Annotated in this window: 75 protein-coding genes and 3 pseudogenes; 32 read left to right on the top strand and 46 right to left on the bottom strand. The window is 68.6% G+C overall.

Annotated features, from left to right (window positions below; all coding sequences use genetic code 11):
• A pseudogene (locus ACFXJL_RS29850) lies at positions 1 to 273 on the top strand (hypothetical protein); the annotation flags it as partial.
• Between the two features lie 306 nt (positions 274 to 579).
• Here the strand turns inward: ACFXJL_RS29850 and ACFXJL_RS29855 are convergent.
• The 4 genes from ACFXJL_RS29855 to ACFXJL_RS29870 form a co-directional block, all read right to left on the bottom strand.
• Positions 580 to 1,047: an Imm26 family immunity protein gene (locus ACFXJL_RS29855; RefSeq protein WP_384697446.1), complete on the bottom strand. Its 468-nt coding sequence runs from the start codon at positions 1,045 to 1,047 to the stop codon at positions 580 to 582.
• Positions 1,041 to 7,877 (bottom strand): polymorphic toxin-type HINT domain-containing protein, encoded by a 6,837-nt coding sequence (locus ACFXJL_RS29860; RefSeq protein ID WP_384697449.1) that lies wholly within the window; start codon positions 7,875 to 7,877, stop codon positions 1,041 to 1,043. The genes ACFXJL_RS29855 and ACFXJL_RS29860 overlap by 7 nt, the downstream gene beginning before the upstream one ends.
• Positions 7,878 to 8,008: 131 nt before the next feature.
• A complete protein-coding gene (locus ACFXJL_RS29865; RefSeq protein WP_384697452.1) occupies positions 8,009 to 12,223 on the bottom strand; it encodes a LamG-like jellyroll fold domain-containing protein in 4,215 nt (1,404 codons plus the stop codon).
• A 185-nt stretch (positions 12,224 to 12,408) separates the two neighbouring features.
• Positions 12,409 to 12,732 (bottom strand): transposase, encoded by a 324-nt coding sequence (locus ACFXJL_RS29870; RefSeq protein WP_384697455.1) that lies wholly within the window; start codon positions 12,730 to 12,732, stop codon positions 12,409 to 12,411.
• A 137-nt stretch (positions 12,733 to 12,869) separates the two neighbouring features.
• Between ACFXJL_RS29870 and ACFXJL_RS29875 the strand changes: the two are divergent.
• Both ACFXJL_RS29875 and ACFXJL_RS29880 read left to right on the top strand, forming a co-directional pair.
• A pseudogene (locus ACFXJL_RS29875) lies at positions 12,870 to 13,218 on the top strand (VOC family protein).
• Between the two features lie 497 nt (positions 13,219 to 13,715).
• Positions 13,716 to 14,269 (top strand): annotated as a pseudogene (locus ACFXJL_RS29880) (hypothetical protein); the annotation flags it as partial.
• A gap of 502 nt (positions 14,270 to 14,771) precedes the next feature.
• On the opposite strand, the gene ACFXJL_RS29885 reads toward ACFXJL_RS29880, so the two are convergent.
• The gene (locus tag ACFXJL_RS29885; RefSeq protein ID WP_384697458.1) at positions 14,772 to 15,152 is read right to left on the bottom strand and encodes a hypothetical protein; all 381 of its coding nucleotides are present in this window, start codon (positions 15,150 to 15,152) and stop codon (positions 14,772 to 14,774) included.
• 89 nt (positions 15,153 to 15,241) lie between these two features.
• Here ACFXJL_RS29885 and ACFXJL_RS29890 point away from each other — a divergent pair.
• Positions 15,242 to 16,044, top strand: a protein-coding gene (locus tag ACFXJL_RS29890) for an IS5 family transposase (RefSeq protein WP_384697461.1) whose coding sequence is annotated in 2 segments (ribosomal slippage) — positions 15,242 to 15,542 and positions 15,542 to 16,044 — 804 coding nt in all. Because the reading frame shifts where the segments join, the coding sequence is not laid out codon by codon here.
• A 1,687-nt stretch (positions 16,045 to 17,731) separates the two neighbouring features.
• The gene (locus ACFXJL_RS29895; RefSeq protein ID WP_384697464.1) at positions 17,732 to 18,118 is read left to right on the top strand and encodes a nuclear transport factor 2 family protein; all 387 of its coding nucleotides are present in this window, start codon (positions 17,732 to 17,734) and stop codon (positions 18,116 to 18,118) included.
• Between the two features lie 1,063 nt (positions 18,119 to 19,181).
• Here ACFXJL_RS29895 and ACFXJL_RS29900 read toward each other — a convergent pair.
• Positions 19,182 to 19,457 (bottom strand): hypothetical protein, encoded by a 276-nt coding sequence (locus tag ACFXJL_RS29900; RefSeq protein ID WP_384697467.1) that lies wholly within the window; start codon positions 19,455 to 19,457, stop codon positions 19,182 to 19,184.
• Between the two features lie 437 nt (positions 19,458 to 19,894).
• On the opposite strand from ACFXJL_RS29900, the gene ACFXJL_RS29905 reads away from it, so the two are divergent.
• Complete coding sequence (locus ACFXJL_RS29905) at positions 19,895 to 20,566, top strand: WD40 repeat domain-containing protein (protein WP_384697470.1); 672 nt, start codon at positions 19,895 to 19,897, stop codon at positions 20,564 to 20,566.
• A 98-nt stretch (positions 20,567 to 20,664) separates the two neighbouring features.
• On the opposite strand, the gene dmpG is transcribed toward ACFXJL_RS29905, so the two are convergent.
• The 15 genes from dmpG to ACFXJL_RS29980 form a co-directional block, all read right to left on the bottom strand.
• On the bottom strand, positions 20,665 to 21,699 hold the full coding sequence (gene dmpG, locus ACFXJL_RS29910) for a 4-hydroxy-2-oxovalerate aldolase (RefSeq protein ID WP_384697472.1): 1,035 nt from the start codon (positions 21,697 to 21,699) through the stop codon (positions 20,665 to 20,667).
• Positions 21,696 to 22,628 (bottom strand): acetaldehyde dehydrogenase (acetylating), encoded by a 933-nt coding sequence (locus ACFXJL_RS29915; RefSeq protein ID WP_358880653.1) that lies wholly within the window; start codon positions 22,626 to 22,628, stop codon positions 21,696 to 21,698. The genes dmpG and ACFXJL_RS29915 overlap by 4 nt, the downstream gene beginning before the upstream one ends.
• Entirely contained in the window at positions 22,621 to 23,640 is a 1,020-nt protein-coding gene (locus tag ACFXJL_RS29920) for an amidohydrolase family protein (RefSeq protein WP_384635196.1), read from the bottom strand. The genes ACFXJL_RS29915 and ACFXJL_RS29920 overlap by 8 nt, the downstream gene beginning before the upstream one ends.
• A gap of 22 nt (positions 23,641 to 23,662) precedes the next feature.
• Entirely contained in the window at positions 23,663 to 24,235 is a 573-nt protein-coding gene (locus tag ACFXJL_RS29925; RefSeq protein WP_383540300.1) for a 3-hydroxyanthranilate 3,4-dioxygenase, read from the bottom strand.
• 16 nt (positions 24,236 to 24,251) lie between these two features.
• A complete protein-coding gene (locus ACFXJL_RS29930; RefSeq protein WP_384697606.1) occupies positions 24,252 to 24,701 on the bottom strand; it encodes a RidA family protein in 450 nt (149 codons plus the stop codon).
• An 80-nt stretch (positions 24,702 to 24,781) separates the two neighbouring features.
• On the bottom strand, positions 24,782 to 25,546 hold the full coding sequence (locus tag ACFXJL_RS29935) for a fumarylacetoacetate hydrolase family protein (protein WP_358880650.1): 765 nt from the start codon (positions 25,544 to 25,546) through the stop codon (positions 24,782 to 24,784).
• Position 25,547: 1 nt separating this feature from the next.
• On the bottom strand, positions 25,548 to 26,381 hold the full coding sequence (locus tag ACFXJL_RS29940; RefSeq protein WP_329026414.1) for a fumarylacetoacetate hydrolase family protein: 834 nt from the start codon (positions 26,379 to 26,381) through the stop codon (positions 25,548 to 25,550).
• Positions 26,382 to 26,391: 10 nt separating this feature from the next.
• The gene (locus ACFXJL_RS29945; protein ID WP_384697478.1) at positions 26,392 to 27,834 is read right to left on the bottom strand and encodes a 2-hydroxymuconic semialdehyde dehydrogenase; all 1,443 of its coding nucleotides are present in this window, start codon (positions 27,832 to 27,834) and stop codon (positions 26,392 to 26,394) included.
• Between the two features lie 155 nt (positions 27,835 to 27,989).
• Complete coding sequence (locus ACFXJL_RS29950; RefSeq protein ID WP_358880647.1) at positions 27,990 to 28,934, bottom strand: LysR substrate-binding domain-containing protein; 945 nt, start codon at positions 28,932 to 28,934, stop codon at positions 27,990 to 27,992.
• Between the two features lie 344 nt (positions 28,935 to 29,278).
• Positions 29,279 to 30,499: a nitrate/nitrite transporter gene (locus ACFXJL_RS29955; RefSeq protein WP_384697482.1), complete on the bottom strand. Its 1,221-nt coding sequence runs from the start codon at positions 30,497 to 30,499 to the stop codon at positions 29,279 to 29,281.
• Between the two features lie 59 nt (positions 30,500 to 30,558).
• Positions 30,559 to 31,458 carry an alpha/beta hydrolase gene (locus ACFXJL_RS29960; protein ID WP_384697485.1) on the bottom strand — a complete coding sequence of 300 codons (900 nt, stop codon included), beginning with the start codon at positions 31,456 to 31,458 and terminating at the stop codon, positions 30,559 to 30,561.
• Positions 31,459 to 31,465: 7 nt separating this feature from the next.
• Complete coding sequence (locus ACFXJL_RS29965; protein WP_384697488.1) at positions 31,466 to 32,299, bottom strand: alpha/beta fold hydrolase; 834 nt, start codon at positions 32,297 to 32,299, stop codon at positions 31,466 to 31,468.
• A 35-nt stretch (positions 32,300 to 32,334) separates the two neighbouring features.
• Positions 32,335 to 33,516: an FAD-dependent monooxygenase gene (locus ACFXJL_RS29970; RefSeq protein WP_384697491.1), complete on the bottom strand. Its 1,182-nt coding sequence runs from the start codon at positions 33,514 to 33,516 to the stop codon at positions 32,335 to 32,337.
• 387 nt (positions 33,517 to 33,903) lie between these two features.
• Complete coding sequence (locus ACFXJL_RS29975; protein ID WP_384697493.1) at positions 33,904 to 35,352, bottom strand: MFS transporter; 1,449 nt, start codon at positions 35,350 to 35,352, stop codon at positions 33,904 to 33,906.
• Between the two features lie 301 nt (positions 35,353 to 35,653).
• Complete coding sequence (locus tag ACFXJL_RS29980) at positions 35,654 to 36,970, bottom strand: amidohydrolase family protein (RefSeq protein WP_384697496.1); 1,317 nt, start codon at positions 36,968 to 36,970, stop codon at positions 35,654 to 35,656.
• Between the two features lie 132 nt (positions 36,971 to 37,102).
• On the opposite strand from ACFXJL_RS29980, the gene ACFXJL_RS29985 reads away from it, so the two are divergent.
• Positions 37,103 to 38,029 carry a MurR/RpiR family transcriptional regulator gene (locus ACFXJL_RS29985; protein ID WP_384697499.1) on the top strand — a complete coding sequence of 309 codons (927 nt, stop codon included), beginning with the start codon at positions 37,103 to 37,105 and terminating at the stop codon, positions 38,027 to 38,029.
• 316 nt (positions 38,030 to 38,345) lie between these two features.
• Positions 38,346 to 38,717: a hypothetical protein gene (locus tag ACFXJL_RS29990; RefSeq protein ID WP_384697502.1), complete on the top strand. Its 372-nt coding sequence runs from the start codon at positions 38,346 to 38,348 to the stop codon at positions 38,715 to 38,717.
• Between the two features lie 85 nt (positions 38,718 to 38,802).
• Here ACFXJL_RS29990 and ACFXJL_RS29995 read toward each other — a convergent pair whose 3' ends face one another.
• The 16 genes from ACFXJL_RS29995 to ACFXJL_RS30070 form a co-directional block, all read right to left on the bottom strand.
• A complete protein-coding gene (locus tag ACFXJL_RS29995; protein ID WP_358880638.1) occupies positions 38,803 to 39,291 on the bottom strand; it encodes a S26 family signal peptidase in 489 nt (162 codons plus the stop codon).
• Positions 39,288 to 39,491, bottom strand: a complete 204-nt coding sequence (locus ACFXJL_RS30000; protein WP_358880637.1) for a hypothetical protein — start codon at positions 39,489 to 39,491, stop codon at positions 39,288 to 39,290. The genes ACFXJL_RS29995 and ACFXJL_RS30000 overlap by 4 nt, the downstream gene beginning before the upstream one ends.
• Positions 39,488 to 41,395: an ABC transporter ATP-binding protein gene (locus ACFXJL_RS30005; RefSeq protein WP_384697506.1), complete on the bottom strand. Its 1,908-nt coding sequence runs from the start codon at positions 41,393 to 41,395 to the stop codon at positions 39,488 to 39,490. Before ACFXJL_RS30005 ends, ACFXJL_RS30000 begins: the two co-directional genes overlap by 4 nt.
• Positions 41,392 to 41,937 carry a redoxin family protein gene (locus tag ACFXJL_RS30010; RefSeq protein ID WP_358880635.1) on the bottom strand — a complete coding sequence of 182 codons (546 nt, stop codon included), beginning with the start codon at positions 41,935 to 41,937 and terminating at the stop codon, positions 41,392 to 41,394. Before ACFXJL_RS30010 ends, ACFXJL_RS30005 begins: the two co-directional genes overlap by 4 nt.
• A 130-nt stretch (positions 41,938 to 42,067) precedes the next feature.
• A complete protein-coding gene (locus ACFXJL_RS30015; RefSeq protein ID WP_384697509.1) occupies positions 42,068 to 42,598 on the bottom strand; it encodes a MauE/DoxX family redox-associated membrane protein in 531 nt (176 codons plus the stop codon).
• A complete protein-coding gene (locus tag ACFXJL_RS30020) occupies positions 42,595 to 42,915 on the bottom strand; it encodes a hypothetical protein (RefSeq protein ID WP_384697512.1) in 321 nt (106 codons plus the stop codon). Before ACFXJL_RS30020 ends, ACFXJL_RS30015 begins: the two co-directional genes overlap by 4 nt.
• An 889-nt stretch (positions 42,916 to 43,804) precedes the next feature.
• Complete coding sequence (locus tag ACFXJL_RS30025) at positions 43,805 to 45,631, bottom strand: MOSC domain-containing protein (protein WP_384697515.1); 1,827 nt, start codon at positions 45,629 to 45,631, stop codon at positions 43,805 to 43,807.
• Positions 45,632 to 45,668: 37 nt separating this feature from the next.
• Complete coding sequence (locus ACFXJL_RS30030; RefSeq protein ID WP_384697518.1) at positions 45,669 to 46,781, bottom strand: C45 family autoproteolytic acyltransferase/hydolase; 1,113 nt, start codon at positions 46,779 to 46,781, stop codon at positions 45,669 to 45,671.
• On the bottom strand, positions 46,778 to 47,848 hold the full coding sequence (locus tag ACFXJL_RS30035; RefSeq protein ID WP_358880630.1) for a P1 family peptidase: 1,071 nt from the start codon (positions 47,846 to 47,848) through the stop codon (positions 46,778 to 46,780). Before ACFXJL_RS30035 ends, ACFXJL_RS30030 begins: the two co-directional genes overlap by 4 nt.
• Positions 47,845 to 48,618 (bottom strand): ABC transporter ATP-binding protein, encoded by a 774-nt coding sequence (locus tag ACFXJL_RS30040; protein ID WP_384697521.1) that lies wholly within the window; start codon positions 48,616 to 48,618, stop codon positions 47,845 to 47,847. Before ACFXJL_RS30040 ends, ACFXJL_RS30035 begins: the two co-directional genes overlap by 4 nt.
• Positions 48,615 to 49,718 carry an ABC transporter ATP-binding protein gene (locus tag ACFXJL_RS30045; protein ID WP_384697525.1) on the bottom strand — a complete coding sequence of 368 codons (1,104 nt, stop codon included), beginning with the start codon at positions 49,716 to 49,718 and terminating at the stop codon, positions 48,615 to 48,617. Before ACFXJL_RS30045 ends, ACFXJL_RS30040 begins: the two co-directional genes overlap by 4 nt.
• Positions 49,715 to 50,590 (bottom strand): ABC transporter permease, encoded by an 876-nt coding sequence (locus tag ACFXJL_RS30050; protein ID WP_384697528.1) that lies wholly within the window; start codon positions 50,588 to 50,590, stop codon positions 49,715 to 49,717. The genes ACFXJL_RS30045 and ACFXJL_RS30050 overlap by 4 nt, the downstream gene beginning before the upstream one ends.
• Positions 50,587 to 51,633, bottom strand: coding sequence for an ABC transporter permease (locus tag ACFXJL_RS30055; RefSeq protein WP_384697531.1), 1,047 nt, complete (start codon positions 51,631 to 51,633; stop codon positions 50,587 to 50,589). Before ACFXJL_RS30055 ends, ACFXJL_RS30050 begins: the two co-directional genes overlap by 4 nt.
• A gap of 6 nt (positions 51,634 to 51,639) precedes the next feature.
• Complete coding sequence (locus ACFXJL_RS30060) at positions 51,640 to 53,268, bottom strand: ABC transporter substrate-binding protein (protein ID WP_384635263.1); 1,629 nt, start codon at positions 53,266 to 53,268, stop codon at positions 51,640 to 51,642.
• 193 nt (positions 53,269 to 53,461) lie between these two features.
• Complete coding sequence (locus ACFXJL_RS30065; protein ID WP_358880624.1) at positions 53,462 to 54,469, bottom strand: LacI family DNA-binding transcriptional regulator; 1,008 nt, start codon at positions 54,467 to 54,469, stop codon at positions 53,462 to 53,464.
• A gap of 124 nt (positions 54,470 to 54,593) precedes the next feature.
• Positions 54,594 to 57,596 (bottom strand): aminotransferase, encoded by a 3,003-nt coding sequence (locus ACFXJL_RS30070; protein ID WP_384697535.1) that lies wholly within the window; start codon positions 57,594 to 57,596, stop codon positions 54,594 to 54,596.
• Positions 57,597 to 57,927: 331 nt separating this feature from the next.
• Here ACFXJL_RS30070 and ACFXJL_RS30075 point away from each other — a divergent pair, with 331 nt between their 5' ends.
• Together ACFXJL_RS30075 and ACFXJL_RS30080 are read left to right on the top strand one after the other, a co-directional pair.
• Positions 57,928 to 58,572, top strand: coding sequence for a HEAT repeat domain-containing protein (locus ACFXJL_RS30075; RefSeq protein WP_384697538.1), 645 nt, complete (start codon positions 57,928 to 57,930; stop codon positions 58,570 to 58,572).
• Positions 58,573 to 58,578: 6 nt separating this feature from the next.
• Positions 58,579 to 59,583 carry a MerR family transcriptional regulator gene (locus ACFXJL_RS30080; protein ID WP_384697541.1) on the top strand — a complete coding sequence of 335 codons (1,005 nt, stop codon included), beginning with the start codon at positions 58,579 to 58,581 and terminating at the stop codon, positions 59,581 to 59,583.
• A gap of 228 nt (positions 59,584 to 59,811) precedes the next feature.
• On the opposite strand, the gene ACFXJL_RS30085 is transcribed toward ACFXJL_RS30080, so the two are convergent.
• The 3 genes from ACFXJL_RS30085 to ACFXJL_RS30095 form a co-directional block, all read right to left on the bottom strand.
• Complete coding sequence (locus ACFXJL_RS30085; protein ID WP_384697544.1) at positions 59,812 to 60,711, bottom strand: TIGR04222 domain-containing membrane protein; 900 nt, start codon at positions 60,709 to 60,711, stop codon at positions 59,812 to 59,814.
• A 181-nt stretch (positions 60,712 to 60,892) separates the two neighbouring features.
• On the bottom strand, positions 60,893 to 61,738 hold the full coding sequence (locus tag ACFXJL_RS30090) for a class I SAM-dependent methyltransferase (RefSeq protein ID WP_384697547.1): 846 nt from the start codon (positions 61,736 to 61,738) through the stop codon (positions 60,893 to 60,895).
• Positions 61,739 to 61,909: 171 nt separating this feature from the next.
• Positions 61,910 to 63,139, bottom strand: coding sequence for a hypothetical protein (locus ACFXJL_RS30095; RefSeq protein ID WP_384697550.1), 1,230 nt, complete (start codon positions 63,137 to 63,139; stop codon positions 61,910 to 61,912).
• 81 nt (positions 63,140 to 63,220) lie between these two features.
• Between ACFXJL_RS30095 and ACFXJL_RS30100 the strand changes: the two genes are divergently transcribed.
• From ACFXJL_RS30100 to ACFXJL_RS30150, 11 genes are all read left to right on the top strand, one after another.
• Positions 63,221 to 64,207, top strand: a complete 987-nt coding sequence (locus ACFXJL_RS30100) for an ABC transporter substrate-binding protein (protein ID WP_384697553.1) — start codon at positions 63,221 to 63,223, stop codon at positions 64,205 to 64,207.
• Between the two features lie 23 nt (positions 64,208 to 64,230).
• Positions 64,231 to 65,214 carry a FecCD family ABC transporter permease gene (locus ACFXJL_RS30105; RefSeq protein ID WP_384697556.1) on the top strand — a complete coding sequence of 328 codons (984 nt, stop codon included), beginning with the start codon at positions 64,231 to 64,233 and terminating at the stop codon, positions 65,212 to 65,214.
• On the top strand, positions 65,211 to 66,269 hold the full coding sequence (locus ACFXJL_RS30110) for a FecCD family ABC transporter permease (protein ID WP_384697559.1): 1,059 nt from the start codon (positions 65,211 to 65,213) through the stop codon (positions 66,267 to 66,269). Before ACFXJL_RS30105 ends, ACFXJL_RS30110 begins: the two co-directional genes overlap by 4 nt.
• A 130-nt stretch (positions 66,270 to 66,399) precedes the next feature.
• On the top strand, positions 66,400 to 67,230 hold the full coding sequence (locus tag ACFXJL_RS30115) for an ABC transporter ATP-binding protein (protein WP_384697609.1): 831 nt from the start codon (positions 66,400 to 66,402) through the stop codon (positions 67,228 to 67,230).
• A gap of 58 nt (positions 67,231 to 67,288) precedes the next feature.
• Positions 67,289 to 67,435, top strand: coding sequence for a streptamidine family RiPP (amiA, locus tag ACFXJL_RS30120; protein WP_358880615.1), 147 nt, complete (start codon positions 67,289 to 67,291; stop codon positions 67,433 to 67,435).
• Positions 67,436 to 67,515: 80 nt separating this feature from the next.
• Positions 67,516 to 68,358 carry a hypothetical protein gene (locus ACFXJL_RS30125; protein WP_384697562.1) on the top strand — a complete coding sequence of 281 codons (843 nt, stop codon included), beginning with the start codon at positions 67,516 to 67,518 and terminating at the stop codon, positions 68,356 to 68,358.
• Between the two features lie 20 nt (positions 68,359 to 68,378).
• Positions 68,379 to 69,863, top strand: a complete 1,485-nt coding sequence (locus ACFXJL_RS30130; RefSeq protein ID WP_384697612.1) for a CocE/NonD family hydrolase — start codon at positions 68,379 to 68,381, stop codon at positions 69,861 to 69,863.
• Positions 69,854 to 71,230 carry a YcaO-like family protein gene (locus ACFXJL_RS30135; protein ID WP_384697615.1) on the top strand — a complete coding sequence of 459 codons (1,377 nt, stop codon included), beginning with the start codon at positions 69,854 to 69,856 and terminating at the stop codon, positions 71,228 to 71,230. The genes ACFXJL_RS30130 and ACFXJL_RS30135 overlap by 10 nt, the downstream gene beginning before the upstream one ends.
• A gap of 8 nt (positions 71,231 to 71,238) precedes the next feature.
• Positions 71,239 to 72,600 (top strand): nitroreductase, encoded by a 1,362-nt coding sequence (locus ACFXJL_RS30140; RefSeq protein WP_384697565.1) that lies wholly within the window; start codon positions 71,239 to 71,241, stop codon positions 72,598 to 72,600.
• Positions 72,597 to 74,405 (top strand): ABC transporter ATP-binding protein/permease, encoded by a 1,809-nt coding sequence (locus ACFXJL_RS30145; RefSeq protein ID WP_384697567.1) that lies wholly within the window; start codon positions 72,597 to 72,599, stop codon positions 74,403 to 74,405. The genes ACFXJL_RS30140 and ACFXJL_RS30145 overlap by 4 nt, the downstream gene beginning before the upstream one ends.
• Positions 74,402 to 76,183, top strand: coding sequence for an ABC transporter ATP-binding protein (locus ACFXJL_RS30150; protein ID WP_384697570.1), 1,782 nt, complete (start codon positions 74,402 to 74,404; stop codon positions 76,181 to 76,183). Before ACFXJL_RS30145 ends, ACFXJL_RS30150 begins: the two co-directional genes overlap by 4 nt.
• Before the next feature lie 274 nt (positions 76,184 to 76,457).
• Here the strand turns inward: ACFXJL_RS30150 and rpsN are convergent, their stop codons facing one another.
• A complete protein-coding gene (rpsN, locus tag ACFXJL_RS30155) occupies positions 76,458 to 76,763 on the bottom strand; it encodes a 30S ribosomal protein S14 (RefSeq protein ID WP_358880610.1) in 306 nt (101 codons plus the stop codon).
• Positions 76,763 to 76,999 (bottom strand): 50S ribosomal protein L28, encoded by a 237-nt coding sequence (rpmB, locus tag ACFXJL_RS30160; RefSeq protein ID WP_384697574.1) that lies wholly within the window; start codon positions 76,997 to 76,999, stop codon positions 76,763 to 76,765. The genes rpsN and rpmB overlap by 1 nt, the downstream gene beginning before the upstream one ends.
• Before the next feature lie 81 nt (positions 77,000 to 77,080).
• On the opposite strand from rpmB, the gene rpmG reads away from it, so the two are divergent.
• From rpmG to ACFXJL_RS30175, 3 genes are read left to right on the top strand one after another with little or no spacing between them, the layout of a single operon-like run.
• Positions 77,081 to 77,245: a 50S ribosomal protein L33 gene (rpmG, locus tag ACFXJL_RS30165; protein WP_384697577.1), complete on the top strand. Its 165-nt coding sequence runs from the start codon at positions 77,081 to 77,083 to the stop codon at positions 77,243 to 77,245.
• Positions 77,246 to 77,278: 33 nt separating this feature from the next.
• On the top strand, positions 77,279 to 77,533 hold the full coding sequence (locus ACFXJL_RS30170; protein WP_358880608.1) for a type B 50S ribosomal protein L31: 255 nt from the start codon (positions 77,279 to 77,281) through the stop codon (positions 77,531 to 77,533).
• Positions 77,533 to 78,720, top strand: a complete 1,188-nt coding sequence (locus ACFXJL_RS30175) for a CobW family GTP-binding protein (RefSeq protein WP_384697581.1) — start codon at positions 77,533 to 77,535, stop codon at positions 78,718 to 78,720. Before ACFXJL_RS30170 ends, ACFXJL_RS30175 begins: the two co-directional genes overlap by 1 nt.
• 85 nt (positions 78,721 to 78,805) lie before the next feature.
• Here the strand turns inward: ACFXJL_RS30175 and ACFXJL_RS30180 are convergent, their stop codons facing one another.
• From ACFXJL_RS30180 to ACFXJL_RS30195, 4 genes are all read right to left on the bottom strand, one after another.
• A complete protein-coding gene (locus tag ACFXJL_RS30180) occupies positions 78,806 to 79,504 on the bottom strand; it encodes an adenosylcobinamide amidohydrolase (RefSeq protein WP_384635313.1) in 699 nt (232 codons plus the stop codon).
• A gap of 195 nt (positions 79,505 to 79,699) precedes the next feature.
• Entirely contained in the window at positions 79,700 to 80,413 is a 714-nt protein-coding gene (locus ACFXJL_RS30185; RefSeq protein WP_358880605.1) for a Crp/Fnr family transcriptional regulator, read from the bottom strand.
• 85 nt (positions 80,414 to 80,498) lie between these two features.
• Positions 80,499 to 81,068 carry a YdeI family protein gene (locus tag ACFXJL_RS30190; RefSeq protein ID WP_384697585.1) on the bottom strand — a complete coding sequence of 190 codons (570 nt, stop codon included), beginning with the start codon at positions 81,066 to 81,068 and terminating at the stop codon, positions 80,499 to 80,501.
• Between the two features lie 12 nt (positions 81,069 to 81,080).
• On the bottom strand, positions 81,081 to 81,485 hold the full coding sequence (locus ACFXJL_RS30195) for a 4'-phosphopantetheinyl transferase superfamily protein (protein WP_358880603.1): 405 nt from the start codon (positions 81,483 to 81,485) through the stop codon (positions 81,081 to 81,083).
• A 714-nt stretch (positions 81,486 to 82,199) separates the two neighbouring features.
• Between ACFXJL_RS30195 and ACFXJL_RS30200 the strand changes: the two genes are divergently transcribed.
• The 8 genes from ACFXJL_RS30200 (at position 82,200) to ACFXJL_RS30235 (ending at position 97,085) form a co-directional block, all read left to right on the top strand.
• A complete protein-coding gene (locus ACFXJL_RS30200) occupies positions 82,200 to 83,429 on the top strand; it encodes a hydroxymethylglutaryl-CoA synthase family protein (protein WP_384697588.1) in 1,230 nt (409 codons plus the stop codon).
• The gene (locus ACFXJL_RS30205; protein ID WP_384697591.1) at positions 83,429 to 84,196 is read left to right on the top strand and encodes an enoyl-CoA hydratase-related protein; all 768 of its coding nucleotides are present in this window, start codon (positions 83,429 to 83,431) and stop codon (positions 84,194 to 84,196) included. The genes ACFXJL_RS30200 and ACFXJL_RS30205 overlap by 1 nt, the downstream gene beginning before the upstream one ends.
• A gap of 4 nt (positions 84,197 to 84,200) precedes the next feature.
• Positions 84,201 to 85,130 (top strand): ACP S-malonyltransferase, encoded by a 930-nt coding sequence (locus ACFXJL_RS30210; protein ID WP_384697594.1) that lies wholly within the window; start codon positions 84,201 to 84,203, stop codon positions 85,128 to 85,130.
• Complete coding sequence (locus ACFXJL_RS30215) at positions 85,127 to 91,084, top strand: beta-ketoacyl synthase N-terminal-like domain-containing protein (protein WP_384697596.1); 5,958 nt, start codon at positions 85,127 to 85,129, stop codon at positions 91,082 to 91,084. Before ACFXJL_RS30210 ends, ACFXJL_RS30215 begins: the two co-directional genes overlap by 4 nt.
• A gap of 293 nt (positions 91,085 to 91,377) precedes the next feature.
• Positions 91,378 to 92,931 (top strand): MDR family MFS transporter, encoded by a 1,554-nt coding sequence (locus tag ACFXJL_RS30220; RefSeq protein WP_358880598.1) that lies wholly within the window; start codon positions 91,378 to 91,380, stop codon positions 92,929 to 92,931.
• Between the two features lie 89 nt (positions 92,932 to 93,020).
• Complete coding sequence (locus tag ACFXJL_RS30225; protein WP_358880597.1) at positions 93,021 to 93,881, top strand: DUF6039 family protein; 861 nt, start codon at positions 93,021 to 93,023, stop codon at positions 93,879 to 93,881.
• The gene (gene fabD / locus ACFXJL_RS30230; protein ID WP_384697600.1) at positions 93,841 to 96,144 is read left to right on the top strand and encodes an ACP S-malonyltransferase; all 2,304 of its coding nucleotides are present in this window, start codon (positions 93,841 to 93,843) and stop codon (positions 96,142 to 96,144) included. Before ACFXJL_RS30225 ends, fabD begins: the two co-directional genes overlap by 41 nt.
• Before the next feature lie 32 nt (positions 96,145 to 96,176).
• Positions 96,177 to 97,085: a DUF6039 family protein gene (locus ACFXJL_RS30235; protein ID WP_384697603.1), complete on the top strand. Its 909-nt coding sequence runs from the start codon at positions 96,177 to 96,179 to the stop codon at positions 97,083 to 97,085.
• Positions 97,086 to 97,123: the final 38 nt, after the last annotated feature.

Here is a 97,123-nt window from a genome sequence, read left to right on the forward strand (position 1 = left end):
ATCCGTCACATCGAAACGCGCCACACCCGAGTTCTACCAGCCCCACCGAACCCATCAGCGAGCGTCACGAAGATCCGAACCTCGAACAGCTCCTACGTCCTGACCGCGGTGCGCGACCTGACCCGCCTGGAGATGGTCACGGAGGCCGTTCGCGCCGCACTCGAAGAAGTAGCCGGCACGTCTCCTCACCTGCTTGACGAACTGGTCGATGAGGGCTGGGGCCTCCGCTACGGCCGGCCGTCCGCCTGGGCAAGAATCCCACCAGGCCCATGAGCCAGAATCCTCACCACCGGCAACGACGCCGTCCAGCTCCTGGAACACCTCTGCCGTCACGGAGCGGACCGCATGACCGACCCTCGTGTCCAGGCTCTGCGCCAGATCAGGGTGCAGAATAGCTATGGGGTAGCCGTTCTATTCACTCTGTTCTTGGGCGCCGATGCCCGCGCGGGCGCTCAGTCGACAGCCACAACCTTTACGATGGCCCTCCCGCCTGCGCGCGGAGATCGTTGAAGTCCTGCCACACATGATTTAGCAGGACTTCAACGATGCGAAATCAGCGGAACGGTCCTGACCTCTAAGTCAGAACGCTAGCTCGTCAAACGTTTTGCGCCACGGGCCAAATCCATGAAATCCGCGGAGGGCCGCTTCGACAACAGCCGGAGAATATGATTTGTGGAGTTTCATCACACTTGCCCGCTCCGGGGAGATCGACACCCCCAATCTTCCATCTGCATATTGAATCCGATATTCCCCAGGTGGCTCAACCCAAACTTTATACTCTGGAGTCGGAATTCTGTTAGCCAATTCGCGATTTCCGATAATTGGCCAGATGCCGTCTTTGATTCTAATATCCATAGTCTCCAATAGGAAGAGTGGCTCGTCGAGTTCAAGTGACTCGATGTCGAATGAACTATTGGCGTCCAGAAGGTCGGGGAAAACGGCTAGCAGGAAATTGCCCCGCATCTTCTCGATGACCTGACCCAATACAATCTTCTCATCGGTAACCGAGATGGAGAGGACATCGCCTCTCCTGTAATTCCTTAGCATACGTCTCCTCCGGCAGCCTTGTAGCGGTCATCGTTCATCTGAACTCGGCCGTTCTCGAGAACGCTCCCCGGCACCGACTTTTTTCCACCGCCAGCGCGCATCCAGCTTTCTTCGAGGACATCGAGGTCTTTCCCCGGATTCGCTCGACCGAGCACCTCGAAGGTGAACGACTTATTGGGGTACTTCTTTGCATGCTCTCGTTGGCGCTTCGTAAATCGATTCCAGTTCTTTGCCTGACCTACGTACTCCTCTCCAGAAATCAAATCAGTCCGCAGGTAGACGACCCCCGAAGGAGTGGGAGTCGTATTGTGCACGAGGACCGGCGTCTCACCTGCCAGCACATAGTACGTGTGGAGGTCGTCGACGGTGAGGTTGTAGACGCTGGCGTGCTCGTTGGAGGTTCGGGTTGCTGTGACGGTGACCGTTTGGCCGTTGTTCGTGAGCAGGGTCATCGTTGGCGTGATGTCGCCAGCGTCGATCCAGCGGTTTTCTGAGGGGGACCAGAAGGGGTGGTTGTCGGTCGCCGTCAGGGAGTCGGTTCCGTCAACCGTGAGCGTGGTGAGGCGTTTGCCGCCTGTGGAGAAGATCAGATGGGTAACTGTGCGGGGTCCTGCTTCGCCGGTTTCGGGGTCCTTAGCGATGACCGTGTCGCCGATTTTGATTTCTTCGATGTCTTTAGTGGTTCCGTCGGCCATGAGGACATCGGTACCGGCTATGAACGAATTCTTGCACGGCGAAAGAGAGGGGGGATCTAGATTCTTTCCGTTGGGACGTCGGCTGATGATCGCGCCGACGAGGCCCGGCACCAAGTAGGCGTCGCTGGAGATGTCGTAGCCAAGGCTCTCTATGTACTGGTCGTATTGGGTGCCGTAGTCGCATCCCGGGGCTCCGGCTCCCCCGTTCCAGCAGTCCCCGTCGACAAGCCATCCACCTAGTTCGAGGGTGTAGGGAACCGTGGATAGGGTCCCGTAGAAAATTTCTCCGGCTCCGTAGAAGATTGACTCAAGGACGCTGCGGTCTTCGTGCTTCTTTGAGGAGCCGCCCCCACTATTTCCTCCGCCCTTGTTCCCGCCGCCGTTCCCCTTAGATGTGCCCGATGAGGACGGTCCTTCGTAGCAGCCTTGTGTGCAGACGGCCGGTTCTCGTTCGGGGTGGTAGGTGGATTCTTTGGTGGGGGTTCCGTTGTTGCATTTGTCGAGTACGCCTGAGTGGCATTCGGGGACGCCGAGGCCGCTGGCGTCTGCGTTGAGGAGTGGGTTCTGGGCGCCGTAGGTGTAGCCGTTGAGGGTTTGCGGGATGGTGGTTTGGAGGAGGGGGTCGACGCTGATGAAGCGTCCGATGGTGGGGTCGTACTCGCGTGCGCCGAGGTGGGTGAGGCCGGTGTTCTTGGTGTCGTCGGTTCCGTTGACGAAGCCTTTGGTGCCGGGCCAGGTGGTGGGTTGGGTACCGCGGGTTCCGCCGAAGGGGAGGCTGCGGCGTTGGGTGAGTTGCTGGGTGGCGGCGTCGGTGGCGAGTTGGGCGGTGCCGTGGTGGTCGGCGAGGGTGAAGGAGACGGTGCCGTCGTCTTCCTGGACAGCCTGGTGGCCGCCGCCGAGGTCGATGTAGCGGGTGCCGGCGGGAGTGGGTGCGGGTGTGGTGGTTTTGGGGAGGGTGATTTCGGTGGAGCCGAGGTAGAGGGTGGTTTCGGTGGGGGTGCGGCCGATGAGGCGGTTGCCTTCGGTGTCGTAGAGGTACTGGGTGACTTTCGCCGTGCTGCCGGGGACGGGTTCGGTCACCTTGGCGAGGTGGCCTTCGGGGTCCCATTCAAGGTTTTGGGTGGTGCCGTTGACGGTGCGGCTGGTCGTGTAGCCGCCGGTGTAGGTGAAGGAGTCCGCCGGGCGGGTGGGGAGGCCGGCGTCGGTGACGGAGGTCAGGGTGTGTGGCTGGGGTTGTCCGGCTGCGGGGTACTCGTAGGTGCGGGTGCGGTTCTTGGTGGTGTCGCCGGTGGGGTCGTGGAGGGTTTCGGTGGCGCGGTTTCCGTCCGGACGGTAGGTGTAGGAGTGCCAGTAGGGGGCGGGGCCGCCGATGACGCTGCTGCTGGGGGTGGCGGCGCAGGTGGTGGTGTTCTGGGTCCAGGCTTGGGTGACGCGGCGGGCGAAGTCGTAGGTGAAGCACTGGTTGTCGGTGCCGGAGCGGGATACGTCGGTGACGGAGAGGACGTTGGCGGCGTCGTCGTAGCGGTAGGTGTTGGATTGGTCGACGCCGGGGACGTCTTCGCGGTCCACGCGGGTGGTGGACAGGCGCTGGGTGCCCCATTCGTATCCGTTGGTGACCCAGGTCTTCTTGCCGTTGCGGAAGAGTTCGTGCTGGAGCGGTTTGCCGGTGAGGCTGTAGCTGGTGAGTCCTTCGACGCCCTGGCTGCCGTGGATTCCGGTGGTGCGGAGGGTGTGGTCGTCGTAAGTGAAGGAGACGACCGCCCCGGGTAGCGAGCCGGCTGCCGGATAGCCGACGCCTTGGGGGAGACCGGAGACGTTGTAGGACATGGTCGACACGTAGGTGCCGGCCAGGTCGCCTTCAGCTGTGGGAATGGTGATCGAGGTGCGCAGGGGCTGGTAGAGCCGGTTGTAGGCGACGACCTTGCTGGTGTAGGCGTTGCCGTTCTCGTAGCGCGTGGACTCGGCCAGGTGTCCCTTGGCGCCCGTGATGGTGTCGTAGGTCCACTCGGCGCGGAGCGGTCCTGTGGCGGAGTTCCTGCGGAGTTGGGTCTTGCGGCCCAGGTTGTCGTAGAGGTGGGCGAGGGTGACGTTGGTGGCGTCGTTGTGGGTGGTGCGGAGTTGGCCGCGGTCGTCGTAGGTGTTGGTCGTGGTGCCCTTGTCGGGGTCGTCGTTGACGGTCTGGCGACCCATCAGGTCATAGGTGTAGTTCCAGCTGATGTTCTGGGGGTCAGTGACCTTCGCGAGTTGGCCGTTGGGGTGGTACGTGTAGGAGGTTTTGTCGTAGGTGGAGCCGACGGTGGGCTCGTGGTGTTCACGGAGCTGGGTGGTGTTGCCGCGGGCGTCGACCAGGGTGGTGGTGGCGGTGCCGCCGGTGGGTGGGACGACGGTGGTGCGATCGCCGCCGTGGATGGTCTGGGAGGTGGCCAGGACGGTTCCGCCGTCGCCGTTGCCCGCTATCTGGCGGACTTCGGTCTGCCGACCGAGGCCGTCGTACGTGTAGCGGGTCTGGGATTCGACGCTGAGCGCGTTGTTCGGGGTGAAGAGCTGGGTGCCTGGTGCGCTGGTGGTGTAGTAGGTGGAGAACGTCTTGGCGACGAGGCCGCGTTCGTCATAGAAGGTGTCGCCGATGAGGGTGCCGCCGTTGGGCCCGGGCTCTTGGGCCTGCCGTGGGCGCAGCTGTCCGTCGTAGAGGGCGTAGGAGGTGCGCTGGACGCCGTGGTTGCCCAGGGTCTTGGTGGCGACGACGTTGGGTTGTCCGTCGCTGGCGTGGGTGTAGGCGAATTCGTAGGTGGGGGTCTGTCCGGTGCTGCGGTCGGGGAGCCAGACCTTGGTGGCACGGCCGAGGGCGTCGTGGGCGAAGTTGGTTATTTTGCCGTTGGTGTCGGTTTCGGTGAGGGGCAGGCCGCGGAGGGGGTCGTGTTCGATGGTGGTGGTCTGAGCGGTGGAAGCGTCGCCTGTGGTGGCTGGTGGGGAGGTCGTGGTGACAGTGACGGGGATGCCGGTGGCGGGGGTTCGCTCCGTGGTGGTGGTGCGGCCGTCGGTTCGTGGCGTGCGGGTGATGACCCCGGCGGCTGTCACCCTTGTCGTTGAGGTCAGGTCGGTACTGGTGAGGGAGCGGCCGTAGGAGTCGTAGGTGCCACCGGCCTCCAGGTAGACGGCGGTGGTGCCGTCGTATTCCTTGAGAGTCGCGGTCGCGGTAGGCAGTCCCTTGGTGGGGGCGTCACCGTATGTCTGGTTGTCGTAGGCGGTGCGGACGTCGGAGAGGACGTCTGCTGGCCTGGCGGGGGTGGCGTCGCAGGGCTCGGAGACGGTTTCCACCCGTGCGGGCAGCGTGAGGATGTTGAGGGTGGTGTTAGTGGCGTAGGTCGTGCGGGTGCATCGGTTGTCGGTGATCGTGCTGTGGTTGCCGAGGTCGTCGACCTCGGTCACCCGTCCTGCGACGGTGTCGTAGCTGGTGGCGGTGGACATGGTGCGCCAGTCGGTGCCGGCGCCGTTGTCCAGTGAGATGAACGTCTTGCTGTTGCTGGTGCCGGTAAAGTTGGCGGTGATGGTGCCCCAGTCGCGGACCCGGGAGGCCGTCTGATGCTTCCACGGGCGGTTGACCGTTTTGTTGAGGACGGTTCCCCCGGGGCCGGAGTAGTTGACGGTCTTGTAGGCGAAGCCGGCCGCTGATTCGTGGTCGGTGAGGGCGCTGCCCTCTCCCTCTCCCAGGGTGACCGTGACGCTTTTCGTTCCGCCGGCGGCGTTGAGGCGGTCGCCGTCCATACCGCGCAGGAAGTAGGTGTCCTCTTGTGACTTCATGGCCGACGCGCCGCCCTGTCCGCCGGTCTGGACCCGGACGTGGCCGTAGCCGCGCCATTGGCTCCAGGTGCGGTGCTTGTCCTTGGTGAGGCCGTCGTCATCGTCGTAGTGCCAGGCGGCGCCGCCGAGGTAGTCGTAGCGGGTGACCTTGTCGGGTGCTCCGCCGCCGGTGCGGTCGCTTTCGGTGACGGAGTCGACGGTGTACTTGTTGAACCACTGCTGGACCGGGTCGTCGGTGGTGGAGCCGCCGATGAATTGGGGGAAGCAGCGGGTGGTGTTGGCCGACGGTGTCGGGAGGGCGTCTGCGTCGCAGGTGGCGGCTGTGTAGCTGGCGTCGAGTTGTCCGCCGGCCTCGTTGATGACCGTGGACAGTCGAGCCTTGATGAAGGGGGCGAATCCGTCACCGACGCGGTCGAGTCGGTTGGCGAGCTGGGTGTAGCCGAAGGTGGTCTTCGGCTGCGTGATCGCCAAAGTGGCGGTGTGGCCAGTGCGCTGAATAGAGGAGAGCAGCAGTTGGTAGTCGGTGTCGGCCATGCCCCAGTGGTGGGCGAGTCTCCAAGAGTCGACGTTCTGGTAGGTGGTGCCTTCCAAAATCTCGGTGGTGACTTGGGAGAGGCGCTTGCGGGTGAAGAAGGAGGGTGAGAGGCGGCCTTCGTCGCAGGTTTCGCCGGTGTTGCAGTTCAGGTCCCAGGGGGTGTCGTACCAGTAGGCCGACTGGGTGTCGATGGAGGAGCAGTCCATCGACGAGGTGGCCACGCAGCGCTCGCTGTTGGTGAAGTCGACCCGCGCGAGGGCCTTGGTCGCGTACATGGAGCTGGACTTGAGGCCGTATTCGATGCGGTCGAGGGCTCCGCCGCGGGTGTAGCGGGAGTTGTCGGTGGCTTCCAGGTTACGGCCGTAGGAGTTGCTTTCCTTGTGGTAGTAGTACGCCATGGCGTTGCTGTGGACGTCGACGACGTAGTCGAGGTTCCATCGCCAGGCCTGCTGGCAGTGGGAGGCGGCGAAGGTGGCGGCTTTGCAGGGTTCGTCGGTGTCGTCGCCGAAGACGGGGACGGTCCAGGTGGAGTCGGTGGCTTCTTTGCCGTCGGCCCAGCCGGGCAGGCGGTGGTAGCCGAAGTAGTAGCGGGTCCCGTTCGGTGCGGTCAGGCGCCAGTACTCTCCGTCGTTGTCGCCGTTGGCGCGGTTGGCGGAGGTGAGGCGGTCGATCTTGGTTCCGTCGTCGTTCCGGAGTTTCCAGGTGTTGGTGCCGGTGGGGACGAGCTCGCCGCCCTTGCCGTTGAAGGAGATGAAGGCGTTGTCGTAGCTCCAGCACAGGTCACCGGGCTTGTTGCCGTTGGCGTGTTCGATTCCGTCGTCGGCACAGGGCTTGTAACGGCGTTCGATGTAACCGGGCCACATGTCGAACCCGTCGCCCGCCCAGCTGGACTGGTTGTTGGTGTTCCCTGTGCGGCCGTCCACCGATCCTGACGAGTACGACAGTCCGACGTTCGGAAGGAGCCCACCAGGGACTTCGGGTACGGGCATGTTGTAGGACCAGGAGAAGTCACCTGTGTTGAGGTTCGCCTTCCAGGTCGCTGAGGCGGCCAGGGAGGTGGCCTTGTAGTCGCCGCGGGAGCCGTCGGTGGTGGAGACGGCGGCGAATACGGTCGGTGCCTTGGCCGCCAGGGCGAGGCTGGGGGCGGTGAGGGTCTGCTGCTCGGTGTCGTTCACCGCGGCGACGGGCTTGGGGGTGCGGCAGGCGATCAGGCTCGGGGTGGTCAGTGCGCACGGGGGGAGTTGGACGAGGGTGAGCCGGTCGGCGTAGCCGCCGCCGTAGGCGTCGGCGAAGGTGGAGTAGTCAACGCGGGCGCGGACCGTGCCCTCGGATGCCGTGTTCTCGGCGCGGAGGGTGAACATGACACCGTCGACGCCGGCACTCTGAGCGGCCTTACGGCTGACGACCTCGGCCTGAACCGTCCCCGTGGCGGACTTCTCGCCCTTCTTCACACGGGTGTCGAGTTCCAGGGGCAGACCTGTGGCCTTCACCGAACCGGCCGTGGTCGTGGCCAGGGCTATCCGTGCCGTCGCATGCTCGGGCCAGGTCCGGTCCGGTGCTGGCAGCGGTACGGGCGGTTTGCCTGCGGTGGTGCGTTTCGCCGCAGGTTTGCCTCGGGTGCCGGGGATGGGTTTCTCCGAGGCGGGGAGGCTGGGGCGGCCAGTGCCCTTGTCCGCGGCGGCCGCGGGTTGGGGTTGGGTCACGGCCTGGAGGAGGGTGCCGACCATGACGGTCGCGCAGGCCAGGGCGATACGCCCGCGTATCCGACGGAAAGGCGTGCGGGATCTGCCGTTGGTCATGTGTCTGTGTCCTCCACAGCTGTTCCCGTGGGTGCTTGAAGCACGCGCGACGGGTGAATGCCTACGGAATCAATGCTGGTTCGGGGGCGGGCCCGGCCTGCTCGGCCGGGCCCGCTCGGAAGGTGGTGTGATCAGCCGCTGCCGGGAACCGTCGTGGGGAGACCCGGTTGGCCGACCGCGAGCTGGTGGATCTGCGGCTCCGTCAACACGCCTTGGAATGCCCACAGGTCGGAGACGGCACCCGGCCAGTACTGGTTGCCGGTCGAGGTCCCGGTCGCCTGCCGTCCGAGGTGGAGTTCCGCAGCCGTGAAGGAGAGCACGTCTTCCTCGTGGGAGCGCTCAAGGCAGTCGTCCTCGCCGGCACAACTGGTCCCCTCCAGCTCGCCGTTCACATAGAGGGACACCTGTTTGTCGAACCCGTCATAGACCACGGCCAGGTGGTTCCACTCGGTGGACTCGCTGAACTGCCCATTCGCCGCATCACGGAAGGTGACATCAAGCCCGTCACGATCACCGATCGTCACCCGCCATCGACCCGGGCCCCCCACCGCCGCCCAACCCGGCTCGTACCGCACGGTCAACGCGTTCTTCGTCAGCCCCGCGGCACTCAGCAAGGTGACCGGCCCGGTGGGTTCGGCCGCGGCCTGCGCCCAGCCCGCGATCGTGAAACTCCCTCCGGTATCGGTGGGCATCTCGGCCATCCCGTGGTCGTTGACACCGTCCAGAACGATCCCGCCGTCCACCCAGCCCTTGTCCGGCCCGACCTGCGCACCGCCGTGCAGGGTCATGTCGTGGTCGAACGACGAGGAGTCCGGTGTCTTGGCCGGCGTGCCGGACGAGCTCGCGAACTTCCAGCGTGCCTTGACCACCGGGCGCTGCTTGAACATCTGCTGCACTTCGCCCGCGGAGACGGGCCGGTCGTAGAGGCGAACATCGTCGATACGACCGGGGAAGAACGATCCCGGCTGCCCGCCGTACTGCCCGGCGCCGATCTGCACCGGACCGCCGGCGTACCAGTCGGCGACCAAAGTGGTGGACCCAGCCCGTTTGCCGTTGAGGTAGAAGGTGAGCTCGTTGGTGACACTGTCGTGCACACCCACCAGGTGCGCCCACTCTCCGCCACGGGCCGTACTGCCGGAGGGCTGAAGGGCTTGGACCTGGGACGCGTCAGGATCGTCCGTGGTGAAGGCTCGGATGCCCCACCGGTCGAAGGTGTGCGAGTAGTAGAGCTCGAACCCGGGTTTATGGACTCCGGCCTGCATGGTCACCACTGCGGCGTGGTCGGGTTTCGTCTTCGGCAGCCGAGCCCAGGCGGAGACGGTGTAGCTGCGCTGGTTGTTGAGCATGGGCCGCTCGGTGGTGGCATAGCCGGTGGTGCCGTTCAGTTCCAGTGCTTGGCCCACCACACCCGTGGCACCCTTGGTGACACCGCCGCGGAACTCGGCGGGCAAGACCTCCGGGACACCGTTCAGCTCGACCTTGTCCGCGGCTTCGTCCATGGAGAAGACCGCCCGAGCCGGCCGCCCGGAGATCAGCGAGTCCTTCCCCTTCAACCGCGTTACCTCTCCCTGAGAGAGGGTCTTGTCGAAGATCTGGACCTCGTCGATCGCCCCGGGGAAGAACGACCGCGGATCGCCGTTGTGCGAGCCGGCCCCGATCTGCAACCCGCGGCGGGCATCCCACGGCGAGTCATAGGCCGTCGTACCTGCCAGGACACCGTCCACATACAGCTTCAGCTCGTCGTCCGTCGCACTATGCGTCCCCACCAGGTGCACCCACTCGTTGGCGCTCACCCCGCCGGCTTGGGCCTGCATCGCCATGGCCGTGGTCGCGTTCGGATCATCCGCCCGGTACTGGACGAAGGCCCACCGGTCGTAGGTGCCGGAGTAATAGAGCTGGAAGCCGGGATTGTGGTTACCGGGCTGCGCTACAACCACAGCGGACGTGCCCGGCACCGAGGACAGCTTCGCCCAGGCCGAGACGGAGAAGCCCGTGTCGGTCGCCACGGTGGGAATGTCGGTTCGGGCGTAGTCGTTCACGCCGTCGAACCGGACCGCCGTGCCGAGTGCACCGGACACCCCTGGTGTCGCCCCGCCGTGCAAAACGGCGGTTCGCGCAGGTGCTGTGCCGACGGCCTGTGTCCCGGTTTCCTCATCGAGGGACCAGGTCCCGCGCTCCGGCTGTCCTGCCTTGACCCGGAACCGGTAGCTCGTCGGCGCAGACACGTTACCCGCAGCGTCGAAGGACTTCACGTACAGCGTATTCAGCCCCGGCTTCGGCGGCAGGAACGTGATGGTCTTAGCGGCGCCGGCCGTGGTGGTGACCGTGTTGTCCGAGGTGGGATCGGCGTTGATGCCGTACCAGTACTTGGTCACCTGGCTGTCGTTGGCATCCATCTCGAAGACGCCGTATCTACCTGTGCCGTCATACCAGGGATCGTCCGGGTTCTCGGGATCGGACGCTGGGAAATCAAGAGAGGACAGCGCGGGGGACCTCGGAACAGTCGCGTCGTAGCTGAAGTAGCACATGGTCGGATCGCCTGCCGACGACCACGGTGAGTACTGCCCACCGTCCCAGACCCGCGCCTCCCACCCGATCTGCTTGTTCTGCGGTAGCGACGAAGGCAGGCTCATGTGAAAGTCAGAGCCTGAGGCTTTGACTGATGTCCGTACGCCTTGTTGCGGTAGCGCCGGCCACCTCCCGCCATCCCAGATCGCGCGAAACTCCACGGCGACTGTGTCCCCGTCCGGATCGGTGACATTGTCGGCGTGGATCAATCCCAGCGACCGAGATCGAGGAGCATCAGCCGGCTTCTTGCACACACCGCCGTACTGCATCGACAACTGCGACATCTTCACCTGCGGCGGCGGACGGTTGTACAACACCCGCAGAGAGGCGTCATCGGAGAACCGCTTCCACCCGTACTTGTCACTCTCGCTCGACGCCCGCAATCCGAACGTCATCTTCGGGTTCTTCGCGGTCGCGGACTGCTGCACCGCCGTCTTCACATCAAACTCGGCATCCCTCGCCGCGCACCCGGTGAACCCGTAGGCGAACGACGACGTCCGCAAATGATCGATCCAGAACCCCGACTGCTCCTGTTCGTTCCAGTGCGTGTACTTGTCGATCGCCTTGGTCTTCCACAACTCCACACCCCGGGCGCTGCACGAAGCAGAGTGGGTGTTCCGCACAGCGAACTCAGCACTCAGGATCGACTTACCCCAGAACCTGGTCGTGTCGAACTGGTAGAACAACCGCTTGGTGTCATATCGCATACATTCGGCCCAGTCGCAGTACCCGAGCCCCGCGTCCGCGTCCCCGTTGAACTGCCACTGCGGCGAATTGGCCCAGTACTCCGAGGCCATCGTCCACGCGTTCGCCTTCGGAGCATGGAACTGCGGGTCGATGAACACCGGATACACCGTTTCAGCACCACGCAAAAGCGCGGCATCCGGCTCTAGCACCAAAGCACTCTGATCCGCCGGAATCTCAACCCCCACAGGTGCCAGCGTCCCTGACTCCCCCGCACCCGGCTCGCCACCCACATCGGCGCCACCCTGCCGTGCGACAGACGCACCACCCTTGCGAGCAGCAGCACCGGACCCCGTACTGGAATCCCACATCACCGGACGAGGCGCCTCGAACACCGCGCCCCCCGCACCATCGTCAACCGCCTCCAAACCACCACCCGGCTGCTCACGCAGCGTCATGCCCTGAGCATCGAGACTTAGCCGCACCTCATTCAGCGCCGGGTTCGCCGCCGCCGCGGCCGACTTCACCACCAACAACTGAGTGAACCCGTCGGCCTTCGCACCCAACCTCAGATCCACCCCCGGCAGCACCTCCGGATAGGTCGCCGTATCCCCCTGCAAAACGGGAGCCGGTAGACTCGTCGGCCAGCTCAACGTGAGCTCGCGTCCGGCCTTGACCATCCGCACCAGCGGTGCCGATCCACCACCGGAAAACTCCAACCCGATCGTCACCGCCTTCGGAGCCACCACACCCGTACTGTCCCTCACCAACACGGTGTCAACAGGCTTCCACTCACCAGCCACTCGGGCCCGCACCGGGCGCAGATACTGCCGCGCCTCAAAATTGCCCTCGGGGGTCGCGAACACCTCACTGGTCTCACTGCGCAGCGAGACAACCTCAACCGGTTCACCCGAACTCCGCGCCATCGCGAGTGACTCACTCTCAGACCGTGCGGATGGCGACGGCGCCTCGCCCGCAACAGCAGGGGGAGCCTTCTGAGGAAGCGCCTGCACCCCGGTCGGCGCGAGCAGCCCCACCAGCACCGCACCTGACACCAACGACCCCGCCGCGCGGGCACCCCGTCTACCACTCACCAGACCGACACATCCCCCACCATTTAGCCCAGCAGTGAAGTTAACGTGAAGAACCAAACAAGATTCAATGGACAGTAAAGGCGCAGTCACGCACCGTCCAGAGGACGGGAAACCGACAACTCACACAAAAACGCAAACAGCCAGTCAAACAGCGCCAGTGATGAACCTCATCCCAAACCAGCGTTTCAAGCGACCACCAGCGCAGAGGCGATGACTTCCGCACCACCGACAACAAGCACCAAGTCCGTACGCGACACAACAGGACGCGCCAGCCGCGCGATCGCCTGGAACGGGTGCGAGCTGAGAAGGGGTCCTGCAAGAACCGTGCCTCCCTGCAGTAGACGCGGAATTCGCTGCACCGTCCCGGACAAGCGGAGGGGGTGCTCCACCGCAGTCGTTCCGCTCCAACGGCGGAACAGGTCCTCAACACGGCCCCAGGGCCCGAACTCGGCGGGCACGTTCCGCCACGGAACGCCCGTTCGAACCCGGACCCGTACGCGGTCGATCACTTCCCCCGGGGCCAGATGGGCCGTCGCCCCGCCCTCGTCCTCATGAGCAGCAACAGCTCCAATTCAGGCAATGTGAGCCTGGTAGTTGGGGACATGGTTCGCGCAGTGAATTGTTCCCTGTCCGCCAGGATCGGCGGATGCTGAGCATCGGAACGGCCGTGATGGGGGCTGGCCGAGTTCTGGAGTCGGGCACTGGACTATGTCGCTCGCGATGGTGAGGTGAGGAACGACTGAGTGGTGTTGCCGGGCGCCGCACCGGTGCTGTCTTGGCCCTCGACACCGATGCGGCACCCGTGCCGGAACACCCGAGAATCCACCTCAACCTCTATGCAGGCGACACCGCCGACCAGGAAGCCGAAGTGGCGCGACATGTCCCTGGGCGCCGAACGCGACGACTGGGACTCCTGTCCGGACGACGCCAACTTCGTCGTGCTGGCCGCCCCCGAGGGCAACCGCTTCTGCGTCATCGACACCAGTCGCAGCTGACACAGACCCAGGGCCCGGGAAGGCGGAACACTTTCGCGTGCAGGAGCTCGATAGCGACGAAGGGCGCGACTGCCGCCCTCGGCTCCACGGAGCGCCAGACCCTCGGTCCCGGCGCTGCGGAGATGATGTCGGTGTGACCTGGCGTCTTGTTGCGTGCGTGTCGACCATCCTTCTGGCCCAGTGCAGGGCCCCGGGTCTCTTCGGGAGAATTGCGGCGCACTGGCGCCCGTCCGAAAGTCGTCGGCTGATCGCCACATCGCACAGGCCCTTGTGAGCAACCATTCTCTTGGCCTGATCGTCGTATCCGGCGCCATCGCCGGTCCGGCCCGTAGGCACCCGAGATATCGACGGCTTGCGGAGGCAGTCTGGCTCGTTGCCCTTCTCCGGACTAAGGAATTGATCACTGCGCGGAGGCCATGTAGCCGCAACAGCTGACCCTGACGCGGGGGCAACCTCTCAGCATGGTCGGCATGACGACGAGAACCAATGCGATCGAGGTCGCCGGGCTGCGCAAGTCGTACGGCGACCACGAGGTGGTCGCCGGAGTCGACCTGACCGTTCCCGCAGGCACCGTCTTCCACTGGGTGGAGGAAGCGCTGATTGGCGGAGCTGCCTTCATGAGTTCTCGCGCACTTGTCCACTTCGATGCTCACTTCGACAACATCCTGACCGATGGCCGCCAGCTCTACTTCACTGACTTCGGACTTGCCCTGAGCTCCCGCTTCGACCTTTCGGCGGACGAGTCCAACTTCCTCACAGAGCACCTTGGGTACGACCGCTGCTACACAGCGAGCCACCTGCTCCAGTACCACGTGCTCGACGGCGTGCGCGGTGACACAGAACGCAAAGCCTTCCTGCACGACTGGATCGCAGGCCGGAGACCTGAGGACATCCCCCCCCCGAGATCACGGCCATCATCGACCGCCACGCACGCCCTACCCTCGTTGTGGACTCCTTCTTCCAGCGTCTGTTCACCGAGAGCAAGCAAACCCCGTTCCCCGCCGCGGAGATCAAGCGGCAATCGGGCGTTGGCGCCACAACCCCGAGCTAATCCACGCCCTCGCCTCGATCGTCCGGCATCGCCATAGTTGGCTTCCTCTGTGAAGACCTCGACGCCGCCCGGGGCACGGCTGCCATCCACCACACCGTGCAGCGCACGAACACAGGTGGACTCACCACGCCGCCCACCAAGACCAGGACCTCCGAAACCGCATTGCCTCCCCGCCTGCTCCCTTCAGTCACTGGAGCACCACCACGAGGACCAGCGGCGCGAGCGTGAAGCCGCAGGCACCACGTGGCGCGGCACAACGGGCATGTGTTCATCACGCCGCAGGGCAGACCGATCGCCCCGACCAACCTCACCCGCACCTTCACCACGCTCCTCCGGAAAGCCTCGCCTCCACCACATCCGCTTCCACGACACGCCCCAATGGCAAGCAGTCTGAGCCTCGGGCGAGCACGTTCCCGACTACATGAAGACTTAGACGGTGTCTCACGTGGTGATCTTGCCCGCTGCACGGCCGTAGACGCTCGGGGTGGGGATGGCCAGCCTGTCAGGCCGGCCAGCTGAGGCGGCCGTCCACGATGACCGGTAGAGACGTGGGCATCTCGTCGGTGACCGAGGCGAACTCCAGGGCTGAGAGCGTGGCTCCCTGGTCCGTCCATACGAGGATCTCGCCGACGTGGGCGCCGGACGGGTTATGGACTTGTGCGTCTACAGGCACGTGCTCTTTCGGCAGTGCTGCATGCTCGCAAGGTTCCCGGACCTGCAGGTCGACGCTCACGGAGTCGGGCCCCCAGACAGCGATCACCTCGGTGTGGTCCAGCTGACTCCGCAGTTGCGACGCGCCGACGAACTCCGCTGACAGGACGTGTTGAAGTACTGCGCGCTCGTCGGCGTTCAACGGGCGCGGGTCGACGGAAGGAGGAGCCATGTGCCCATTCTGAGGTGGCGGGGGCAATCAGCCCAACGCCTACACCGACCGTCGCCGGGGGCCGCCCGGCAGCGGCATCATGATCGTTCATGGGTGGGGATCTATCGCAGCGGCTCGTGCCGGATGATCTATGGGCCATGGTCGAGCCGGTACTGCCGTCCTTCCGCTCGCGCCCGCAGGGCGGTGGCACCGCGCTGATCGACCAGCGTGCCGTGTTCACGGCCGTCGTGTACGTGCTGACCAGCGGGTGCGCGTGGCGGTATCTGGCACCGACGTTCGCAGTGTCGCCGGCGACGGCTCACCGGAGGTTCTCCGTCTGGATCGCATTCGGAGTGTGGCGTCAGCTGCACCGGGTGGTTCTGGACGAGATCGGAGCCCGCGGCGGACTGGCTGGAGCTCCGTGATCGTCGACGCGGCCTCGGTGCGCGAGAAGGGGGGTCCGCTGACGGGGCCGAATCCGGTTGACTCAGGCAAAGCGGGCAGCAAACTACACGTTCTGACCGATGCGCAGGGGCTGCCTGTGGTCGTCGGGGTGTCCGCCGCGAACGTCAACGACGTCCAAGCGCTTCGCCCGCTCATCCTCGGAATCCCGGCCGTCCGCTCACGCCGCGGCCCCCGTCGGCGACACCCCGACAAGGTCCGGGCCGACAAGGCGTACCACTCGGCCGGCAACCTGGCGTGGCTACGCGAACGCATCATCACCCCACGGATCGCCTGGCCGGGCGTGGAGTCCTCCGAACGGCTTGGAAGGCACCGATGGAAGATCGAGAGGTCGATCTCCTGGCTGTTCGGATACCGCCGCATGACCGTCCGCTATGAACGCAAGGGCGGTCACTTCCTCGCCTTCCTCGGGCTCGCCGCAGTCATGACCTGCTACAAGATCGCCACGTGAGAGACCGTCTTAGGTAACCCTCCTCGACTACTACCTCAAAAGCTGCGGAACTTGGAGGTCATTTACTGGACAGCACCTAACGGAGTCCTACTAGGCCGGGTTCACCGACCGAGGAAGCGGAACCCGCTGGGGCGGTGGGCATCGTAAAGACCGACCGTGGCAGTAGTCGCAGGCCGATTCGTGACCGGAACTGGTGGTCATTACCTCGGCGATCAGGGCGACATTGAAGACCCACGTCGGTAAGCCTCGCGAGTGGCCCTGGAGCGAAGGCTGGCGGTCGGGCGACCCGTTCGCCGGTGTCAAAGGCTCGATCTCACCCACGGGGTACGAGCCTCAGCCCTGTTGCGATGTCGCTACCACGACGTTGAGAACTCCTGACGAAATAATCTCCGAGGTGGTCGGATTACTTCTGGAGCGTTGAACGAGGTCCGGGGTGGTTCGGCGAAGCCGAGGACGAGCTTGAGAGCGCGGACCCGGCTCCACATCCGTCAGGAGTTTCTAGAGCCAGGGCGACCCCGGCGGTTGTGGCCCGTTCATGCGACGGGCTATCGCGGCCCCTATGATCGCTCCGAGACCGCCAGCCACCTTGTGGGCGCCTTTGATTCCGCTACGCCGAGCGCTTTCGTGCTCCTCCAACGTCGTGTCGAGCCTGCGCTTCTTGATTTCGGCAGAAGCCATACCGATGCCCCCAATGACGGTCTGCCCAGCAGGCGTCTTAGAGAATTCTTGCAACGCCTTCGCAACGCCAACAGCGGCAGCAATGATCGGTAACACAACCTTCACCCTCTTCCGCTTACGCCATTCTGCTTCAGCTAGGCAACACAGTTCAGAGTAGCCCAACTTGTCTTATATCAGAGGCTGAAGAGATCCCCTGATAAACCCCTAGGGGATCAGTAAGGGGTCATCCGAATAACATCCACCCCCTGAGTCACTAGGGGCCTTTCTCGTGTCTGGAGTCTCCCCCTTGGCAGGCATACCCAGCGCCCGTGGCACCCGACAATCTATTGATCCGTCGTCGCGAAGCCGGGAGAGTTGCGGTCAACTAGCGGGGGTGGAACAGCACGAGCGACTTGAGGAGCGGGCCGAGCACGCCGTTGCCGCCGGCTCTCGCGTTCCCCCTCGGCTATGTACCGACCACGGTGTCGCCGGCAGGGTGGGGTATTCGACGTCCGTGACGGGGGCTCCGCTGCCCGAGTGCAGCTACTCGCGATCCGGACGTGGATGCGAAGATGCGGTCGTGGTGACAGACGCCGAGTGGAGCCGAATCCGGAGGGACCTGCGCTTCGGGCAAGTTTTCGAGGGCACAGTCGTGCAGGTTCCCCGGCCCGGTGCGATCGGGATCTTCGTGGACATCGGCCTGAGCGTCGGAGGCTTCATCGACGTCCTGCTGCTTCCGGAACGAAGTGATGACTGGCCGCCGGCAGGCACGGTCACAGATTTCGAGATCTGGTGGGCAGACAGCCGCCAACAGATCCGGCTGAAGCCGTCCGACTCACGGTATCTGCGGGGCGACTTCCCGGACTTCGTGCGACGTGTCCGCCCTCATTGGTCGTCCGAGGTCGGTCAGCCCGTTCGTGACCCCGGGACCCCAACCCTCAACTAGTTCTTTTGCCGGGATGGTTCATCGTGGTCTGGAGGCGGCTTACGGGACGAGCGCGGTCCGCGAGGCGACTGGTATTACTGGTGCATGCAGGAAGAGCAGGAAGAGACCGCGCGGTCCGCGATTGACACGTTCATCTCCGCGTTCAACGCCTCGGACGACAGCTATGTGACTGGGCTGCTTTCCCAGGCCCTCACCTCGGACGTGGTCTTCTGGGGACCGTTGGGCCGCAGTGAGGGGATCGAGGCGGTCGAGCGGTTCGTGCTGGACATCCGGCGCCACCCCGCGGGCACCGGCACGATGGTGCGCTGTTCGGCGGTGGACATGCCGGACGAGTGGGCCCGGTACCAGTGGGTCTTCACGATGCCGGATGGAGGCCCCCGCCTGGCGGGAACGGACGTCGTCCATCTGCGGCGAAGCCTCATCGACCAGGTCATCGTCTTCGCGGGGGAGATCGAGCCGTCGACCTCCTGAGTCATTCTCCTCCGGCGCCGTCCTTCTCCTGAACCGGCCCCGTTCGGGGCTCCGGGTCTGCCCAGCCGACGAGTTGGTGCGGCCGGGCGCCGGGGTACTGCCGCTTGTAGCTCTCGCTCCGACATATGGAGCACCGGTCGTAGCCTTGGCGAACGCTGGAGGCCCTCACTCCCGAACCCCGAACAACGTCTGCCCCATCGAGCCCACCGCCGCCTAGCAAGTGGACGTCGGCGAGAAGAAGGCCAGGAACGCGGCCGGTTCAAGGCAGGAGCCTGCTGGACTAAGGATGGTCTTCCGGTCGTGAGACCTGCCATGATCGCTTCATGCACTTCATCATTAGAAAGGGTCATGCCGCGTAGGCGGCCGGGCCGGGTCCGTGCCGAGTTGAGGCACCGACCCCAGAACGACCAAAGGTCTGCCATCCCGGGGTTGTCTTCGCGCGCGTTGGCAGAGGTCGCGAGGATCGAGCGAAGCAGGAACTACCTCTGGCCAGGGGTGGCCGAAACGGCATTCCGGAACTGGCGAAGTTTCGTAAGGCACCCATATCGCCGACTCTGGGTCCACGACGATGACGGCTGTGGTGTGTGGGCATGCTGCGGAGTGCAGCATGAGGGACGCGATTTCCTCGAAGCCATCGTGCTGGGGATGTCCCGGAAGCGAGCCCGCGAGTTCAGGGCGCTTCTCGCGGAACCCGACAATCAGTACTGAGAGAGTCAGTCCGTCACGCAACTCCGGTCAAGCCCCGTTCACACGCCGGACAGTGCTGTGGCGCCCCTCGCCGAGCAGGCGAGCGGGTCTTCGCCGCCCTACATGGCCCGGCGGGTCGGACCCAGCCACCGCCATCAGGTGTGCCGCTGCACCCAGATCGCCGCCAAGGTCACGGTGGTAGTGCCCAGGCCGCAACAGATGCCGCGCAGTGTGTGCACGGCTGCGGTCCGGCGCCGTCGGACCGCTCAGCGCAGCGCCCGTTTCGCACGGGTGCGGAGTCGGGTGAGGAAGTGTCGGGACATTGGTTCTGGGTCCTTCTGGTGATGGGCGGGTGATCTCCGGGTGTTGGGGTGGTTCAGCCGGTGTGGTCGTGGGCGGCTTGGGTGGGCCAGGGGAAGGCCGTCCACGCCTCTGTTAAACGCGGGCGGGTCTTGCGCTGGGCGGGCTCCCGGAACGGAAGCGGCTGGGGGGCTGCGCAGTGCGGGCTGTCCGTCTTGTTGAACTCGACGGTTGCGGTGGCGATCAGAGTCGAGACCGTGACGGGGAATTCCTCTTCCAGCAGGTAAATCGCGTAGTCGGGGTGGTCGGCGTAGCCGATGGCGGCAGGGATGTAGTCCAGCAGCCACGCCACACCCCGCCTCTCGGACCGATCGCGGTCGCCAAGAGGCGGCTCAGCACGCGCAGGACCGTAGGGGTGGAGGCGTCTAGGTTCCGGAGCACCTGCCGGTCGCGGCCAGAGAAGGGAACGGTCTCAGGCTGCGGCTTGGCGTCGACCTCGGTCTGCTGGCACCACCACGCCGCCGCGTGCATCTCCCCGCGCGCCAGGTGGTGGAGATAGAGGAGGAAAGCGGCGTTGTCGTTGCCCGCGCCGGCGGCATACTGCCACCAATACCGAGCCGCCTCATCACGTTCCACCAGTTGGAACACGGAGCCCAGAACGACCGCGCACCGCGGTGCGGGCAGATGCTCGGTGACGAAGTCCGTGGCTGGCACCGCGCTAGCGCTGCCCACTACCACCTCGCAAAGGGTGGCGAGGACGTCGGCCGCAGTGTCGCTATCCGGAGTGCGGTGGCGGTAGTTCGGCACGGGCAGGTCCATCAGCATCACGGTTCCGCCCCGCCGGGGAGTCCCGCTCTCCTCGCTCGTCGTACGGTGCTGCTCGCCGGCACGGTCGCAGCCGCGGCCACCGCCGGCGCTGTGTGGTACTGGAAGCCGGACTCCGCGGCGCCGTCCGAACGGCCCGCTATCGCCACCCTCGCCGGTCATGGCTACATGGTCAACGCGGTCGCCTTCAGCCCCGATGGCAAGGTGTTGGCGACCGCGAGCGACGACAGCACCGTGCTGCTCTGGGACGTGCCGAACGGAACGCTCCTGGACGCGCTCACCGCCCACCGCGACATGGTGTTCTCGGTGACGTTCAGCCCGGACGGCAAGACCCTGGCGACGGCGAGCGCCGACTCCTCGGTGTTCCTGTGGGACCTGCGCACACGACGACGCACCGCCGTCCTCAACGGCCACGACGGACACATTTGCTCAGTCGCGTTCACCCCCTCCGGGAAGACCCTGGCCACCGGGGGACAGGACAACACGGTCCGGTTGTGGAACGTGGCGGACCGTCGCCGTACCTCGGTCCTCTCGGTTCCGGGGGAAGCCGTCTACGCGCTCTCCTTCAGCCCCGACGGCACCGTCCTGGCCAGCGGTAGCCATGACAAGTCCGCCCGACTGTGGGACCTGGCCTGATTGTTGCCCAGGGTCGAACGGTCCGGCGGCCTGTGCACGGCGTACCCGAATGCGACGAAGGGGCCCGATGCGCGAACGGACCCCTTCGAACCTTCAGTTCATGCGCCGTTCCGCTGCCCCACGAGGTCGAGGGCGATGTCCGCGATCATGTCCTCCTGACCGCCGACCATGCCCCGGCGGCCCACCTCCAGAAGGATCTGCCGGGTGTCGAGACCGTGCCGGCGAGCGGCGTCCTCGGCATGGCGCAGGAAGCTGGAGTAGACACCGGCGTACCCGAGGCTGAGGGTCTCGCGGTCCACGCGGACCGGTCGGTCCTGGAGCGGTCGGACGATGTCGTCCGCGGCGTCCATCAGAGCGAACACATCGCTGCCGTGGACCCAGCCCGAGAGGTCGGCGACCGCGATGAACGCCTCCAGGGGGCAGTTCCCGGCTCCAGCGCCCTGGCCTGCGAGGGAGGCGTCCACGCGCTCGGCGCCGTTCTCCACGGCCACCACCGAGTTGGCCACACCGAGGCCGAGGTTGTGGTGGGCGTGGATGCCGATGCCGGTCTCGGGGGCGAGCACATCACGATAGGCCCGCACCCGGTCGCGGACGCCGTCCATGGTGAGCCGGCCGCCCGAGTCGGTGACGTACACGCAGTGGGCGCCGTAGGACTCCATGAGCTGGGCCTGACGGGCCAGTTCGGCGGGTTCGGCCAGATGGGACATCATCAGGAACCCGGCGACGTCCATGTCGAGTTCCCGCGCCGCGGCGATGTGTTGGGCCGAGATGTCGGCCTCCGTGCAATGGGTCGCCACCCGAACCGAACGGATCCCGAGTGCATGGGCACGGCGCAGATCGGCGACCGTGCCGATGCCCGGCAGCAGCAGGGTGGTGAGCCGTGCACGCGTGACGACCTCGGCCGCTGCGGCGATCCACTCGTCGTCGGTGTGCGCACCCGCGCCGTAGTTCACACTGGAGCCCGAGAGGCCGTCCCCGTGCGCGATCTCGATGGCGTCGACGCCCGCCGCGTCCAGGGCGGCGGCGATGGTGCGGACCTGGTCGACGGTGTAGCGGTGCCGGACGGCGTGCATCCCGTCGCGCAGCGTCACGTCCTGGATGTAGAGCCTGGACGGTGTCTGAGGAGATGTCATGAGGAGGCCAGCCTTTCCGCGACCCGCAGTGCGGCGGAGGTCATGATGTCGAGGTTGCCCGCGTAGGACGGCAGGTAGTGGGCGGCGCCCTCCACCTCCAGATAGACCGAGACGAGTTGCCCGGTTCCGGCCGGGGCACCGGTGAGCGGCGCGAGCGGGTCATCCGCGTCGATCGCGCGGATCTGCACTTCCTGCTTCAGCCGGTAGCCCGGTACGTAGGCGGCGACCTCGGCCACCATCGCCTTCACCGAGGCCCGTACCGCTTCCTGGTCGCAGTCGCCGACGACGCAGTACACGGTGTCCCGCATCACGAGCGGCGGCTCGGCCGGATTCAGCACGATGATCGCCTTGCCCACGGCGGCGCCGCCCACCTCCTCCAGGGCGCGCGAGGTGGTCTCGGTGAACTCGTCGATGTTGGCGCGGGTGCCCGGCCCGGCCGACTTCGAGGCGATGGAGGCGATGATCTCCGCGTACCGGACCGGGGTGACACGGGACACGGCAGCGACGATCGGTACGGTGGCCTGGCCGCCGCAGGTGACCATGTTGACGTCGGGCGCGGACAGGTGCTGGTCGAGGTTGACCGGCGGTACGACGTAGGGGCCGAGGGCCGCCGGTGTGAGGTCGATCAGCCGCTTGCCGTGCGCTGCAAGTACGGTGGCGTGATGGCGGTGGGCTCCCGCCGATGTGGCGTCGAAGACGATCTCGATGTCGGGGAAGCACTCCATGGCCACCAGTCCCTCCACCCCCTCGTGGGTGGTGGGGACACCGAGCCTGCGAGCCCGTGCGAGCCCGTCCGACTTCTCGTCGATGCCCGCCATCGCGGCCATCTCCAGTCGGTCCGACAGTCGCAGCACCTTGATCATCAGATCGGTGCCGATGTTGCCGGAACCGATGACGGCCACACGGGTGCGTGTCAGCTGCTCAGACATCGTTGCCTCCTGACCGCGGGGAGAAGAACTCGACCGCGTTGGAACCGAGGATCATCGCCTGTTCGGCTTCGGTGAGTCCCGGGCAGTCGCGCACCACCGTGCCGGGCTGCTGCTCACCCAGGGGGAAGGGGAAGTCCGTACCGAGCATGACCCGGTCCGGGCCCATCACATCCACCAGCAGTCGCAGCGCCCGGGGGTCGAACACCGCGGTGTCTACGTAGAAGCGGCGGGCGTACGCGGACGGCGGTTTCGGGGAGTCCGCGCGGACGATGTCCCGGTTGTGCCAGGCGTTGTCCGCGCGGCCCAACAGGAACGCGAAACTGCCACCGCCGTGGCAGAAACAGAGCTTCAGGGACTCGGGGAGCTTCTCGAAGGCCCCCGAGAGGGCGAGACCGAGGATGGACAGCTGGGTCTCGGCGGGCATGCCGACCAGCCAGCGCAGCATGTTCCGGTCCATCCGGCCGTCACCGAGCATGTCCCACGGGTGGATCAGAACCGGGATGCCCTCCCGGGCGCAGTGGGTGAGGAAGCCGAGGACGTCCGCGTCGGCGAGGGTGCGTTCGCCGATGTGGTTGCCGATGTGGACCCCCCGGTGTCCGGCGGCGGCGGCCTTGGAAGCCATCTCGCAGGCCAGTTGGGTGTCCTGGAGCGGCACTTGGCAGAGCGGGATCAACCGTTGTGGATCCTGCGCGCAGTATTCGAGGATGCGGTCGTTGACCAACTCGCACCACTCGGCGGCGCGGTCCGGCGGAGCGGCGTACCCGAACATCAGCGGCGTCGAGGAGATGGCCTGCACATCGATGCCCAGTGCGTCCATCTCGATGAGTCGCCGCTCGGGGTCCCACAGGGATGCGGTGACCGGACGGTACTCCTCTGTGCCGCTCATCATCATGCCGGTGCCCGAGCCGTCCGGGTGGACACGCAGCCAGGGCTCACCGGCACCCTGGAGGAGGCGGCTCTCGGATTCCGAAATGCGCGGGAAGACATGCGCATGAACGTCGAAGACAGACAAGGCGAACTCCGGGGGGCGTGGTTCAGGAACGGGTCTGTGTGCGCGGGCGCATCTCTTCGGGCCACTCCCGGCCCGGGTGCACGGCCTTGCAGTGGGGACAGGTGCGGTCGCTGTCGTAGAAGGTGCGGAAGACGGGCGGCAGGTCGTCGACGATGGAGGTGAGCCGGAGCTCGGACCGGTGGACCAGCCGGTGGCAGTCGGTGCAGTACCACTCCACGGCGTCCAGCAGCCCCGGCGGGCGGGTGTGCTCGACGACCAGACCGATGGATCCCGGCTCGGGACGCTGGGGGGAGTGGCGTACGTGCGGTGGGAGCAGGAAGACGTCGCCCTCGTTGATCTGGATGTCGGTGGGCGGCCGGCCCTCCTCCTCCATGACCCGCAGCACCATGTTGCCGCGCAGTTGGTAGAAGAACTCCTCGGTCGGGTCGTCGTGGAAGTCGGTGCGCTGGTTCGGGCCGCCGACGACGGTGACCATCAGATCGGCGTCGCGCCAGATCTGGATGTTCCCGACCGGTGGCTTGAGCATGTCCTGGTGCTCGTCGATCCACCGGGCGAAGTTGAAGGGAAGTCCGTGGGACAGCTTCGGCAGGGTCATGGCGCCGTGCTCCTGATCAGGATTCTGTGACGGTTGCTGAGCCGGTCGCGGCGGTGGCGGTGCCGGCGAGCGGGATATGGGCGACGCAGGAGATTTCGATCAGCAGGTGCGGGTGCGGGAGTTGGTGAACGGCGACGGTGGTGCGCGCGGGGCCCGTTTCGTCGAAGTACCGTGCGTAGACCTCGTTGTAGCCACCGAAGTCGTTCATGTTGACGAGGAAGGTGGAGATGTTCACCACGTCGGCCAGGGAGCCGCCGACCGCCGCCAGCAGATCGCGGATGTTCTCGATGACCGCCCGGGTCTGGGCCTCGATGTCGAGACTGGTGGTGCCGGCCTCGTCGGCGCTCGCTCCCACGAACGTGCCGTCGGGGCGGCGGGAACTGGTGCCGGAGACGAACACGAGGTCCCCGGCCCGCCGCAGGTGCGGGAATCGGCCGCGGGGGCGCGCCTTGCCTTCGACGAGCAGCGCCTGGGGCGCCCCGTCCGCCGCCTGAGCGTCTGCGTCGGGCACGGTCGCGTGGGGCGTTGTGTTGGGTACGGGGGTGTTCATCGGGTGGTCACCTCTACTCCGCCGAGGCCGGCGCCGAGAATGCGCACATGTGCTCCGCGGGGGAGCGGAAGGGCCGCGGTCGCGGCACCCGCGAGGACGATCTGCCCCGGCTCCAGCGCGATCCCGGCCTCGCCTGCCAGCCGCGCCGCGGCGACCAGGGAACGCAAGGGGTGCCCGAGGATCGCCGCGGACGAACCCGTGGCCACGACCCGGCCGTCGATCTCCACGACCAGACCGATGTTGCTGAGGTCGCGCACATCGGCCGGCTGCCAGATGCCACAGCCGTAGCGCGCGGCCGAGGCGTTGTCGGCGATCACATCGGGGAGAGTGAAGCGGAAGCCCTCGTAGCGGGAGTCCAGCACCTCGTACGCGACCGCGACACCGGCGAGCGAACGGACCGCCTCCGCCGGAGTGATCCGGCCGGAGATCGGGCTGCCGATCAGAAAGGCGATCTCCGGTTCGATCCGCGGATGGATCAGGCCGCCGAGGTCGAGCACGGCTCCGTCCTCCACCTGCATGGCGTCGGTGAGCAGTCCCCAGATGACGTCGTCGACGCCCATCTGCACCATCTTCGCCCGGCTGGTGAAGCCCATCTTCACACCGGTGGACGATTCGCCGCGGGCCAGTCGGCGCTCGATGACCGCGCGCTGGACGGCGTAGGCGTCGGGGAGGGTGAGTTCGATGGAGTCGGTGGGGCGGTCGACGGTGTGTCCGTCGACGGCCGCGGCGTCCAGGATCTCGGTCAGCTGTGCGAGGGTCATGTCATGCCTCCTGGCCGGTCGCTGCGGCGAATGCGACCCGTACGTCGCCGAGTCCGTCGATCCTTGCTTCCACCACGTCTCCCGGAAGGACGGGGATCATCGGACCGAGGGCTCCGGTCAGTACGGTGTCACCCGCCCGCAGGGGGCGACCCACCCGTACCAGCGTGTCGGCGAGCCACAGTGCCGCGTGCAGCGGGTTGCCGAGGCAGGCGGCTCCCGTTCCCGTTGACACCTGTTCGCCGCGTCGCTCCATGACCATGCCGGCCAGGCGCAGATCGAGCCGGTCCAGGGGGACGGGCCGGTTGCCGAGGACGTACAGTCCGCTGGACGCGTTGTCCGCGACGGTGTCGGCGAGGCTGATGTCCCAGTCCTGGATGCGACTGCCGCACACTTCGATGGCGGGCAGTGCGAAGGCGGTGGCGCGCAGGAGATCGGCGACGGTGTGCCGCTCCCGGTCGAGGTCGGCATCGAGTACGAGGGCGACCTCGGCCTCGACCCGCGCCTGCTGGACCGCTCCGACGGGGATCTCGGCACCGTCGGGGACCGCCATGTCGGCGTACAGCATGCCGAAGTCCGGTGCGTCGACACCCAGCTGCTCCTGGACGGCGGCCGAGGTCAGACCGATCTTGCGACCGGTGAGACGACGACCTTCCCCGAGCCAGTGCTCGGTGAGCAGGTCCTGCACGGCGTAGGCCGATTCGGCGCTCGTGACCAGATCGCGTACGGGGGCGCAGGGCCGGCCCTCGGCGTGGGCGCGCAGCAGGCGATCGGCGGCGGCCCTGATGTCGGCGGACCCCGGTGCGCGGGCCTCGGTGGTGGTATCGGTGCGATTCATGAACGGTTCCTCAGACCTGGATGCAGACGTTGACGGGCTCGGAGAAGAAGTCCAGGGAGTACGTACCGCCCTCGCGGCCGATGCCGGAATCCTTCACACCGCCGAACGGGGTGCGCAGATCGCGCAGGTTCCAGCAGTTGACCCAGACGATCCCGGCGTCGATGCGCGGGGCGACCCGGTGGGCGCGGGAGAGGTCGCGGGTCCAGACGGTGGCGGCGAGGCCGTACCGGCTGTCGTTGGCGAGCCGTACCGCCTCCTCTTCGGTGTCGAAGGGGGCGATGTGGCAGACCGGCCCGAAGACCTCCTCCTGGACGGTCCTGGCGTGCTGCGGCAGTCCGGTCAGGACCGTGGGTTCGACGTAGAAGCCCTCGTCGCGCCGGTCCCCGAAGTGAGGGGCCTTGCCGCCGGCGACGACGGTGGCACCCTCCTCGACCGCCAGCCGGTAGTAGGACAGCACCTTGTCGCGGTGAGCCGCGGAGATCATGGGTCCGTAGTCGGTGAGCTCCCTGGCGCGGGCGCCGAGCAGGCTCACGAACTCCTCGTAGCGGGAGCGTTCGACATAGACGCGTTCGGTGCACAGGCAGATCTGCCCGGAGTGGGTGAAGGCGGACCGTACGGTGCCTTCGACCGCTGCTTCGAGGTCGGCGTCGGCGAAGATCACGGCTGCGTTCTTGCCGCCGAGCTCGAAGGAGACGGGTGTCAGGTGGTTCGCCGCCTCGCGCATGATGGCCGAGCCGGTGGCGGACTCCCCGGTGAAGGCGATGGCGTCCACATCGGGGTGCGAGGTGAGGAAGGCGCCCGCGGCGTTCGTGCCATGGCCGTGGACGAGGTTGAACGCGCCCGCGGGCAGACCGGCCGCGTCGATCGCCTCGGCGAGCAGTGTCGCCGTGGACGGGGTCTCCTCCGACGGTTTGGCGACCACCGTGTTGCCCGCGGCGAGGGCGGGGGCGACCTTCCAGGTGAGCAGCAGGAGCGGGAGGTTCCACGGGGAGATGACGGCGACGACTCCCAGGGGCCGCCGCACGGTGTAGTTGAGCGCCTGCCCGGAGCCGCTCCAGCCGGGGACACTGGTGGAGTAGGACTGCTCGGGGCGGCCGTAGAGCAGGTCCGCGTAGGCGCGGAAGTTCCCGATGGCGCGGGGGATGTCGACGGTGGCGGCCAGTTCCCGGGGCTTGCCGGTGTCGCTCACCTCGGCGTCGACGAAGGCGTCGAACCGGGCCTGGATCTCGTCGGCGATGCGGTGCAGTGCGGCGGACCGCTCCTCGGGACTCGTCGCCCCCCACGTGCCGTCGAGTGCGTCACGAGCGGCTCGGACGGCGGCGTCCACGGTCTCCCTGGTTGCCTCCGGGACCTGTCCCACGGTGCTTCCGTCGACCGGATCGACCAGGGGGAACGTTGTGGTGGCGGGGTCGTTCGGCAGGAATGCCCCGCCCACGTAGTGCGCCGCTTGCATGGCTCGCCCCTCACTTTCGCGTCCTGTTGTTGTGAAGCCGAGTGGTGGATACGACCGGCTGTTCAGGAGCATGGCGCTGGCGAGGTATGCCTGTCTAATGCCCATTGGGGCGTCTGCTATAGCAATATGGGCATGGGTCCGGACGTGCGTCGGGGCTATGCGGGTGGCTGGTCCTGCTGGGCTGTGAGTCCGGCTGCCGCAGTCCTCAGCGCGGTCAGCAGGGCCCGGGTGGACGGGCTGAGCGGGCGGTTGCCGGGGAGGGTGGTGCCGACGCTGTGGCCGATGGGGTCGAGCGAGATCGGTAGGGATGCCAACCGGGGATCGTCGCCGCCGATCAGACCCGGAAGTACCGCGATCACCTCGGTCTCCAGGAGGAGCTGCCGGACGGTGAGGAAGGAGGTGCACTCGACGCGGTTCTCGGGCAGGGCAAGGCCGGAGCGGACGAAGAACTCCTCCAGCTCGCGGCGCAGGACCGTTTCTGCACCCGGCAGGATCCATGGGTGTACCAGGAGGTCCGGCAGGGTCACACCGGCCAGCTTCAGCGCCGGGTGATGGGCGCCGACGACGATCCTGACCGATTCCTCGTAGAGGGTGTGCCGCACCATCGGCCCACTGGCGGGGGTCGTCAGTCGGCCCACGATGATGTCGATCCGGCCGGCTTCCAGATCGACCAGCAGGGCTTCGGGCGTGCCCTCGCGCACCACGACGGTGAGCAGCGGATGCCCGGCCTTGAGCACGGCGATCGCCCGCGGCAGCAGCAGGTTCGAGCCGGCGAGGTGCGTACCCACGACGACAGTGCCGCGATCGGCGTCGGCGATCTCGGCAACATGACGGGCGGCCTGGGTGAGCTGGGCCAGCACCGCCCGGGCATGGTCGGTGAAGGCGGCGCCGAAGACCGTCGGGGAGATGCCGCGCGGGCCCCGGTCGTACAGCCTGACCCCGAGGATCGCCTCCAGGTCGTGCAGTCCGCGGGTCACCACCGGCTGGGTGACGTGCAGGGCAGCCGCCGCCCCGACGACGCTGCCCTGTTCGGTGAGCGTGTCGACCAGGATCAGATGGCGCAGCTTGAGGCGCCCGTCCAGAAGGCGTGGAATGTCCATGGCCGCCGACCATATAGCCGCATCCCTCCGTCGGGAAGGGTTTCCCCTTCTATGGACGCTATGGACCTTATGGACGCTCCGGAAGGCCCCGGTGCCCCGGGCACAGTGGACATCACTCCGTGCCCGGGCGGGTCGCGGCCGGACCGGCATCGCACGGTGCGGGCGCTGCGCACGTCCTGTGCCCCCGCCCACCGCGACCCCACCGCGTGGAGCGGGGGAGTGCCCCTTCGCCCGGTCCCCGATCAGCGAGCGCAGGGCGCTCAGTGGGTACGGCCACCGGGTGAAGGGTCTTCGGCCGTCCGAGACCCTCGGCACGGCATGACACCTGTTGTGGTGGGTGGGGATCAGCTGGCTTCGGTTGCCGTCGCGGGTCGGGCGGCGGTGACGGGGAGCACGGGGATCGGGTCCGGCCGGGAGGGTTTGATCGCGAGGGCGATGAGGGCGGTGAGGATGCCCACCACTCCCATCACTGTCCAGGCAGCCGGGTAACCGGGGCCGTCGGCGAGCAGCCCGAAGGCCCAAGGGAGGACGAACCCACCGACGGCGGAGACGGTGAGCATCAGACCGATGGCGGTGCTGAGATGTTCGGGGGCGATGTGCGGGGAGTCGCCGGGGGCGGTCTGCCAGATGGCGAAGGTGAAGTTGAACATGAAGCCGATGCCGACGGCCGGTATCCAGAAGGTCGCGGGACCGGACAGGGGGAGCGCCAGGAGGAAGAGGCTCTCCAGTACGGCGCCGGCGATGAAGAGGCTTCGGGTGCTGCCGAACCGTTCGGCGATCCAGCCCGCCGCGATGCTCCCCGGCACTCCGGCCATGCCGATGAGGAAGGCGGCGGCGGCGACCGTGGAGCCGGACAGCCCACGGTGCTCACCGTAGGAGGCGATCAGTTGGGAGCCGGTCAGATAGGCGCCGTAGGCACCGAAGAAGGCGATGCCGTACAACCAGATGTCCCGGTTGCCCAGGGTCCGCCGCAGTCCCTCGCGGGTCAGGTGCACGCCCTGGAGGGCATCCGCACCCGGTGGGATGCGGAAGAAGACGGCGCTGGCGGCGGCGACGGCGAGGCAGAACACACCGCCGATGACCAGTGAGGTGCGCCAGGAGGTGGCCGCGGTGATGTCCGCCCATACGTACAGTCCGAGCGCGGTGCCCACACTGAACGCGGCGGAGGAGATGCCGAGTGCCAGGGTGTGATGTCTCTCGCGGAACCACACACTGACGGCTGCGATACCCACTGCGGCGAAGACCGAGGCCCCCACCCCGCACAACGCCCGCCAGATGATCAGTTCGGTGAAGCTCTGGGCGGTCGCCGAGAGCAGGGCGCCGAGGCCCTCCATGGCGAGACCGAGGGCGAGTACCTTGCGCAGTCCCCATTTCGTGGCCAGGAAGCCACCGGGGATGTGCAGCAGTCCATATGCTGCGACGAAGATGGAGATGAGCATTGCCACCGACGGGACGGTGAGTCCGAACTCGTCCGCGATGGGACCGAAACCCGTGGCGATGTTGAACCAGTTGACGGTCATCGCCACGAATCCGAGCGAGACCAGCGTAAGCATTCCCCACTTCATGCGGTGCTCCTCTTTCGGCGGCCGGACGCCCTGCGGTAGGCGTCCGGATGTGGTTCGCCTCAGACCCGCCTTCGGACGGTTCTGGCTGCTCCGGCGGCTGTGGAGGTTTGGTCCACCAGGTGCACCAGCCGTTCGAACAGCGCGGAATCCGGGTCGGCGAGGTCGAGGAAGATGTCGTAGTGGTGACGGCCGGGGACGACCAACAGACTGGCCGGGGCGTGCGCGGAGTAGGAGTCGTGGAATCGGGAGCTCTGCTCCAGGAAGCCGGTGCCGTCGTGTTCGGCGACGGCGATGACGGCCCGCGGATGGGTGGTCGCGGAGAAGTCGGCGAGCAGGGGGCTGAGGGCTGTCGCGCGTTGTGCGTCCAGCCCCAGCCATGCGTTGGCGAAGGACGTGATCAGCGGTCTCAGATCGAAGAGGCCGCTGATGGGCAGGGCGCCCTTCACCACGTCGGGCGGTAGCCCCAGTGGTTCTTGCCATCCATGGACCATGGTGGCGGCGGTGAGGTGTCCACCGGCCGAACTGCCTCCGACGACGATGCGATCGGGGTCGAGGCCGAAGTCGGCACCGTGTCGGTGGATCCAGGCCACACCAGCTCGGACCTGCCGGACGATCTCCTCCAAGGAGGCGGTGGGCGCCAGTGTGTAGTCGATGGAGACGGTTGCGATTCCGGCGTCACTCAGTGCGCCGGCCATGAAGGCGGTGTCATGGCGCGACAACATCCGCCAGTAGCCGCCGTGCACCGCCAGGAACACCGGGCGTGGTCCTTCGTCGCTCACCCCCCACACATCGAGGAGCTCATCGCTGTGTTCGTCGTAGGCGACGGCCCGGTGCCCGGCGAGCGGACCCGTCACCCGTTCCGACTCCGTGCGGTAGGCGGTGACGGTACGCCGGAACTCGGATTCCTCGACGGTCAGTCGGACGTTGTACGCGGCGTCGATGCACGGATCGGAGCTCATGGCGCGCTCAGTTCGCCCCGGCTTCGCCGTCAGCGAGGAACGCTCGGATCTGGTCGGCCACCACCTCCGGCGAGTCCAGTGTCGGGAAGTGTGTCTCTCCGCCGACCTCGTGGTACGAGAACCAGGGGTGCCGGGCGGCGAACTCCCGCTGGGCGTTGACGTATGCGGGCGCCGTCGGCTGCGAGAACAGATGCCGTACGGGACGGTGTTCGCCCAGGGCCGACATCCGCTCCAGGGGGGAGCCCCACCGTTCGTAGGCGTCGGCGATGACCCGGCAGGACCTCGCCCACATCTCGAAGTCGAACCCGGCCATCTCGTGGTCGAGGTGGTGGCACACGCCGGCGTGCGTCGAACCGTTGAGCCAGGTGTCGAAGAGCCCTTGACGCCCGGCCACCCACCGCTTCGGGTCCTGGATGGCGGCCAGCCCGTCGGCGAAGCCCGCCGGAGGCGCGGTCATGATCCAGTCGATCACGATCGCCCTCGGCACCCGGGTCGGGCCGAGCCGGTCGGCGATGTCGACGTTGGCCCAGCCGCCATGCGAGGTGGAGACGGGAAGAAACGTTTCTACCTCTAGTTTGTCAAGCAGGGCGAGGACATCGTCGGCCTGTTCCCGATAGCCGAAATCAGCGATGGGCGACCGGTCATCGCCGTGGCCGCGCCAGTCGATGCGAAGGACCTGATGGTTGCTGGCGAGTTGGGGCACCAAAGGATCGAACAGACGGTGGTCCTGGCACCAGCCGCTGAGCAGCACCACGACCGGGGCGCCCTCGGGGCCGTGCAGATCATGAGTGATGGGATGGCCGTTCACGGTGGTGCTCCGGAGGGCGTCAGAACTGCTCACCGGTACCCCCTTCCACGTTCGTTGTGTTCCGGTGGTCATGCGGCAGCGCCGTCGAAGCGGTCGGCGCCCGTCGGGACGGCGAGCGCCGCCCGCATCCTGGACGCGCCGAGCCCCTTCCACCGACCGGTCAGACCGAGCAGCGAGGAACGGGGCGCATCGGGGATCAGATTGAGCAGCCGCAACCGGTAAGACCACTGCTGGGTGTGCTCGATCAGCGGGCGCTCCGCCGCCTCCCAGGCCGCGAGCCGCGCTTCCACCGGGCCTGCACCCGGTGCGGACAGTGCATCGGCCAGCCCCAGCGCGTTCATCATGGCGCACCCACCGCCCTGCCCGAGGTAGGGCGGCTGGGCGTGCGCCGCGTCCCCGATCAGCGCCACTCGCCCGTGGGACCAGGAGCGCAGCTTGAGGAACTCGAAGGTGTCCCAGCGGGCGGGGACACCGTCCAACGAACGCAACAGGGTCTCCAGGTGCGGGAAGGACCGCACCCAGGTGTCGGTGTCGACGGGCACCTTGCTGGCAGCCGTGTCGCTCTCGTCGGCGACCAGTGCGACATAGAGCGCGGTGGCGCTGGAAGGGGTGTAGAGGACCCGGCGACGACCGCTGAAGTACTCGATGTACTTGTCGCGGTCGGCGGCCGGTACGAAGTCGTCCGAGCGGGGGACGGTGAGCCTGGTGGCGCCCTGCTTCATATGGTCGTGGCAGACGGTCAGACCGAACCGGTCCCGGACGCGGGAGCGGACGCCGTCCGCCGCGATCACCACATCAGCGCCGCCACCGACGGATTCACCGGCGACGTTCACCAACTCTCCGGCCGAACCGGAGACGGTGACCTCGGAGCCGGTGACGATCTCCACCCCCGCCGCTTCGGCGCCCTTGACCAGGGTGCTGATGAGACGGTCACGCATGATGGTACGGACCTCGGGCCGACCGGCGGAGTTGATCGGGATGCTCTCCACCACTCGGTTGCGGTGGTCCCGGCTCTCCAACACCGGACCGATGTGCGCGCCGACGACTGCCTCGTCGTGGAGACCGAGCGCCTTCAGGGCCCGCAGTCCGTTTCCCCACACGTAGATGCCCGCACCGATGGCCCGGATTTCACTGTCGCGTTCGTGCAGTCGCACGGACCAGCCTCGCTGCCCGAGGGCGGTGGCAACGGTCAGTCCGCTGATTCCTGCGCCGATGATCTCGGCATGCCCCTGGGCCGGCTTCGTCGACATGCAGACGCCTCCTTGTGTGGTGCCGATCATCATGAGAGGCAGCACACATGCATGTCGAATGCCGACTTGGGGCCGCGACATGCCTGAACGGGCATGGGAGCGCAACCAAGGGGCCGTTGATGATCGCGTGGCCGGCGGGTGATTGCACCGCTCGGCCGTGGATCGCCATCTTACGCGCTGCGCGGAGAGGTTCAGGACCGCGTCCCGGTTCGACGCGAAACCCCGATCGGCAGACGACGGCAGCGGGGGAGCTGGTTCCACTCGATGTCACATCGGCACCCTTCTCCCCGTGCGCTCACACCTGGCGTACGGCGAGCGGACTCATCTGCTCCAAATGGCGCAATGGTGACGGTGCATCAGTTCAGAGGGAGGGGAGTTGTCTGCTGCTCAGGGATGGGAGTGGACGCCCTCCGCCCGGATCCCATCGCACCCGTCGACCGGGTCCGAACCGCCGAGCTCCTCAAGCGTCCGACCGGTCGTCCTCAGCCCGAATGCCAGAGCAATGGTCGCACCCGCCGCCAACACGCCTGTGACAAGCGCGAACACCCCGCCGAATCCAACCACCGGGTACAGCACACCGATCGCCACCGGTGCCGTGATCCCGCCGAGCCGCCCGAAGGCGGAGGCGGCGCCCGCACCGGTCGCGCGGATCGCGGTCGGGTAGACCTCGGTGCTGTAGGCGTAGAGAGCGGCATAGCTGCCGTTCATGAAGTACGAGAGGAGCGCTCCGCACCACAGGATGCGGGCCTCCGTACCGCCCTGGGCGAGGAGTCCCGCCGACAGTGCACCGCCGGCGAGATAGAGGGCGATCGTCCGAGTCCGTCCCAGGCGCTCACTCAGGAACGCAGCCGAGTAGTACCCGGGGATCTGGGCGAGCGTGATCAGGAGGGTGCTGGTGAAGCTCTGCTCCATGCTCATGCCCCGCTCTATCAGTAGCGAGGGCATCCAGATGAAGAAGCCGTAGTAGGCGAAGGTGTTGCAGATCCAAAGCAGCCACAGCACGATGGTGCGCCGTGCGAAGCCACCGCGCCACAGGGCGGCAAGCCGGGTCCGCGAACGCATCTGCCGAACGGGCGGAGCCGAGAAGCCGTATGTCGGTGGCACCGGGGGAAGTGCTCGACCGGTCGCCTGCTCGACCCTGGCCTCCAACTCCGTAATGACCCCGTCCGCCTCGCGCATCCTGCCGCGCTGTACGAGCCAACGCGGTGACTCCGGGAGTCCGGTGCGCCACCACAGGAGCATCAACACCGGCGCAGAGGTGACGAGTTGTGCGATGCGCCAGCCCTCTTCGTGGCCTGGGATGAGGAATCTGCCGAGCAGTGCGGCGCCGAGATAGCCGAAGGAGAAGAAGCCGGCGATCGCTCCGACGAAGAGCCCCCGCACCCGGCTGGGCACGAACTCGGCCATGAACGCCGGGATGATCGCGGCCTCGGCGCCCGCTCCGATGCCGGCCACCACCCTCGCTCCGAAGAAGAACTGCCAATTCGGAGCGAAGGCCGCCACGGCAGTCGCACCGCAGTAGAGGGCGAGGGCGTACATCATCACGGGCCGCCGCCCGATCTTGTCCCCGACCAGACCGGCCGTCAGCGCGCCGATCATGATGCCGATCAGGAGCGAACTGCCGAGCAGCCCGGTCTGCCAGGACGAGAGGTGCCACAACTCCGTGACGGCTGGCAGGACATACGCGAGGAGCGCGCCGTCCATGCCGTCGAACGCAATGCCCAAGCCGCCCATGAGGAGCAGGGCGTGGTGCGGCCTGGAGACCGGGAGGCGTTCCAGTCGGGCGAGCAGGGCTTGACCGTCGACCTGAGCCGGCGCAGGGGTCGATACCCGCATGGAGCCTCCTGGTGCAGGGACACTCCGATCGCCGTGTTGGCAAGGAACCGGGCCGTGTCATGACCTCCGCAACCATGGCGGAGGTGGGTTGTTGTGGACGGTGGTGGATGCCCCCGGAGCCCGCAGCCGCTCGCACTCCGTCGTGAGGCCGTTCGTTCGGCCCGCGAGTGTGAGGTGGGGGGTTTCCCGAGTCCGTGGTCGCGGGCCGACCGGGTGCTTCACACGCCCGGGATCAGCGCGTTGGGCGAGGTGGGGGTGAGGGGCGGGCCCGATCCACCCGGGTCGGCCCGCCCCTTCCCGGTCAGGCCCCGACCGGGAACCCGAAACTGATCACGCTATCGGGTGTCTTGAGGACGGACACATCCCGCAGCGGGTCGCCGTCGATCAGAATCGCATCCCCACGAAATCCGCGCGCCAGCCTGCCGGCGGTCCGCTCCAGGCCGATCAACCGGGCCGCGTTCGTGGTGGCGGTGCGGATCGAGTCCAGTGCGGTGAGCCCCGACGCCCGCATCAACTCGATCTCGCGGCCTATCGGGTCGACGGTGCCACCGGCCGAGTCGCTGCCCGCGGCGAGTGGAACACCCATCTCGTGCGCCCTGAGCACGGCGCGCTTGATGATGGGCAGGAAGACGCGGCCACGCTCGGCGAGGATCGGGTTGGGGTCCTCGGCCAGCCCGGCCATCGCGGACAGCGTCGGTGTGAAGTAGGTGCCGCGTCGGCGCATCTCGCCCATGGTGCGCTCGCCGAGGTACACGCCGTGCTCGATGCTCTTGACGCCTGCCACCACGGCGTCGTGGCACCCCTTCTCGCTGTAGCAGTGGCAGAGCACCGACGCGCCACCCCGGCGGGCCGCGGCCACGATGGTGGACAGTTGGTCACGGTCATAGACGCGGGTGAGCGGGTCCTGGTCGGGAACTCCCGCACGGCCGTTGGCACTGGTCTTGATGGCATCGGCGCCCCGGGCGAGATTGACCCCGACGACACGGCGTAGATCGTCGTCGGCATGGATGCCGTCCTTGCGTCGGGCGAGCGGTGCGAGATCGGGGTCGGCAAGGATCGAATCGCCCAGCTTCGGCTGGACATGGACGCCCGCGGCCCGCACGCGCGGTGCGCGCTGGGGCGTCCAGCGGGCCAACTCGCGCACGGCGATGTCCTGGTAGAAGAGCGCGGAACCGCTGCGCACGCTGGTGACGCCCTGGCGGAGCACGGTGTGGGCCTCGGTGAGGGTGCTGAGGTGGATATGGGCGTCGACGAGCCCGGGCAGCACCCAACGGCCGTGGGCCTTGACGATCCGTGCGATTCCCTTGACCGCGGCGACGTCGTTGCGGGTGGCCCTACGGGTCCCGGCGGCGCGCACGATGCCGTCCTCGATGACGACCACCGCGTCCTCGGTGGTTCGACCCGTCAGGGGGTCCAAGAGCGTGCCACCATCGATGATCATCGTGCCACCGCGTGGCGGACGGCTCTGCGGGGCGACCTTCGGTCTCTCGCCCGCCACCGCGGTTCCCGATGCGGTACCGGTCAGGGCTGCTGCCCCCGCGAGTGCTGCCGCTGCAGCCATCACACCCCGGCGGGTGGCTTGTGCGGAGGGCGGCGGAGTGGAGTGGTCAAGGCACATGGGCAAGGCTCCTTGAGTTGGCCATGGCTGCGCGGCTGCTGGGGCCGGTGAGCGACTGCGACGGACAGTATCTGCACAAGAACATGCGTACAACACTTGATGCATCAATTCATGCAAAGAGAGAATGGCTTCGTGATCGACGACAACGGTGCTGACGACATGGACACGGGGGCACAGCCCCCACAAGGCACGAGCGGTGGGGGTACGGTCGCGAAGTGGCTCGACGGGTTACTGACCGGCGTATCCGTGGGCCCCAAGGCGGCCCACGTCCGCGAGGTGCTGACGACCCAACCCACTTACTGCTCGTACGCCACCGCCGCGGAGGTGGCGGCGCGCGCCGAGGTCAACCCGGCGACGGTGGTGCGGTTCGCGCAGCTCCTCGGCTTTCCCGGATGGCCACAGCTCCAGGCCGGACTGCGGGCCGTCTACCTCGATCAGCGGTTCGACACCGGGCACCCGGTCGGGGGCGACGGGGGCGTGCTGGCGACCGCCTTCGCCCGGGACGCGCAGAACTTGAAGGCGCTGGAGAAGTCCTTCGACTTCGAGACCGCCCGACGCGTGGTGAGCGCCATCCGGGACGCCCGCCGTACGGTCGTCGTTGCCTCCGGTACCCACGCCATCCCGGCGAGCGCCCTGGCGATGGTCGCGGCCAGCCGGGGCTTTCCGATCAGTTACGAGGATCGGGGCGGACCCCAACTCGCCAATGAGCTCGCCCGGCTGGGCAACGGCGACTGCCTGGTGGCCTGGAGCTTTTGGCAGCACTACCGGCAGACCGTCGCCGCACTACGGATCGCCCGGACGGCGGGCGCGACGACCTGCGTGATCACGGACACGCTTCGGTCCCCACCGGCGCGGGAGGCCGAACACGTCCTGGTCATCCCCACGGAGGGAGTGGCGAGCATCCAGTCGATGACCGCCGCGACCAGCGTCGCTTACGGTCTCCTCGCCGAATTGATGGCATCCGACCCCGCAGGGAGCCGCACCGCGGTCCGGCATGTGTCCGGCATCTGGCGCGAGCTCGATCTGTTCGCCGATGACGCGTCGGAGAAGGGTGTCTAGCGCGCCGACCGAAAGGCTTCGCAGGAGTCGGCAACGGGCTTCGGTCATTGGGTCGGCCGACTGCTGCGCTCCCGGATTTGACCGCCCACCAGGGAGAGCACCAGAACACCAGAACCCGGTGCGGCGGACGGTCTTCGACACCGTGCCCAACCGCCCCGAACGGCTCCGAACCGTTCGGGGAACTTCTGGAACTCCTGGAAACTCAGACCCGATATCCACCCCACGAGACGTTGTGCGTGGTTCGCACCCCTGAGGGCGCCTTCGACGAGGGAACACACCTGGGTCAAATAGTGCGTGATCCCGGCACAATGTCCCGGTGACTCTCTTCCACTGTGCGAACTGCGAGCACCCCCTCACCGGCGATCTCCAGGAATCACAGGCCGTGGAGGCCGGCGATCTCCTGTCCGACCGCCACATCGCCAACCCGCGAGTGGCGCAGCGCAGTTACACGGTCAACCACGACGCGACACTGTTCATCCTGCATCCCGACGATGTTCCGGGCACCGCTCTCCACCCCGACCCCGGGCGGCGCAACGGCTGCTGCGGACTCGACGGCAGGGACGGTCCCAACCTCGTCTGCGCACGCTGCCATGCCGAGGTCGCCACCAAGGAGTCGGACTGCTGGACCGACAACCTGGTGGCGCTGATGGCCGCCGCAGTCGTCAGCGACGCGGGATCCCCCCTATGAGCCCATCGGTTCGCGGCTCCGCCCCGCAGGGAAACACGGACGGGTCGGTGAACGACCACCTTGATGCCCCCTGGAATGACCGACCTCACCCACCGTACGAAGGGGGGTGCACGCCCTCGTCCGCGGTTGCCACCGGGGCCGCTCGGCTGAGGACCCGTACCACCACGCCCAGGACCTGGTCCACCGGACAGGGACCGTGGCTTCGCGAGTCGTCGCTGTGCACGCCGTCGCCGACGACCGCGAGATGGCCCGCCGGCACCGGTTCGGCGCCGAACGGGTCGCCCGCCAGCGCCACCGCCCGCTTGATGAACCACTCGGTGGCCGCCAGATCCCCGGAGACCGGTGGCCTCTGTCGCCACGAGGTCATCGAATCGGGGCAGGCGACCACCACGATGTCATTGCGCCGCAGTCCGCGCCGACCGCGCCGGATGAGAACCCGGTCGCGGTCCGACAGGGTGGGCAGCATGCTCGCCCCGCGCACGGTCACGGCCACATAGCGGCGCCGTACCCACCACGCAGCGAGGGCCGCGACTGCGCAGAGCAGTACAGCGAGCAGGGTGAGGAACCACGTCATACGATCCGGCCGTCCTGTTGCCGGACCACCCGGTCCAGACCCAACGACACCCTCGACGCGCTGGCCCTCGCCCCGGCTCGCCGATCGAACTCCATCCGGTACGCCGTGCACGGGCCGCCGACCTCGACCAGGGAGTCCTGGCTGCCCACCAAGCCACGCCCGTCCCTCGTCGACGCGGACGCTTCCGTCGAGTCGCTCACACCGCCACCTCCTCGTCCTCTGCTTCGTCTTCCGCTTCGTTCTCGTCGTCGGTGTATCCCGACGCCTGGAGTGCGAAGAGCCGCGCGTACTCACCGTGCAGGGCGACGAGTTCGCCATGGCTGCCGCACTCGCTGATCCTGCCGTCGGCCAGGACCACGATACGGTCGGCCCCGCGCACGGTGCCCAGCCGGTGGGAGATCAGCAGACTGGTCGCGCCCGCGCGATGGGCCCGCATCCGCTCGTGGAGGCCGTGCTCCGCGGCGGCGTCGAGGCCGGCGGTCGGCTCGTCCAGAATGATCAGATCCCGGTCCTCGCGCAGCATCGCGCGGGCCAGCGCGAGGCGCTGCCACTGGCCACCGGAGAGTGCCACACCCATCGACGGCTCACCCGTCCCCTCGTCGTCGGCCTCCGGGAAGGTGCGGGACAGCAGCGTGGCATAGCCGCGCGGCAGTTCGCCGATGAAGTCGTGGGCGTCGGCGCGACGGGCCGCGTCGGCGATCCGCTCGGGGTCGCCGAGATGGCGCAGGTCCCCGATGCCGATGTTGTCCGTCGCCGACAGGTCATAGGCCACACGGTCCTGGAACACCGCGCTGATCCGGTCCCGCAGCTGTGACGGGTCCATTTCCCGGATGTCCGTACCGTCCCAGCGCACGGTGCCCCGCGTTGGGTCGTACAGCCGGCAGATCAGCTTGACCAGCGTGGACTTCCCGGCACCGTTGAGGCCGACGAGGGCCACGGACTCGCCCCGAGTGATCGTCAGACTCACCCCGCGCAGGACCCATGGCCCGTCGTCCCGATAGCGGAACCAGACGTCGTCGAACTCGATGCGGTCCGCCAGCGGTGCCACGGGCACCGGGTCGGGTCGCACCGGCAGATCGACGGGGAGGCGGTTCACATCGACGTAGTGACGGAACGTCAGCAATCCCTGGTAGCCGCCGGTGATGTGGCTGATCATGACGGACAGGGCCCCCTGCACCCCGGCGGACGCGGTGAGGAAGGCCGAAACGTCACCGACGCCGAACCGTCCCGACAGCGCACCGTGGACCGTCCAGGCCAGTCCACCCGCGGCGATCAGGGCGCTGAGCACCAAGGGCGGTGACTGGAAGGCGAACACCCGCCGCTCGTGCCGCTCCTCCGCGGCGTTGATGTCCCGCGTCTCGGAGTTCATCCGGCCGAGCAGAAAGCCCCCCGCCCCGAACAGTCGCACCTCCTTGACCGCGGAGACGTCCAGCATCAGCCCCTGGTAGAAGATCTGGCGCCGGTTGCGAGGACTGATCCTCCACATCAGCGCGGCCTGCCGCCGGGTGAGCGAGACCTGGACCAGCAGCGCGGGAACCGCCGCGGCGACGGTCACGACCGTCAGCCATGGGGAGATCGACGAGAGGACCGCGACCATCCCCAGCACTGCGATGGCCTGTTGGACCAGGCCGGACATGGCGGTGGTGATCTCGGCGGGTGCGCTGATCGCCGAGTCCTGGGCCAGCCGGAGCCGGTCCAGGAACTGCGGGTCCTCGAACCGCGACAGACCGATGAAGCGGTTCACCTTTCCGTACAGGCGCTGCTGCGCCAGATGGGCGATGCCGCGCTGGAGGCGGGCCCGGGTGTAGTCCGCGGCGAGCGGCAGCAAGGCCATCAGCGCGGTGACCGCGCCGAGTCCCGTCGCGAGCGCCAGGGGGGAGGGGCCGGCTGCGTCCCGGCCGTACTGGAGTGCGTCGAAGAGCCACTTCGTCAGCAGGGTGAGTGCGGCGGGCAGCAGCCCCTGCACCACGGTCAGCAGAAGGTGGCAGACGCAGGCGACCGGCCCGGCGCGCCAGGTCAGCTCCAGTGCGGCGCCCGCGCCGGTGACGAAGCCCTGCGGCCCGCCGAGCCGGTGCGCCCCGGGCTCCCCCCGGCCCGCGTTCACGCCGGCAGGCGGTCCAGCACCGGATTGGTGCCGGCGCGGGCGTAGGTGACGGTGCCTTCAGGGTCGACCGACACCGTGGTGGGCGTGCCCTTGATCGCGTACAGCGTGGACAGCGGGCCCGCGGCCTCCTCGAACACCACCTTCGCGACCCCGTCCAGCGGGGCCGCCATCTCCCGGGCCGTCGCCTCGTCCCCGGCGATGACCACCACCATCTGCTCGGCGTCCATACCGGCGAGCCTGGCGGCCTCGGGCAGGTCAGCCGCCACCGTGACGCAGACGGAACACTCGGTGGACAGGAAGGTCAGCGCTGCTTCTCGGCCCCGGAGGGCGTCCGAATCCACCAGTGTCCCGTCGGTGGCGACCGCGGTGAAGGCGGGCAGCGGCTCGCCCGTCGGAGGACCTGATTCCAGACCCTCGGTCCCGAACAGCCTCTTGCGCTCGTCCTCGTGGCGGCGCAGCCGCCTGATGACGGCGAGGATCAGCACCAAGTTCAGTGCGGTGACGGCTCCCACGAGCAGCAGTCCGATGGACAGATAGACCATGCCACTTCCTTTCGTCCGGTGAGTCCTGCAAGTCCTGCGAGTTCTGTGAATCCGGTGCGTTGGATGAGTTGGGGCGCACTTCGTGCGGGAGCGGGTGGGTCGATGGGGGCGCGTTCCTCGTACCGCAAGGTCATGGCACGGCCAGTAGATCCACGATGTCGTCGAAGAAGGCGGTCACCGCGGTGATCACCGCCGCCGCGGCGGCGCAGAGGAACACGGCGGGCAGCGCCGGTGAGGTCCACGATGCGGCTCCGGCCCCCACCAGCCCCAGGGCAGCCAGACCCAACAAGGGCGCGTTGCGTACGATGTGCCGCCGGCCCAGCCGTGCGGTGGGGCGGCCGAAGCAGGCGCACGACACCTCGGCGCGGGACACGGTGGCCACGACGGCGACTGCGGTGAACCCCGCGGTGAGCACGACCGCGGCGATGAATCCTGGCCGTACCGTCTGCGCAGGGCCGAGGAGCGCGACGGCGGTGGCGCCCTCTGCCGCGATCAGCGCGGCGGCCGATGGCCGGGCCAGACGCCGGGCGCCGGGGCCGGCCCGCCGCAGCAGGCCGTCCAGCATGTCCCGCGTCTCCCCGAACGACCACGCCTTGGCGATCGCGGACACCAGGAGGACCCCGGCGAGTGCGAGCCGCGCCATGAGCACCGCGTATGTCATGCCCACTCCTTTGCCAGCAGTCGGGCCATGGCCCTGGGCCACTGGATCAGTACGGGGACCGGTTCGGACGCCGTCGCCCATGTCCTGCCCGTGGCGATGACACCGGTGCCGAGTACGCGTGGGCCTTGCACCGCCCCATCGGACAGTGGCCACAGCGCGGCGGCCCCAACGAACAACACCCCGGTGGCCGAGCCCAATAGGACGATGGACATCCCCCTCGGATGCATCAACCGGGTCGTCACGTCCTCTCGTTGGGCCGGGCTCACCACGTCGTAGGCGCCACGGACCGTGGTGACGGCGCCCACGACGGTCAGCATGCCGGCTTCCGTATTGCCGGCTTCCGTGTGATGGGCAGCACCACGAACGACGGCCTTGCTCCTGGGGGCCCGGCGAGGAGAGCCATGAACCCGACCGGGTGACCCGCCAGTTGGCACTGCATCGAGCGGAACACCTACCCTCCTCGTCGGGGGTCGGTCAGCGGACGGGAGGACCGGTCAGCAGGTCAGGACACCGCAGTTCTTCCAGGGGCCGCAGGTCAAAGCGGGGCAGGCGCTACCCCCCACATAGCAACAGCGCTTGTGCAGCCGGTTAGCCACACAAGCGCCGACCTGAACATAGGCGGTGTTACAGGCGCCGGGTGAACAGCTGCCGAGACATGGGTTGTTGGCGGCCCAAGCCTCGGTCTCGGGGGCAAGTTTGCTCAGCAGGGTATCGCCGAGTCGGGTCAGGAACGTCACAGGTTCGCCTCTCTCATCGGTCGGTGCACCGTGGCGGTTCTGAGGGCCCGGGATCCCCGTGGGTTCTCCAGGGAACCCGGGACCACGCGTCCATCCTGAACGCGAGTGGATCAGAGCATTCACTCCCCGTGATCACAACGAGGCAATCGATTTGTGATCCAGGCCACATCCAGCCGCTGGCGGTCGTTCAAGTGCCCTGTCTTGAACCTTTGTTGCATCTCCAGCCATGGCATTCTGCGTCTGCGCTGATCAGAGCCGGTACATCGAGTGTCAGGCGGGTCAGTTCCGACTTCGGTTCATGCCGCGGCCACCGGCTGAAAAACTTCGACTATCACGGGATAGGCCCAGGAGCCGGCCGTGATATCGGCGTTGGATCCGGTCGACGGCAGCGGTTGTTCGATCGTCCGCAGGGAGGAGGACAAGGGGTTGTTGTTCGGATGCGAAGAAGGTAGGCACCAGCGGCGCGGGACTAGATCTGAACGCTCACACTTCCCGTCGGAACCGCACAGCACAGGAGTGCCTGGCCCGGGCCCAGCGGAACCGACGGTGTGACGAGGTGGTGGACGGTGCCGGTGACGCGCTGACGGCAGGTTCCGCAGCCCCCGGAGCGACAGGCCGATGGAGGGGCCAGTCCGGCGGCCTCGGCGACATCGAGGAGTGTGCCGTCATCCTCTGACCAGCGGGTACGAATGTCCGACCCGGCGAAATGGACGTCGAACGGACCGGGCGCAGGTGGCGGATGCTCCTCCAAGGGGACATCCCCCGGGGAGTAGAACAACTCGTCCGCGATGGCTTCGTCGGACACCCCGGCCTGCACCAGTGTGTTCCGTACGCTCTGTACAAATCCTTCCGGGCCACAGAGATAGACCTCGACATCGCCATCGGCGGCCAGTTCCTGGAGGTCGTCCTTCGTCGGGCGACCGGGAGTGGCGCCCTCGGGCAGGGGGTGTCCCGCGTCGTGCGCGGTGACGAAGAGGCGGTGGGAGGCGCGGGGCAACTGGTTCATCAGCGCCAACGCCTCGTCCCAGAGGGGCACCTCGTCGAGCGAGCGGACGACGTTGATGACGGTCACCGCTCGCTGGGGGTTCTGGTCGATCAACTGCCGCAGCACCGGCAGCACCGGAGTGATGCCGATTCCCGCACAGGCCAGTACCAGGGGGCGTCGGCTGTCGGAGTCGATGAGCTCGTCCCCGTACGGTCCGGAGATCATTACCCGGGAGCCGGTCGTGAGGGAGTGCAGGAGGGGGGACACCCGGCCCGTGTCGACCTGCTTGACACTGATGCGGATGGTCGTCGCTGTGGCGGCGGTGATGGTGTAGCAACGCCACAGCGGCGCACCCTGCCCGTCGGTGAGGTGGACACGCAGATGTTGGCCGGGGCGACAGTCGGCGCCCGCGGGGTCGTCGAAGGTCAGACTGGTGACACTGGGGCTCTGGGGGATGCGGGCGATCAGTTCGGCGGTGCGCGGCCAAGCCGGATCGGGCACCGGCAGTGTGGACGCATCGACGAGCGGACCCAGATCGACCATGGTGTCGCCTGGGGCGATCGTGCCGCCCCGTATGACCCTGGCGTACACACCACAGCACATATGGCCGTAGCGGGATGCGAGCAACACCGGCACATTGAGGTTCCGCCGCCCGGTGTCAGGGTCGACGGTGGTGGCCCGACACCGGTCGGTGGTCTGGACGACCTCCAACTCCGCATCACCGATGCGGACCCGATGCCCCACGAGGTCGAACTCCCGCCACGCCCCGAGTCCCGAGACATAGAGGTTGGCGCGGAACCTACGGGGATCGATCGCGACGCCGGAAACGGCCGCCATGTCGTCCAGAGTGTCCAGATTGATCAGCGAGAGGGCTGCGTACGGCCAGTCCCACACGGGCGCCCGAGGGCGGGTGAGCTGTACGGGGCCGAGCGGGCCGGCGGGGAACCAGCCGGCCAGCTCGGAGTTGGCCTTCTTGAGCTCGGTGGCATCCGGGCCGCCGTCCACCCCGGTACGAATCTCCACCGACCGGCCGTCCGGCGCGCTGATGCTCAGCGCGCCGGCTCCCGCGGGATCGTCATCCACCAGCGCCACTCGGTAACGGGCGAGCTCTGCGTTACGCATGAGGCGCAGGAAGGCGAGGCTCGGGATCCAGCCGTCCTCCACCGTGGCCGCCACCTCACCGTTGAGCAGACCGCAGACACGGTCCATGGGCAGCCCGCGGCCGGGGGTCAAGGTGACCGTGGACAGGGCGTGCCCCTGGAACCCCTTCACCGGGTAGCGGGCGATCTCCGTGAGCCGGGCCGGGGTCATGGGGGGACGTCCTTTCGCGATCGAGAAGTGGCCAAGGTCAGAAATGCTGCCAGGTGGATGTGCCTGCCGTGCAAGGGCCACCGTCGTGGTAACGCAGGCTCCTCGCGGCGAGGTCGAGACTGACCGTGAGCAAGGTGCTCCACTGCTGGTGGGAAGGCAGGTCCGGCTGGGGATGACAGCAGATCGGCGCCCCGTCCACGTCGTGTGAACGAAGCAGGTCGGTCCAGTGTGCCCGGTCGCAGGACATGAGCAGTTCGCGATGGGCGCTGAGGTGGGCGAGACGGGGATGGGTGCTGGCCTGGCGCGCCGCCTGATCCCCCTTCGCCAGGGTGGGATCGAGGAAGTGGTTGGTGTGCAGCAGCACTCCGTCGCGGTCCGGCCGGACGACCGCCGTCCCCGCCGGGCTCAGTTCGATGCAGGCGGCGTCGCCCTCCCCACCGTCGTACGTGACCACGGTCAGCACGGTCGACGCGGAGACGGTGGCCGATGCGGCGATGTCCCTCGCTTCGGCGATGGTGGTCGCTTCCTCCAGCACTCTGCGGGCCACCGCATGGACGGGAACCTTGATCCCGGTGCCGTCGGCGCGGTGGCTCAGAATGTTGAAGTGGACACCGAGTCCGCCGGAATTGACACCTATCTTGGCGAGGATGCCCGCTTCGGTGAAGGTGCTCACCGTAGGTGCGCCGCCGGCGGACCGGAGGCGGACGAGCGTCCGGGAGGCAGTGAACTCACGGTGCCAGTCCCACGTCTGTATGGTGTGCGGCGCCCCCGGACCGCCCACGTACACGGCGGTCGAGCACTCGCCCTCGGCCGTGGCGCCCACCGTGGCGAGGATCTCCGTACGAGCGTTGAGCATGCCGATGCGCCAGGGAGGGACTTCGGCGCCGGCAGCCACCGCGATGAGCTCGCGGTGCAGGCCCGGGGCCCACCCCTCGATCTGAGCCAGTGCGGTTTCGCCGTGCTCGCGCAGATCGGCGGGTTCCACGCCCACGGTGGTGAACAGGTCGTCGTATCCGGCGACGGCTGTGTGGATGCGGGCCCGCACGGACGTCCCGATGGCGAGCCCGCGGCGCTCGCGGTCGGTGTGGTCGCTGCGAACGTGGGCGATGGGCAGGGGGAGCTCCGGGCACTCGGTTGCAGCAGGGATCACAGGGCGCTGCTCAAGATCGCGTCCCACATGACCTCGGAGGCCACGGCCCCGAGCCCGACGGAGGTGAGGGCGTGTTCCCCGAGCCGTGATGGAGTGCTGGGGAGGTCGATCTCGTCCGTGGTGAGGGTGAAGAGGGTGTCTCCGTCGAGGTTGGTGTGGAAGGGCTGGATGCCGCGGTGCATGGAGCTGTGCACCTGACGGCCGAACATGCGCAGTTCCTTGTCACCAAGCCGGACGTTGGTGATGACGATGGAGATGGTGGTGTTTCCCGCCAGGGTGGCCGGAGCGGCTCCGGACTCGGCGAAGGCCGCTTCGTAGTCGACGGCGGGCAGCCTGCGGGTGCCGGTCGTGCTGTCGTAGTTGCCGCGGACGACCGTGCCGTTCCGGTCCACGATGACGCCGACGGCATTGACCACGGTGGCGGCGAGGATCTTGACATCGCCGATCTGTCGGAAGGCGGCGCCCTGGCCCGCGAATTCACAACGACCGTGCTCGATCTTGCCGACGGACGCGGTGGCGCCGCCACCGCAACGGCCGACCGGGAAGGTGCCGTGGACGGCGTTGCGCAGCGCTGCCGCCCCGAGCGCGGCATCGGGATGGACGGAGTTGTCGCGGGCGGCGAAGTCGTAGACGATGGCGCCGCTGGCGAGCTTGAGGTCGTTCCAGCCGACACGGTTGGCGTTGCCCCTGAGCAGCTCCTCGTTGACGCCGGCGGTGGCGGCGAGTCCGTAGAGCGATCCGCCGGCGAGACAGACGGCATGGGTGAACTGCTTGTCGCTGGAGAGCAGGCCGATGGCGCCACCGCGCTCGTCGATGTGCATGCGGGCTCCCGCGGGCACATGGATGACCGTGGCGCCGGTGGGGCCCTCGCTGTACTCGGCGGTGCCGACCTCGACGCCGGGGAAGTCGAACTTCACGCTCTCACGACCCGGGCTGGGCCGGGGGACCAGGGGTGCCCCGAAGTCCGCGTTGCCCCGCTGGGCGCGGTCCCGGGTGTCGGCGGGCACCAGTCGGGGGCCGGCGGGGTGCAGCTCTGCGGCGGTCGGGGTGGTGGGCTCGGTGGTCACAGCGTCTCCAGAAGTTGTTGTGAGTAGGGGTGCTGGGGGGTGTCGTAGAACCGTTCGGTGTCGGCGAGTTCGACCACCCGGCCGTGTTGCATGACCGCGATGCGGTGGGCCAGATAGCGGACGGCCGCCAGGTCGTGCGAGATGAACAGCGCACCGAAGCCGTGTTCGACCTGGAGGTCATGGATCAGATTGAGGATCTGTGCCTGGACGGACACATCGAGGGCGCTGACGGCCTCGTCGAAGACGATGAACCGGGGGCGGGTGATGAGCGACCGTGCGATGGCGACGCGTTGGCGCTGACCCCCGCTGAGTTCATGCGGCAGCCGATCCGCGAAACCGCCGCCGAGCCCTACCTGTTCCAGTATCCCGAGGACCGCGGCCCGGTGGGAGCGCAGCCGTCCGCCCTCGGTGGCGGTCAGGGGTTCTGCCACCGAGTCCCCGACCGTCAGCCGCGGGTTGAGGGACCAGTGGGGGTTCTGGAGCACCGCTTGGATCGCACCGGCGCGGGACCGTGGCGAACCGAACGCGCCGTCGAGGAAGCGGACCGCCCCGGAGTCGGGTTTGCGCAGACCGAGTGCGATCGACCCGGTGGTGGTCTTGCCCGAACCCGACTCGCCGACGAGGCCGAGGGTCTCACCGGCGTGAATGTCGAAGGAGACCGAATCCATCGCGGTCACGGAGCGTCTGGATCGACCCCGGCCCGAGGAGAAGACCACCCGGACCTCTTCGAGTTCGAGTACGGCCTGTGGTGGAGTCGGCTCAGTGTTCATCGGGTCGCCTCCGCCCGGTGGATCGGACTGGATCCGATGGGCGCGCCCGCCTCGGGTGCCAACGCGTCGGGATGGTGGCACGCGACCGTACGACCGGCGACGACACGGGGTGCGGGACGGTCGGTCCTGCACAGTTCGGTGGCTCGGTCACAGCGCGGGGCGAAGACGCAACCGTCGAGTCCGACATCGGGTGTCGGTGGGCCGCCGCTGATCGTCCGAAGCCGCTCACCCGAGGTCGCTCGGGCCGGATCGGTGTCCGACAGGGCTGCGGTGTACGGGTGTCGAGGTGAGGTGAGCACCTCGTCGGCGGCTCCGTCCTCGACGATGCGACCGCCGTACATGACCACGGTCCGTTCACACCAGCGGGTCACGCCGGCGAGGTCGTGACTGAGCCACAGCACGGTGGTGCCGTGCTCGGAGGCGAGGGAGAAGACCAGTCGTAGCACCTCCTCCCTGACCTGGCTGTCGAGGGCTGCGGTCGGTTCGTCGGCGATCAGCAGATCGGGTTCGCGGGCCATGACCATGGCGACGGCCACGCGTTGGGCCATGCCGCCCGAGATCTCGTGCGGGTAGAGCCGCAGCACCCGTTCCGGGTCGTGGATCAAGACCCTGTCGAGCATGGCGCCCAGTTCGCTCTCGCTGGGCTTGCGGGCGGTCCTACGGCCCGAGCGCAGCGCGAGTCGTAGCTGTCGGCCGATCCGCAGGGTGGGGTTGAGCGCGCCGACGGGGTCCTGGGCGATCAGGCCCAGTCGCTGGCGGCGCAGCAGTGCGATGCGTTCGGCCGACAGGTCCAGTACGGATTCGCCGTCCACGAGGATCCGGCCGCGCGGATACCGGGTCGCAGCCGGCAACAGCCGTCCGATCACGAGCCCCAGGGTGGACTTGCCCGAACCGCTCTCGCCGACGATGCCGACGCGTTCGCCGCGGTTGACTATCAGGTCGACACCGTCGAGCGCCCGTACGGTCCGTTGCGGGGTGTGGTACTCGGCGACAAGGTCCTCAACGGACAACAACGGGGCTTCGGCTCCGGGCAGCGACACGATCGGGCGACCCTGACGGGTGGAGGGTGCGGTGTCGGGAGGAGGTGTACCGGCGGTCATGTCAGCGACCTCGTCTCTCGCGGTTCGAATCGGTCGCGCAGGCTGTCACCGATGAGGTTGATCGAGACGATCGCCGCGACCAGCACCACACCGGGCGCCACGATCAGCCATGGGGCGTTGACCATGTACAGGCTGCCCTCCTGGATCAACAGGCCCAGGGAGGCATCGGGGAGTTGCACCCCGTAGCCGAGGAAGCTCAGTCCGCCCTCGACCAGGATTCCGACCGACAGCGCATAGGTCCCGTGGACGGCGATGGTGCCGGACACATTGGACAGGATGTGGCGTCGCATGATCGTGATCGCCGGTACGCCGCTGATCCTGGCCGCGACGACGAAGTCGCGCTGGGCGACCGAGCGGGCCGCCGTTCCGACCATCCGGGTCATGAGGGGAACCGTCACCAGCACGATGCTGGCGAGTGCGGCGATCCTGCCGGGGCCGATCACCGCGGCGACCAGGACGGCCAGCACGATCGCGGGGAAGGAGTAGAGCACTTCGCCCAGCCTCATGATGAGCCCGGCCGTCCGTCCGCCACGGTAGCCGGCCACGATGCCCAGTGCCGTACTGATGATCGCGGTGCACAGCACCGCCGCGGACGACAGCAGAAGGGTGGTGCCCACCCCCTGGAGCAGCCGGGGGAGTAGGGACCGTCCGAGGTTGTCCGTGCCCAGTGGCAGGCCGCCGCCCGGGGGTGAGAGCCGCTGTCCCACGGTGGCGTCGGGTGCGCCGCCCACTCCGATGAGTTGGCCGGCCAGGGTCACGACGATCAGGAGGGCCAACAGCCACACGGCACCCCGGAACAGTGGGTCGAATCCGCCCATGGCCAGCACCCGCCGCAGCCGCCCTCGCGGTGTGGATCGGGTTTCGGTACTCATGCTCCGTCCTTTCCGGCCGCGGTGTCGATGCGGGGATCGATCACCGCGCTGACCAGGTCGACCAGGAGGTTCATGACGATGAAGACGGCTGCGGCCAGGAGCACTCCGGCCTGCACGATGGCGTAGTCGCGGCGATCGAGGCCGTCCACGAGGTACGAGCCGAGACCGGGCAGGTTGAAAAGGCGCTCCACGATCACCGTGCCGCCCAGCAGATATGCCGTGAGCGTGCCGACGAGGGTCAGGACGGGGATCGAGGCGTTGCGAAGGATGTGGTGGCGCACGATGAACCCCTTGGGCTCCCCCCGGGCGACGGCGGCGGCCACATGGGGTTCCACCAGGACGCCCATGACCGCATCCCGTGTGGTGCGAGCGGTCACGGCGACGCAGAACACCGAGAGGACGGCGGCGGGCAGCAGCATCGAGACGACCGAGCCGACCGGGTCCTGTGACCAGGGGACGTACACCCCGACGGTGAGTCCGAGGCTGTACCGGGTGAAGAGGAAGAGCACCAGAGTGCCGAGGACGAACTCGGGGACGCTCATTCCCAGGCTGCTGACCAGCCGCCCCACGATGCCACCCCCGCCGCTCCCGGCGCTGCGGATTCCGGTCAGCACACCGAGGGGAATGCCGATGAGGAGGATGAAGACGAGTGCCAGGGCGGTGAGGAGCACTGTCACCGGGAGCCGAACGGAGAGTTCCTGGCCGACCGGCGTGCCACTGGCCAGGGACGTTCCGAAGTCGCCCTGCACGGAACTGAGCAGCCAGTGCCCGTACTGCTCCACGACGGGTCCGTCGAGCCCGAACTTCTCGGCGGCTGCCTCCTTCGCCTCCGGGGTGGCGAGGGGGCCGAGGACGAGATCCGTATAGCTCCCGGGCATGGCCCGGACCGCCGCGAAGATCAGGACGGAGACGCCGAGCATGGTGAGGGCCGCCACCCCGACCTGTTGGACGAAGCGTTGGAAGGGGCGCAGCGCCCTGCGGACGCCGGCCCATGGTGAGGCGGGCGAAGTGCCTGACTGCGCGGTGAGGGTGAGGTTCGGCATCGCCGGCTACTTCGCTGACGGGAGTGTGAAGTCGACGATGTTGCGCAGGATGTTGCCGTATCCCTCGTTGCTGTGGAGGGTGGGGCTCACCTTGTCCGTGCGGTAGCCGATGACGGCCGGACGGGTGACCAGCGGCAGCATGGCCGCATTCGTGTCGACGCGTTCACACACCTCGGTCAGGCTGGTGTTGCGAGCACTGCCCGCGGGCTGCCCACCCGCCTTGTCGATCAGCTTGTTCAGCTCGACGTCGTTGTTGAGGAAGGTGGCGGAGAAGCCCGCCACCTCGGGATTCCACCAGCGGGTGACCATCGCCGGATCCACGTAGCCGGCGAACCAGCTGATGGCGAGGTCGAAGTCGGGCTTCTCACCGTAGATTTTGGAGATGTAGGTGCTGGTGTCGTACTTGAGTATCTTCACCGTCACACCGGCCTTGGCGTACTGCTGCTGGATCACCTGGGCGATCTGACTGTTGGCCGGTTCCGAGTTGTACACCGCGAGCCGGAGCGTGAGGTCCTTGAAGCCGGCTTCCTTGAGGGCGGCTTGGAGCGCTTGCTTGGCGGAGGATGTACCGGCTTTTGCCCCGGGGAGCTTCGTTGGGTCACAGGCGCCCGGCAGTACGGTGGGGGTCACCCCGGTCGGCTGGGTCTTGCCGCCGAAGGCGACGGACGCTATCTGCCCCCGGTCCAGCGCGCTGTTCAGTGCGAATCGCACCTTCTGGTTTGCCAGGGGTGAGTTCTTGTTCTTGGCGTTCTGGATCAGATAGTAGAAGTCGCTATTGCGCTGACTGACTGCCTTGGCATTTCTGGTTCCGGCCAACTGATCAAGCGTGTCGATGTTGTTGAAGAATACGAAGTCGGCGCTGCCGTTTCTGAGGGCGGCGAGTCGTGTGGTCTCCTGCGGAACGATTTTCACCTTGAGTTCGGAGATTCTCAATCGCGCCGCGTCACGGTAGCTGGTACTCGGGGCGAACACCCAGTGCTGGTCCTGCTTGTGTTCCTTTACGGTGAACGGACCCGTGCCCAGCATCTCCTTCTTGAGGTCCAGCGAACCGTCGTTCACCTCCTTCATGGGAAGGACGGCCGCCGGGGTGTTCGCCAGCGCGGCGAGGAATGGGGTGTAGGCACTCCTGAGCTTCACCGTCACCTGGTCGGGACCGGTGGCCGTCACCGATGCGACGGGGCCGAGCTGGCGGGCGTACGGCGCGGGCAACTTCAGCAGGCGCTGGAGGCTGCCGACCACATCGGCCGTCGTCAGTGCGCGCCCGTTGGAGAACGTGACGCCCTTGCGCAGGGTGAAGACGTAGGTCGTCGCGTCGGGCTGGGTCCAGGAACTCGCGAGGAGCGGCTTGATGGAGAAGTCGGGACCGACGGTCACCAGCGGTTCGTAGACCAGGGAGCCGAGGGACCAGGAGCGGGCGGTGTCGGCGGACTGGGGGTCGAGGCCGTCCTCTTCCACCGAGTCGTAGTCGAGTTGCACGGTCAGCGGGCCGCGCCCGGTGGCGGAGGTGTCCGCCACGGCGAGGAAACCGGCCTTCTTCGGGGACTTCGTGGCCTCGGTCGCGGCGGGCGCAGAGCAGGAGGTGATGAGAGCCGACAGGGCGGCGGTGCATCCTAGGGTGACGATTCGTCTCCGCATAGGGCCGCCTCCTTTCCGAAAAGGATGGGCCGGATCGTTCCGGCATGGGGGAAAATTAGTCCCCTCGAAATGGCCTGTCAACGACTTGCGCAAGGGGAATTGATAGGTGATGAGAAGGAAATGTGGGAGGTGAAATATAGGCATGCGAAAGGGCCGGACAGGTCTGGTGTCCTGTCCGGTGGAACGGAAATCCCTACCAGCGGGTAGAGTCCCGGATGTTCATTTCGATCGAGAGGGTCCGTGTGGTGCCGGGTTCCGCGTCCCCGGTCAGGATTTCGCACAGCAAACGGGCGCATTCCGCGCCCATGACGCGTGGTCGAAGGTCGATTGACGTAATCGGCGGCTCCGCCATGCGCATGGCGGAACTGTCGACGCACGAGGCGAGGAGAATGTCCTGGCCCACCGTCCGCCCGGCCGCACGGATCTCCGGGAGCACGGCTGCCGCGGCCCCGTCAGCACCACAGATCAGGGCGTCGATCTCGGGGGATCGGGCCAACATGTCGCGCACGGTCCGCTGAAGCACATCGGGAGACGCGCTGAAGGGAGCCTTGCCGACGAGAACGGGCAGGTCATGTGCCGCGCACCACTGCGCATGGGTGTCGAGCAGGGTCGTCGCCCAGTCCGAGGTGGTGTCGGAGGCGAGGAAGGCGGGCCGACGCGCTCCCGCATCCCTGAGGTGATCGAGCAACTGGGTGGTGAGCTGTGCGTGGTCGGACCAGATGACGCCGGTCGGTTGGGCCTCGCCCACATAGCGCTCCGCCGTCACCACCGGCAGATTCGCGTTCATCAGTTGGTCCACGACGGGATCACCCGCCACCGGGTCGCACAGCACCAGCCCGTCCACCTGCGGAATCGCGCTGTGCTGGGGAAGATGGCCGGAAGAGATCAAAGTGACGTTCAGCCCTGCCCGCGCCGCCTGCTCGGCCACCCCGAAGACGAACCCCATGTAGTACTCGGCACTCGTCAGGAATTCGGGGATGTGCAGCGCGATCGTCTCGGTCACTGAGGTCCGCAACGATCGCGCATTGCGGTTGGGGGCGTATCCGAGTTGCCGGGCGGCGGCCAACACCGCCTCCCTGGTCGCGCCCGACACCCTGCCGTGCCCGCGCAGCGCATCGGACGCGGTCGTCTTGGACACGGACGCCGCCCGTGCCACATCGGCGATGGTCGGGGCTGCTGGAGTGTCTTCTGCGCTCGGCATGAGCGGAATCCTAGAGGCCATCAGCAAGCGCCCCCCACATGATCGGGAATGCCCGCCCGGTCCTTTACCCGCACCCCGGGCGCGTGCGACCGAAGGGGGCCATTCCGTGGTCGAAGCGTCATGGTCACCACCCGTGGGAGAGGACGTCGTCGAGTGCGGACAGGAACACATCAGCGCTCCGGTCGGTCAGACACATCGGTGGTTTGATCTTCAGGACGCACTGGCGGTCCGAGGTCGGTTGGACGATCGCTCCCAACTCGCGCAGCCGTTCACAGATGGCCGCGGTCTCCTCGGTGGCCGGCTCCAGGGTGGTGCGGTCGCGCACGAACTCCACGCCGAGATAGAGGCCGTTGCCGTGCACGGCACCGATCAGCGGATGCCGCTCGGCGAGCGCCAGCAGACCCGCCTTGAGATATGCGCCCACGGTGCTGGCGTTCTCCCTTAGACCTTCGTCGCGCAGGACGTCCAGCACGGTCAGACCGACCGTGGAGCTGACCGGGCTGCCGCCCGCCGAGGCGAAGAAGTAGCCCTGCGAGCGATAGGCGTCCGCGATCTCCCGTCGGGTGATCACCGCACCGAGCGGATGTCCGTTGCCCATCGACTTGGCGATCGTCACGATGTCCGGTACGACACCCTGCTGCTCGAACCCCCAGAACCAGGTGCCGAGCCGCCCGTAGCCGACCTGTACCTCGTCCGCGATGCACAGTCCCCCGGCCGCTCGGGTCGCCGCGTACACCTGTTCCAGATAGCCGTCCGGGAGCGCCATGCCCCCGGCATTGCCGTAGTACGCCTCGGCCACGAACGCGGCCGGGGCCCGCCCGGAGCGGACCAACTCCGCGATGGCCTCGGCCGCCTCCGGTCCGTACCGGTGGGCCTGGGTTCCCCGGTGCTGACCACGGTAGGAATTGGGAGCCGGCACGGTGTGCACCCAGGAGGGCCGTGACACCAGGGCATTGGGATTGTCCGCGATGGAGGTGGAGACGGCATCACTGGCGTAGGTCCACCCGTGGTACGCCTCGCCGACCGCGACGACGTCCTGCCGTTCGGTGGCCGCCCAGGCGAGCCGCAGTGCCAGATCGACCGCCTCGGAACCGCTGTTCACCAGGAACACCGTGTCCAGCTCGGAAGGCAGCAACTCCGTGAGGCGCTCGGACAGTTCGACGACGGATCCGTAGTGGAATCGGGAGTTGGTGTTGAGGCGCTGCCACTGTCGGTGCACCGCGTCACTCAGTATGGGATGGCCGTGTCCCAGTACCGTGACGTTGTTGAGCATGTCCAGATAGGTGCGGGCCTCGGTGTCCACCAGGTGGTGCCGCCAGCCGCGCTCGATCCGGGGCGGTTCGAGATAGTAGTGCTCCTGGACCCGGGCGAACGCACGGTCGCGGCGGAGCAGCAACTCCGCGGCGCTCTCTCCCGGTACCGCTCCGGTGCCTTCCCCGCCGTCCGGGGCCGGGTCGGCAACCAGCAACCGGGTCGGGTCGGGGCAGACGGCCAGCCACCCCGCCGCCAGGTCCGCGCTGACGAAGCGCGGCGGCACGACGGTGCTTTCCAGCTGGGAGAGTTGGATCCACAACCCGTCCCCATTCCCCGCACCGGGGACGGTACCCAGTGGCTGGCCCGCGACCACCGGGCCGCGCTCGACGGTGGCGTCCACTCCGGCCAGGAACAACGCCGGGCCATCGTCCCGGGTGAGTGTCAGCGCCCGCCCCACGCCCGGGATGACCGTACCCGCCCAGGGAGCGTGGACGACCGTGATCGACCGGGGGTGCAACTCGACACCCAGCGCAAGAGTGGCCGTGCTCGTCGTGACGTCGGTTCGGGCCCGGGTGAGCCGGTGTTCACCGTGGACGGTCCGAACGGCCCGGGTCGATGGGTGTTCGGCGAGGGCCTGCGCCACGAGCTCCGACTCGATGTCCTCCGAGAGCCACCGACCCGAGTGGAGCGCATCATTGTGCACCGAGAGGTCCACGACGGCGAGCCGCGCCGATTCGGCTTCGTGCCCTGGAGTGGGACCGTCGGACGCCCCCAGCACGGAGTGCTGGTCATGAGCTCGGGCAAGCCACCCGCCTTCTGCGGCGGCTTGTTCGAGCTCATGACGCAGCTGGGCTGTCATCACCTCGACCGGTTGGGAGGTGGCCATCTCGAACATCGCCCACTCGCGCTCAAGTGCGGCAGCCGCGTACGCATTGCCCGGATCGTGCTGTACGTCGTACCGTCCACTGGCCACGAGCACGCTCGCCCGCAGCACGATCAGGGGCCACAACGCCGCCGTCTCATCGGGGCCGAGGGGCCGGACGGCGTGGAAGGCCCGTACGGCAGGGAGTACGGAGGCCGGGGACGCGCCGTGGTGGTGCAGGATCGACGTACAGGTGACGGCGAGCTCAGCCACGGTCCAACCGTAGGAGAGGTCACCGAAGTCGATCACTCCCTTGGGTAGTGGTCGGCCGTCCCGCTGACGGTCGAACACCACGTTGTTGTCGGTGACATCACCGTGGATCATCTGTACGGGCAGACGGTCCGCCGCCGCCGAGACCACCCGATGGGCGCCGTGGGCGGCGCGGAGCACCCGTTCGGCGTCCTTCGCCTCGCTCATGTGCGGCGCGAGTGATTCCACCACTTCGAGGGCGTTGCGCAGGTCCCACATGGTCGATGGAACGATCCCCGCCGGGGCGAACCCGGCCAGCCCCGCCGTGATGTGCCCCGACAACTCACCGAGTCGGGCGATGACATGGGGCGCGAGATAGCGGCTGTCCATGATCGGCTCGCCGTCGACATAGTCGAACAGTCGGCAGTGCAGCTCGACGCTCTCCGTCCGCAGCGGTTGGAGGTACTCCCCGTCAGTGCCGCGCCGAGCCCGGGGCAGCCGTAGGCCCGGGGCAGTGGTCGTCAGATGCTCGACGGCCTGACACTGGGCGCGCAGCGCGTCCGGACCGGTGGCCGGGTTCGACACCTTCAGTACGTAGCTCGCGCCGGATTCCGACTGAACGCGGAAGTTGCGGTCCTGCTGACTGCCCAGATCCCGGATCGTTCCGATGAGCCCGAACCGCTTCGACAACACGTCCAGCACGGCCTTCTGGGTGAGACCGGGCGTGGGCCCTACGCACCAGTCGGCAGCGGATGCGCTCATGGGTGGTCCCTCTCTTCCATGCCGGAACGTTCCGGCAGACGGTAGTGACCGCCCCCAGCGGTGTCAATGGTCTGGGATCGCCCTCGTGTGTCCGGCATGTGCGGCGTTCCTACGGGCGGCCCGGGCGCCGATCATCGAGTGCGGGCGTACGCTCCCCGACTTGACCTTGTCACGGTGACAACGTCTTCACTGTGACAAGGAGGTGGTCGCCCTGAACAGGCCGGCGCAGCACACAGACCCGGGCACAGCCACAGGAGCACGAGCAGGAGAGGACACCGACACAGGAGCACGAGCAGGAGAGGACACCCACACAGGTACCGACACGAACACGGTGTGGGCTCTTCGAGGGCTGGAGGACGGTGACTCGTCGGTGCGGCTGCGGTCGGCACTGGCGGTCGGCACGACCCCTGACGAGCGGTTCATCGACACGCTCATCGAGCGATCTGCGATCGAGCCCGAGTTCTACGTTCGCGACATGCTCACCTGGGCGCTCACTCGCCACCCGGTATCGATCACCATGCCGAGACTGCTCCAGGAGGTCCATTCGGAGCGGGCACAGGCACGCAGCCAGGCCCTGCACACCCTGTCCAAGATCGGGGACAAGCGGGCGTGGCCGGCGATCACCCGTGCGCTGCTGTCCGACGCAGACGACGAAGTGGCACGGAGCGCTTGGCGGGCGGCGGTGGTACTGGTACCGGAAGGCGAAACGAAGGAGTTGGCCGCAACGCTGTCGACCCAGCTCGGACGGGGCACACGGGAGACACAGCTGAGCCTCAGTCGAGCGTTGATCGCACTCGGCGAGGTGATCGTGCCGATGCTGCGATCGGCGACGGAGCAGGAGCGCGACCCTCGTGTGCGGGCGCACGCGATGGCCACGGAACGACTGCTGCGCGACCCGGATGCAGGGTTCGAGTTCGCGATCGAGGAGGCGAAGCGCGTGGTGGCCCTCGGCAGCACCATCGGTCAGGAGGGATGATGAACCGTGTTGATCGGTGATGTGGCACGGCGGTCCGGGGTCAGCGCCCGCATGCTCAGGCACTATGAGTCGTTCGGCCTGGTGCGGCCCACGGGTCGTACCGAAGGCGGCTACCGGGAGTACTCCGGCGAGGACATCCGACGGATCTTCCACATCGAGAGCCTTCGGTCGCTGGGACTGTCGTTGCGTGAGGTCAAGCGCGCCCTCGATGATCCTGCCTTCACCCCGCTGGAACTCGTCGACGACCTCATCCGGCAGACGCGCGAACGCATCGAACAGGAGACGGAGCTGCTCACGCGACTCCGTCAGGTCGGTGCCGTGGAACCAGCCGGTTGGGAGGATGTCCTCCAGATCGTCGGACTCCTTCGGGCGTTGGCGTCGAAGAGCGCCGGAAAGCGCCAGAGCGCGGCGCTGTTCTCGGCGGAAGAGACCGTGGTGCCCGTGGAGGCGCTGGTCGAGGCGGTGCTGAGCGAGTCGGATCCCCATGTCGCCGGTGCCCTTCGATGGGCCTTGGCACAAGGGGGCGACGGTGTGGCCGAGTTGTTGGCGGAGGGCCTCGACTCACCGGCGGCCGAGGTGCGCAAGCGTGCCGTCCAGTCCATCGCCGAGGTCACGAGCGGTGGGGCGACCGCAGTGTTGCGGGACGCCCTCACCAACTCCGACATCGTGGTGCGCAGATGTGCCGCCTTGGCGCTCGGGGCACGCGGCGTGGCCGACGCGGTCCCGACCCTCATTGACATGGTGGTCGAGGAGCAGAGCGATGTCGAGGCAGCCGACGCCCTGGCTGCGTTGGCGAGTCGTCCCGCGTTGGCGGACCGGATCGCCACCGAGCTCGTTGAGCGACTCGCCCACGGTGCCGCTGATGCGTCCGCGCGTCGACGCCTGGCCGAGGCACTCGCGGACATCCCGGGAAGTGTGGCGGCCCGGTCCCTCGTAGAGCTCTCGCAGGACGAGGATCGAGCCGTCGCGCTCACCGCGGCCTATGTACTGGGGGTACGCGACACTCGATAGCGGGCCTTCGCTGAGGTGAGGTGTTGGGCACGCGGCCCGATGGGTGCTGTGCACCCCTGGGATCGGTCGCCGTTCACCCTCGGGATCGGTCGCCGTTTATCCCGGGCCCGGTTGCCGGTCATCCCGGGTCCGTTGTCTGCGCCCCACACCGTGCGGTGCCACGGGCCAGCACAGAGGGGAAAGATGTCCTCGGTGCCAACCGTGCGCCATGCTGCCAGCCCGTAGGACTCAGAAGCCTCCCAGGCCACCGAGGGAGGGCGGGTCGCTGATCACGATTTCGGGTTCCCGAGGGCTCTCCTGCGGCGGGGGTGCGGGCGCGGCGGGAGGGTTCAAAGGGTGCTTCTTCGCCAGTGCGCCACGACCGCGCCACGCCACCTCCCGGGCGATCCGACCATCCGTAGTGGTGAGCCATTCGTCGTTCAGCACGGCGTGCAGCATCTTGTGCCCGTGTTCCGAGACGTGCTCATTGGAGTGGTACCGGTAGCGTTGGCGACGGGTGTGCCCGGCCCACATCAGGAGTGGGTAGAGCAAGAGCGGGAGGTAGGAGTCCGTCGCATAGGCCACCACCGCTCCTGCCGCGGCCACGTACCCCACCCACCACCATGCCGTGTCGAGATGGGCGTGGGCGCCTTCCCAGCGCAGAACGGCGGGCTGGCCTCGGAGGACACCCGGTGGAAGGCCGGCGTCACAGAGCAGCCCGTCCCGCACGAGCCGCTCGCGCAGGGCGCCGATGCGAGGATCATCGGTCGGGGGATGGATCGGCCACTGGAACATGCCGTCCCCTTTCACGGTCGCCGCGAGGGCTTCCAGCGCCATGGCCTCCATGTCGTCCTGCGGCACAGGGCCGGGCGATTCGACGGCGATGCGGTGCGACGGCTCCTTCTTCCTGACCACCAACCGTCCCTCGGCATGCATCAGTACCAACGCCGTCTCGATGAGTCGACGCGGACCGAGCTTGAGGTACGCCACTTCGTAGGGGTCGAGGCCGACGTCCGGCGTACGTGGGGGTGGAGCGGAGGACCGTAGGTCCCGGTCGGCGCGGCGCAACGGCGCCTCGGTCATGGCCACCACCACCAGGGCCAATAGGACGAGAGCGCACCCGAGCGCGTTGCCTAACACGGTCCCCATCTGCTACCCCGACTCGGCTCGACGACCAACTCCCGAGGTGTACCCAGCTGGCGACGGGGGAAGCCCGATCGGCCCTCCGCCGCACGCCGAACCGACCGAGCGGAACACCTGTGTCGGATGGGACGTCTGAGGGCACGACTCGCCGTTCCTCCTCCCAGTGCACACCGGTAGACAGAGGGCATCAGCCGACGCCGGGATTCCTCCAGACGACGACCTCGGTGCTCGGCTGCCGCTCGGACCACCTGCCGGACGGGGAGGATGTCCGCAGCAACTGGCGCAGGTCCGACTCGAAGTCATCCCGCCGTGCTCCGAACAGGTGTGGGGTCGACGAGGACAGCGAGAACACCCCGGCGACCACGGAGTCCGAGGTGCGTTCCAGGGCCTGTCCGCCCGGGACGACATGGCGCTGCGGGTCCACGAGTCCCGCGCCGGCGTACACCGCGGCCTCACCGCCGGGTGTCCCCCTCGGAAGCAGGCCGCGGCCTGCGCGTCTGACCGGCCCCAAGTACCGCTTGACCAGCGCGTCAATGGCGGCGTACGGCACCGGCGGATGGGCGAGTCCCTCGACGGATCGGGATTCCGTCTTGAGGTCCGAGATGTGCACCAGAGCCCCTTCGGGCCGAAGCATTCCCCTGACCGCCCTTGCCACCCGCTCGCGGTCCATCCAGTGGAAGGACTGGCCGAAGGTCGCGACGGCGAACGTGCCGAGGCCCGCCGGCAGTTCCTCGGCACGGATGGGCATCCAGGTGGCTTGACGAGACACGCCCGCAGCCCTGGCCCCGCGCTCGGCCTCGGCGATCATGCCTCGGTCCGGGTCGATCCCGACGACCTCTTCGAAGGAGTGCGCCAGCGCCAGGGCCAGGGTGCCCGGTCCGCATCCCACGTCCAGGAGGCGACCTCGTCCGTCGAGTCCCAGCACCGCGGTCAGTGAGTCCACCAGTCCGGGCGCGTAGGGGAGTCGACCGCGGGCGTAGTGGAGGGCCGCACCCGAGAACAGCGTCTCGTCCCACACCCAGTCGTCAGTCACTGCCGTGCACATCCTCGATGAGATCCCTGGTGGACGGTTCCGATGGTTTCACGGCCGTTGCGTGAGGCGCCGCGATCCGGTGCGCGAGCCGGGGCCGTCATGGGGTGGGCGACAAGCCCCCAGCGCACTCGGAGGCTCGCGGTCCGGAGACTGCGACGGCCTGCCCGAAGGTCAGCGCCCCACCGTATCCGCGTGGGCGGGGTCATCGGGGTAGAGCAGGGTCAGGCGACCGCCTTCGTCCAGCGGTGTCGGAACCGTCAAGGTGTGGCGCTGATCCGGTCGGTCCGCGTCCACGAGTTCGACTTCGCCATGACCCCCTCGGGTGACGGCGATGAGTGAACCGGCGGGGGAAGCGGCAATGGCCCTGCGCTGGACTCCGTCCCACGGTGTTGTGCCCTGTTGTGGTGCGCCCGACATCGCCGGCAGGGCGATTCGCGCGCTGATCCGGGGCGATTGCCCCGGCTCGACCAACACCAGTTCGTCGCCGTCCGGATGGACACGGGCGTAGGCGATGTGCCGGGCGGCGACAGCCAGCCGAAAGACCAGCCCAGGGCCGAGCGGCAGCCGACCGGTGTGTCCCGAGTCGAGGTGGTGCCACCAGGCGTCGTTGTCCCACCGGTGCCACAGGTCAGGCTCGGGCGGACCGCTGCGGATGCCGGACCAGAGCAGCCGTCGGGCCGGATCGAGCCGCAGATAGTACCCGCGACCAGGTCCGATCCAGGGGAGAGGGGCTTCCGGCACCAGATCGGCACCCTCGTAGCGCACCCGGTGGACGCCCGAGCCGGCCGCGGTGAACAGGCGCCGGGTGTACGGATCATGGGCGTCGCCGTGCCCGTCGTCGTCCGGTAGGGAGAGGGTCGATCGCGGCTCGGGACGCGGGCAACCGGGCGTGGTGCCCAGTGCATCGGTGTGACGGTACGCGGCCAGTAGTCCCGGCTCCCGGTGGCGCAGCACGATGAGCGGGTCATCGGAGCCGGTGAGTGTGACGCCTGGCTCGCCCGTGCGCGCTCGAAAGCGCACCGCGTCCGGTCCACCGGGCGCCCTGAGGTCGACCGCGGTCACCAGGTCCGACCATGCCTCCTCGTGGTGGCCGAGTCCGGTGGTGACGGCGAGGCGAGTGCCGGTCGGATCGGCCGCCAGGTGCTCGGCGGGCACGGCGACCGGCACCGTCGTTTCGATCAGTGGTCGTCCATGGGCCGGGCCGTACGGGTCCAGGACCACCAGTTCGCCCGCCCGGTCGTCGACGAAGGCCGTGCGGCTTCGAGGGAGGGCGAGGAAGCCCGCGTGTTCGGCGAGATGGCGTCCGTCGATGACCGAACTCTCCTGGCCGTCAGGCAGGTTGAGGATTCTCAATGATCCGGCGACCTGGTCGGCGACGACCAGGAGCGGGGACAGGGGCACGGAAGACCTCCACATCGGCTTTTTGGTAATGATTATCATGTGGCACTATCGCACTCATCGACAAGAAGCCCCGGGGGACCCATGCTCCGTAGAACATCACTCACCGTGCGCAGGCTGGCACTGGCCGCTGTTGCGGCCGTAGCACTCGCCGGCTGCAACACCACCACCGAACCAGCGGCAGACGGCAAAGCAGACAGTGGATCGAAGACCGATGTCACGGTCCGCCCCATCGAAGCCGCCCGCAGTGTGACCGATGCGCACGGTGTCACCGTGGCCACACCCGAAGCCCCGCAACGCATCGTCTGCCTCGTCGCCCTCTGCGATGACATGCTGACCGAGTTGGGCATGACGCCCACCGCCACCAACTCCCGCCTCCTCGCCCATGACAAGTTCCTCGGGCCGGCCAGGGCAGCCCAAATACCCGTCGTGCCCGGCGGGTTCCTCAGCCCCGAGGTGGAGGCGGTCCTCTCCTTCAAGCCCGACCTGGTCATCGGTCTGAAGGACACCCACGGCAAACTCGCACCGGCTCTCAAGGGCGCGACCGTCTTCTGGCCGGTACAGCCCGAGACCTGGCAGCACAGCGTGGGATACCTGCGTGACCTGGCCGCGCTCACCGGACGCACCGCGCAGGGGGAGAAGGCTGAGAAGGCATTTCGGCAACGGCTTGCCACCGCGGAGGCCGACCCCAGCGAACGGACCGCCCTCGTGATGTACGGCAACGATGAGAACTTCGGTGTCGCCACCCCCGGTTCCGATGTCACCGCCGGGCTCTTCCCGAAGATCACCCGGTATCCGTGGAAGAGCCGGGGGGTCGAAGGCACCTACAGCATGGAGGAGATCCTCGCCAAGGACGTCGATGTCCTGTTCGTCGAGACGCTCTCCTTCGGCGGCCCCGCCAAGGCCGGGGAGCGGCTCTCCGACAAGCTCGCCAAGAACCCCCTGTGGTCACGCATCCCCGCGGTGAAGAACGACAAGGTCATTGAGGTCGACCCCGAGGTATGGGCCAAGGGCCGCGGCACGCGGTCGTTGGGCATCGTGCTCGACGAGGCCACGGCCGCACTGCGGTGACGGCCCCACAACCCCCGTCCCGGGTGGCTCTGCGCCCCTTGGCGCTGGTCGGGTTGCTCGTGGTGGCGGCGCTGGGCACCCTGTGTCTGGGCACCCCCCGACTGTCCCCAGCCCAGCTTCCTGCCGCGCTCGGCGGCGACGACCTCGCCGGGGTCGTCCTGACCGAACTCAGAATGCCCCGACTCGTGCTCGCCGTCGTGGCCGGTGGCTGCCTCGGGGCGGCCGGACTGGTCCTCCAGGAGGCGCTGCGCAACCCGCTGGCCGTACCGGAGATGCTGGGGGTCTCCTCTGGGGCCGCCCTCGGCGTGGCAGCCCCGCTCGTACTCGCCGTGGCGGTTCCGGTCGTCGTCGAACCGCTTCTGGCACTGGCCGGCGCGGTGGTGGGCGGCCTGCTCACACTGGTGGCCGGAGGGTTCGGGCGCAGCCCATCGGCCGTGCTGTTGACCGGCGCCGCGGTGACCGCTGCACTCCAGGCCGGGCTGCTCGTCCTGATGGTGCTCGCGGACCAACTCGACCTCCAGCTCATCTACCGCTATCTGCTGGGCAGTCTGGCATCGCGCACCTGGGACGATGTCACGGGGCTGTGGCCCTGGCTGGTGGTTGCGGTGCCGGCCCTCGTGCTGTGCGCGCCCGTCCTGTCCGTCCTGCGCCTCGGCGACGACGAGGCACGTGCCCTCGGTGTGCGGGTGCGGTGGGCGCGGCTCGCGGCCCTCGCCATCTCCATCCTTCTCATCGCGCCCGTGGTCGCCGTCTGTGGACCCGTCGCCTGGGTCGGCTTCCTCGCACCCCACCTCGCCCGGCAGTTGGCCCCGCACACCACGTCCGTCGGCTGGTTGCCGTGGTCGGCGCTGCTCGGGGCGATCACCGTGGTGCTGGCCGACCTACCCGCACGGCTCGCCCTCGCCCCCGTGGAAACCCCGGTGGGCGCCTGGACCGCACTGTTGGGTGTGCCGGTGGGTGTGGTGCTGCTGCGCAGGGGCCGCCGGGTCGCGGAGGAGAGCCGATGAAGTCACCAGCGCCTTCGGTACGCGCCTCTCTACTTCGTTCGCTCCCGGCCGCTCTCGGGCTGGGCGTCCTCGGTCTGCTCGTCGTGGTCGCCGGGCTGGCCGGCCTGGTCTCCGGCCGGGCTGTCGACCTCCCCGTGGTGCGGGAGGTGCTGTCGGGCGGCGGGGATGCCACCGCCCGGCACGTGGTCCTCCAACTCAGGCTGCCACGCGCCCTGGTGGCCCTGGGCGCGGGTGCGGCACTCGGACTGGCCGGTGCCGTCCTCCAGTCCGCGCTGCGCAATCCACTGGCCGGCCCGGAGGTCACCGGGGTCACCCCGGGCGCGGTGCTCGGCGCCGTCGCCGCCACCGGCCTGGGACTTGCGGGCTGGGAGGATCCCGCCGCGGTGGTGGTCGCGGCCTGCATCGGCGGCTTCGCCGGCGCCGGGCTGCTGTGGCTGCTCGCCGGGCGGGAGCAGGGGGACCCGGTCCGTACCGCGGTGTACGGCGTTCTCGCCTCGGCGGTGCTCTCCGGGCTCACGGCGATGATCCTCCTGGTCGCACCGGGGGAGTTGGGCAGCATCGTGCAGTGGCTGGTCGGGTCGACCGAGGGGCGGGTGTGGGAACACTGGCACCTGCTCTGGCCCTGGACCCTCCTCTGGGGTGTCTGCGCCTTCGCGCTCGCCGCTCCGCTCACCTTGCTGCGCTGCGGTGATGAACAGGCCGCAGCGGCTGGGCTCGCGACCGGCAGGGCCCGGGCCGCCGCCCTGGTGTGCGCGGTGGCCCTGACCGCCGGTGCGGTTCCGGCCGTGGGCGCGCTCGGATTCGTCGGCCTGCTCGTCCCTCACCTGGCGTTCGCCCTGTTCGGAGCCGATCTGCGCAGCGCCCTGCCCGGCGCTGCGCTGTTGGGCGCGCTGGTGGTCGGTGGTGCGGACGCGGGAGCCCAATGGCTCTCCCGGGTGCTGGCCGAGGTGTTGGGCTCGGACCGGCTGACCATTCCGGTGGGCGCATTGACCACGGCCGTCGGTGCCGCCCTGCTGCTGGCCGTGGCCCGCCGTACCGCAGGAGTGCAGGAGTGATCCCCCACCAGGGCCCGCAGGGGCGCGAGGCGATGCGAGCGAGTCGAAGGCCGCGATCCGGCAGCCGGGTGAGGAGGAAGCCATGACCAAGAAGGACTGTGATGCGGTACGGGAAGGAAGGGCTGAGGTGATGGACAGCGGCAGGGTACGGGTCGAAGGTCTGCGCTTCGGATATCCGGGCCGTGAGGTGCTGTGCGGTGTCGACCTCGATGTGGCGTCCGGTGAACTCGTTGCCCTGATCGGCCTCAACGGCTGTGGCAAGAGCACCCTGCTGCGGTTGTGCGCCGGGTTGTTGCGGCCCCGATCGGGGACGGTGCGGATCGACGGCGCGGACGTCGGTCGGCTCTCCCGACGGGCCACGGCCCGTCGGGTCGCCCTGCTCCATCAGTCGGCGCCACCGGTCCCCGGTATGACAGTGCGTCAGATTGTGCGGCAGGGGCGCTATGCCGCCCGTGGTCCGCTCGGCATGCTGCGCGATGCGGACGATGCGGTGTGCGCGCGAGCCATGGCGGACATGGGGGTGACCTCCTGGGCTGAGCGACCGGTGGACGCCCTGTCGGGCGGTGAGCGCCAACGGGTGCGGTTGGCGATGGCGCTGGCGCAGGACACCAGGGTCCTGTTGCTCGACGAGCCGACGACCTACCTCGACCTCCGGCATCAGTTGGAGGTGATGGAGATGGTGGTCCGGCTGCGCGAGGAGCGGGGTCTGACCGTGGTCATGGTCCTGCACGACCTCGGCCATGCGGCCCGTTACGCCGACCGGATCGTGGCGTTGCGGGACGGTCTGGTGGTGGCGGACGGCACCCCTGGGGCGGTGGTGACACCGCGTCTGCTGGCCGATGCGCTGGGCGTGTCCGGTCGGGTCGGGATCGACCCGGTGGGCGGCTGGCCGGTGTGTTACCCGGATCACCCTCTGCGATCCGAGCATTCAGTCTTGAAAAATGACAATCATTTTCACTAAGATGTTCGACATGGCAACGACCGTTGCCGCAAACACTGATGAATCGGAGGCTCAAACCATGGAGCAGCACCAGGTGTTCACACCGATCGCAGAGCCGGGCCAGCTCGCCCACCAGTCGGCCACCCACTCCAACGCCCTCGTGGAGAACCCGTTCGACGACCTGAACACGGACTCGGGCGCCGGCGACACCCGCGGCGACAAGTAGCTCCTGCGAGCGGGCCCGTCCGGCGCACCAACCGGGCGGGCCCGTTCCGTTCCCGTCCCCTCCCGTTCAGGAGACACACCGTGCCCACTGCCCCACGACTCGCCCCCGGCGCCACCCTCGTCACCGTCCCCGGGCGGGGGCTCGCCCTGCGCACACCCGACGGTGACTTCCTCCACGTCGACACCGCCGCCACCGATCCACAGGCGCTGACGGCCGCGCTCACCACGGGCATGGCCGACCCCGATCCGGAACTCGACCGAATCATCGAGGCGTTCAAGCGAGCCGGGTACGCACGGCCCTCGGGCACGGAACCCGTCGGACGACTCGCCGGCCGCACCGTTCTGCTGCTCGGAGACCCCCAACTCCTCGCCCCGCTCGACCGATTCGTCCGGGCCGAAGGCGGGCAGCCGCGCTCAGCGGCACCCGTCGAACTCGCCGCACTGGGCCGCGGCCCTCGTCGATCGCGTACCGCCGTCGTCTGGTGCCTCGACACTCCCGTGCCGCCCGGACTCTGGGACGAGGCCGACCAGCTGCCCGCGCGGGGGACCGCCTGGCTGCGCTGCCACCGCGAGGGGGCCCAGGTATGGCTGGAACCGCTGGCCGACCGGTCGGGCGACGTCACCGCGGCACATGTCAGACGGCGGCGCCTCGCCGCCACTCCCGCCCACCGTGAGCTGGACGCCTACTGGCAGGGGCTGCGGACCCCCGAGACCGAGTCCTTGAGCACGGCGACCTCCGCGGCCCTGATCGCCTCGCTGCTGACGGCCGACCTCATCGCCTGGGCGGCCGGCGACCCCGGGGTTGATGAGCTGCCCCTGCGGCGCAGACTGCGCAGGCTCGATCTGCGCGACCTCACCGTGACGCAACACCCGGTCCTGCCGGTTCCTGACGTGGCGCCGCTCCCCACCAGGACCTGGCCGTGATCACGAGCGTGCGCGTCCTGATGGACGACGGCGCCGCACTGGCGACCGATGTCTGTCTACCCGACTCCGACGCCGGACCCCACCCTGCCGTGGTGCTCCGCACTCCCTACGGTCGACACAACCACCATGCGGAGTTGCGAGCCTGGGCGGCCCATGGCTTCGCCGCCGTCGCCCAGGACGTCCGAGGCCGGCACGAATCCGAAGGCGACTGGCGTCCCTACCACCGCGAGGCCGCCGACGGTGCCGTGACCCTGCGCTGGCTCCGCACCCGCAGTTGGAGCGCCGGTCCCGTCATCACCGTCGGCAGCTCCTACGCGGCCCACTGCGCCCTCACCACCGCGGTCGACAGCGACCCGACCGGCCGCGCCGATGCCGTCATCGCCGCGGTACCCGCACTCGGTGCCAGCGCAACCGCCCGCGAACCCCTCGGCCCGGAACGGCTGTTCTCCCGCGCCGGCTGGTGGGCCGCCCACGGCGACCGTCCCGACTCCGACTCCGACGCCCTCGACCGTGCGCTCGCCGCCGACCCCCAACTGCTGACACACCTCCCCGTCGCCACCCTCCCCGAGCGTCTCGGACGTGCCCTGCCGTCCTGGCGCGGCGTGTGGAACGCCGAACAACCGGATCCACTGACGCCCGGGCGTCTGAGGAGTGCCCGGGTGCCCCTGCTCGCCATCGGCGGCACCCGGGACCCGTTCGCCCCGGACACCCACCGCCTGTGGCAGGAGTGGGGCGGTCCCGCGCGCCTCCTGATCGGCCCCTGGGGACACGGCCTCACCGCCGACCCCGGCCCGGAGGCCCGCCCTGGCCACCGACTCAATCTCGGCCGGCTCTATGCGCAGTGGGGACGCGCCGCCCTCGTCGGAACACTGCGGAAGGGGCGCCGGGGGGCGCTCGCCCTCGGCGGCAGCCCACTGTGGTGCCGCGCCACCGACCAACACAGCGAACTCGTATGGGACGTCGGCAGTGCGGAGGGGCCACGACTCCTCCACGGGGCCGCGTTCGTCGCCGACCCCGCACGCCCCGTGCGCTCGGACCTGCTGGACGTGCCCGACACGGGAACCCCGGATCGTTGTCTGCTGCTGACCGCCCCCCTCGCCCGTCCGCTCGACCTCCTCGGGCCGGCAGCACTCCGTCTGCACACCGTCGCCGACGCAACGCCGGCCGACTGGGCGGTACGGATCGTCACCCTCGATCCCACGGGCACGGCGGCCCCGCTCGCCACGGCCGTCGTACGCCGAACCGACCCGCCCGGCACTGAGGCCAGCTTCACCGTTCCCCTCGGACAACTGGCCCGCAGGCTCCCCGCCCGCACCCGGCTGCGCATCGAAATCGCGGGCCACCACTTCCCCGCACACATCCGCCAGCCGCACACCGGTGAGGACCCGGTGACCGCCACCCGCCTGCTCGCCTCGCACCGGACCGTACGACCCGCCGGCAGCGCCCTCCTGCTCACCACAGGCCGCGGCCGAGGCGTCAATCCCGTACAGGAGATCTGCCGTTGAACACCCCGCCACTGCCGCTGGACGCGCTCGTGGATCCCGTGTGCGGAATCGTGCGAGCCGTCGCACCCGTGGAACACCCATCCGGTGCTCCCCGCCGCTACACCGCCATGACCGCCGATGTCTGTGACGCCCGCCGTCTCGGAGCCTGGCCCGCCGACCGGGTGTCGCTCGGCACCACCTTCGGCGACCGGCCGGGCGCCGAACTCGCCGCCGTCGCCGAAGCGGTCGAACGGTACTGCGGCAACCGGCTGCCGCCCCCCGGCCACCCCGACGCGCCCCGTCGGGCCACCGCCGCCGAACTGGCGGCCGAGGGTCTGAGCCTGTACGGCCCCGGTGAACTGCCCCGCTACGCCGAGTGGCAGTACGACCGTCCCGGCTTCCCCTACCAGCGCTTCGACGCCCACACCCCGGCACTCTGGGCCCGGGGCAGCGAAGGGAAACGGGAGTGCTGGGCGCCCGTCGCCCTCACCCACCTCAACTGGCGGCAGGGCGAACTGCGGACCCTGCCGCGCACCCACCATCTGAACTACGCGGGCATCGCGACCGGTCAGGGACTCGACGACGCAATCGAACGCGGACTGCTTGAGGTCGTCGAACGAGACGCACTCGAACTGTGGTGGCACCTCGAAGGGCCCGTGCGCGGCATCGATCCCGCCAGCGTCCCGGGCCTCGATCAGGCCCTGGACGGTTGCCCCCTCGACGTATGGATCGTGGAGATGCCATCCGAGTTCGCGCCCTGCATGGCCGCACTGGTCCACGACCCTCGACGCGGCATCCACGCCGCGGGCTTCGCCTGCCGCTACGACCCCGCCGAAGCCGCCGTCAAGGCCGTCCTGGAAGCCGTGCACACCTGGGTCTTCACCCAGGGCGCCATGGACGCCGACGGGTGGGTGTTTCGCGCGATCGACGCCGGAATGCTCGCCCGCGGCCTCTACCTCGACCACCGCGCGGACCGCCGCTACCTCGACGACTGCGGGCCCCAGTTCGAGCGGATACGCGACCTGGGCGCCCATGTCCAAGCGTGGCTCGACCCCCGGATGACCGCGTTGGCCAGCCGATTCACCGACCCTGCCCTGGGCACCGTCGACATCGGCGACATCGCCCAAGGCACCCGCATCGCACTCGACGCCCGCCTCGCCGACCGTGGCCATCGCGTCATCGCCTTCGACCTCACCACGGAGGACGTCGCCGAAACCGCCCTGCGCGTGGCTCGGGTCCTGGTCCCCGGCCTCATTCCCAATGCTCCCGCAGCCTTCGCCTATCTGGGCTGCGACCGCTTCGCCGACGCGGCCCTCACCCGAGGCTGGCGCACCGCGGCCCCGACCGGCCCGGACGACTTCACCCTCGCACCACCCCCGCACATGTGACCGCCGCCGTGACCCACGCAGACGCCACGCACTCCATCACCGCCGCCCTCACCCGAGCGCGCTCCGCCGAGCAGCCCGTCGAAGACACCCCTGCCCCCCGCCCCCGACCGACCGGGCCGAGCACCACGCTCCCACCCGAACTCGACCGCGTCCTACGACTTTCCCTCGCCGCCGGCCCCGGCGGACGGCTGCGCCCCGTACCGTCCGCCGGGGCGCTGCACCCCGTCGACGCACACCTCCTCGTCGGCCCGGGCAGCGCGCTACCGGCCGGCCGCTACCTGTACCACCCGCTCACCCACCGACTCCATCGACGCGGCCCCGCGCCCTCCACCGCACCCCCCGGCACAGTCGCCGTCCTCACCGTCACCGTCGAGCCGACCGCCGCCCACTACGGGCACCGCGCCTGGCCACTGCTGCTGCTCGACATCGGGCACGCGGCAGCGGCACTCGCCCTCGGGGGCTGCCCGGCCGTATGCCTGGACGCCCCCGGCCCACTGCTGGCCGCCGCTGCACGGCTCGACGCAACCGACGCACCGCCGCTGGCGGCCGTACGCATCACGGCCGACTGCCCAACTGACGCCCTGCTGCGCTGGGCCGTCCACGAGCCAACCAACACAACCGACCGAACCGACCGAACCAACACAACCGACACAACCGACGCGACCTCGACCGACCGAACCGGCCAACCACCGCCCGCCCGCATCCGACCAGCGCGAGCGCGCCCCGGCCAGGGAGCCGGCGCCCCCAACGCCGGTGAACCCGCGGACACCCATCGGATCCTCGCGGCACTCGGCCAGCGCGCCGACACCCGGCACCACTGGCAGCCGGCACCACCCGTCGAGGTCCCCGATTCCGTGCTGCTCACCCGACGCAGCGCACCACCACCCCTTCTCGGAGCCCCGGACGACGAACAGTTGGTCACACTCCTGCGCACGGCGGCAGCCGTCCACCCCGGTGGCCCGAGCTGGTGCGTGGCCACCGGAGGGCCCCGACCCGCACTCGTGCACCTCGGGGACCACGGGCGGCTCGAAGCGCTCGCCACCGGGGACGCCCGGCCCACCCTCGCGTTCTGGGCCGCACGGCAGAGGTGGATCGCCACGACCGGCGCCATGCTCCTCGCCCATGGCTGTCCCGACGATGCCCCACCCGCGCAGGTGCGCGCCCTCCACCAGAGCGCGGGCTACGCCATGGGACACGCCCAACTGGCCGCCGCATCGATGGGCCTGCGGTCCCGACCGATCGGCTCCTGGCAGCGAGCGGACCTCGGGGCAGCCATCGGCCGTGCACCCGGCCGCGACTGGGTGCTGCACGGCCTCGCCATCGGCCGCCAGCCCGACGAATGCCACGAAGGAGACGACGACCCCTCATGATGCTTCACCCCGAACTGCTGCGCGCAGCCCGCGTCGCACGCGGGCCACTCCTCGCCGCGACCGGCGTCCTGATCGCGGTGACCCTCACCCAGTTGGCGCAAGCGGTGCTGCTCGCCCTCGCCCTCGCCGACATCGCCCACGGTGACACCCATCGCCTCATCGTGCTCCTCAGTGGGGTCCTGGCCGTCGTCGTCCTGCGCGCAGCCCTCGTCCTCGTACAACGGGACCTCGCCGTACGCGCGGGCACACGGGTCCGCGTACAACTTCGGGACACGCTCCTGGAACGTCTCGGGCGGCTCGGGGGGATCGCGGGAACCGTGGCCCCCGGGGAGCCCGCCCGCGCCGGAGCCCTACGGGCCACCCTCGTCGACGGTGTCGAAGGCGTCGACGCCTATGTCTCGCGCTATCTTCCCCATGCCCTGGTGACCTGCTGCATCCCGCCCGCGCTGCTGGTGTGCGTCACCGTCGTGGAGCCGCGCGCCGCCTTCGCGCTCGCGCCCGCGCTGCTGCTGGCCGTCCTGGTCCCGCGCTGGTGGGACCGGCTGCTGAAGCGGCGCGGCGAACAACACTGGGGAGCGTACGAAGCCCTCGCCGCCGACTACCTCGAAGCCCTCCAGTCGATGCACGTGCTCCGGTCCGCCGGTGCCGTCGGACGCACCCGCGCCACCCTCGCCCGGCGCTCGGCGGCCCTGCACCGCGCCACCGTCGCCAAACTGCGCGTGTCCCTCGTCGACACCGGGCTCACCGACCTCGCCGTCCAAGGCGGCACCATCGCCGCCGTCCTGGTCGCCTGCTGGTCCGCCGCGACCGGCCGGGCCACAGCCACCGGCACTTACCTCCTGCTGATGTTGGCCTCCGAGTGCTTCCGTCCCGTGCGCGACCTCTCGCGCGAATGGCACGCCGGCTATCTGGGAGTGTCCGCCGCCGACGGAATCGCCCGGTTGCGCACCGCCACCGGAGGGGTCATCGACAGCGGCACCCGCAGCGCCTACTGGCCGCTCGCCCCCGACATCCGGTTCGACGCTGTCTCCTACCGTCACCCCGGCGCCGCCCGAGGGGCCCTGACCGCCGTCACCTTCACCGCCGAAGCCGGGCGCACCACCGCGATCGTCGGTCCCTCCGGTGCGGGCAAATCCACCCTGCTCGGCACGCTCCTACGCCGCCACGATCCCGACGGCGGTCAGGTGCTCATCGACGGAGTCGACACCCGCGACCTCACACTCGCCTCACTGCGTCAGGGAATCGCCGTCGTCTCCCAGGAGACCTACCTCTTCCACGGCACCATCGCGGAGAACCTCCGCATCGCCCGCCCCCAAGCACCCGACCGGGCCCTCCACACAGCTGCACGTACGGCGGGCATCCACGACGAGATACGTCGAATGCCCCACGGCTACGACACCGTCGTCGGAGAGCGGGGCACCACCCTCTCCGGGGGCCAGCGCCAACGCCTCGCCCTGGCCCGGGCGCTGCTCGCCGACACACCCGTGCTCGTCCTCGACGAGGCGACCAGCGCCGTCGACGAGAACCGGCAGGCACGTATCGGACACGCCCTGCGCAACGCGGTACGGGGACGGACCTGCCTGGTCGTCGCCCACCGCCTCTCGACCGTGCGACACGCCGACCGCATCGTGGTCCTCCACGAAGGCCGGGTCGAGGCGATCGGTACCCACGACGAACTGCTCGCGACCAGCGACCTGTACGCGCGGCTGGTGACCGCCGACGGCCCTCGCGGCGGCGCGCCCCGCCCCGCTCCCGATGCGTCCACCGCAGTCCCGCAACCCGTTCACCAGGGAGACGCCGCATGACCCCGTTCGCCGCTGACCGCCCGCACTCGGGCGCCCTGCGAGCGCTGCTGCCCGTCCTCGGAGCCCACCGGGCCATGACCCTGCGCACGTTCGCTGCCGCCCTGGTCGACCAGATCGCCCTCGTCGCCCTGGTCGCCCTCGCCGCGCACACGCTCGGCACCGCTGTCGTGGCGGGCACCCTGCCGGGTCCCGCCACCGTCGGCTTGCTGCTCGGTCTCGTCGTGGTGCGCGCGCTGGCCACCTGGCGGGAGATGGACCTCTCCCATGACCTCGCCTACCGCGTGCTGGCCGAACTGCGGGTCCGGGTCTTCGACGGGCTCGCCCGGAGTGCACCGGCCCGGATCGAGGGCCGTCGTAGCGGGGATCTCGCCGCCGCCGCGCTCGGTGACGTCGAGGCGCTGGAGTTCTTCTACGCCCACGCCATTGCCCAACTGGCCTCCTCCGTACTGGTCTTCGGCAGCGGTGCCGCTGTGCTCGCCACCGTCGAACCATGGCTGCTGCTGGTGGTGCTGCCGCTGGCCGGGCTGCTCGCCCTGACCCCGCTGCTGGACGGGCGGGGCCGCACCGAGCGCGGCACCAGGACCAGGACCGCAGCCGCAGAGCTCTCCGCCGATGCCGTGGAGACCGTGGACGGACTGCCCGAACTGCTCGCCTTCGGCGGGTTGGAGGAGCGTCGGGAGCGACTGCGGCTGCGCGGCCGGCGACTCGGCGAGGCCCAGCGTCGTGAACACACCTGGGAGGCGGGGGCGGGAGCGTTGCGCGACCTCCTCGTGGTGGGGGCGGTCGTGGCGGTGGTGGCCGTCGTCGCGGGGACGGTCGACGACGGTCGGTTGGGGGGCGCTTGGGCACCGACGGCGATGGCGCTCGCCCTCGGTGTGCTGGCACCCGTCGCGGACTCGGCCGCAGCGCTGGGGCAGGCGGGTGGGCTGCGCGCTGCCGCCGCCCGGGTCGGCGCCGCGGTTCGCGCTCCCGCCGGGGCTCCCGAGCCGGTCGAACCGCGGACGCTGCCGCCCGGGCCGCTGGGGGTACGGCTACGGGGTGTCCGCTTCGACTACGGGGGCGGGCGCGTCCTCGACGGCCTCGATCTGACCGTGCGCGCCGGCGAGACGATCGCCCTGGCCGGGGTCTCCGGAGCCGGTAAGTCCACCTGTGCTCATCTGCTCGCCCGGTTCTGGGACCCGTCCGAAGGCGCGGTGGAACTGCTGCCCCGTGACGGGGGACCGGTGGATCTGCGCGAACTCGCGGAGTCCGACCTCCGACGTGCGGTGGCCGTCGTCGGCCAGGACGCGCCGCTCTTCCGCGGCAGTCTGGCCGAGAACCTTCGATTGGCAGCGCCGGACGCATCGGAGGGGCGGATGAGGGAAGTGGCGGCCCTGTGCGGGGTGGACCGCATTGCCGCGGGGCTCCCGGACGGGTACCGGAGCGCGGTGGGCGAGCGCGGTGCCACGCTCTCGGGCGGTCAGCGGGCCCGTATCGCCCTGGCCCGGGCACTGTTGGCCGAACCTCGGCTCCTGGTCCTCGATGAGACGACCGCCCACCTCGATACGGAGGGCGATGAACAGATCGCGCACGCACTCCTCGCATCGGCTGGTGACCGTACGACGATCGTCATCGCACACCGCCCGGCCACGCTGCGGCGGGCCGCCCGGATCGCGGTGCTCGCGGCTGGCCGCGTCGTGGAGGAAGGGACGTGGGACAGTCTCGTCTCACGTCCTCAGGGCGCACTGGGCCGGGTGCTCGCCCACAGGGACACACCGGTCACCACCGCAACACGCTGACCCCGTAAGGCCCGGCGAACAGTGCGGGATGCGTCCCCGGCCTGGCCCCGGTCCCGTGGCGACTCACCGGTGTCGGGCTCCTGTGGAGTCCTGCTGTTGTGGCCATGACTCCCCTGGTGGTCTCCCCTAAAGAATGGGGAGCGGCGGCCAAGGTGAAGGTGGGGGAGTACAGCGCGCGAACCTCGTTGCCGGTTCCCGGCAGTGCGCGGAGGTGGTCCGGCCGGACGGTCGCAGCGAGCGGAACCCCACCGCAGCGACCGTCCGGCCGCCCTGGTCACCAGGAGGACTTGGTGACCCCGGGGAGGAAGCCCGCGTGCGCCTGTTCGCGCATCCGTACGCGCGAGAGTCCGAACTTGCGCAAGTGGCCGCGAGGCCGGCCGTCCACGGCGTCACGGTTGCGCACGCGGGTCGCGCTCGCGTTCCGGGGCTGGCGCCTCAACTCCGCCACGGCTGCGTGCCGTTCGGCGTCGGAGGAGGAAGGGCGGCGGATGATCGCCTTCAACTCTGCCCGTCGGACCGCATAACGGTCGACGATCGCCTTCCGCTTCTCGTTCTGCGCGATCTTGCTCTTCTTCGCCATCAGACCTTCCCTCCTCGGGCCCGGATGCGGGTGACGGCTGCTTCGATGCCGATGCGGTCGATGGTCTTGATCGCCTTGGTGCTGAGGGTGAGGCGTACCGAACGGCCCTCGCTCGGCAACCAGTACCGCTTGCGCTGGACATTGGGGTCGAACCGGCGCGAAGTGCGTCGATGCGAGTGGGAGATGGCATGGCCGAAGCCCGGTCGGGCTCCGCTCAGTTGGCAGTGTGCGGACACGGTCGACGTCACCTCGCCCTGGAAGACGTAACAGAAGGGCTGCGTTTGAAAATGGAAACCATTCCCATATAGTACAGCTCCATGGCCCGCAACGAACTTCGCCCGATCATCAAACTGCGCTCGACCGCAGGGACCGGCTACACGTACGTCACCCGGAAGAACCGCCGCAACGACCCCGATCGCCTGGTCCTGCGCAAGTACGACCCGATCGCCCGCGCACACGTCGTCTTCCGCGAAGAACGCTGACCCCCGACAACCGCGCTCCCTAGGAGGCACCTCATGAAGCCAGGCATCCACCCCGACTACCGGCCCGTCGTGTTCCGCGACCGGGCAGCCGACTACGCCTTCCTCACCCGCTCCACCATGAGCAGCGACAAGACCGTCGAGTGGGAGGACGGCAACACCTACCCCGTCGTCGACGTCGAGATCTCCCATGTGAGCCACCCCTTCTACACCGGGACCGCACGCGTCCTGGACACCGCTGGCCGTGTCGAACGGTTCGAGCGCCGCTACGGGCTGCGGGGCGCGAACTGATGGGGGAGCAACGGGCGGCGGGAGGCAACCCCCTCCCGGTCGTCATCGTCGCCGGACTGCACGCCGACGCCCGCAACGCGGTGGTGGAGGGCCTGCTGCGCTCGGTGCCGGGCAGCCTCGCCCTGCACCACGACCTGACCACGGCCGCCGAAGGCACCGTCCGGCGCGGCGTCCGCGATGCCGCGGGCGAACGGTCATCGGGCAGCACCCCGCTCGTCAACGACTGCGCCTGCTGTGCGCTGCGACAGGACCTCATCCCCGAACTGGAGCGACTGGCCGAGGACTTCTCCACCCGGCTGGCGATCGTCGAGCTCTGGGACTCGGTGGAACCCAAGGCCATGGCCGAGGTCGTGGACTCGCACGGCGGATCCGTGCTCGAACTCACCAATGTCATCACCGCGGTCGACCCGGCGCTGGTGCTGCCCTACCTCGCCAACGGGGACGACCTGGCCGCAGCCGGATTGGCAGCCGCGGCCACCGACCGACGGACGATCGGCGACACCTGGGCCCGGCAGTTGGAGTACGCCCCGGTCCTCGCGCTCGTCGAATGCGACGCCCCCGACGGCCGCGAGCCCGCGGACGACGCCGATCGCGCACTGCTGAACCAACTCCACCCCACCGCCCGACAGGTTCCGGCCGGGTCGGGGGAGCTCGCCGCCCTGGCCTTCGCCGGCTTTGACGTCGAGGCTGCGGCGGCGGCCCACCACCCGGCCTGCGCCCTCCTGCCGCACGAAGCTGACGAAGCGGGCGTCAGCACCCTCGTCTGGCACCGTCGACGCCCGTTCCACTCCGAGCGTCTCTACCAGGCGCTGGAGGACCTCTGTTGTGGTGCGGCCCGAAGCAGGGGCCGCTTCTGGCTCGCCGACCGACCGAACTCCCTGCTCGCCTGGGACGCCGCGGGTGGCGCGCTCAGCGTGGAGAGCGCGGGCCCCTGGCTCGCCTCCCTACCGGATGCCGCCTGGGAACTGGTGCCGCCCGTGCGCCGGGTTGCCGCCGCACTCGACTGGCACCCCCGGCACGGAGACTGCTGTCAACATCTCGTCTTCACTTCCCCTGGCCTCGACCGCGACGCCCTCACCCGTCTGCTCGACTCCTGTCTGTTGACCGACGACGAGTACGCCGCAGGGCCCGATGCCTGGAGACAGCTGCCGGCCGCCTTCGACGCCTTCCTCGCCCCCGTCACCTGACGGGGTGATCGAGCCCTTGCGGGGCGCACCGCACTCCCTCCGCACGGCACTGCTCCGCCTTCCGGGCCCCGGTCCGGCCGGCTGCTCAATCGGGGCTGGTCGCCCCCGGCGAAGGGAGGGCGGTGTGCACCGCGTGGTGTACGGCACGGGCCAGACGCGCGCCCCACAGCGACCGTGGGCCGGCGAAGGCATGGGTCTCGGCTTCGGGATGGGGACGTCGCGCGGCGATGCACACGGCATCGGTGGGTGTGCCGGAGCAGTCGTATCCCGCGTCCAGCAGAGCCTGCACCTTGGCCTCGGTCGCGGTGGCCACCGCGTTGACCAGCGCGGCATCGGTCAGCGGCACCGGGAGCGCGGCGATGATGTTGATCGTGCCGGGGGCTGGTGCACGGGAGGTGCCTTCCGACGGGGAGGCTGCCCAGCCGCGTACCCCGATGCCCGCGGTCACAACGGCCGCCGCGCCCGCGTCGTACCCGTGGGTGTGCGCGGTGACGTCGGCGGCGGTCAACATGCCCACGCCCTCGCCCTGCGCCCGGGCGTCCCGAGCGAGCTCGGTGAGATGTTGCGCCGGATCGGTCCGTCGGTAGCCATGGGAGACCTGGGCATTGAGTACCCACGCTCGCTCGGCGATCCCCCCGCCGAGGACCGTACTGCTGATCATCCGCCAGCCGGGGCCGGCGGACCACAACAGCGCGTGCAGTTGCTCGCCGTCCTCGGTGCGCGTCAGACACTCCACGGACAACGGGAGCGTGCGGGTGCGAAGTGGCGGGACGACGGCGGTCACGGGCGAGGGCTCCTTCGGGCGGCTCGGACCGGCTGATCGTAGGCACGTCCTCATCGGCGGGGTGCGCCGGGGTCCGTCCACGGTCCGGGCCGAAGGATGTCACCGGATCGGACGGCACACCACCCGGGTACGGAGCCCACCTGCTGATGTCTTCGGCTCGCCGACCTCCCCTGTCGGCGAGCCCATGGCGTTCGGCTACGCCGTGTGTTGGAGTTCGGGCACCTCCTCGTTCGGGTCCGAGGCGAGGAAGTCCGAGACGGTGTCGCAGTTGACGAGCAGCGTGCCGTCCGGCAGTCGTTTCACCAGACCGCGGCAGGTGAAGTTCTTGAGGAAGAATCCGATACGAGACCGGGTCGTTCCCACCATGGCGGCGAGTTCATCGTGGGTGATACGAGCGTCGATGTGCTGCCACTGCGAACCCCGCCCGGCGAATCGGTGGGACAGGTGCAGCAGGATCGCCGCGAGTCGGTACTCGCACTTCATGGTGACCAGATGCTTGATGGTGCTCTCGCGCTCACGAATGCGCTGGGCCAGATGCTGACTCCACTTCTGGAACAGATCCGGGTCGCTGCGTAACATACGGACGAAATCGCGGCGATTGATGCGCAATATATGGCTGTCCAGCATCGCGGTGGCGGACTCTTCATGCACGGAGGGCCTCAAAGACAGAGCGCCAAGTATGTCGCCGCGTCGACAGATATCGAGAATACACTCCTTTCCGCTGTGCGCGCTGGTGGTGAGTTTGATGCCACCGTGGATGACGAGGAAGAGGTTGTCGATGCTGTCGCCACAGGTGTAGAGGTTGTAACCACGCTCCAAGTTGATGGGGGTCAGCGAGATCTTGGACTCGTCCATGTTCTGCAGCAGATGTAAATAGAAGGCAGACTTGCCGAATCGAGCGTGCTGCATCGAAATGCCTCCCCATTGTTAATATGCTGCCCTGGAGGATTCGGGGTCACGGCCGCGGTGGGCCGGACCCCGACCAGGCGAATCATTACGGGTATAGCTTCTCTTTGTTCAACATCATTGCGATGAACTTCTCGATGCGCTTGGCGCGCGTCTCGGCCTTTTTGGCGCTCTGGATGCGGTACAGAATGGCGTACCGGTTCTTGCTGTCCAGCGTCGCGAAGAACTCAGCCGCTTCGGGTTCCTCGGCGAGTGCGGACTGCCAGTCGTCCGGCACGGTCATCTTGCTCTGGGAGGCGTAGGCGGCCTCCCAACGCCCGTCGGCCTTCGCCGCGTCGATCTCGCGCTGGCCCGCCGGGCGGATGTTGCCCGCCGCGCTCAGTCGCTCCACCCGCTCCCGGTTCGCCTGCGACCACGGGCTCTTCTTGGTCCGCGGGGTGAAGCGCTGCTGCCAGTACTGGTCATCCACCTTGTCGCGCTGGCTGTCGATCCACCCGAAGCAGATGGCGACGTCGAGCGCCTCCGCATAGGTGATGCTCGGCAGCCCGCTGGCCTTCTTCGCGATCTTCACCCACACACCGGCAACAGTGTTGTGGTTCTCCTCCAGCCACTGCTCCCACCGTCGTTGTTCCTCGAAAAAGATGATCGATTCGCTCATCCTTCGATCCAATCAGAACCGTGCGGTCTGCGGGCGTTCGTCGTCGGTGCCGGACAGGTGAACCCTGACCGTGACATCGCTCTCCTGCTCGATGGTCGCCCTGCCCTGTACCGCCAGGGCGAGGAGTCCACCGCGCTGTACCGGCCACTGTCTGAACGTGTATCGGGCGTGCTCGGGCCCTGCGGCGAGGGACAGCAGCGCCGGCCGGCTGCTTCCGACCGAGAACTCGCACGCGGTCATGGGAAACCGCATTCCCGAGCCGATCGCCTTGAGGTACGCCTCCTTCACCGTCCAGTAGCGAAAGAACAGTTCCTGGCGCCGGCCCGGCGGGGCCAGATCGAACTCGCGCTGCTCGCGTTCCGAGAGCACGGACCTGGTGAGCCGGTGCAGCGGCAGCACCCGAACAGGGCGCTCCACATCAACACCACAACGCGCACCCCGGGTTGTCACACAAGCCACGATGCCGTCCGTGTGCGACAGATTGAACCTAAGGGAACGAGCCCAGGTCGGATAGTGCACCTCGGGGCGACCGAGGCTGGAACGGAGAAAACGCCACTCGTCCGGGTGCACCCGGGGTTCAACGGTGCTCAGGGCGTGCCGGACAAGACCCCAGGCCGCACCGTACACAGCGCGATCCTGTGTGCGACGCAACGCATCCCTGCTGGCCCGTTCGGAATCGGACAGCGCCCATTCGACGTCAGCGACGCCTACGCCGCCACCGGTTGCCGCCTCGTCGGCGACTTCCCGGCACCACACGTGCGCCACCGTTCCGGAGTATTGCATCGGCCCTGCGCCTCCTCGTGGCCAGGTCGGAGCATTTTGGACTGATTTTGCACTGGAGCACTTCTAGCGGTTCCGCCTTAAGGAGCCCTTTAGCGCGGCCCTAGGTCGTGTCCGCAACGTCCCGCCCATCTGGCGGGGTCTGCCCCGTTACCGGTCCCGGTGAGGGCGTCCCCCTCCCTTCGCACGACGTCGAATTTTCATGTTCCTGACATAGCTTCGTGAGGTTAGCGTGGTACGCAAGAGGATCCCCAGACTGCGCAATAGTGTGCAGTCACCGCGTTCCTCTCCGCGTCATGCTCAGCGCCGGTCAGACGGACGCCGGCGCGCTCCGGCAGACGGGAGAGCCGCATGGGCGTCGGAATCAGAGCACTCCACCCGTACGTGGGACGGACCTGCGTCGACATCAGGACCCTGTACGAGACCCGGGGCCACGACATGAGCCGCTTCGGCAATCTGATGATGCGCCGCAAGTCGGTCAACCTGCCGTTCGAGGACGCCGTGACCAATGCGGTCAACGCAGCCCTTCCGCTGGTGCGCGGGCTCACCCCGGCAGAACGCGATCGGATCGAGGCCGTCGTGGTGGCCACCGAGTCGGGCGTCGACCTCGGCAAGTCGATCAGCACCTATGTGCACCACTATCTTGAACTCGGCCCCCGCTGCCGCTCCTTCGAGGTCAAACAAGCGTGCTACGGAGGTACCGCGGCGCTGCACTCCGCCGTGGGCATGGTGCACGCGAGCCCCTTCGACGATGCGCTCGCCCTGGTCATCGCCGCCGATGCCGCAGGGGTGCCGGCACTGGGCGAACAGTGGGAGGGCGCCGAAGGCGCCGGAGCAGTCGCCATGCTCATCGGCCGTGAAGCCACCACCCTGGACATCGACCTCGGCGCCAGCGGCTGCCACACCTTCGAGGTGATGGACACCTTCCGGCCCGGCCCCGGCATCGACGTGGTCAACCAGGACGTCTCCATGCTGGCCTACCTCGAATGCGTACAACAGGCGTTCGGCGCCTACCGCGACCGGGTGGACGGCACCGACGTCGTCGACAGCTTCGCCTATCTGGGCTTCCACACCCCGTTCGTGGGCATGGTGCGCGGCGCCCACCGACGACTCCTGCGCCAACAGCGCAACTCCGACCAACAGGAAGTGGACGCCGACTACGAACGGCGGGTGAGCCAGTCCCAGGTGTACGGCGCAGAGGTCGGCAACATCTTCTCCGCCTCCCTCTATCTGGCGTTGTGTTCGCTGATCCGCCACGGCAGCTTTCCCCAGCCCAGGCGGATCGGACTGTTCTCCTACGGATCCGGCTGCGCCTCCGAGTTCTTCAGCGGTGTCGTCCACCCCCGGGCGGTGGACGACCTGGCGGCGCTCGGCGTCGAGGAAGCGCTGGCCACCCGCAGGCCCCTGACCATCGCCGAGTACGACCTGGTCGCCGCAGCGGGCGACCGTGCTCAGTTCGGAGTGCGGGACGCCCACTTCGACCTCGATGAACACAGCGACCTCGGCAAGGAGTTCACCGGCCGGGGCCTGCTGGTACTGGATCGGATCGAGGGGTACCACCGCACGTACAGGTGGACCTGATGGCCACCCACACCACCGGTCCGGCCGTGCTCGTCGAGCGGGACGGCCCCGTCACCCGGCTCACGATCAACCGACCGCACCGCCGCAACAGCCTGACACCCGACGACGTCGCCCTGCTGCGCGACGCGGTGGAATCGGCCGCCGTGGATCCACGGACGCGCGCCCTGGTCCTGGAGGGCAGCGGCGGCACACTGTGCACGGGCATGGACCTCGCCGACATCTCCACCGACGAGGGCGACAGCGGCGGCGGTGACTTCTTCGACCTGCTCCACCGGCTCACCGAGGTGCCGATCACCGTGCTCGCCAAGGTCGACGGCCAAGCGGCTGGAGGTGGGGTCGGACTGGTCGCAGCCTGTGATCTGGTGGTCGCCACAGACCGCAGCTCCTTCGCCCTGCCCGAGGCCCTGTGGGGCCTGTTGCCCTGCAACATCCTGCCGTTCCTGATGCGCAGGATCGGCTTCCAACGGGCCTATGCCATGACCCTGTCCACGGCACCGATCACCGCATCCGACGCACGCGCCTTCGGACTGGTCGACGAGTTGGAAGGTGGACACGGGCAGCAACTGCGCAGACTGCTGGGTCGCGTCACCAAGATTGACCGGTCGACCACCGCCGCCGCGAAGGCGTACTGCGCAAGCCTCGCCCCCATCCCCGACACCGCGCGGACCCACGCCGGCGAGGTGTTCGCGCAACTGCTCGCCGCACCGGCGGTGCGCACCAGGATCGACAACTACGTACACCACCAGCGGATGCCGTGGGAGGGATAGATCCGTGCTGACAGCCCTCGCCTTCGCCGGACAAGGTGCCCTGCGCGGGCAGAGCGGTGCCGAACTTCTCGACCGGTATCCCGAGCTGACCGCGCAGGCCGAGGCCGTTCTCGGTCATCCCCTGCGTCCGGTGCTCACAGCCGAGTCGGGCAGCGTCTGGCGCCACCTGTCCAGGGTGCAGCCAACGCTCTTCGTCATCACCCGCCTTGCCGCACTGGATGCCCCCGAACCGTCCTATCTGGTCGGTCACAGCATGGGCGAGCTCACCGCGTTGTGCCACGCCGGCTGCATCGACTTCCCCACCGCACTGCGTCTGGTGCACACCCGGGCCCGGTTGATCTCCGCATGCCCGGTGCCCGGTGGGATGTTGGCGGTCACGGGCATCGGAGTGCGGGAGCTGACGGCTGTGATGGCGACCGAGGGGTTCGCCGACATCGACATCGCCAACCTGAACGCACCGGACCAGACCGTACTGGCCGGCCCCACCGGATCACTGCGGGCGCTCGCCGCGGTGATCCGCGCGGGCGGTGTCGCCAAGGCGACCCTGATCGACGCGCCCAACCCCGGCCACTCCCGATACATGGCCGACGCCGCCGCGGGGTTCGCCGAAGTGCTCGCCACGGTCACGTTCGACCCTCCCCGCGTTCCCGTGATCTCCAATGTGACCGCCCGGCCCCATCGCCTCGACCGACTGCCCGAACTGCTCGCCCAGCACCTGTACAGGCCGGTGCGCTGGTCCGACAGCATGTCCTACCTCCGAGACGCCGGGGTCACCGAGCTCCACCAGGCGGGCACCGGCAGTCTGCTGCCCCGCCTCTGGGCCGCATGCACCGCGCAGGACGAATCCGATGGGCCGGTCACAACGCTCAGGAGTGAGCGGGGCAGGCGCCCGTACGCCTCTAACGTGCGGGGCGGAACACCGAACGCTGGATGACAGGGGTGAGCGTGGTGTACAGCGAGCAGGAACAGTGGGTCCTCCTCTCAGCGGCCGACGAGGAGCGGCTGGTGCACCTTGCCCGGCTCTACCGGGACTTCCTCGACACCGCGGAACCGCCGGCGTTGGCCGACATTGCGTACACCAGCCAGAACGGTCGGGTGCCGCTCGGCCACCGCCTCGCCGTACGGTGTCGCACGGTCGCGCAGTTGTGTGCGGCGCTCGACGATGTGGTGGAGGCCAGGTCATCGGCGGCGGTGCGGCGCTCCGTGGTGCACACGGTCCCCTCCCACACCGCGGAACCGACATCAGTCACCGACCGGCACGAGGCGGTGGCGGCATGGCTGGCCGGTCAGGAGGTGAACTGGCTGCCCCTGTGGAAGGTACCGGCCCGGCGCATCACGCTGCCGTCGTACCCCTTCGACGACCTCGACCCGTCATCTGTGCACCCCGTACCTGCTCCTGCTCCTGAACCTGCTCCCGACCCTGACCCTGACCCCGACCCCGACCCCGAAGCGTCGCCGCCCACCGATGGCGGCTGGGCGCTCGACTACATGTGCCGGCTGTTCGCCGAGACCGCCGGCCTGCCCGTGGAGGACGCCCATCCACACATCCCACTGGAGGAGTTGGGTCTCAGCTCCTTCCTGATCACCCGACTCAACACCCGTCTCGCCCATGACCTGGGGGAGCGGAGCAAGACACTGTTCTTCCAGCACCGCACCCTCGCCGACATCGCCACCGTGCTCGCGGTGCGCCACAGTGCACCGGTGGACGTGTCCGCCCGTGTCCGGGTGAGCCCGTCCGCACCGGGACCCACCGCGCCCGAGCCCCTGGCCATCGTCGGTATCGCAGGCCGGTTCCCCGGCGCCGACTCGCTCGCCGAGTTCTGGGAGCGCCTGCGGACGGGCACCTGCACGGTCGGCCCGATGCCCGCCGACCGGCTGCGACCGGGCTGGCCGGCCTCATTGATGCACGGCGGCTACCTCAGCGATGTGGACCGGTTCGACCCGCTGCTGTTCGGCATCAGCCCCCGGCACGCGGAACTGATGGATCCACAGGAGCGGCTCTGTCTGGAAGCCGTCTGGGAGGCCCTCGACGACGCCGGCTACCCGGCTCACCGACTACGCACCGCCCATGACTCCAAGGTCGGTGTCTACGTCGGGTCCATGTACAACGAGTATCCGTACTTCGGAGTGGAGCACAGCCTGCGCGGCGCCGTCGCCGACAGTGGTTCCACCGTGGCGGGCATCGCCAACCGCATCTCGTTCGCCTTCGACCTGCACGGCCCCAGCATGACCGTGGACACCATGTGCTCCGCCTCCCTCGTCGCCCTGCACCTGGCCGCCCGTGCCCTGCGCGCGGGCGACTGCGAGGCCGCTGTGGTCGCCGCGACCAATCTGTCGCTCCATCCGAACAAGTTCCGCCAGATCGACCGATTGGGCGGAGCGTCCAGCGATCGCCTCTGTCGCAGCTTCGGACGCGGCGGCGACGGGATGGTCCCCGCCGAGACCGTCTGCGCCCTGATCGTCAAACCGCTGTCGGCGGCCCTGGCCGCCGGCGACCGGGTGCACGCCGTGGTGGCCGGCACCGCCGTGGTCAACGCGGGACGAACCAACGGATGGATCGTCCCGAGCCCCACCGCCCAGGCCGAGGTGGTCCAACAGGCCCTGTCGGACGCCGGACTGGAGCCCGAGGACATCGGATACCTGGAGGCGCACGGCGCCGGCACCGCACTCGGTGACCCGATCGAGGTCGAGGGCCTGCACCGGGTGTTCCAGCCGGACGCGATGGGGCGTGCCACCCTGCCGATGGGGTCGGTGAAGTCCAACATCGGCCACGCCGAGGCATCGGCCGGCCTGGCCGGGATCGCCAAGGCCGTGCTCCAGTTCACCCATCGGACGCTGGTGCCTTCCCTGCACGCCGAGGAACTCAACCCGGACATCGACTGGGACTCCTCCCCGCTGCGGGTCCAGCGCACCCTGCAACCGTGGACCGTGCCGGACGGGAAGCCGCGTCGGGCCGGGGTGAGTTCGTTCGGCGCCGGGGGCACCTTGGCCCACGTCATCCTTGCGGAGCCGCCCACCCGCCCGACCCCGCCCGCACCGGCCCCCTCTCCGCCGAACGCGACCCTGATCATGCTCTCGGCCTATGACGAGGACCGACTGCGCGAGGTGATCACCCGTCTGTCGGACCATCTGCGCGACCATCCGACCATCGATCTCACCGATCTGGCCTTCACCCTCACCGAAGGCCGCCACCACCTGAGGGAGCGGGCCGCCGCGGTGGTGGCCGACGTCGACGAACTGGCCAGGCGGCTCCGCCGCCATCTGGACGGGGATCCGACCGCGCTGCTCCGTGGCCGGGCACCGTCGAGCCGAAGGCCCGACGAAGCAGTCAGTACCGGTGGCCCGGAAGCGCTCGCACCGCAGTGGGTCACGGGACGGCCGGTCGCCATCGAGTGGCCGGCCGGGTTCCGGCCGAGCGTGCTGACGCTGCCCGCCTATCCCTTCGCCCGGATGCGCTGCTGGCTGCCCGACCCCGAACCGGCTATGGGCCCCACTACCGTTGTCCCTCCCGCCCTTGCTCCTGCCGCAACGGACGGTCCCGATGAACTGCCCCTGTATCGCAAGACCTGGCGCCTGGCCGGTCCGGTGGGTGCCCCGGTGGCCCTGCACGGCAGTCTGCTCTGCCTCTACGGTCCACGCAGCCGTGCCCTCGCCCACGCCATCGTCGCGTGGATCGGTTCCGACCGGGTCCACCTGGTGCAGGAGGGCCGCGGCGACCGCGACGCGCATGCATCCCTCACCGGTGCCCGCGGGGAGGACATCGCGGACCGGGCCCTGGCCGTGCATCCCGACCTGGCGGCCGTCATCGATCTCACCGATCTCACCGATCCCACCGACACCGCAGACACCACAGGCACCACAGATGTCGACCGTCCCAGCGGTGGGACGGAATCGTGGCAGACGCGGGTCGCCCTGCTGCAACGGCTGACCGCGGCCGGGCCCGCCCGCCGGGCAGCAGGCCGCACTCGGCCGGTGCACGTCCTGCATGCCACCCGCGGCCGACGCGCGGTCGGCGGCGGCCCGGGGCAGCACACCGGGGCACGCATGGCCGGTTTCGTACGCTTCCTCGGTGCCGAGACCGGCCATCTCACCGCGGTCACGGTCGACCTCGATGAAGTCAGCCGGACACTTGACGACCAGGCCGGGGAACTGCTGGCCGCCCTGCCGGGAAACATGTACGGCGAATGCGTCCACCGGGCCGGTCAGACGTACGTACCGGCCCTGACCCCGATCGTCGACGCCCTGACTCCCGATCTCCGGCTGGACCACTACGGCGTGTATCTGCTCACCGGGGCCACCCGTGGCATCGGCTCCCGCGTGGCCCGTCACCTCGTGGCACGCGGCGCACGTCATCTCGCCCTGCTGGGGGCCCGGTCGCTACCGGAGACGGCGCGTTTCGACGATCCGGACCTGAGCACCGAGGCGCGCGCCGCGGTGGAGACCGTACGGGCATTGGAGGCCGCGGGCGCGCGGGTGCACGTCCACCGCGGGGCCCTGCTGGACCAAGGAGGGCTCGAAGACTTCCTCGACCAGGTCCGTGAAGTCAGCGGTCCGGTGCGTGGAGCGGTCCACTGCGCCGCGGTGACCCCTTCGGTGGGGCCGTTTGCCGGGCGTGCCACGAGCGACATCCAACGCGTCCTCGAACCCAAGGCGGATGCGCTGGACGTCCTCTACCGGCTGTGCCTTCCGGACCGCCCCGACTTCCTGGTGGCCTTCTCCTCGCTTGCCGCCGTGGTGCCACCGGTCGCCTCGGGTGTGCTGGAGTACGCGGCGGCCAATGCGTACGTCGACGATCTGACCGAGCACCTGGCAGCGGCCAACTCCTGGGTGCACTCGGTGGCCTGGCCCATGTGGCGCGACAGTGGCGCCCGACGGGGCGCGGGCAACCCGGGCGCCCGGTTCGGGCTCGACTCCGCCGGGGACGAGGAGGCACTGCGCGCACTCGACCGGGTGATCTCCTCGGGCAGCGGTGGCCCGGTGGTGGCACTGCGCACGCTGCGGGGCGCGGACCCGAGCGAGCTTCTGAAACTGCCGGCCGTGGTGGACGATGCGCCACCGCCCCCACTTCAAGCTCCGTCGCCGACCGCTGAACCCTCACCTCGGCTCAACGGCGCCCGACCGGTGCCCAGTTGGCTGTTCGACATCTTCGCCCGGGTGGTTGGCATCCCGGCCGCCGACTTCGACCCGACGGCGGAGTTCGCCGAACTGGGTGTCGAATCGGTGATGCTCGGTGAGCTCCTCGACGCGATCGAACAACAGGTCGGCAGGTCCCTCGATCCGGTGCTGCTGCTGGAGCACAGCACCCTGCGGGCCCTCGCAGGCCGGTTGGACGAGCTCATGTCGCCTTCGGACCGACCGCAGGAACCCACTCCGGTCGCCCAGCCACGGGCCGAAGCCACCCAGCCATTGCACACGACGGTTCGCCACTCCCAGACCCCGCCGGCGACGCAGCCGCAGCCCGACCGGGTGCGAACACCCGAGCCATCGACACCGAAGAGTGACGCCATCGCGGTGATCGGGATGTCCTGTCGACTGCCCGGCGCACCCGACGTGGCGACCTTCTGGCGCAACCTGGTGGCCGGACACCTGGCCATCGGTGAGGTGCCTCCGGAGCGCTGGGACGCCTCCCGGTTCCACCGGCCCACTCCACAACCCGGCCGCACGGTCGGCAAATGGGGCGGCTTCGTCCACGGGATCGAGGAGTTCGACGCCGGACACTTCGGCCTCACGGACGACCAGGCCCGCTACTTGGATCCGACCATCCGGCTCTTCCTGGAGGGCACGGCCGACTGTTTGCGCGATGCCGGCCTGGAAGGACCCGAACTCGCCGGCCGGGACGTCGGAGTGTTCGCAGGAGCCCGAGGCACCGGCTACGCCGCTCGCGGCGAGATACGGGCCGAAGTACCCGAGTCGGACGCGAACTTCGTCGCCTCCCACGTCGGACAGCACTTCGACCTACGAGGCCCGCACCTGGTCGTGGACAGCGCCTGCTCGTCCTCCCTGGTGGCCATCCACCTGGCCTGTCAGAGCCTGCGCAGCGGAGAGATAGACCTCGCCGTCGCCGGCGGCAGCAGCGTACTGCTGGACGAGACGTCCTTCCTGGAGTTCTCGGCCGCAGGCGCCCTGTCACCCACGGGCCGGTGCGCCGCGTTCGACCGGCGCGCCGATGGATTCGTACCGGGGGAGGGCAGTGTCGTCCTCCTGCTCAAACCACTCGACGCCGCTCTGCGGGACGGCGATCCGATCCGCGGTGTCATCGAAGGCTCAGCGGTGACCAACGACGGCCGGACCATGGGCCTGACCACACCGAATCCCACCGCCCAAGCCGCCGCGGTACGAAGGGCCCTGCGTGCGGCCCGGCGTTCACCCGCCGAGATCGGCATGATCGAGACACATGGCACCGGTACCGCGATCGGCGACCCGCTGGAGTTCCGGGCCCTGAGCACCGTCTTCGACGAGGACGAGTCCCAGCGGACCGGGCGGTGCCTGCTCGGCTCGGTCAAGACCAACGTGGGCCACCTCTTGCACGCGGCCGGCGCGGTCGGCCTCCTCAAGGCCCTGCTGGCCGTCGAGCACGGCATCGTCCCGCCGACGCTCAACTGCGAGAGCCCCAACCCCCGACTGCAACTCGACGCCTCGCCGTTCGCCCTGGCCACCGAGGCGCAGCAGTGGCCACTGCCAGGGCGGAGAGCCGCCGGGGTGAGCTCGTTCGGCTTCGGCGGCACCAATGCCCATGTGGTGGTGGCGCAGGCTCCTCCCGCCGACCGGCCCAGCCGGATGAGCCGACCACCCATCGCCTTCGAACGCCGACGCCTATGGCTGGAGCGCCCGGGCGGGGCACGGTCCGCGCCCGCGGAAACACCCGCACTGCGCCTGGTCTTCCGATGATCGCTCCGGGCCGGGGAACGCGGACGTGGCCGGATGCCGGCGAGATCCTGCCGAACCCCCGTCAGGGCCGGTAGTATCCCGCGCCGGCGCGGGATCCAGGGGCCGTACGAACAATCGGCCACCGGGTGCGGCGAAGTGTCCGTGCCCGAAACCACGTCCAGAAGATCATCGGCAAGCCGCATGCGGAGAATCCGTACGCGCGGAATGGAAAGGGGGATGGGTCCTGGCCTTCGGGAACCGGGCCCCAACTACCCATGGCAGCGTCGCAACCGCAGGACTTAGCCCGACCCGAATTGAGCAAACGGCAGATCAACCGCGCCATCATCGGTGTGATGACGGGCCTGCTGCTCTCCGCGCTGGACCAGACGGTGGTCAGCACGGCACTGCCCAGCATCGTCAGCGACGTGGGTGGCCTGGAGAACCTCGCCTGGGTGATCACGGCGTACCTGTTGACGTCGATGGCGAGCACCCCCGTCTGGGGCAAGGTGTCCGACCAGTTCGGGCGCCGCAGCGTGTTCATCGTTGCGACGAGCGTCTTCATCGTGGGCTCCGCGCTGTGCGGCATCGCCCAGGAGATCGCCCAGTTGATCGCCGCCCGCGCGGTACAGGGCCTGGGCGCCGGTGCGCTCTACGCCCTGGCCCTGGCCGTGATCGCCGATGTCGTCCCGGTCCGTGACCGGGGTCGCTACCAGGGCATGGTGGCCGGGGTCTTCGGCATCGCCACCCTGGCCGGCCCCCTGGTCGGCGGCGGTCTGGTGGACGCGATCGGCTGGCGGTGGATCTTCCTGATCAATGTGCCGCTGGGACTGCTCTCGCTGCTCGTCACGGTCTCCGCACTGAAGATCCCCACCGAGCGCCGCAGCCACTCGGTGGACTATCTGGGCGCCACCCTCGTCATCGCCGCCACCACCCCGCTGTTGTTGTACTTGAGCTGGGCCGGTAGCGAGCACGGCTGGACGGATCCCCTGTCGCTCGGGCTCCTTGCGGCTTCCCTCGTGCTGTCCGTCGCCCTGGTCGTGGTGGAGCGGCGTGCCGCCGAACCGGTCATGCCGATCCCGCTGTTCCGGCTGAGACTGTTCGCCCTCGGGTCCGTCTACAGCCTCGTTGCCGGCATGGCGCTGTTCACCGGCATCATCTTCCTCCCGGTGTTCTTCCAGGCCGTCAAGGGCATGTCGGCCTTCACCGCCGGCCTGGCCATGGTGCCCACCATGATCGGTGTCGGCTTCGCCTCGATCTACGCAGGCAACCGGATGAGCGCCACCGGCCGCTTCCGCATCTTCCCCGTCCTCGGCGCCGCCCTGCTGGGGTTGACGCTGCTGCCGCTCGGCTTCATCAGCGCGGACACGCCGAGTTGGCTGGTCATCGTGTTGGGTGTCGTCTTCGGCATCGGCGCGGGTTTCAGCCTCCAGCCGATCATCACCGCCGTACAGGGGGTCGTACCGCAGACGGACATCGGCGCGGCCACCGCCGCCGTCAGCTTCTTCCAACGGCTCGGCTCTGCGATCGGTGTGGCCCTGTTGGGTGCCATCCTCAACAGTCGGTTCGCCGATCTGCTGAGCGAGAAGGGAGCCGTGAGCAGCGGCCTGGACGAGAAGTCGCTGGGCAGCATCGACGCCATCCGCGACCTTCCCGGCGCGCAACGGGACATCGTCGTGGGCGCCTACGGAGAGGCCCTCGCCGCGGTGTTCCTCACCGTCGTGGTCTTCGCCGTCCTCGCGCTCGTCCTCGGCCTCCTCATGCCGGACACCTCACTGCCCGAGGCCACGGAAGAGAGTACGGAAGAGACCACGGAAGCGAGCCCCGAACAGGCCGCCGACGGCAAGGAAAAGGTTTCCGAAGAAGAGTAATTCGAGCGACTGCGCAAAACTGTGCGTCGCCGCGATCCCCGCTCCTCCTAGTGTCGGCTTATCAAAGCCCATGAGGAGCGGAGATCGCGGTGAACGACATTATGAAACCGGCCAGCCACCAGGTCGACCGGCCCGAAAAGGAACTACTGCACTCGGGTAATGCGGGTTTCATCATCTCGCGCTACGCACATTTCAAGCCGGGACATGAGCAAGAGGGCCTCAATTTCGTTTCCGAGGTCCTCAACCACATGAACAAGGCCGACCTCAACGGAATGACGTTCTTCTTCTTCCAAAAGGCATTCGGCGACCAGGCCAAGCACCACTGGTTCATCAACATGAAGAGCCCGGCCGACTACGCGGCCAGCCTGGAGATGGTCGACCACGACGAGACCACCAAGATCCTGCTGGAGGACGACGTCGTCGCCGACGACCGTGGCTTCGGCAGCTGGGGCAACGCCGTCGTACAGGGCAGCATCACCGAGGACATCCTCGTGCCCCAGCACGGCCTGGACTACGGCGAGGACCACACCCACGAGGCATGGGTCCCGGAGGCGTGGCGGCAGACCTCGGTGCCCCCGGAGGAGCAGCTCAACTCCGCCAACGCACCCCTGATGGTGCACCGCGTCGCCTACGCCCGGTACCCCACCCGCAAGGAGGCGCGGTACTACGCCTTCGCCTGGCAGAACTACGTCAACGAGAACCTGCGGGGCAAGGTCACCGCGTACCTCTACGAGGAGACCTTCGGCGCCATGGACCGGCTGCACATGCTGATCCACCTCGCCTCGTACGAGGCGTGGGAGGAACTGCGCAACCTGCCGCACCGCGACCCGCAGTTCCGCAAACTGCTGGAGCGCGAGATGATCAGCCCGGAGAAGGGCGGCGGCACCGGAGCGCAGGCATTCGTGCCCGGTGGAGTCACCGACACCCTCCTCGTCCCGCGCCAGCTCTGACGCCGTGCGCGCGCTGCTCTTCGCCGGGCAGGGCAGTCAGCGCCGGGGCATGGGAGCCGAAGTCTTCGACGCCTTCCCCGAGCACTGCGCCCTCGCCGACGACATCCTCGGCTACTCCATCAGGGACCTGTGTCTCCAGAACGACGGCGATCGACTTCGGCGGACCCGGTACGCCCAACCCGCCCTGTTCACCGTCCATGCTCTCACCCATCTGGCACAGCGCGCCGAACGCCCCGAGCCCGACGTGGTCGCCGGGCACAGCCTGGGGGAGTTCAATGCGCTGGTGGTGGCGGGCGTGCTGGACTTCGCCACCGGACTGCGGCTGGTCGCCGAACGGGCACGGCTCATGGGCGAGGCCGATGGCGGCGCCATGGCCGCGGTCATCGGCCTCGGCGTCAGCGACGTGGCAGAAGTCCTCGCTGCGTCCGGACGGGACGACGTCGAGATCGCCAACGACAACTCGCCGACCCAGGTGGTGATCTCCGGCACTCCCGACGGTGTGTCGACGATCACCGGCCTGCTGACCTCGGGTGACGCCACGATCAGATGCGTCCCGCTGCCGGTCAGTGCCGCGTTCCACTCCCGGGACATGGCGCCGGCCGCCGAGCGCTTCGCCGCGCTGCTCGCCGAGGTGACGCTGGGCCCACCGAGGCTCCCGGTGATCGCGAACGTGACGGCCCGGCCCTACCCGACCGGGGAGCCGGTGGCGGCGCTCCTCGGCCGACAGATGCGCTCCCGGGTGCGCTGGGGCGAGTCCATGACCCATCTCCTGGAGTCCGGCGTGGACGAGATCTGGGAGATCGGCCGGGGGCGAACGCTCACGGGCTTCTGGCGCGAAGCTGTCGCGGCCCAGGGAAAACGTGCGGGAACTCGGCCGGAACCGATCCTTCCGAAGCCGGTGGCTCCACGGGGGCAGCCGGCCGGGCGGCCCGGTACGGAACTGGGTTCGGCGCGGTTCCGGCAGGTCTACCGCACCCGCCACGCCTATGTAGCAGGGTCGATGTACCAGGGCATCGCCTCCACCGACATGGTGATCCGACTGGCCGAGGCCGGGCTGTTCGGCTTCTTCGGCACCGGTGGCCTCTCCCTCGCCGAGGTGCGCACAGCGCTGGACGACATCGAACGACGGCTGCCGATCGGCGCCGCCTACGGAATGAACCTCCTCCACGACATGACGGACGGGGCGTTGGAACGGGCCACCGTCGAGCTCTATCTGCGACGCGGAGTGCGGTTCGTCGAGGCCGCCGCCTTCACCCGGGTCACCGCGCCCCTGGTGCTCTTCCGGGCCAAGGGCGCCCATCGCGACGGGGCCGGCCGTCCGATCGCGGCCCACCAGGTGCTCGCCAAGGTGTCCCGGCCGGAGGTCGCGCGGCAGTTCCTCGCCCCGCCGGCACCGGAACTCCTCACCCGGCTGCTCGCCGAAGGCGCGTTGACCGAAGAGGAGGCGGCAGTCGCCGCGGAACTACCGGTCGCGTCCGATCTCTGTGTGGAGTCCGACTCGGGCGGCCACACGGATGGAGGAGTCGCGCTCGCCCTGCTACCCACCATGCTCCGGCTGCGGGAGAGCATTTCGCCGCGTGGAGGGGAGCCGGTGCGGGTCGGCGCCGCCGGCGGTATCGGCACCCCGGAGGCAGTCGCGGCCTGTGTGCTGCTCGGCGCCGACTTCGTGCTCACCGGCAGCATCAACCAGTGCAGTCCACAGGCGGGCACCTCCGACCTGGTGAAGGACCTGCTGGCCGGACTCGACGTCCAGGACGTCACCTACGCCCCCGCGGGCGACCTCTTCGAGATCGGTTCGCGCGTACAGGTCGTACGACGGGGCACGATGTTCGCCGCCCGCGCCAACCAGCTCCACGAGCTGTACCGCCGTCACCCCGGCCTGGAGCACATCGACCGCAAGACGCTCGCCACGCTCGAACGCACCTGCTTCCGAAAGCCGTTGACCGAGGTGTGGGAGCACGTGGTTCGGCACTACCGCGATACCGGCCGGCCGGAGCTCATCCGAGACGCCGAGCGCGACCCGAAACGGAAGATGGCGCTCGTCTTCAAGTGGTACTTCGCCGAATCGACCCGGCTGGCCCGCGACGGCGTCAAGGAGAACGCGGCCAATGTGCAGATCCACTGCGGGCCCGCGATGGGTGCCTTCAACCACCTGGTGGAGGGAACCGCACTGGAGTCCTGGCGGCGGCGCGATGTCGACGCCATCGCGGACCTGTTGATGACCGGCGCCGCCGAAGTCCTCGCCACGGCCGGCGCCCGCTGACCGACACATCCCCGGACCAAGGGAAGAAGACCATGGACGACTCCCTGCCCACCGTCACGACAGCCCAGCACCAGGTGCGCACCCCCTCGGACAAAACGCTCGACACGGCCTCCGCCGAGGTCGTCCTGTGGCGCACCGGTCAGATCCGGGCCGGCCACGGCCCCCGCGCCCGAGCACAGACCCGAGCACTCGCCGACGACTTCAATGAGCGGAACGAAGGCGTCGCCACCGCGTTCAGCTACGAGGACGGCTTCGGCACCCGGGGCCGGTTGCACTGGCTGATCCATCTGCGCTCCTTCCAGGACTACACCGCACTCACCCAGCGCGGCGGCGACCGGGGGAGCGGTGTCTTCGGGCGCTCCGCGGGCGAGGACGACGGCTGGGAGGAACTGTTCGAGCCGGGCAGCGTGCGGGAGACCGTTCTCCTGCCACACCGCTGGGGCATCTTCGGCACCGCCACGGAAGCCATGGCGAAGCCGGAGATGAGCCCGATCGAGAGGGTCGACGGCCGAGCCCGGTTCCAGTTGTTGCCGGCCGCCCAGCAGACGTCGCTACCGGTCGCGGATCTGATCACGAGCGGTTCGGCCGGGCTGCTCATGCACCGCACCGCCCGATTGAACTACGGCTATCGCGCCGAGGCCCGGGTGCTCGCGCGCACCCTCGCCGAGACGTACAACCTCAACGCGAAGGGCAGGACCACGGTCCTGTTGTTCGAGGAGGCGTTCGGTCAGATGGACCGGATCCACTTCTTCATCCACATGGCGGACATCCAGGCGTACCAGGAGTTGATGGCCCTGGACGCCAGCCCGGACCCGAGCGCGCCCCGGGCGTCCTACATCCAGGAGTGGATCTCGCCGGAGCGCGGCGGGGGGACCTGGGACAAGATCGTCGTCCAGGACAGCACGCTCGACAGCCTGCTGGTACCCCGGATCTTCGGCTGACCTTCCGTCACACGACGGCCGAGTCCCCCGTTCGCGCG

Source organism: Streptomyces sp. NPDC059256 (assembly GCF_042753785.1).
In the GTDB taxonomy this organism is placed as follows: Bacteria; Actinomycetota; Actinomycetes; order Streptomycetales; family Streptomycetaceae; genus Streptomyces.

Coding starts and splice junctions, on each gene's coding strand:
- ACFXJL_RS29855 (WP_384697446.1), bottom strand. CDS start 1,047: ATGCTAAGGAATTACAGGAGAGGCGATGTCCTCTCCATCTCGGTTACC.
- ACFXJL_RS29860 (WP_384697449.1), bottom strand. CDS start 7,877: ATGACCAACGGCAGATCCCGCACGCCTTTCCGTCGGATACGCGGGCGT.
- ACFXJL_RS29885 (WP_384697458.1), bottom strand. CDS start 15,152: ATGGCTCCTCCTTCCGTCGACCCGCGCCCGTTGAACGCCGACGAGCGC.
- ACFXJL_RS29895 (WP_384697464.1), top strand. CDS start 17,732: ATGCAGGAAGAGCAGGAAGAGACCGCGCGGTCCGCGATTGACACGTTC.
- dmpG (WP_384697472.1), bottom strand. CDS start 21,699: ATGACATCTCCTCAGACACCGTCCAGGCTCTACATCCAGGACGTGACG.
- ACFXJL_RS29915 (WP_358880653.1), bottom strand. CDS start 22,628: ATGTCTGAGCAGCTGACACGCACCCGTGTGGCCGTCATCGGTTCCGGC.
- ACFXJL_RS29925 (WP_383540300.1), bottom strand. CDS start 24,235: ATGACCCTGCCGAAGCTGTCCCACGGACTTCCCTTCAACTTCGCCCGG.
- ACFXJL_RS29935 (WP_358880650.1), bottom strand. CDS start 25,546: ATGACCCTCGCACAGCTGACCGAGATCCTGGACGCCGCGGCCGTCGAC.
- ACFXJL_RS29940 (WP_329026414.1), bottom strand. CDS start 26,381: ATGAATCGCACCGATACCACCACCGAGGCCCGCGCACCGGGGTCCGCC.
- ACFXJL_RS29945 (WP_384697478.1), bottom strand. CDS start 27,834: ATGCAAGCGGCGCACTACGTGGGCGGGGCATTCCTGCCGAACGACCCC.
- ACFXJL_RS29950 (WP_358880647.1), bottom strand. CDS start 28,934: ATGGACATTCCACGCCTTCTGGACGGGCGCCTCAAGCTGCGCCATCTG.
- ACFXJL_RS29955 (WP_384697482.1), bottom strand. CDS start 30,499: ATGAAGTGGGGAATGCTTACGCTGGTCTCGCTCGGATTCGTGGCGATG.
- ACFXJL_RS29960 (WP_384697485.1), bottom strand. CDS start 31,458: ATGAGCTCCGATCCGTGCATCGACGCCGCGTACAACGTCCGACTGACC.
- ACFXJL_RS29970 (WP_384697491.1), bottom strand. CDS start 33,516: ATGTCGACGAAGCCGGCCCAGGGGCATGCCGAGATCATCGGCGCAGGA.
- ACFXJL_RS29975 (WP_384697493.1), bottom strand. CDS start 35,352: ATGCGGGTATCGACCCCTGCGCCGGCTCAGGTCGACGGTCAAGCCCTG.
- ACFXJL_RS29980 (WP_384697496.1), bottom strand. CDS start 36,970: ATGTGCCTTGACCACTCCACTCCGCCGCCCTCCGCACAAGCCACCCGC.
- ACFXJL_RS29995 (WP_358880638.1), bottom strand. CDS start 39,291: ATGACGTGGTTCCTCACCCTGCTCGCTGTACTGCTCTGCGCAGTCGCG.
- ACFXJL_RS30010 (WP_358880635.1), bottom strand. CDS start 41,937: ATGGTCTATCTGTCCATCGGACTGCTGCTCGTGGGAGCCGTCACCGCA.
- ACFXJL_RS30015 (WP_384697509.1), bottom strand. CDS start 42,598: ATGACATACGCGGTGCTCATGGCGCGGCTCGCACTCGCCGGGGTCCTC.
- ACFXJL_RS30020 (WP_384697512.1), bottom strand. CDS start 42,915: ATGCTGACCGTCGTGGGCGCCGTCACCACGGTCCGTGGCGCCTACGAC.
- ACFXJL_RS30025 (WP_384697515.1), bottom strand. CDS start 45,631: ATGACCCCGGCCCGGCTCACGGAGATCGCCCGCTACCCGGTGAAGGGG.
- ACFXJL_RS30040 (WP_384697521.1), bottom strand. CDS start 48,618: ATGAACACTGAGCCGACTCCACCACAGGCCGTACTCGAACTCGAAGAG.
- ACFXJL_RS30045 (WP_384697525.1), bottom strand. CDS start 49,718: ATGACCGCCGGTACACCTCCTCCCGACACCGCACCCTCCACCCGTCAG.
- ACFXJL_RS30050 (WP_384697528.1), bottom strand. CDS start 50,590: ATGAGTACCGAAACCCGATCCACACCGCGAGGGCGGCTGCGGCGGGTG.
- ACFXJL_RS30055 (WP_384697531.1), bottom strand. CDS start 51,633: ATGCCGAACCTCACCCTCACCGCGCAGTCAGGCACTTCGCCCGCCTCA.
- ACFXJL_RS30060 (WP_384635263.1), bottom strand. CDS start 53,268: ATGCGGAGACGAATCGTCACCCTAGGATGCACCGCCGCCCTGTCGGCT.
- ACFXJL_RS30065 (WP_358880624.1), bottom strand. CDS start 54,469: ATGCCGAGCGCAGAAGACACTCCAGCAGCCCCGACCATCGCCGATGTG.
- ACFXJL_RS30070 (WP_384697535.1), bottom strand. CDS start 57,596: ATGAGCGCATCCGCTGCCGACTGGTGCGTAGGGCCCACGCCCGGTCTC.
- ACFXJL_RS30085 (WP_384697544.1), bottom strand. CDS start 60,711: ATGGGGACCGTGTTAGGCAACGCGCTCGGGTGCGCTCTCGTCCTATTG.
- ACFXJL_RS30100 (WP_384697553.1), top strand. CDS start 63,221: ATGCTCCGTAGAACATCACTCACCGTGCGCAGGCTGGCACTGGCCGCT.
- ACFXJL_RS30110 (WP_384697559.1), top strand. CDS start 65,211: ATGAAGTCACCAGCGCCTTCGGTACGCGCCTCTCTACTTCGTTCGCTC.
- ACFXJL_RS30115 (WP_384697609.1), top strand. CDS start 66,400: ATGGACAGCGGCAGGGTACGGGTCGAAGGTCTGCGCTTCGGATATCCG.
- amiA (WP_358880615.1), top strand. CDS start 67,289: ATGGAGCAGCACCAGGTGTTCACACCGATCGCAGAGCCGGGCCAGCTC.
- ACFXJL_RS30130 (WP_384697612.1), top strand. CDS start 68,379: ATGGACGACGGCGCCGCACTGGCGACCGATGTCTGTCTACCCGACTCC.
- ACFXJL_RS30145 (WP_384697567.1), top strand. CDS start 72,597: ATGATGCTTCACCCCGAACTGCTGCGCGCAGCCCGCGTCGCACGCGGG.
- ACFXJL_RS30150 (WP_384697570.1), top strand. CDS start 74,402: ATGACCCCGTTCGCCGCTGACCGCCCGCACTCGGGCGCCCTGCGAGCG.
- rpsN (WP_358880610.1), bottom strand. CDS start 76,763: ATGGCGAAGAAGAGCAAGATCGCGCAGAACGAGAAGCGGAAGGCGATC.
- rpmG (WP_384697577.1), top strand. CDS start 77,081: ATGGCCCGCAACGAACTTCGCCCGATCATCAAACTGCGCTCGACCGCA.
- ACFXJL_RS30170 (WP_358880608.1), top strand. CDS start 77,279: ATGAAGCCAGGCATCCACCCCGACTACCGGCCCGTCGTGTTCCGCGAC.
- ACFXJL_RS30175 (WP_384697581.1), top strand. CDS start 77,533: ATGGGGGAGCAACGGGCGGCGGGAGGCAACCCCCTCCCGGTCGTCATC.
- ACFXJL_RS30185 (WP_358880605.1), bottom strand. CDS start 80,413: ATGCAGCACGCTCGATTCGGCAAGTCTGCCTTCTATTTACATCTGCTG.
- ACFXJL_RS30190 (WP_384697585.1), bottom strand. CDS start 81,068: ATGAGCGAATCGATCATCTTTTTCGAGGAACAACGACGGTGGGAGCAG.
- ACFXJL_RS30200 (WP_384697588.1), top strand. CDS start 82,200: ATGGGCGTCGGAATCAGAGCACTCCACCCGTACGTGGGACGGACCTGC.
- ACFXJL_RS30205 (WP_384697591.1), top strand. CDS start 83,429: ATGGCCACCCACACCACCGGTCCGGCCGTGCTCGTCGAGCGGGACGGC.
- ACFXJL_RS30215 (WP_384697596.1), top strand. CDS start 85,127: ATGACAGGGGTGAGCGTGGTGTACAGCGAGCAGGAACAGTGGGTCCTC.
- ACFXJL_RS30235 (WP_384697603.1), top strand. CDS start 96,177: ATGGACGACTCCCTGCCCACCGTCACGACAGCCCAGCACCAGGTGCGC.